Below are 111,506 nucleotides of genomic sequence, written 5' to 3'. Positions count from 1 at the left end.
CGCCGCAGAACACCTATGCGCTGGCCGAGTTCATGCACAAGGTGGGCGCGATCAAGAACGCGCCGGCGAGCTGGCAGGATTATTTCTTCGACGATCCGCTCACGGCGCAAGGCAGCTGATATGGGCCTGACCGCCGCCACGCCTGTGGATAAGCCTGACAAGCCCGCGCCCCTGCTGCTTGTGGATAAGGTGTCGATCGAATACAAGACGCGCGACCGGCGCGTGCGCGCCACGCACCAGGCCAGTTTCTCGGTGCACGAGGGCGAGCGCACGATCCTGCTGGGGGCGTCGGGCTGCGGCAAGTCGACCCTGCTCAAGGCCATCGCGGGATTCATCCCGCCCACCGAAGGGCGCATCGAGATCGACGGCCAGGCCGTGCGCGGCCCGGGGCCGGACCGCATCGTGGTGTTCCAGGAATTCGACCAGCTGCCGCCCTGGAAGACCCTGCGCCAGAACGTCGCGTTCCCGTTGCTGGCCGCGCGCAGGCTGGGGCGGCGCGAAGCCGACGAACGCGCCATGCATTATCTGGAAAAAGTGGGCCTGTCCGCCTTCGCCGACGCCTATCCGCACACGCTGTCGGGCGGCATGAAGCAGCGCGTGGCCATCGCCCGCGCCCTGGCCATGCAGCCGCGCGTGCTGCTGATGGACGAACCCTTCGCCGCGCTGGACGCGCTCACACGCCGGCGCATGCAGGAAGAGCTGATGGCGCTGTGGGAAGAGGTGCGGTTCACGCTGCTTTTCGTCACCCATTCCATCGAAGAGGCCCTGGTGCTGGGCAGCCGCATACTGTTGCTGTCGCCGCATCCGGGCCGGGTGCGGGCCGAGCTGAACGCGCATGCCTTCGGCCTGCACAGCCAGGGATCGGCGGCCTTCCAGGCGGCCGCCCGGCGCATCCACGACCTGTTGTTCGAGCCGGCGCCGCAGCCGGCCCAGCGGGCCGCGGCCTGAGGAGCAAGCATGAATCACGTCCATGCCGGGCCGGTCCCGATCCGGCCCGAGATCGAATACGCGTTGCCGCCGCTGCCGGCGCAGGCCGCGGAAACGCCGCTGCCCTGGCATGAACGCCTGTGGCAGCATGCCGGCCTGCGCAAGCTGGCCATCCTGGCGCTGCTGGCCGGCATCTGGGAGCTGGCCGCGCGCTATACCGACAACGAACTGCTGCTGCCCGGCGCCCTGCAGACGGCGCAGGCCTTCGCGCAGGGCCTGGCCGGCGGCGAACTGCCGGCGCGCGCCGCGCAGTCGTTGCAGGTGCTGGTGCAGGGCTACGCGGCCGGCGTGGCCCTGGCTTTCGTGCTGACCACGCTGGCCGTCTCGACGCGCTTCGGGCGCGACCTGCTGTCGACCCTGACCGCCATGTTCAATCCGCTGCCGGCCATCGCGCTTCTGCCGCTGGCGCTGCTGTGGTTCGGCCTGGGGACGGGCAGCCTGGTGTTCGTGCTGATCCATTCCGTGCTGTGGGCGCTGGCCCTGAACATGTATGCGGGCTTTCTGGGCGTGTCCGAGACGCTGCGCATGGCGGGGCGCAACTACGGCCTGGGCGGCCTGCGCTACGTGCTGCAGATCCTGGTGCCGGCGGCGCTGCCCGCCATCCTGGCGGGGCTGCGCATCGGCTGGGCCTTCGCCTGGCGCACCCTGATCGCGGCCGAGTTGGTGTTCGGCGCGTCCAGCGGCAAGGGCGGCCTGGGCTGGTACATCTTCCAGAACCGCAACGAGTTGTACACAGACCGCGTGTTCGCCGGGCTGGCGGCCGTCGTCATCATCGGCCTGCTTGTGGAAAACCTGGGATTCGACACGCTGGAGCGCCTGACGGTCAGGCGCTGGGGCATGCAGCGCTGAACGGTCGCGAGCGGCAATGAAAAAAGGCGGCCCGCAAGGGCCGCCTTTGCTGTCGGCGCAGGGAATTACAGCTTCAGTCCCAGCGCCTTGGCCACGCCGGCCGCGTAGGCCGGATCGGCCTTGCGGAAGTGCTCCAGCTGGCGGCGCTGGATTTCCTCGGGCACGCCGGCCATGTGGCGGCCGATGTTGCCGAAGAGCAGTTCCTGCTGGGCCGGCGTCATCAGGCGGAACAGCGCGCCCGGCTGCGAATAGTAGTCATCGTCCACGCGGTGGTTCCAGCGCGCCGCGGCCTGGCCGTCCAGCGGCAGCGGCGGCTCGGCGGCGGACGGGGTTTCCTTCCATTCGCCGAAGCTGTTGGGCTCGTAGTTCAGGGTGCCGCCGGCGTTGCCGTCCACGCGTCCGGCGCCGTCGCGGTGGAAGCTGTGGAAGGGGCAGCGCGGCGCGTTCACCGGGATCTGGTGATGGTTGATGCCCAGGCGGTAGCGGTGCGTGTCGCCATACGAGAACAGCCGGCCCTGCAGCATCTTGTCCGGCGAGAAGCCGATGCCGGGCACCACGTTGGCCGGCGTGAAGGCGGCCTGCTCCACTTCGGCGAAGTAGTTTTCCGGGTTCCTGTTCAGTTCCAGCACCCCGACCTCGATCAGCGGGTAGTCGCCGTGCGGCCAGACCTTGGTCAGGTCGAAGGGGTTGATGTGGTAGGTCGCGGCTTCGGCCTCGGGCATGATCTGCACCTTCAGCGTCCACTTCGGGAAGTTGCCCTGCTCGATGTTGTCGAACAGGTCGCGCTGCGAGCTTTCGCGGTCGTGGGCCACGACCTGGGCCGCTTCTTCGTCGGTCAGACAGGCGATGCCCTGCTGCGACTTGAAGTGGAATTTCACGTAGAAGCGTTCGCCGTCCTTGTTGATGAAGCTGAACGTGTGCGAGCCGAAACCGTGCTGCTGGCGCAGGTTGGCCGGAATGCCGCGGTCGCTCATCAGGGTGGTGACCTGGTGCAGCGATTCGGGATTGAGCGACCAGAAATCCCAGGCGGCCGTGGCGCTGCGCAGGTTGGTCTTGGGGTCGCGTTTCTGCGTGTGGATGAAATCGGGGAATTTCAGCGGGTCGCGGATGAAGAACACGGGGGTGTTGTTGCCCACCAGGTCCCAGTTGCCTTCGTCGGTGTAGAACTTGATGGCGAAGCCGCGCACGTCGCGTTCGGCGTCGGCCGCGCCGCGTTCGCCGGCCACCGTGGAAAAGCGCAGGAACAGGGGCGTCTGCTTGCCGACCTGGGAAAAGAGGCTGGCGCGGGTGTAGCGCGTGATGTCGTGGGTGACGGTGAAGGTGCCGTAGGCGCCCGAGCCCTTGGCGTGCACCACCCGTTCAGGGATGCGCTCGCGGTCGAAGTGGGCGAGCTTTTCGATCAGCCAGAAGTCCTGCAACAGCGCCGGGCCGCGGGGGCCCGCCGTCATGGTGTTGTTGTTGTCCGCCACGGGCGCCCCGGAGGCGGTGGTCAGATGCTTCTTGTCGTTCATTGCACGCTCCTTGAGTTGATGCACGGGCCGGCCGGGACCCGACGCCTGCCCATCATAGGTGGCCTGCATGACGTTGTGAAGTTGATTGCAATAGCTGGCTTGATAAATAATAACTATCGCACAGGGGCCAGCGCGGACGAAAAAAAAACCGGCCCCGATGATGGGGCCGGCTTTCGCTTGCAGGGGAAAGATCAGCGGTTCGCCGCCGCCTCCGCCTTGCGCTGGATGGCGCGGGTGATGGACCACTGCTGCGCGATCGACAGGATGTTGTTGACGCACCAGTACAGCACCAGACCGGCCGGGAAGAAGAACATCATTCCGCCGAACACCAGCGGCATGATCATCATGACCTTGGCCTGCACGGGGTCCGGCGGCGTGGGGTTCAGCTTGATCTGCAGGAACATGGTGGCCATCATGATGGCGGGCAGAATGAAGAACGGGTCGCGGATCGACAGGTCGTGGACCCACAGAATCCACGGCGCGCCGCGCATTTCCACGCTGGCCAGCAGCACCCAGTACAGCGAGATGAACACCGGGATCTGCACCACCATCGGCAGGCACCCGCCCAGCGGGTTGATCTTCTCGGTGCGGTACATCTCCATCATGGCGGCGTTGAGCTTCTGCTTGTCGTCGCCGTACTTTTCCTTCAGCGCCTGCAGGCGCGGAGCCACCTGCTTCATGCGGGCCATGGAGCGGTAGCTGGCGGCGGCCAGCGGGTAGAACACGGCCTTGATCAGCACGGTCAGCGCCACGATGGTCCAGCCCCAGTTGCCCAGGATGGAGTGCAGCCAGGTCATCAGCTTGAACAGCGGCTTGGCGATGATGGTCAGCCAGCCGTAGTCGACCACCAGTTCCAGGCCGGGGGCGAGCGCCGCCATGGCCTTCTGGTCCTGCGGGCCGACCCACAGGTGCGAATCGACGCGCGCGGAAGCGCCCGGGGCGACTTCGCCGACGGCTTCGATGCTGCGGGCGGCGTACAGGTTCTTCTGCACTTCCAGCAGTTCGTTGGTGCGCGGCTTGCCCTGCGGCGGCACCCAGGCGGTGGCGAAATAGTGCTGCACCACGGCGATCCAGCCGTTGTCCGCCTGCTTGATGTAGCTGGCCTTCTTCTTCTCGATGTCGCTGAAGGTGGCTTTCTGGAATTTGTCCTGCTCGGAATAGACCGCGAAGCCGGTGAAGGTGTGATAGAAGCTGGAGGTGTCGGCCGGGTCGTTGCCGTCGCGCTCGAGCTGCAGGTACAGCGAGGGCGTCACGGCGGCGGAGCCGGTGTTGGCCAGGTCGTGGCGCACGTCGATGTCGTAGCGGCCGCGGTGCAGCGTGAAGGTCTTGGTGACCTTGACGCCGCCGGACTCGCCCTCGAAGGCGACGACCAGGCTGTCGCCGGTCAGCTGGCGCTCGGACGACACGACGCGGAACGGCGTCTGGTGGGTGGGGAAGCTCTGGCCGTTGGGCGCGCCGACCACGCCGGTCTGCACCACGTAGTTCAGGCCGGCGGAGCGGTCCAGCAGCACCGTGGGCTTGTCGGGCTGGCCGGTGGCCGGGTACTTCAGCAGCTCGGCGCGCACCAGCTGGGCGCCCATGGTGTCGAACGTCAGGCGCAGCACGTCGGTGGTGATGACGACTTCTTCCGAGCGCGCGGCGGCCGCGGGGGCGGTGGCGCCGGGAACGGCCGAGGCGGGAGCCGCCGCGGGCGCGCTGGGCACCGAGGGCGTGGCGTTCGAAGCCTGGTTATTGGCCGCAGCCTGCGGGTCGCTCGTGCTGGCCGTGGGCGTGGGGCCCCCGAACAGCGACGGCTTGCCGTTATGGATCTGCCAGTTGTTCCATAGGAGCAACAGCGAGAAGGAAAAAATCATCCAGAGGACGGTTCGTCGGATATCCATGGTGCCTACTGAAGTGAATACGGGCCAGCAAAGCCCGCCAGTTTAGCGTCAATCATGCTCGATGCGGTGGCTGTGGGAACAGCGCGGGGCGCCATTGGTTCCCTTGGCCGGCGGAACCGGGTCCAGGCCGCCCGGCGACCACGGGTGGCAGCGACCGATGCGCCGCAGCGCGAGCCAGAAGCCGCGGCCGGCGCCGTGGCGCTCGATCGCCTCGATCGCATAGGCCGAGCAGGTCGGGGTAAAGCGGCACTGCCGTCCGATCCAGGGACTCAGGAAGAACCTGTAGAACCGGATCGGGGCAATGAGTAAAGCGGCCCCCAGCCTGCGGCTGCGCCCGGTCATCGCGCGATGCGTCCAAAGTGAGCGTCCACTTCGGCTCGCGCGCTGCGTTTCAGCGCGGTGAGCGTGGCGGGCGCGACCTTGCTGTGCAGCCGCACGACGTAGTCGCGCGCGGGCAGCTCCAGGCGCCGATGGCGGAACGCCTCGCGGATGACCCGCTTCAAGGCGTTGCGGGTGCTGGCGTGCGCGGCAAAGCGCTTGGCGATCACCAGGCCCAGGCGGGCGCAGGCTTCCTGGCCGGCGGGCAGCTCATTGGGAGCGGCGCTCACAATGAAGAAAGCCCCTCGGGCAAGACGCCGGCCTTTGAGGGCGGCGGCGAACTCGGAGGGGCGATGCAGCCGCGCCTCCGGGGGAAGCGTGGCGCGCGGCATGGACTGCGGATCGGGCGTCAGGTTTCCGGCAGGACCGGAAGACACGGACTTAGACGGCCAGACGCTTGCGGCCCTTGGCGCGGCGAGCGCTCAGGATGGCGCGGCCAGCGCGGGTCTTCATACGCACGCGGAAACCATGGGTGCGCTTGCGACGGGTAACGGAAGGTTGGTAGGTACGTTTCATGGACGATCCACAAAAAGAACAAAAGTCAGAAGGGACCTGCCCGGAGGGTTCCTGGTCGCGTATTCAGGTAGCGGGTATCTGGCGGGCATTTTTGCAACATCGGCAAAAAACAACCTGCAGACGGGGCTCTGACCGGGAAAATTCCCAGGCGACCTATTAGCGGCTGCCGTGCTGAAAAGCCAGGTGGATAGGCCAATGGCCCGGCCAAAGCGCAAGTCTCAAACCCGCGCAAGCCCTGTCCTTTCCTGCAAACGGTCACGCTCGCTGTGAAACCTTCTGACAGACAGAATTCGGAAAAGCCCACCATTTCAGCAAGTTTTCCCTGTCTTGTCAAACAGTTAAGCGTGCGCCCTGCGCACACTTATGGCGCGCCCTGTGGATAACCCCAGCCCAGGCAAGGTAGAATCGAGGTTTGAATAAGAGCGACATGAAAGAATTCTGGCAGACCTGCGTCAGTCGTCTTGAGCAGGAACTTCCCCCCCAACAAATCAGCGCGTGGATACGACCGCTGGTCCCGCTTGCGTATGACGAGACGCAGGCGGTGCTGCGCGTGGCCGCGCCCAACCGCTTCAAGCTGGATTGGGTGCGGAAGAACTTTTCCCACCAGATCGAAGCGTTGGCCGCGGAGTGGTTCGAGCGGCCGGTGCAGGTTCTGTTCGAGCTGCCGACCCAGGGCGCCGCGCCGCGCATGCCGGTCGCGCCCGTGCGGGCCGCGCAGCCGGCGCCGACGCACCCTTCCGGCGCGGCCCCGCTGGGCGGCGCGCCCCCAGTGAGCGCGCCGGCCGCGGCGCCCGCGCCGGCTCCCGCGCCCGCCACCACGGCGGCGGCCCAGGCGGTCAACGCCGACGCCGCCAACATCGTGTACGAGCGCTCGCGCCTGAACACCGACCTGACCTTCGAGAACTTCGTGACCGGCAAGGCGAACCAGCTGGCGCGCGCCGCCGCGCTGCAGGTCGCCGAGAATCCGGGCACCTCGTACAACCCGCTGTTCCTGTACGGCGGCGTGGGCCTGGGCAAGACCCACCTGATCCACGCCATCGGCAACGCGATGGTGGCGGCGGGCACCGGCGTGCGCGTGCGCTACGTGCATGCCGACCAGTACGTGTCCGACGTGGTCAAGGCCTACCAGCGCAAGGCGTTCGACGACTTCAAGCGCTACTACCATTCGCTGGACCTGCTGCTGATCGACGATATCCAGTTCTTCTCCGGCAAGAACCGCACGCAGGAAGAGTTCTTCTACGCGTTCGAGGCCATGGTGGCCCAGCGCAAGCAGATCATCATCACCAGCGATACGTATCCGAAGGAACTGTCGGGCATCGACAGCCGCCTGATCTCGCGCTTCGACTCGGGCCTGACGGTGGCCATCGAGCCGCCGGAACTGGAGATGCGCGTGGCGATCCTGCTGCGCAAGGCCGAATCCGAAGGCGTGCCCATGCCCGAGGAAGTGGCCTTCTTCATCGCCAAGCATCTGCGCAGCAACGTGCGCGAACTGGAAGGCGCGCTGCGCAAGGTCCTGGCCTACGCGCGCTTCCACGGCCGCGACGTCTTGACCGTGGACGTCTGCAAGGAGGCGCTGAAAGACCTGCTGTCAGTGTCCAACGGCCAGATCACCGTGGAAAACATCCAGAAGACGGTGGCGGACTTCTACAAGATCAAAGTGGCCGACATGTATTCGAAACGCCGGCCCGCCAATATCGCCTTGCCGCGCCAGGTCGCCATGTACCTGGCCAAGGAGCTGACCCAGAAAAGCCTGCCGGAAATCGGCGATCTGTTCGGTGGCCGTGATCACACCACCGTACTGCACGCGGTGCGCAAGATTTCCGACGCCCGCGCCAAGCAGGCGGAGCTCAACCATACCCTGCACGTGTTGGAACAAACTCTAAAAGGATGAACATGCAACTCGTACAAACCACACGCGATGCATTGCTGAAACCGCTGTCGACTGTGGCGGGCATCGTCGAAAGACGCCATACCCTGCCCATTCTGGCGAACATCCTGATGCGCAAGGAAGGCAACAAGGTCGCCTTCATTGCGACCGACCTGGAAGTACAGATCACCACGCACGCCGATTTCGGCGTGGGCCAGGAAAACGAGTCCACCACGGTCGCGGCGCGCAAGCTGCTGGACATCCTCAAGGCGCTGCCGGACACGGGCGACGTGCGCCTGGCGCTGGCCAGCAACAAGCTGTCGGTGCAGTCGGCCAAGAGCCGCTTCGCGCTGCAGACGCTGGCCGCCAGCGAATTCCCCACCGTGGCCCAGCCCGAGCAGTGGGACGTGTCGCTGACCATGCCGCAGCGCACGCTGCGCCACCTGTTCAACATGGTGCACTTCGCCATGGCGCAGCAGGACATCCGCTACTACCTGAACGGCATGCTGCTGGTGTTCGAGCCGGGCCGCGTGCGCGCCGTCGCCACCGACGGCCACCGCCTGGCGCACTGCTCCACCGAAGCCGACGGCATCAGCGAGCGCCACGAAGTGATCGTGCCGCGCAAGACCGTGCTGGAAATGCAGCGCCTGCTGGAAGACTCCGACGAGCCCGTCTCCATCGACGTGGCGCCGGGCCAGATCCGCTTCCGCTTCGGCGACGTGGAGCTGGTGTCCAAGCTGGTCGAAGGCAAGTTCCCCGACTTCACGCGCGTGATCCCCACCAACTACACGCGCCACTTCCTGGTCGGCCGTGAAGCGCTCCAGGGCAGCCTGCAGCGCGCCGCCATCCTGACCACCGACAAGTTCAAGGGCGTGCGCCTGCAACTGGCGCAGAACCAGATGAAGATCTCCTCGTCCAACGCCGAGCAGGAAGAGGCGCAGGAAGAGATCGACATCGACTACGGCCATGAAGCGCTGGACGTGGGTTTCAACGTCGGCTACCTGCTCGACGTGCTGTCGAACGTCAAGGTCGACAGCGTCCAGTGGTCGGTCATGCCCGACGCCAACGCGTCGGCGCTCATCACCCTGCCCGAAGACGACCAGTTCAAGTACGTCGTCATGCCCATGCGGATTTGATCCGCGCCCTATCGTGGGTTTGTGCCGCTGCGGGCCGGATGGCCCGCGGGCGGTCCGGCCGCCAGGCCGTTCTTTAAAGCGTTATCGATACACACATGTCAGATCAGCAGAACACCACTCCCGAGAACAGCGGCTACGGCGCTGACTCGATCAAGATGCTCAAAGGGCTGGAGGCCGTGCGCAAGCGCCCCGGCATGTACATCGGCGACACGTCCGACGGCACCGGCTTGCACCACATGGTGTTCGAAGTCGTCGACAACGCCATCGACGAAGCCCTGGCCGGCTATTGCGACGACATCGTCGTCACGATCCACACCGACAACTCCATCTCCGTGACCGACAACGGCCGCGGCATCCCGACGGCCATCCACAAGGACGACGAATTCCACCGCAGCGCGGCGGAAATCGTCATGACCGAGCTGCACGCCGGCGGCAAGTTCGACCAGAACTCGTACAAGGTCTCGGGCGGTCTGCACGGCGTGGGCGTGTCCTGCGTCAACGCGCTGTCCGAATGGCTGCGCCTGACCATCCGCCGCGACGGCCAGGTGCACCAGATGGAATTCCGCCAGGGCGAGCGCGTCGCGCCGCTGGCGGTGACGGGCACGACCGACAAGCGCGGCACCGAAGTGCGCTTCCTGGCCGACCCCATCATCTTCACCAACATCGAGTATCACTACGAGATCCTCTCCAAGCGCCTGCGCGAGCTGTCGTTCCTGAACAATGGCGTGAAGATCCGCCTGATCGACCAGCGCCAGGGCAAGGAAGAGAACTTCGCGTTCTCGGGCGGCGTGAAGGGCTTCGTCGAATACATCAACCGCAGCAAGACCGTGCTGCACCCGAACGTGTTCTCGGTTTCCACCGAGTCTTCGGCGGGCGGCGTGGCGGTCGGCGTGGAAGTGGCGATGCAGTGGAACGACAGCTACAGCGAAAGCGTGCTGTGCTTCACCAACAACATCCCGCAGCGCGACGGCGGCTCGCACCTGACCGGGCTGCGCGCGGCGATGACCCGCATCATCAACAAGTACATCACCGACAACGAACTGGCCAAGAAGGCCAAGGTCGAGACCTCCGGCGACGACATGCGCGAAGGCCTGGCCTGCGTGCTGTCGGTGAAGGTGCCCGAGCCCAAGTTCAGCAGCCAGACCAAGGACAAGCTGGTGTCCAGCGAAGTGCGTCCGGCCGTCGAAGAAGCCGTGGCCCGCACGCTGGAAACCTGGCTGCTGGAGCATCCCAACGACGCCAAGGCGCTGTGCGCCAAGATCGTCGAGGCCGCCCGCGCCCGCGAAGCCGCGCGCAAGGCGCGCGAAATGACCCGCAGGAAGAGCGTGCTGGAAGGCGCCGGCCTGCCCGGCAAGCTGGCCGACTGCCAGGAAAAGGATCCCGCGCTGTGCGAGCTGTACATCGTCGAGGGCGACTCCGCAGGCGGCTCGGCCAAGCAGGGCCGCGATCGCAAGTTCCAGGCCATCCTGCCGCTACGCGGCAAGGTGCTGAACGTGGAAAAGGCCCGCTTCGACCGCCTCATCGCCAGCGAGCAGATCGCCACCCTGATCACCGCGCTGGGCACCAGCATCGGCCCGGACTTCAACATCGACAAGCTGCGCTACCACCGCCTCATCATCATGACCGACGCGGACGTCGACGGCGCGCACATCCGCACCCTGCTGCTGACGCTGCTGTACCGCCAGATGCCCGAGCTGGTGCAGCGTGGCTACGTCTACATCGCCCAGCCGCCGCTGTACAAGGTCAAGGTCGGCCGCGAAGAGCGCTATCTGAAGGACGACCAGGAAGAAGCGCAGTTCATGCTGTCGCTGGCCCTGAAGGACGCCGAGATCATCTCGGGCGGCGAGATCATCCGCGGCGAAGAGCTGAATGAACTGGCGCGCCAGTACGTCGCCGCCGACGGCGTGATCGCGCGCCTGTCGCGCGTGTTCGACACGGCCGCGCTGTCGGCCATGGCCGAAGGCGTGGAAATCAACCTTGAGACGGCCGAGTCCACCGCCGAATCCGCCCGCCGCCTGACCGAAGCCATGCGCGATCCGGTCAGCGGCAACGGCGTCGAAGTCGTGCCCCAGTTCGACGAGGCGACCGAACGCCACCGCCTGTCGGTGCAGCGCATGCATCACGGCAACGTGCGCGTCAGCATCATCGACGCCGACTTCGTCAACGGCACGGACTACGCCATCCTGTCCAAGGCCGCCAAGAGCTTCTCCGGCAAGGTCGGCCCGCGCTCGCTGGTCGCCCGCGGCGAAGGCGACAAGCGCAAGGAACAGCCCGTGTCCGACTTCCGCGAAGCCATGCAGTGGCTGCGCAGCGAAGCCGAACGCGGCATCTCCAAGCAGCGCTACAAGGGCCTGGGCGAAATGAACCCGGACCAGCTGTGGGAAACCACCATGGACCCGAAGGTGCGCCGCCTGCTGCGCGTGCAGATCGAGGACGCCATCGCGGCCGACGAAGTCTTCACTACGCTGATGGGCGACGATGTGGAACCGCGCCGGAACTTCATCGAAACGCATGCGCTGTCGGCGGCGAATATCGACGCCTGATCGCGAACGCCAAGCCATGTAAGGCCAGTCCCGAAAGGGCTGGCCTTTTTCTTTGCCGCCGCCTCACCGCCCCGCCCGCGCCTTCAAATCCCCCATCTCCTGCTGCATCACCTCGCGCGCATAGCGCGAGAACACGCTGACCAGCCGCGTGCGGGTGTGGTACGGCGGGTAGAGCAGCGCGACCGTGACCGGCACGGCGGGGCTGAACGGGCGCACCTCGACGTTGGCGGTCGCCAGTTCTTCGCGCGCGGCCAGCGGGTTGATGAGGGCCACGCCCAGGCCGGCGCCGACCAGGGCGCAGATGGACGAACCCAGGCCGGCCTCGGCCACGGTCTGGCGTTCGATGCGGGCGGCCTTGAAGACCTCGTCGATCATGGCGCGCAGCGGCGTGCCGCTGGTGAAGGCCACGAACGGCTCGCCGGCGAAGTCGGCGGGTTTGAGTTTCTTCAGCCTGGCCAGGCGGTGGCCCTTGGGCACCAGGGCCACGCAGCTCATCGTCAGCACCGGCTCGACCTGGATGCCGGGCGAGTCGCCCGACAGCATCGCCAGGCCGGTGTCGCAAAAGCCGGAACTGATCCAGTTGTGCACCGTGCTGGCGTTGCCGGAATGGATCGACACCATGACGTCGGGGTACTCGGTCTTGAAGCCGGCGACGATGCGCGCCAGCAGGCCGCCGGCCAGCCGCGGCATGGCGGCCACGCTCAGGCGGCTGGCGCTGAACGAGCGGATGCTGGCCGCCGCCGACTCCAGGCCGGCCAGGCCGATGAAGGTTTTCTCGACTTCCTGGAAGAAGCGCGAGCCGTCCTGCGTGGGGGTCAGGCGGCTGCCGTTGCGGTCGAACAAGGGAAACTGGGTAATGGCTTCCAATTGCGCGATTAAGCGGCTAACGTGCGGCTGCGAGGTATGCACGCGCCGCGCCGCGGCGGTCATCGAACCGGTCATCATGACGGCCCGGAACGCCTCGATGTGCCGCAGGCTCATGCGTGGAATGGCCATATCAAATCCGTATGGAGGAATACTCGATTGGAACTGGATAAAACCATACCGCTAGTTGATACTTTTCGCCAATATGCGCCGCGCATCCGGCGCCAAAGGAAGCCGATGAAAGCATTCGCCGCAATCTCCGCCGCCGCGGTCCTGCTGGGCAGCGCCGCAACCGTGCACGCCGAAGGCGCCAGCCGCCTGGACAAGATCCGCGAAAGCGGCGTCATCACGCTGGGCCATCCCGAGACCTCGGTGCCGTTCGCCTATCTCGACGGCGACCAGAAGCCGATCGGCTACACGGTGGAGATCTGCCAGGAAGTCGCGCAGTACATCAAGGCCGCGCTCAAGCTGCCCAAGCTGGAGGTGCGCTACAACCCGACCACCTCGGCCACGCGCATCCCGCTGCTGGCCAACGGCACCATAGACCTGGAATGCGGCAACACCACCAACAACCTCGCGCGCCACAAGCTGGTGTCGTTCGCGCCCACGACCTTCGTGGCGCAGGTGGTGCTGGTGGCGCGCAAGGACGGCGGCGTCGATCCCAATAACCTGGCGTCCTTCCGCGGCAAATCCATCGCCGCGCAGGCGGGCGGCCAGACCTTCAAGCTGATCTCGCAGCTCAACGCCAAGCACGAACTGGGCATCACCATGACGCCCACCAAGGACACGGCCGAAACCATACTGATGGTGGAATCGGGCCGCGCCGCCGGCTCGGCCAACGACGACGGCATCGCCTATGGCGCGGTGGCCTCCTCGAAGAATCCCGACGCCTTCGTCATCGGCACCAAGGGCCTGGAGCTGGCGCCCTACGGCATCATGCAGCCCAAGGACGATCCCGCCTTCAAGCACGTGGTGGACGACGCCGTGCGCGACCTGATCAAGTCCGGCAAGGTCGCCGCGCTCTACGACAAGTACTTCAATTCGCCCATCCCGCCCAGGCAGATCAACCTGAAGTACCCGATGAGCGACGCGCTCAAGCGCGCGCTGGCCAATCCCACCGATTCGGGCGATCCCAAGGCCTACGAGTAAAGCCCTCGGGCCGCGGGCATGAAATACGACTGGAGCTGGGACGTCTTCCTGGATACGGCGCCTGACGGCGTGCATACCTTCCTGGAGATGCTACTGATGGGCGTGGGCTGGACGCTGGCGCTGGCCCTGATCGCCTGGGTGTTCGCATTGCTGCTGGGCTCTTGCCTGGGGGTGATGCGGACCCAGCGGTCGCGCCCGATGAACGCGCTGGGCGCGGCCTACGTCGAGCTGTTTCGCAACGTGCCGCTGCTGGTGCAGATGTTCCTGTGGTACTTCGTGCTGCCCGAGCTGCTGCCGCTGGACTGGGGCCTGGCGATGAAGCGCATGCCGCAACCCTGGGGCCAGTTCGTGCCGGCCACGCTGTGCCTGGCCTGCTATGGCGCGGCGCGCGTGGCCGAGCAGCTGCGCGCGGGCATCCAGTCGCTGCCGCGCGGCCAGCTGCAGGCGGCCACCGCGCTGGGCCTGACCGAGGCGCAGGCCTACCGCTACGTGATCCTGCCCGAGGCGTTTCGCATCGTGCTGCCGCCGCTGACGTCCGAGTTCATGGGCATCATCAAGTATTCGTCGGTGGCGCTGACCATCGGCCTGCTGGAGCTGACCGGCCAGGCGCGCACGATGGCGGAGTTCAGCTTCCATATCTTCGAAGCCTTTTCCGCGGCCACGGTCATCTACCTGCTCATCAATGGCATCGTGGTCCTGGGCATGCGCTGGCTGGAACGCCGCACGGCGGTGCCCGGCCTGATCGGCGCCGCGGGCAAGGGACGCTAGCGCCATGGGCCAGTTCGACTTCGGCGTCATCGGCAACGCGCTGCCGTACCTGTTCCGCACCGGCATGGTCTTTACGCTGACGCTGACCGCGCTGGCGGCGGTGATGGGGCTGGCGCTGGGCACGGTGCTGGCCATGATGCGGCTGTCGCGCTTGCGGATACTGTCGGTGCCTGCCGGCATCTACGTGAACGTGATGCGCTCGGTCCCGCTGCTGCTGGTGATCTTCTGGTTCTACTTCCTGATGCCGTACATGGCCGCCTGGGCGGTGGGATCGTCCACGCCGCTGCGGGTCGGCGCGTTCAATTCGGCGGTGATCACGTTCACCCTGTTCGAGGCGGCGTACTTCTGCGAAATCATGCGCGCCGGCATCCAGTCGATCGCGCGCGGGCAGGTGTCGGCCAGCCTGGCGCTGGGGCTCACGCCGTGGCAGGGCATGCGCTACGTGGTGCTGCCGCAGGCGCTGCGCAACATGCTGCCGGCGCTGCTGACGCGCGTCATCATCCTGTTCCAGGACACCTCGCTGGTGTATGTGCTGTCGCTGACCGACTTCCTGGGCGCGGCCACCAAGATCGGCCAGCGCGACGGCCGCCTGGTGGAGCTGTATCTGTTCGTGGCGGTGGTGTATTTCATCATCTGCTTCACGGCGTCCCGTCTGGTCAAGCGGCTGGAACGGCGCACGCGCGTGCTGCGCTAGCCAGCCGCGGTCTTTCCTCTTTATCCACAGGTCCGACGATGATAGAGATCAAGCAGGTCAGCAAGTGGTACGGCGACTTCCAGGTGCTGGACGGCTGCTCCACCACGGTGGGCCGCGGCGAGGTCGTGGTGGTCTGCGGGCCGTCCGGCTCCGGCAAATCCACGCTGCTCAAGACCGTCAACGCGCTCGAGCCCTTCCAGCAGGGCGAGGTGGTGGTCAACGGGATCTCGGTGGGCGATCCGCGCACCGACCTGCCCAGGCTGCGCGCGGTGGCCGGCATGGTGTTCCAGCATTTCGAGCTGTTCCCGCATCTGTCGGTGACCGAGAACCTGTGCCTGGGCCAGGTCAAGGTGCTCAGGCGCGGCAAGGAAGAGGCGCGCCGGCGCGCGCTGGCGCTGCTGGAGCGCGTGGGCCTGTCGGCACACCAGGACAAGCATCCCGGCGAACTGTCGGGCGGCCAGCAGCAGCGCGTGGCGATCGCCCGCGCGCTGTCCATGGACCCGGCCGTGATGCTGTTCGACGAACCGACCTCGGCGCTGGACCCGGAGATGGTCAACGAGGTGCTGGACGTGATGACCGACCTGGCCGCCGACGGCATGACGATGATGGTGGTGACCCATGAAATGGGATTCGCGCGCCGCGTCGCCGACCGCGTCATCTTCATGGACTGCGGCCGCATCGTGGAGGACTGCGACAAGGAGCAGTTCTTCGGCAATGTCGAGCAGCGCAACCCGCGCACTCGCCAGTTTCTTTCCAAAATCCTGCAGCACTGAGCATCATGACTTCGCCCGATTCCGCCCCTGCCGTCGACTTGCGCAGCGACACCGTCACCCGTCCCACCGAGGCCATGTACGAACGCATGCGCAGCGCGCCGGTCGGCGACGACGGACTGGACGGCGATCCCAGCGTGCGCGAGCTGGAGGCGCACGTGGCGCAACGCCTGGGCAAGCAGGCCGGGCTGTTTGTGCCCAGCTGCACCATGGCGAACCTGCTGGCGGTGCTGGCGCAGGCCCAGCGCAACGAACAGGTGGCGCTGGAGGCCACGGCCCACATGTATACCTCGGAGCGCGGCGCCGCCACGTTCACGGGGCTTTTCTACCTGGGCGTGGCCGGCGCCGGCGGCGCGATGGACCTGGGCGCGCTGCAAGAGGCGCTGCAGGGCGGCGGACACCGCCTGAAGACGGCGCTGGTGGCGATGGAGACCTCGCACAACAACGCCGGCGGCGCGGTGCTGCCGCTGGACCATATGCAGGCCGTGCACGGCATGGCGCAGGCGGCCGGCGCCGCCGTGCACCTGGACGGCGCGCGCCTGTTCAACGCCGCCGCGGCGCTGGGCGTGGACCCCGGCGAGATCGCGCGCCACGCGGACACGGTGTCGCTGTGCCTGTCCAAGGGCCTGAGCGCGCCGGTGGGCGCGGTGCTGGCCGGCGCGCGGCCCGTCATGGAACGCGCGCGCGGCTTGCGGCGCATGCTGGGCGGCACCCAGCGCCAGGCCGGCATCATGGCGGCCGCCGGTCTGGAGGCGGTGCGCACGATGGGCGGTCGTCTGGCCGAGGACCACGCGCGCGCGCGCCGGCTGAGCGACGGGGTCAACCGGCTGGCGCCGGCGCTGTCGGCCAGCGTGCCGCAGACCAACATCGTGCAGGTCGAGACCGCCGCCAGCGGCATGGACAACGCGCAATGGACCGCCGCGCTGGCGGCGGCCGGTCTGCTGGTGCGCCCCTGGGGCCGCACGCGGCTGCGCTGCGTGACCCACCGCCACATCGGCGACGCCGACATCGACGCGGCGGTCGGGGCCTTTGCGGCCGTGCTGAAAGCGCACCGCCGATAACGCGCCGATCTGCTCCGTTCTGCGGCGCGCGCCGGTGCGATAATGCCGCATGTCCACGACCCACCTTTCCCGGAAAGACTATCTCTGTGCCTTGGCGGTCGTGCTCATATGGGGCTCGAACTTCGTCGTCATGAAGGTCGGCATGAAGGGCCTGTCGCCCATGATGCTGGGCGCGCTGCGCTTCGCCCTGGCGGCGTTTCCGCTGATTCTGTTCGTGCGCCCGCCGCGCCTGCCCTGGCGCTGGGTCGCGGCCTACGGGCTGGTGCAGGGCCTGGGCCAGTTCGGCCTGCTCTTTACCGCGCTGCAGTCCGGCATGCCCGCCGGCATGGCCTCGCTGGTCATCCAGACCCAGGCGTTTTTCACCTTGCTGCTGGCCGCGCCGTTGCTGCATGAACGCGCGCAGCGCCACCATTGGCTGGGCTTGTGCGTGGCCGCGGCCGGGCTGGCCATCATCGCCGGCGGCCGGGGCGCGGGGCCGGGCCAGATGACCATGACGGGCTTCGTGCTGACGCTGGGCGCCGCGTTCATGTGGGCCGTGTCCAACATCATTGTGCGCCTGGCCAGCCGCCGCTCGCCCGGCTACGACCCGTTCGCCTTCATCGCCTGGAGCAGCGCCGCGCCGGTGCTGCCTTTCCTGCTGCTGGCCGTGCTGATCGACGGCTGGGAGCCGGCGCTGGCCATGGTGGCCGGCATGGGCTGGAGCGAGGCGCTGTCGGTGCTGTACCTGGCGGGGCTGGCGACCTTGCTGGCCTATACCCTGTGGACGCAGCTGCTGACGCGCCATGCCGCGGCCAAGGTCGCGCCGTTCTCGCTGCTGGTGCCGGTGGTGGGGCTTTGGGCGGCCTCGATGGCCTTCGACGAAAGCCTGCTGCCGCTGCAATGGCTGGGCGCGGCCTGCGTGTTGGCCGGACTGGTGCTCAACCAATTGGGCGGGCGCTGGTTGCGTACCCGCTGAGCCTTACGGCGCAATCGTCCGCCGTTTCTCCCCCTATCGGATTACTGCCTGCCGGTGCGCGCCATGGGCGGTTCTACAGCTGTTCAAAGCGGATGTAACGCTTGTCGGTGTACTCCTGGCGCGTGGTCAGTTCCTTCACGGCGGCGCCGGGCGGGCCGCGCCGCAGCCATTCCAGCATGTGGTCGACCTGGTCGGGCGTGCCTTGCACCACGGCCTCCACCGTGCCGTCCGGCAGGTTCTGGACCCAGCCGGTCGCGCCCAGCAGATGGGCGCGGCGCACCGTGGCGTGGCGGTAGCCCACGCCCTGCACGGTGCCGCTGATCGTGACGTGCACGGTTTCGATGTGAGGGGGGGAATGAGGGTCTTGCATGCGGTTTCCTTCGGATGATGCGCCGCCGTAGGCGGTATTGGCTACAGCGGATGGTCTATAGGCCCGATGGCCTTCGAAGCGATACGTTAGAGCTCATGTCAAAACGTGCCAACGGGAACACCCGCTACCAGAGCTTGGAGAAGCCATTATGGAAGAGACCAGTTTGTTGTCGGAAGTAGAGACAGCGCGCTACAGGGAACAAGGGTATCTGGCCCTGAAGGACATGTGCCCGCAGGATGAAGTGGGCTACATCCGCCGTACCCTGATGGATCTGTTCGCCAACAAGACCGGCTACAACGAGGGTGCGCAATACGACTTCGTGAGCCGCGACGATCCGTCCAAGCCCGCCAAGTTTCCCAGTCTGCACGATCCGCGCCATTATGCCCCGGGCCTGCTCAAGACCGTCTACCACGAGCGCACGCTGGAACTGGCCCGCCAGCTGCTGGGCGAGGACGCCGCGCTCTACGGCGAGCACGCCCTGCTCAAGCCCGGCCCCGACGGTCCCGAGACGCCCTGGCACCAGGACGAGGCCTTCCGTTCGCCGGATTTCGTCTACAACGAACTCAGCATCTGGCTGGCGCTGCAGCCGGCCACGGTCGAGAACGGCTGCATGCAGTTCATTCCCGGCTCGAACAAATGGGAGGTGCTGGAGCACCGTTCGCCGGGCGGCGACAAGAGCCTGCATCCGCTGGAGTGCTGCGGCGATTTCGCGCGCGAGCTGGCCGTGCCGGAGCCGCTGGAGCCGGGCGGGATCACCGTGCACGACGCCCGCACCCTGCATTTCACGGGGCCCAACACTTCGTCCGCGCCGCGCCTGGCTTACATCCTGATCTACAACACGCCGCCGGTCTACAAGCCGGGCCGCCGCGAGTTTCCGTGGCTGGAGGGCCGCTGGACCGACAGCCAGACGCGCAAGAAGCAATGGCACAAGCGCGGCGGGCTGGCCGTGGACGTGATGCGCCGCCTGCCGGCGGCGCGCCTGACCAGCCCGCGCTGGGTGGCCTGGGCCACGATACGCGCGGTCTCCAAGGTCTGGCCGCGATAGGGGACGCAGGGGCCGCGCAGGCCCTTGCGATTTTGGGGGGCGACCGGGGCCGGCAAGCGACGCTTGCCGGCCCCGGCGCGTATACTGGGCAGCGCCGCGGGGTTCGTGAGCCCCGCGGGACCGCCCGGGGCGCCAGCAGCCGCTGGTCCCGGGGACCAGAAAATCAATAACGAGTCCGGCCCGCGCCCCTCATCACTCCATAGACACCCATGACCGCTAACCTTTCTACGATCACCTGCATCGAAGATCTGCGCGTCGTCGCGCAGAAACGCGTGCCGCGCATGTTTTACGACTACGCGGATTCCGGCGCCTGGACCGAAGGCACTTACCGCGCCAACGAAAGCGACTTCCAGAAGATCAAGCTGCGCCAGCGCGTGGCGGTGAACATGGAAGGCCGGTCGCTGCGCACCACGCTGGCGGGCCAGGACGCGATCATGCCGCTGGCCATCGCGCCCACCGGCCTGACCGGCATGCAGCACGCCGACGGGGAGATCCTGGCGGCCAAGGCGGCGGCGGATTTCGGCGTGCCTTTCACGCTCTCGACCATGAGCATCTGCTCGCTGGAAGACGTGGCGGCGGCCACCGGCAAGCCGTTCTGGTTCCAGCTCTACGTGATGCGCGACCGCGAATTCGTCGGCAACCTGATCGACCGGGCCAAGGCGGCCGGCTGCTCGGCGCTGGTGCTGACGCTGGACCTGCAGATCCTGGGCCAGCGCCACAAGGACATCAAGAACGGCCTGTCCACGCCGCCCAAGCCCACCCTGCGCAACCTCATCAACCTGGCGACCAAGCCGCGCTGGTGCCTGGGCATGCTGGGCACCAAGCGCCGCACCTTCGGCAACATCGTCGGCCACGCCAAGGGCGTGAGCGACCTGTCCTCGCTGTCGTCGTGGACGGCCGAACAGTTCGACCCGCGCCTGAGCTGGGACGACGTCGAATGGATCAAGCAGCGCTGGGGCGGCAAGCTCATCATCAAGGGCATCCTGGACGTCGAGGACGCGCAGCTGGCCGCCAACAGCGGCGCCGACGCGCTGATCGTCAGCAACCATGGCGGACGCCAGCTCGACGGCGCCATGTCGTCCATCGCCGCCCTGCCCTCGATCGCCGATGCCGTAGGCTCGAAGATCGAGGTGTGGATGGACGGCGGCATCCGTTCGGGCCAGGACATCCTCAAGGCGGTGGCGCTGGGCGCGCGCGGCGCCATGATCGGCCGCGCCTTCCTGTACGGCCTGGGCGCCTACGGCCAGGCGGGCGTGACCCGCGCGCTGGAGATCCTGTACAAGGAAATGGACACCACCATGGCGCTCTGCGGCCGCCGCTCCATCGTGCCGGGCGACCGCAGCATCCTGCTGCCGGGCACCTATCCGACCTGAGCTGTCCGCCGCAGGAACGAGAACATGCCGGACGCCTGTGCGTCCGGCTTTTTTTTCGCAAGATCTGCAAACGCCGCCCCACTACATTGCACTCCAAGGAGCTCGCATGAAGCCTGGAACCCTAACCCACTACGCCCGGCGCCTGGATCCGGTCCTGCGCTGGCTGGCAAGCCATCCCGACGCCGATCCGGACCTGCACCGGCTGGCCGACCTGGCCTGCCTGTCGCCGTACCACTTCCATCGCGTCTATCGCGCGATGATGGGGGAAACGGTGAACGCCACGGTGCAGCGCATCCGCATGCACCGCGCGGCGGCCGCGCTGGCGGGGTCCCAGGTTTCCTTGCGCGAGGTGGCGCAGCGCGCCGGCTACGAATCGGACGCCGCGTTCAACCGGGCCTTCGGCGCGGTCTTCGGCATGGCGCCGGGACGCTATCGCGCCGCCCGCTCCCGTCCCTTCGACCCTCAGGAGCTAGGCATGTATCCCATCACCATCGAGAACTTTCCCGGCGTGATTCTGGCGGCCCTGCCGCACCGCGGCAGCTACCAGGACATCGGCCCCGTGTTCGACCGCGCCTTCATGCTGGCCGCCAGCCGCGGCCTGGCCGCGCGCGACGCCTGCGGCTACGGCGTGTATTTCGACGACCCCGAACAGGTGCCGGCGCGCGAGCTGCGTTCGCTGGCCGGCGTGCCCATCGCGGCCGACGTCGCGCCGGGCGAGGGTTTCGAGCGCTTCGAGATCCCGGCGGGCCGCTGCGCGGTGCTGGCGCACACCGGCCCCTACAACGAGATGGACAAGGCCTATAACTGGCTGTTCTCGCAATGGCTGCCGGGCAGCGGCATGGTGCCGGCCGACTTCCCCATGTTCGAGCAGTACATGAACGATCCGCGCAGCACGCCGCCGTCGCAGCTGCTGACCCGCATCCACCTGCCGCTGAAGTAGGCGGCGGGCCGCTTCAGCCGAGCACGCCTGCAAGGTACTGGCGCAGCCAGGCGTGCGCGGGATCGTCCTGGTAGCGCTCGTGCCAGTAGAGCGATACCGCGATGGGCGGCAGCGTCAGCGGGACCTTCTGCGTCACGATGCGCGCGCTGCCGGACATGGCGCGCGCGATGCTGACCGGCATGGTCGCGATCAGGTCGGAGCCCTCGACGATGAACGGGCACACCAGGTAGCTCGACAGGGTCGCCACGATCTTGCGGCTGCGGTTGTGCCCCATCAGGATGCGGTCGATCGCGGTGCTGAAATAGCGCGTGTGCGCGGCCAGGTCCAGATGCCCGTAGCTCAGGTAGGCGTCCAGGTTCCAGCGCTTGCGCAGGCAGGGATGGCCTTCGCGCACGATGCACACCGCCGGCTCCTGGTACAGGAAGCGCGTGCGCAGGTCGGGCGCCGGATCGGGGAAGTAGCCCGCGATCAGTTCCACGTGGTTGGTGTCCAGCATGCTCAGGCCGTGCTGCGGCCGGGCCGGCACGATCTGCAGCTGGAAGTGCGGCGCGTCCACCGCCAGCCGGGGTATCAACTTGGGCAGCAAGGTGTACTGCACGTAATCGGTGGCGTAGAACGACAGCGTGCGCGACGAGTGCGCGGGGTCGAACGCCTCGCGCGTGCGCGTGGCGCGATGCCAGCCTTCCAGCAGCGGCTTGAAGTTCTGGTGCAGTTCATGCGCCCGCGGCGTGGGCTGCCAGGCGCCGCCTTCGCGCACCAGTAGGGGGTCGCCGAACAGTTGGCGCAGCCGGTTCAGGGCCGCGCTCATGGCCGGCTGGCTGATGTCGAGCTGCTCGGCCGCGCGCGACACGTTGCGGCAGGCCATCAGCGCATCGAAATGCAAAAGCAGGTTCAGGTCCGGATTCTTCACGCTGCGGCCTCATAAATGGCGTTTATACAAATATAAACCTGCAGGACTGCTGTCATCGAATCGGCGGGCCTAGCATGACCCCGTTGTTGCAGCGAACGAGTACGCGCCGGACGCGCATGAACCGGCCACCAGGAAGTTCTATCAACAAGGGGAAACCTAGCCATGAAGAAAGGGCTGTTACGCAATTGCTGTCGCATTGCCGCGGGCGCCGTGCTGGCCGCGGCGGCCGGTTCGGCCAGCGCCGCCTGGCCGGACAAGGTGATCCGCATCGTGGTGCCGTTCGCCGCGGGCGGCTCCACCGACCTGATCGCGCGCAAGATCGCCGAAGGGCTGGGCCAGCGCCTGTCCGCCAACGTCATCGTCGAGAACCGGCCGGGCGCCGGCGGCACCGTGGGCACGGAATACGTGGCGCGCCAGCCGGCCGACGGCTACACCATCCTGATGGGATCGGTCAGCACGCACGGCAGCGCGCCCTGCGTCTATTCCAAGCTGCCCTACGACGCCGTCAAGGACTTCACGCCGCTGGCCGTGGTGGCCACGATTCCCAACGTGATGTCGGTGAACCAGTCGGTGCCGGCCGGCAACCTGAAGGAGTTCGTGGCGCTGCTGAAGCAGGCGCCCGAGAAGTATTCCTTCGCCTCCAACGGCCAGGGCACGTCCAACCACCTGGCCGCCGAGCTGTTCAAGACCACCGCCGGCGTGTCCATCGTGCACGTGCCCTACCGCGGGTCCGGGCCGGCGCTGATCGACCTGGTCGGCGGACAGGTCAACATGATGATGGACGTGGTGATGACGTCCTACCCGTACATCAAGGACGGCAAGATCAAGGCGCTGGCGGTGACCTCGCCGCAGCGCTCGCCCATGCTGCCCGACGTGCCGACGGTCGCGGAATCCGGCTATCCCGGCTACGAGGCCATGGTGTGGTTCGGCATGCTGGCGCCGGCCAACATGCCGGAACCGTTGCGGCAGAAACTCACCGACGGCCTGGTGCAGACCCTGCATGCGCCGGCGATGAAAGCCTATCTGGAACAGCAGGGCGCGCAGGTGTCCGACGTGGCCGGGCCGGCGTTCGGCGCCATGATCAAGGACGAAATCAGCAAGTGGTGCAAGGTGGTGAAGCAGGCCGGCATCCGCCTGGACTGATTCCTAACCCCCGCGTTTCGCCGGGTCCCGGCCCGCAAGACTCAATCTGGAAGAGAACATGTATCGCATAGGGATAGACGTCGGAGGCACGTTCACCGACTTCACGATGATCGACGAGGACGCCGGCACGGTGCACTTCCACAAGGTGCCTTCCACGCCGCACGATCCCTCCGAGGCCATCGCCGCCGGCATCGGCCAGATGCTGGAGCAGCGCGGCGTCTCGCCGGCGCAGGTGTCGCACGTGGGCCACGGCACGACCGTGGCCACCAACCTCATCATCGAACGCAAGGGCGCGCGGGTCGGGCTGATCACCACGCAGGGCTTTCGCGACGTGCTGGAGATCGGCCGCCAGACGCGCCCGCACCTGTACGACTACAGCGTGGGCAAGCCGCCGGTGGCGGTGCCGCGCGAATTCCGCATCGAAGTCGCCGAGCGCGTCAATGCGGCGGGCGAGGTGCTGACGCCGCTGGACGAAGCCGCGGTGCGCGCGGCCGCCGAGCGCTACGCGCAGGCCGGCATCGAGGCGGTGACCATCTGCTTCCTGCACGCCTACCGCAATCCCGCGCACGAGCGCCGCGCCGCGCAGATCGTGGCCGAGGTCATGCCGCAGGCCTACATCAGCCTGTCTTCCGACGTGCTGCCCGAATTCCGCGAGTACGAGCGCCTGTCGACCACCGTGCTGAACGCCGCGGTGGGCCCGAAGATGGCGCGCTACCTGGAACGCTTCCTGCAGCGGGTGCGCGAGCTGGACATCCGCCACGAACCGCACACCATCCACTCCAACGGCGGCCTGATGTCCATCGCCACGGTGCGCCAGTATCCGGTGCGCACCTGCCTGTCCGGCCCGGCCGCGGGCGTGGTGGGCGCGGCGGCGGTGGGCCGCGCCATCGGCAGCCCGGACCTGGTGACTTTCGACGTGGGCGGCACCAGCACCGACGTGTCGCTGGTATGCGATGGCCGTCCGCTGTTCACTTCGCACCGCCAGGTGGCCGGCTATCCGGTCAAGACGCCCATGGTCGACATCCACGTGATCGGCGCCGGCGGCGGCAGCATCGCCTGGCTGGACGACGCGGGCGCGCTGAAGGTCGGCCCGCACAGCGCCGGCGCGGTGCCGGGGCCGGTGGGCTACGGCCGCGGCGGCCAGGAGCCGACCATCACCGACGCCGAGATCGCGCTGCAGCGCTTGAATCCGGTGGCGCTGCTGAACGGCCGCATGCCGGTGCACGCGCAGGCCGCCCGCCAGGTGATCGAGCAGCGCGTGGCCGAGCCGCTGGGGCTGGGCATGGAGGCGGCGGCCGAAGGCATTCTGCGCATCGCGGCGGCCAACATGAGCCGGGCCATCCGCGCGGTGTCGACCGAGCGCGGCTACGACCTGTCGCGTTTCGCCCTGTACGCCTACGGCGGCGCGGGTCCCTTGCATGCGGCCGAGGTGGCCGAGGAATGCGGCATTCCGACGGTGATCGTGCCGCAGGAGCCCGGCACCATGTGCGCGCGCGGCATTCTGCTCAGCGACATCTCCTTCGACTTCGTGCGCAGCGAAATCTCGCTGGCCAGCCCCGACAACTGGAGCGCGATCTCGGCCATCTTCGAGGAGCTGCGCGCGCAGGCCCAGGACTGGCTGGCCGAAGAGCGGGTGGACCCGGGCTTGCGCGCCTGCCACAGCGCCATCGACGCGCGCTACGAGGGCCAGAACTTCGAGGTGCAGGTCGGCCTGGACGATACCGGTCCCGGCGGCTATGCCGAGTTCGCGCGCCGCTTCGCCGAGGCGCACGAGCGCGAATACGGCTACACGGTGGACGACCGCAAGGTGCAGATCATCAATTGCCGCATGCAGGCCGTGGGCCAGGTGGTCAAGGCGCCGCTGGCGCCGCGCCACGTGGGCGGCGCGCTCGACGACGCCCTGCTGGGCCGGCGCCAGGCCTATTTCGGCGCCGGCCACGGCTGGGTGGACACGCCGGTGTACGACCGCGACCGCGTGCCCACCGGCGCGCGCTTCACCGGCCCCGCGCTGCTCGAGGAAATGAGCTCCACCACCGTGGTCGGCGTGGGCCACCAGGCCAGCGTGGACGAATACGGCAACCTGATCATCCGCCTGCAAGGAGGCACGCATGAGCAAGACCGATAAGGCCGGCGCCGCCGCGCTGGCGGACCCCATCGGCATGGAGGTGTTCTGCAACCGCCTGCTGTCCATCACCGAGGACATGAACAACACGCTGGTGCGCGCCTCGTTCTCGACCAACATCAAGGAGCGCAAGGACTGCTCCGTGGCGCTGTTCGACGCGCGCGGCCGGCTGGTGGCGCAGGGCACGCAGATTCCGCTGCACCTGGGTTCGCTGGACGGCGCGATGGGCGCGATCCTGCGCAGCTATCCGCTGGACCGGATCCGCGAAGGCGACGTCTTCATCTGCAACGACCCCTATCTGGCCGACGGCAGCCACCTGCCGGACATCAACGTCGTCACCCCGGTCTTCTGGGACGGCGCGCTGCGCTTCTTCGCGGCCAATATCGCGCACCATTCCGACGTGGGCGGCGCGGTGCCGGGATCGATCGCGGGCGGCCTGAAATCCATCTTCGAGGAAGGCATACGCATTCCCGCCTGCCGCATCGCCAGGCATGGCGAAACCGACGAGGACATGCTGCGCCTGATCTGCGCCAACACCCGCGACCCCGAGGAACGGGTGCTGGACCTGCGGGTGCAGATGGCCACCAACCGGCGCGGCGCGGCCGCCGTGCAGGGCCTGATCCGGCAGATGGGGCTGGACGCGGTGCTGCGTTCGGTGGACGACGTGATCGCCTATACGCGGCGCAGGCTGCTCAACCGCATCGCCGAACTGCGCCAGGGCAGCTACACCTTCCGCAGCGACCTGGACGACGATGGCATGGGCGGCGATCCCGTGCCCATCCAGGTGACGCTGACCGTCGGCCCGGACAACCTGCATTTCGATTTCGAGGGCTCCGGCGGGCAGGCGCGCGGCGCGATGAACCTGCCGTTCAACGCCCTGCGCGCCTGCGTGTACTACGCCGTCAAGGCGCTGCTGGACCCCGAGCTGGCGCCCAACGCCGGCCTGTTCGATCCGATCACGCTGTCCGCCCCGGTGGGCACCATCACCAACCCCGAGCATCCGGCCGCCGTGGGCGCGCGCTCCATCACGGCGCAGAAAGTGGCGGGCGCGATCTTCGGCGCGTTCCGCGGCCTGCTGCCGCCGGACAAGATCATGGCGTCCAGCAACGACTGCTGCCCGGCGATCGTGTTCTCGGGCCGCTGGCGCGAGCGCGCCGGGCATTTCGTGTACCTGGAAACGCTGGGCGGCGGCGCCGGCGCGCGCCTGGACGCCGACGGCATGGACGCGGTGCACGTGCACATGACCAATACCTCCAACCTGCCGGTGGAAGCCCTGGAAAACGAGTATCCGCTGCTGATGGACGAGTACGCGCTGATCCCGGACTCGGGCGGCGCGGGCCGCACCCGCGGCGGCCTGGCCATCGCCAAGCAGATCCGCGCGGCCGGCCCGGGCATCGTGTTCTCGGCGCGCTCGGACAGCCACACCGTGGGCGTGGCGGCCGGCGTGGACGGCGGCGGCGACGGACGCCGTGCGCGCCTGATCCGCAATTTCGGCACGCCGCAGGAAGAAGTGCTGTTTTCCAAGACCGCCAACATCGCGCTGGCGCCGGGCGAAAGCGTGCGCATCGAAACCCCCGGCGGCGGCGGCTACGGCCCGCCTTCGGAGCGGCCGCTGGCGCGCATCGAACGGGACCTGGCCGACGGCAAGGTCAGCGCGCAGGCCGCGCGCGCCGCCTACGGCGAGCGCGCGGCGTTCACGCCACGTTGAGCGTCATGGAGTATTTCATCCTGTCGTGGGGGAAGGTGGTGATGGTGGCCAGCAGCAGCACGCCGCCCTCGCCATAGTAGCGGCGCGTGATGACGAAGCCCGCCGTTTTCGGTTCGACCCGCAGCTGCCGCGCCATCGGCGCGCCGATGGGGGTGGCCGAGAACTCCTGGTTGACTTCGGTGATGCGCTCGCCGAAGTGGTCTTCGATCAGGCGCAGCAGCGAGATGCGCGACTTGACCTCGACCTGGACGTCCGAATGGGCCGGGTCGGCATAGATCAGCGTGCAGGCCGCGGGCGTGTCCTGGTCGTCCAGGGTCTTGATGGAGTTGATATGCAGCCAGGACAAGCCGGCTTCGCAGCCCAGCGTTTCGGCCAGCCGCTTGCCGAGCTTGACGGTGCGCACGTCGCGCACCAGCAGCGCGGCGTTGCGCGCGTACTGCAGCAGGTCGGGAAACTGCGAAATGCGCTGCGTGAAACGGGTGCTGGCGCGCGCGGTCTCGACCCGCGTGCCCACGCCGGGGCGGCGCGACACCATGCCGGCCACGGTCAGCATGCGCACGGCTTCGCGCACGGTATGGCGGCTGGCGTCGAACATTTCGCACAGCTCGTGTTCGGTGGGCAGCAGCGTCATGACGGGGTAGCGGCCGGTGCGGATGTCGTGCGAGAGCGTGCGGAAAATGCTCTTGTAGCGGGGGCCGTCGGACTCGCCGCCCGGCGCCGGAGATTCCGGTTTGCCGTGTGCTTGCCGCGCCCCGCCGGGGCCGGCCGCGCGCTCGGAGGATCGGGTCATGGGAAGGCTCCTGCAATCGTTATATGGGGTTTATACGGACAATAACCCATTGACAATGGCGTCTTGCGAGATCCATCATTTGTCCGGATGTTCATGTCCGGACAAATTGTACGCCGCTCCGGCCGGCATTCGGCGGTTCTTGCAGTTTTCTTCCAAATATTCGGGGGTTTTCATGGGCAAGGTACTTGCAGTGCTCGCGGCGGCGGCGATGGCCGCCGGACTCGGCGCCAACGCGCAGGCGCAGAAACTGGTGGTGGCCGGATACGGCGGCTCGTTCGAAGACATCATGCGCAAGGAGATCTTCCCGCCTTTCGCCAAGCAGCACGGCGTCGAGCTGAACTACGTGGCCGGCAACTCCACCAACACGGTGGCGCGCCTGCAGGCGCAGAAGAGCAACCAGCAGGTCGACGTGGCCATCATCGACGACGGCCCCATGTACCAGGCCATCGCGCTGGGCTTCTGCGCGCCCATCAAGGGCCTGCCCGCCGACGACCTGTACGGCACGGCCCGCTACAAGGACGACAAGGCGGTGGCCATCGGCATCGTGGCCACCGGCATCATGTACAACAAGAAGGCCTTCGAGGAAAAGAAATGGGCGCCGCCCGAGTCCTGGAAGGACCTGAAGGACCCCAAGTACAAAAAGCAGCTGGTGATCCCGCCGCTGAACAACACCTACGGCCTGCACGCGCTGGTGGAGTACGCGCGCGAAGGCGGCGGCGGCGAGAAGAAAATCGATCCGGGCTTCGCCACCTTCAAGAACGAGGTCGGCCCCAACGTGCTGGTCTATGAGCCCTCGCCCGGCAAGATGACGGAACTGTTTTCCAGCGGCCAGGCGGTGATCTCGGTCTGGGGCAGCGGCCGCGTCAAGGCGTTCGCCGATACCGGCTTCCCGGTGGGCTTCGTGTATCCCAGGGAAGGCGCCTACGCGCTGCTGTCGTCGGTCTGCCCGGTGGCCAAGCCCGACGCCAATCCGCTGGCCCAGACCTTCGTGCAATACCTGGTCTCGCCCGAGGTGCAGGAGAAGCTGGCCTCGGCCTACGGCTACGGCCCGGTCAACAAGAAGGCCAAGGTCACCGACGATCCCCGCGTGCCGCTGCCCATCGGCAAGCGCGCCGACGACCTGATCGTGATCGACTGGGACACCGTCAACCAGAACCGCGACGACTGGAACAAGCGCTGGACGCGGGAAATCGAGCGCTGAGACCGCGCAGCCCACGGGAGCATCCATGACTTATCTCGTTTTGAACGGCCTGAGCAAGCGCTATGGCGACACGGTGGCGGTGCAGGACCTGAGCCTGTCCGTGAACCGCGGCGAGTTCATATCGCTGCTGGGGCCGTCCGGCTGCGGCAAGACCACCACGCTGCAGATGATCGCGGGCTTCGTCGAGCCCACCGGCGGCAGCATCGTGCTCGACGGCAGGGACGTCAGCAAGGTGCCGGCCAACAAGCGCGGGCTGGGCATGGTGTTCCAGAACTACGCCCTGTTTCCGCACATGACGGCGGCCGAGAACGTGTCTTTCGGACTGGAGATGCAGCGGGTCCGCAAGGACGAGCGCGAGGCGCGCGTGGCCGAAGCGCTCAAGCTGGTGGGCCTGTCGCACCTGGCCGACCGCCATCCGGCGCGTATGTCGGGCGGGCAGCAGCAGCGCGTGGCGCTGGCGCGCGCGCTGGTCATCCGGCCCAGCGTGCTGCTGCTCGACGAGCCGCTGTCCAACCTGGACGCCAAGCTGCGCGAGGAAATGCAGCTTGAACTGCGCAGCATCCAGCGCACGGTGGGTACCACCACCATCCTGGTGACGCACGACCAGTCCGAGGCGCTGGCGCTGTCGGACCGGGTCGTGGTGATGAACCAGGGGCGCGTGGAACAGGTGGCCGAGCCGTTCCAGGCGTACGAAGGCCCGGCCAGCCAGTTCGTGGGCGGCTTCCTGGGCAAGGCGAACGTGTTCACGCCGCAGGCCGAAGACTATGGCGGCGAGACGCGCGCGCGCATCGGCGAGGCGCACCTGAGCATGGAAGGCGCGCCGGTGCCGCGCGGCGCCGTGATCGTGCGCCCCGAGAAAATCCTGTTTTCCGAGCCCGCCGCCTGTGCGCTGCCCGGGCGCATGAAGGCCCGCGTATTCCAGGGCAACCACTGGCTGTGCCAGGTCGAGACCTCGGTGGGCGACGTGCTGGTGATACGCCAGAACGACGGCGTGCCGGTGCCCGCCGAAGGCGAGGCCGTGCACCTGCGCTGGCGCGCGCAGGACATGTGCGCGGTGGACGCGGCGCCGCAAGGCCGGCCGTCATGAGCGCGCGCGCCAATCCCTGGCTGCTGAGCACGCCGGCGCTTGCGCTGTACGCCACCTTTCTGGTGGTGCCGATGGCGCTGGTGATCCTGATCAGCTTCTTCGACTTCCAGTTCTACGGCGGCATGCAGGCCGCGTTCACCTGGAAGAACTACGCCGAGATATTTTCCGACGGCTATTACTACGAGATCTACGCCCGCACCTTCGGCGTGGCCGCCGCGGTCACGCTGGCCTGTCTGGTGCTGGGCACGGCCGAGGCCTACGTGCTGTCGCGCATGGCCAATCCGTGGAAGGGCCTGTTCCTGATGGTGGTGCTGGGGCCGCTGCTGATATCGGTGGTGGTGCGCACGCTGGGCTGGGCGCTGCTGTTCGGCTCCACCGGCCTGATCAACCAGGCGCTGATGGGCATAGGGCTGATCTCCACGCCGATAGACCTGATGTACAGCAACCTGGGCGTGGCCATCGCGCTCACCCACGTGCTGGTGCCCTTCATGGTGATCTCGGTGTGGGCCTCGCTGCAGCGGATCAATCCGTCGACCGAAGCCGCGGCGCTGTCGCTGGGCGCGACGCAGTTCACCGTGATCTGGCGCGTGGTGATTCCGCAGGTCATGCCGGGCATTTTGTCGGGCGCGATCATGGTGTTCGCGATGGCGGCCAGCTCCTTCGCCACGCCGGCCATCATCGGCGGACGGCGCCTGAAGAACGTGGCCACGGCCGCCTACGACGAGTTCCTGAACACCTTGAACTGGCCGCTGGGCGCGGCGCTGGCGGTGGTGCTGCTGCTGGCCACCGTGGTGGTGCTGCTGTCGGCCAACCGCATCATCGAGCGCAAGTACGGCGCGGTCTTCAACCAGGCGGGAGGCTGAGATGCCATTCAAGAACGGTCCCATCGGCCTGCTGTTCCATACGCTCTTCATTCTTTTCATCCTGGCGCCCATCGTCATGGTGTGCGCGGTGGCGTTCACGTCCGAAGGCTTCATCTCCCTGCCTTCGGGCGGGCTGTCGCTGCGCTGGTTCCGCGCCATCCTGGACAACCCGCGCTTCGTCGACGCCTTCTGGTTCAGCCTGGGCCTGGGCGCGCTGTCGGCCAGCCTGGCCATCGTGCTGGCCGTGCCCAGCGCGCTGGCGCTGGCGCGCAACCGCTTTCGCGGACGCGAAGCGCTGGTGGCGTTTTTCCTGTCGCCGCTGATGATTCCGCACGTGGTGCTGGGCCTGGCCTTCCTGAAGTTCTTCACCACGGTGGACCTGGCGGGCACGTATTTCGGCCTGGTGGTGGCGCACGTGATCCTGATCATGCCTTATGCGCTGCGCCTGGTGCTGGCCTCGGCCACCGGCATAGACCCGGCGCTGGAGCGCGCGGCGCAATCGCTGGGCGCGTCCAACTGGACGGCGTTCCGGCGGGTGGTGCTGCCGCTGCTGCTGCCGGGCGTGGTCAGCGGCTGGGTGATCGCCTTCATCACCAGCTTCGACGAACTGACGATGTCCATCTTCATCGCCTCGCCGTCGACCACCACGCTGCCCGTGCGCATCTTCCTGCACATCGAAGACACGATCGACCCGCTGGTGACCGCGGTGTCGGCCGTGCTGATCTACGTGACCATCATCGCCATATTCATCCTGGACCGCGCGGTGGGCCTGGAGAAGCTGTTTGTAGGAAAGGGACGCTAATGACGGAAGAAACGGAACTGGCGCCGCGTGCGCCCGCGCATCGCGGGATCTACGACGCGGCGGTGATAGGCGGAGGACTGGTCGGTTCGGCCATCGCCTACGGCCTGCGGCGCGAACTGGACCACGTGGCCGTGCTGGACGAGGGCGACGTGGCCTACCGGGCCTCGCGCGGCAACTTCGGGCTGGTCTGGGTGCAGAGCAAGGGCATGGGCCTGCCGCGCTACGGCGTGTGGACCATGACCTCGGCCACGGGCTGGCCGCGGCTGGCGGCGCAGCTGCTGGAGGAAACCGGCGTGGACGTGCACCTGGAGCAGCGCGGCGGCCTGCATGCACTGTTGAGCGAAGAGGAGCTGGAGGCCCGCGTCAAGTTCATGCAGACCCTGCTGGCGCAGCCCGGCATGGCGAGCTACGACTGGAAGCTGCTGGACCGCGCCGAGCTCGCGGACCTGGTGCCGGGCATCGGCCCGGAAGTGCGCGGCGCGACCTGGACGCCGGTCGACGGCATCGCCAACCCGCTCAAGCTGCTGCGCGCGCTGCACATGAGTTTTGCACAGCGGGTTGTGGACTACCTGCCGCGCCGTCCGGCGCAGCGCATCCGCCAGCGCGACGGCGTGTTCGAGATCGACACGCCGGCCGGCGCCGTGCGCGCGCGCAAGCTGGTGCTGGCCTCGGGCCTGTCCAACAAGGCGCTGGGCGCGCAACTGGGCCTGGACGTGCCGGTGCGCCCGCAGCGCGGCCAGATCGTGGTGCTGGAGCGCACGCGCCGCATGCTGGAGACGCCGCTGTCCACTCTGCGCCAGACCGACGAAGGCACCTGGCTGATCGGCGATTCGCAGGAAGAGGCGGGTTACGCCGACAACCAGGTGGGCCTGCCCATCCTGGGCACGCTGGCCGACCGCGCCGTGCGCACCCTGCCGGCGCTGCGCGACGTGCGCGTGGTGCGCAGCTGGGCGGCGCTGCGCGTGATGTCCAAGGACGGTTTCCCGATCTATCAGCAATCCGAAACGTGCCCGGGGGCGTTCGTCGCCACCTGCCACAGCGGCGTGACGCTGGCGGCCGCGCACGCGCTCAATCTGGCGCCCATGATCGCCGCCGGCTCGCTGGCCGACGACATGGCGCCGTTCTCGACCCGGAGGTTCCATGTTCAAGAGGCTTGACGAGGCGCAGCGCCAGGCGCAGGACGCGCCGGTGCGTGTAACGGTCAACGGCGCCGAGCTGCGCTGCCGCCAGGGCGACAGCGTCGCCGCGGCGTTGTTCGCCGGCGGCGTGCAGGCCTGTCGCGACACGGCCGTCAACGAAGTGCCGCGCGGTCCCTATTGCATGATGGGCGTGTGCTACGACTGCCTGGTCACCATCGACGGCCAGGCCAACCAGCAGGGCTGCATGACGGCCGTGCGCGAAGGCATGAAAATCGAGCGCCAGCTGGGCGCGCGCAAGGTGCAGGCATGATCGATACGACGCAATGCGATTTGCTGGTGGTGGGCGCGGGGCCGGCCGGACTGGCGGCGGCCACGCTGGCCGCGAAGCTGGGCGTGGACACGGTGCTGCTGGACGAACAGCCGGCGCCGGGCGGGCAGATCTACCGCGCCATCACCACCACCCCGGTGACCGACCGCGGCATCCTGGGCGAGGACTACTGGCATGGCGCCTCGCTGGTGACGCCCTTCCAGCAGTCGGGCGCGCGCTACGTGCCGGGCGCCACCGTGTGGGCCGTGGCCGAGCACACCGCGCCGCAGCCCGAGAAAGGTTTCGAGGTGGCGTATTCGGTTGCGGGCGAGGCGCGCATCGTGCACGCGCGCCGGCTGCTGCTGGCCACCGGCGCGCAGGAGCGCCCTTTCCCCATTCCGGGCTGGACGCTGCCGGGCGTGATCACCGCCGGCGCGGCGCAGATCCTGCTGAAGTCCGCGGGCGTGGTGCCGGCCGACCGCACGGTGCTGGCCGGCTGCGGCCCGCTGCTGTACCTGGTGGCCTGGCAGTACCTGAACGCGGGCGTGAAGATCGACGCGCTGCTGGAGACCACGCCGCCGGGACGCATGGGCCAGGCGCTGCCGAAAGTCTGGGGCTTTCTGCGTTCGCCCTACCTGGGCAAGGGCCTGAAGCTGCTGCGCGCGGTCAAGGCGGCGGTGCCCATCGTCCGCGGCGTGACGGCGCTGGAGGCGCTGGGCGAGGGCAAGCTGCAAAGCGTGCGCTATACGGCCGGCGGCGTCACCAAGACCTTGCCCGCCGAGCAGCTGATGCTGCACCAGGGCGTGGTGCCCAACGTGAACCTGTCGCGCGCCGTGGGCGCGGAGCATCGCTGGAACGAGGCGCTGGACTGCTGGGAGCCCAAGGTCGACGAATGGGGCCTGACCTCGGTGGACGGCATCGGCATGGCCGGCGACGGCGCGGGTATCGCGGGCGCGCTGGCGGCCGAACACCGCGGCCGGCTGGCGGCCTTGCAGGCCGCCCACCTGCTGGGCCGCATCGACGCCGCCCGGCGCGACGGCGAAGCCGCGGCGCCACGCGCGGCCCTGGCCCGCGCGGTCCGCGGCCGCGAGTTCTTCGACGCGCTGTACAAGGCGCCCGAGGCCTTCCGGCGGCCCACCGGCGACACCATCGTGTGTCGCTGCGAGGAAGTCACCGCCGCCCAGGTGCGCGAGACCGTCAAGCTGGGATGTTCCGGACCGAACCAGATGAAGGCCTTTCTGCGCTGCGGCATGGGGCCGTGCCAGGGCCGCTTCTGCGGCCTGACGGTGTCCGAGATCATCGCCGAGGAGCGCGGCGTGCCGACGCCGGATGTGGGCTATTACCGGCTGCGCTTCCCGACCAAGCCGCTGACGCTGGGCGAACTGGCGTCGCTGCCGCAGACGGACGAATCCCGGCAGGCCGTCGTCCGTTTAAAAAAGTAAACCGCTGCGCGCACTTGAATAGGAAACGGACATGACCGGCGCCACGCCGTCTGCGGAAGTCATCATCATCGGCGGCGGGCTGCACGGCAGCTCGGCGGCGCTGCATCTGGCGCGCGCGGGCGTGCGGGCCCTGGTGATCGAAAAGAACTATGCGGGCCGGCATGCCTCGGGCGTGAACGCCGGCGGCGTGCGCACCTTGTCGCGCCATCTGGCCGAGGTGCCGCTGGCGCTGGCCTCGCGCGAGCTCTGGTATCGCATCGGCGAACTGGTGGACGACGATTGCGGCTTCGAGCAGCACGGCCAGGTGCGCGTGGCCGAGAACGCCGAGGATGCCGCGTTGCTGCGCGCCCGGCTGCAGACCATGACCGGGCACGGCTATACCCACGAACAGTGGATAAGTCCCGAAGCCCTGCGCGAGCTGATTCCGGCGCTGGCGCCCACGGTGCAGGGCGGGCTGATCGCGCGCGAGGACGCCGCCGCCGATCCGTACCGCACCACGCTGGCCTTCCGTATGAAGGCGGCCAGCCTGGGGGCGCGCTACCTGGAGGGCGTGTGCGTGCGCCGGGTGACGCGCGAGGCCGGCCAGTGGCGCGTGGACACGGATGCCGGCGTCTACACCGCGCCGCAGGTGCTGAACTGCGCCGGCGCCTGGGCCGACCGCATCGCCGAGCAATGGGGAGAACCGGTGCCGCTGACCGCGATCAGCCCCATGATGCTGGTGACGCTGCGCATGGACCATTTCCTGGACCCCGTGGTGCTGGGCACGGGCCGCGCCTTGTCGTTCAAGCAGCGCGCCAATGGCACGGTGCTGATCGGCGGCGGGCGGCGCGCCTGGGTGGACCGCGACGCGGAATGGACCGAACTGGATTTCCGCTCGCTGGCCGAGGGCGCGCGCACGGTCTGCGACCTGTTCCCGCACATGCGCGACGCGGTCGTGAACCGCGGCTGGGCCGGCATCGAGGCCGCCATGCCCGACGAGATCCCCGTGATCGGCCGCAGCAGCCGCCACGAGACTGCTTTCCACGCCTTCGGCTTTTCGGCCCACGGCTTCGAGCTGGGGCCCATCGTGGGCCGTATCATGGCCGACCTGATCACCACCGGCGCGACCGACATGCCGATCGCGCCGTTCAGTATCGAACGCTTTACCAACCCCGCATCGGGGGACCATTCATCCGCAAAGGAGCAAGCAGAATGACCGATATCGTGCGCAAGGATTCCAACCAGCGCCTGAGCCGCATCGTGATCCACGGCGAGACGGTGTACCTGGCGGGCGTGACCTCGTCGGCTGCCGGCGGCATCGCCGAGCAGACGCGCGACGTGCTGGCCAAGATAGACGGCTATCTGGCGCAGGCCGGCACGGACAAGTCGCGCCTGCTGTCCGTGCAGATCTGGCTGAAGGACATCGACCGCGATTTCGCCGGCATGAACGCGGTGTGGGCCGAATGGGCGCCGTCGCAGGCGATGCCGGCCCGCGCCACCTGCGAGGCCAAGCTGGCCGCGCCGGAGCTGCTGGTGGAGATCATCGTGACGGCGGCGCGGCGTCCGGGCTTCGTCAGCGGTCCGGTGTCTGAAAGCTGACCTGGGCGGGGCGGCCGGGCAGGTTGAGCGTGGCGGTGGCCGGCGGCGTGGTCGCGACGACCTCGCCGGCGCGCATCACCATCAGGCGGGTGGCGCGCAGGCGCAGCGCTTCGACGGGATCGCGCGCCTGCAGCAGCACCAGGTCGGCGCGCTTGCCGACCGCCAGCCCGGTGTCGTCCAGCCCCAGGATGGCGGCGGGCGTGCTCGTCACGGCCTGGAAACAGGCGCGCATCGCGTCCTGGCCCGTCATCTGGGCCACGTGCAGGCCCATGTGGGCGACCTCCAGCATGTCGCCCGAACCCAGGCTGTACCAGGGGTCCATCACGCAGTCGTGGCCGAAGGCCACCGGCACGCCGGCGGCCAGCAGTTCCGGCACGCGGGTCATGCCGCGGCGCTTCGGATAGGTGTCGTGGCGGCCCTGCAGCGTGATGTTGATCAGCGGATTGGCGATCGCCGCCACGCCGGCTTCGCGCATCAGCGGGATCAGCTTGGAGACGTAATAGTTGTCCATGGAATGCATGGACGTCAGATGCGAACCCGTGACGCGGCCTTGCAGGCCGAGGCGCTGCGTGTGATAGGCCAGGGTTTCGATGTGGCGCGACAGGGGGTCGTCGCTTTCGTCGCAATGCATGTCCACGCGCAGGCCGCGTTCGGCGGCCAGTTCGCACAGAATGCGCACCGATTCGGCGCCGTCCTGCATGGTGCGTTCGAAATGGGGAATGCCGCCCACCACGTCCACGCCCATGTCCAGCGCCCGCTTCAGGTTGTCGAGCGCGCCGGGGGCGCGCAGCACGCCGTCCTGCGGGAACGCCACCAGCTGCAGGTCCAGGTAGGGCTTGACCCGTTCGCGCACGTGCAGCAGCGCCTCGACGGCCAGCAGGCGCGGGTCGCACACGTCCACGTGCGAACGGATGGCCAGCAGGCCGCGGGCCACGGCCCAATCGCAGTACGCCAGCGCGCGCTCCACCAGCGCTTCCTGCGTCAGCAGCGGCTTGAGCTCGCCCCACAGCGCGATGCCTTCGAGCAGCGTGCCCGACTGGTTCACGCGCGGCAGGCCGAAGGACAGCGTGGAGTCCATATGGAAGTGGGCGTCCACGAAGGGCGACGTCACCAGCTGCCCCGCGGCGTCCACCGTGCGGGCCGCTGCGGCCTTCAGCGCCGGTTCCAGCGCCGCGATGCGGCCATCGGCGATGCCGATGTCGATGTCCCGGCGGCCGTCGGGCAGCGTGCAGTTCTTGATGATCAGGTCGAGCATGAGGTTCCTTGCTGAAGATTTCAGTCGGTCGCCGTGGCGCTGCCTCCGGGGGAAGCGCGTAGCGCTCGGGGGCTTATCTTTCGCCTTTTCGATAGGGCTTCATCAGCGCTTGCGGGTAGGCGGCGCGGCGCGCCATTACCACCAAGGCGAGTATGGAAAGAATATAGGGCAGCATCAGGTAGACCTGATACGGCAGTTCCGGCAGCCCGGGCAAAGCCGCGCCGCCCTGCTGCATGCGCAGCTGCAGCGCGTCGAAGAAGGCGAAGATCAGCGCGCCCAGCAGCGCCTTGCCGGGACGCCACGAGGCGAACACCACCAGCGCCACGCAGACCCAGCCGCGGCCGTTGACCATGTTGAAGAAGAAGGCGTTGAAGGCGGCCAGCGTCAGGAAGCTGCCGGCCATGCCCATCAGCGCGGAGCCGGCCACGATGGCGCCCATGCGCAGGCGCGTCACCGACAGGCCCTGGCCTTCGGCGGCGGCCGGGTTCTCGCCCACCATGCGGATCGCCAGGCCGACCGGGCTGCGGTTCAGCACCCAGGCCAGCAGCGGCACGGCGGCCAGCGCGATCAGCGTCATGGGCGTCTGCCCTGCCAGCACCGGCCCGATCAGCGGGATGCCGTCGAGGAACTTCATTTCCGCGAACGGGGTGATGGTGGGCGGCGTGTTCACGCTGGGAAAGGTGACGCGGTAGGCGAAGTAGCTGAGGCTGGTGGCCAGCAGCGTCACGCCCAGGCCCGAGACGTGCTGCGACAGCCCCAGCGGCACGGTCAGCACCGCGTGCAGCAGGCCGAACGCGGCGCCGGCCAGCCCCGCGGCCAGCACCCCCACGTAGAGCGGCGCGCCCAGGTACACGGCCAGCCAGCCGGTGAAGGCCCCGGCCACCATGATGCCTTCGATGCCCAGGTTCAGCACGCCGGCGCGTTCGCACAGCAGCACGCCCAGCGTGCCCAGTATCAGCGGCGTGGCCAGGCGCAGCACGGCGACCCAGAAGGCCGCGGAACTCATCAGATCCATCCATTCCATGATGCGTTTCTCAGGCGGGGTTGCGGCGCAGGCGGTACTGCGCGAACAGGGTCGCGACCAGCATGGCCAGCAGCGACGTGGCGACGATGACGTCGGCGATGTAGTTGGGCACGGCGATGGCGCGGCTCATGCTGTCGGCGCCCACCAGCATGCCGGCCACGAACAGACTGGCCAGGATCACGCCCAGCGGGTGCAGCCCCGCCAGCATGGCGACCACCACGCCGGTGTAGCCGTAGCCCGGCGACATGTCCAGCGTGACGTAGCCGGTGCGGCCCGCCACCTCGATGGCGCCAGCCAGGCCGGCCAGCGCGCCGGACAGCATGGCGGTGCCGAGCATGACGCGGTTGACCGGCAGGCCCAGAAAGCGCGAGGCGTGGGCGTTGGCGCCCACCGCGCGCATCTGGAAGCCGAACACGGTGTAGCGGTTCAGGAGCCACAGCCCGAGCGCCAGCCCGGCGGCCCACAGCAGGCCGGTGTGGGCGCGCGTGCGCTCGATCAGCTTGCCCAGCTCCAGATCGCCGTTGAGCGCCACGGATTGCGGCCAGCCCATGGCCATGGGGTCTTTCATGGGGCCGTCCAGCATCATGGACACGAACAGCAGCACGATGAAATTGCCCAGCAGGGTCGTGACCACTTCGTCGACGCCCAGCCGGGTCTTGAGCAGCGCCGGTATCAGCAGCAGCAAGGCGCCGGCCAGCGCGGCGGCCAGCATCATGCCGCCGAACAGCACGGGCGCCGGCAGGTCGAAGCCGGTGCCGTCATGCAGCCCGCCGACGGCGACCGCGGCCAGCGCGCCCAGGTACAGCTGGCCTTCGGCGCCGATGTTGTAGAAGCGGGCGCGAAAGGCCACGGCGCAGGCCAGGCCGGTCAGCATCAGCGGCGTGGCGCGCGTGAGCGTTTCCGACAGCGCGAAGCGCGAGCCGAAGGCGCCGTCGAACAGCAGCGCGTAGGTGCGGCCCACGGGCGCGCCGGCCCAGGCCACCAGCACCGTACAGACGGCCAGCGTAAAGAGGATGGCCGCGACGGGGGCCAGCGCCAGCGCAAGGCGGCTGGGCTCGGGGCGGCGTTCCAGGATCAGTTTCATGCGAAAGATGCTCAGTAGTAAGGACGCCGGCGCCGTCAGGCGCGGGTGCCCGTCATGGCCAGGCCCACCGTGGCGGGCGTCCATTCGGCCACCGGCTTGACGGCGACCAGCTTGCCGCCGCACAGCACCGCGATGCGGTCGGCCAGCGCGAAGATCTCTTCCAGGTCCTCGGACACCAGCAGCACGCCCGCGCCGCGCTTGCGGGCCGCCAGCAGCTGCTCGCGCACATAGGCCACGGCGCCGATGTCCAGGCCCCAGGTGGGCTGGTCGGCGACGATGAAGCGCGGCTCGCGCGCCAGGGTGCGGCCCAGGATCAGCTTCTGCATATTGCCGCCGGACAGGCTGCGCGTGCGCACGTCCAGCGAGGCCGCGCGCACGTCGAACTGCCGGGCCAGCGAGGCGGCATAGGCCTTGCCCGCGCGCGCGCGGATCAGGCCGTAGCGCGCGAAGCGCCTGTCCTTCAGGTCTTCGACGATGGCGTTTTCCCACAAGGGGCTGTCGCCTATCATGCCCTCGCCGTGGCGGTCTTCCGGGATGCGGCCGACGCGCGCGGCGGTCCAGCCGGCCGGCGTGGTGGGCGCGGCGGCATGTTCGGGGCCCAGGCGTATCGCGCCATCGGAAGGCTGGCGCAGCCCGGTCAGCACCGACACCAGCGCCTGCTGGCCGTTGCCGGCCACGCCGGCGATGGCCACGATCTCGTGCCGGTGCACCACCAGGTCCAGGCTGTCCAGGCGCAGCGCGCCGTCACGGCCGTCGCGCACGCTGACCTGCGACAGCGTGACGACGGGGGCGGCCTGCTCGGCGGGCGCCACGGCCTCGGCGTGCGGCATGACGACCTTGCGGCCCACCATCAGCTCGGCCAGCTCGGCGGGGCTGGTGCCGGCGGTATCGCGTTCGGCCACCAGCCTGCCCTGGCGCAGCACGGCCACGCGGCGCGACACCGCCATGACCTCTTCCAGCTTGTGCGAAATGAAGATCACCGCCAGGCCTTCGTCGACGAAGCCGCGCAGGGTGGCGAACAGGTCCTGCACCTCCTGCGGCGTGAGCACGGCCGTGGGTTCGTCCAGGATCAGCACGCGCGCGCCGCGGTACAGCGCCTTGAGGATCTCGACCCGCTGCTTCTCGCCCACCGACAGCGCGCCGACGCGCGCATCGGGGTCCACGCCCAGGCCGAAGCGCCGGCCCAGCTCCAGCAGGCGCTTGCGCGCCTTGCCGCGGCCCGAGGCCAGCTTCCACAGCGACTCGGTGCCGACCATGATGTTGTCCAGCACGGTCAGGTTGTCGGCCAGCGTGAAGTGCTGGTGCACCATGCCAACGCCGGCCGCGAGCGCGGCGTCGGGGCGGCCGGCCGGCAGCGGCTGGCCGAAGACTTCGATGCTGCCGGCGTCGGCCACGTAATGGCCGAACAGAATGGACACCAGCGTCGACTTGCCGGCGCCGTTCTCGCCCAGCAGGGCCAGCACTTCGCCCTGGGCCAGCGTGAGCGATACGTCGTCGTTGGCCGTCAGGCTGCCGAAGCGTTTGGTGATCCCCGTCAGGCGCAGGGCGAGAGGCGCAGGTTTCATCGTGCCGAGGACTTGGGTTCTTTGTCGTTGACCTTGACGCTGAAGCTGCCGTCCAGGATGGCCTGCTGCCTGGCCTGCACGCGCGCGATCAGCTCGGCCGGGATCTTGCTTTCGAAGGTGCCCAGCGGCGCCAGCGACGAACCCTTGTGCTTCATCAGCGAATACTGGCCGTAGTCCTCGGCCTTGAAGGCGCCGGCCTTGACCTGCTTGAGCGCGGCGTCGATGGTGGGCTCCATGCTCCACAGGGCCGAGGCCACCACGGTCTCGGGGTATTGCGGCTGCGTGTCGATCACGTTGCCGATGGCCAGCTTGCCGCGTTCCTTGGCGGCGTCGGACACGCCGAAGCGCTCGGCATACAGCACGTCCGTGCCCTTGTCGATCATGGCGAAGGCGGCTTCCTTGGCCTTCGGAGGATCGAACCAGGAGCCGATGAAGGTCACGGTGAACTCGGCCTGCGGGTTCACTTCCTTGGCGCCCTCGATGAAGGCCTGCATCAGGCGGTTGACCTCGGGGATGGGATAGCCGCCCACCAGGCCGATCTTGCCGGTCTTGCTCATGCCGGCGGCGATCATGCCGGTCAGGTAGGCGGGTTCCTGGATGTAGTTGTCGAAGACCGAGAAGTTGGGCTGCTGCGGCTTGCCCGAGGAGCCCATCAGGAAGGCGGTCTGCGGATAGTCCTTGGCCACCTTGCGGGCGGCGGCCTCGACCGCGAAGGCCTCGCCCACCACCAGCTGGTTGCCCTGCTCGGCGTACTGGCGCATCACGCGCTCGTAGTCGGCGTTGGTGACGTTTTCCGAGAAGGTGTAGTCGATCTCGCCGCGGTCGCGGGCGGCCGTCAGCGCCTTGTGGATGCGCGAAACCCATTGCTGCTCGACCGGCACCGTGTAGATGGCGGCGACCTTGGTCTTGGCGGGCGCCTGGGCTTGGGCGGCGCCGCCCAGCAGCAGCGCGCCGGCGGCGGCGGCGGCCAGCTTGAGCAGGCCGCGGCGGGCGACGCCGCCGGACAGGGAAAACAGGGCTTTCATGCAGGAAACTCCTAGGCGGGGAGAAGGCCAGACGCGATCGCGCGCGAAACGGCGGCCGCCGGCGGGCATGCCGGTGCGAGCGGTCGGAATCGAGGGCGTGGGATCGGTCATGGGGTGGGAGCGCGGGCCGGCGCGTCATTGCGCGGCCAGTCCGGGCGAAGCAAGTTGTATGCCATGCGGCGTCCCCGCGGCAAGTCGGGGAAACCTGATGGCCGGGCAGGATTATAGGCACCCTGGCGGGGATAGGCGGCACCGGCGTGGTGCGCGTTGTCCCACGGGGTGGACGGCATCTGTCTGGGACAGGCCGTTGCGCCGCCGGGGGGCAGTCGCGGACCGGCCCGCGCGCCTAAAATCGGGGCAATGAGCCGCGCGCAGCGCGGCGAGCAGGAACCACCCCATGCAAGATATCCAACTATTGCTCGAACAGTACGGCGGCTGGCTGGTGTTCGCCAACGTGCTGGTCGAGCAGGCCGGCCTGCCGGTGCCCGCCTATCCCATGCTGATCGCCGCCGGGGCCCTGGGCGGGGCGGGCGGCTGGGCCGTGCCCTGGCTGGCCGCCACCTTCGCCTGCCTGCTGGCCGACAGTCTCTGGTATCTGGCCGGCCGGCGCTACGGCTCGCGCCTGCTGGGCGTGATCTGCAAGATGTCGCTGTCGCAGGACTCCTGCATCCGCCAGACCCAGCGCCTGTACCTGCGCATCGGCGTGCGCGCGCTGCTGGTGTGCAAGTTCCTGCCGGGCGCGGGAGCGCTGTCGACGGTCATGGCCGGCCTGACGGGCACGGACTACCGGCGTTTCCTGGCCTACGACCTGGCGGGCTCGCTGATCTGGGTCGGTTCGGCCCTGCTGCTGGGCGGCCTGTTCCACGGCATCGTCAACGACGTGCTGGAGATCCTCGGCACCTATGGCGCGATGGGCCTGGGCGTGCTGGCGGCGGTGCTGGCGCTGTACATCCTGGCGCGCTTTCTGCGGCGCAAGATCCTGCTGCGCAGCCTGCGCGTGATTCCCCGCCTTTCGGTGGACGAACTGGTGCAGCGGCTGGAGGCCGGCCGCAGCACGATGCTGATCGACGTGCGCTCCGAGTCGCTGCCCGAAGACCAGCGCATCCCGGGCGCGATCGCCGTGGACCTGAAGGCGCCGCTGCCGCAGCTTTCCGCCGAGGCGCTGGATTCCGACATCGTGGTCTATTGCGCCTGCCCCAACGAAGTCTCGGCCGCGCTGCTGGCCTCGCGGCTGCGCGCGGCCGGCTATCCCAAGACCTGGGCGTTGCGCGGCGGCTACGAGGCCTGGGCCGAGCGCCACCGTCCCGCGCCGCCGCAAGGCGCATAATTCCGCCATCGGCCCGCCGCGCAGGCGGGCTCACTGACAGGAGACGGATATGCGCTTGTTGTTCTTGGGCGCCGGCGGCACCGGCGGGTATTTCGGAGGGCGCGCGACCCAGGCGGGCGCGGACGTGACGTTCCTGGTGCGCGAGCCGCGCGCGGCCAGGCTGCGCGAACAAGGCCTGCGCATCCAGTGCCCGCTGGGCGACGCCACGCTGCATCCCAAGCTGGCGACCCGCGACACCCTCGAAGGCGCCTATGACGTGGTGGTGCTGAGCTGCAAGGCCTATGACCTGGCCAGCGCCATCGAGGCCATCCGCCCGGCGGTCGGGCCGGACACGGCGGTGCTGCCCATCATGAACGGCGTGCTGCAGTACGAGGTGCTGGACCAGGCGTTCGAACCGCACCGCGTGCTCGGCGGGCTGTGCCAGATCAACGCCACGCTGGGCCCGGAAGGCGAGGTGGTGCACCTGGGCAAGCATGCCGCCATCGTCTTCGGCGAACGCGCCGGTCCGGCCCGCAGCGCGCGCTGCGAGGCGCTGGAGCAGGCGTTGGCCGGCGGCGAATACACCAGCCGCCTGAGCACCGCGATCTACCAGGACATCTGGGAAAAATACGTGTTCCTGACCACGCTGGCGGCCGCCACCTGCATGATGCGCGGCTCGGTCGGGCAGATCGCTTCCACCGACGACGGCGTCGACATCCTGACCACGCTGCTGCAGGAGTCGCAGGCCGTGGCCGCCGCTTCCGGCCACGCCGTGCGGCCCGAGGCCGACGCCTCGGCGCGCAAGATCCTGACCGACCCGGCCCAGGCCATGACGGCCTCGATGTTCCGCGACCTGCGCCAGGGCCTGCCGGTCGAGGCCGACCACATCGTGGGCGACATGGTGCGCCGCGCCCGCACGCTGGGCGTGGACGCGACCTACCTGCGCGCCGCCTACACCCACCTGCAGGTCTACCAGGCGCAGCGCGCCGCCGGCTGACCGGCCGCGCCGCCGGCGGCCCCTGTTCAAGCGCGGCCGCGCGGCGCACACTGGCAGGCGTGGCGCCGGCGCGATCTGCGCGCAATTGGTGCATATTCTGCAAAAAACTCTTTTCCCTTTCGGGGTTTTTCGACGGAATCCGAACGAATAGTATGGCTTTGCCTGAGCCGGACGCGCAGCGCCGCATGGGGCGGCGCCGACCGGCTCCCCTACCAAGGAGCAAGACCATGAAAGTCGCATTGATCGGAATTACCGGCCGCGTGGGTTCGCGCGTGGCCGATGAATTGCTCAAGCGCGGCCATCAGGTCACGGGCATCGCCCGCAACCTGTCCGACGTGAACCCCCAGCCCGGCCTGACCATCAAGCAGGGCGACGCCACCGATCCGGAGGCGCTGACCTCCATCCTGGCCGGCCACGACGCCGTGATCAGCGCTTCGCGCTTCGTGTCCTCGGACGCCAAGCCGCTGCTGCACGCGGTGAAGGACGCCGGCGTGCCGCGACTGCTGGTGGTGGGCGGCGCGGGCAGCCTGCAGGTCGCGCCCGGCAAGATGCTGATCGACACGCCCGAATTCCCGGACGCCTACCGGCCCGAAGCGCGCGCCGGCGTGGTGTTCCTGGACGTGCTGCGCCAGGAAAAAGTGCTGAACTGGACCTTCCTGTCGCCGTCGGCCCTGTTCGAGCCGGGCGAGCGCACCGGCAAGTTCCGGCTGGGCGACGACGCGCTGCTGGCCGACGACGAGGGCAAGAGCTGGATCTCGATGGAAGACTACGCCATCGCGCTGGTCGACGAGCTGGAGACGCCCAAGCATTCGCGCCGCCGCTACACCGTCGGTTACTGAGCCGGCGGCCTTCGCGGCCGATGGGGGCAAGGCGCCGGTATTCGCAGTTTTGTTTGTAAACTGGCGAACCGCGCCTGCCGGCGTCACGACCTGGGTTGCCCCGTATGCGTATGAAGTTGAAATCGTTGGTCTTTTGCGTGCTGGCCGCCGCCGTCCTGGCGGGGGCGCCGGCGGGCGCGGCCGGCCCGCAGTCCAACAAGGACATCGTGGTGGGATTTTTCCGCATGATGTTCCAGGACCGCAATTTCGACGAGGCCGTGCGCCAGTACATCGGCCCCAGCTACCGCCAGCACAACCCGTACATGCGCGACGGCGTCGAGCCCGTGGTGGATTTCTTCCCGGCCTATTTCGAGCAGCACCCGCAATCCGTGGTCGAGATCAAGCGCGTCATCGCCGAGGGCGACCTGGTGATGATCCACAACTGGTGGCGCGATTCTCCCGAAGACCGCGGCCAGGCCGTGGTGGATATTTTCCGCGTGGAAAACGGCAAGATCGTCGAGCACTGGGACGTGAGCCAGGAGATCCCCGAGAATCCGGCCAACAAGAACGGCATGTTCTGAAATGACGGCGCGCAGCATCTATCTCGCCGGTTTCGACGTCTTCCTGCCCGACGCCCGGGCGCACGGCGAGCGTCTGAAGGCGCTGTGCGCGGCCCACGGCTTCGAGGGGCTGTTCCCGTTGGACAACCAGGCGCCCGCGGACCTTTCCGGCCAGGCGCTGGCGCAATGGATCTACCGTGAAAACGTGGCGCTGATCCGCCGCGCCGACATGGTGATGGCGAACCTGAATCCGTTTCGCGGCGCCGAGCCCGATTCCGGCACGGCCTTCGAGGTCGGCTACGCCATCGCCCTCGGCAAGCCGGTATGGGGCTATACCGGGCAGGCCGGATCGCTGATCGAGCAGGCGGCCGTCGGCGCGGCGGCCGACGACGGCGCCTCGCGCATGGTCGACGCGCAGGGCTATACGGTCGAGGACTTCGGCCTGAGCCTGAACCTGATGCTGGCCTGCAGCGCCCGCATCGTCCACGGCGACGCCGACGACTGCCTGGCGCACATGGCCGCGGCCGCCTAGCGGCGCGCGGTTTTCCTGGCCGCCGCCGTCTTGCGCGGCGCGCGCGCAGGCGTGCCCAGGTAGCCCATCACCGCATCGACCACCGCCTGTTCCAGCTGCTGCGGCGAGAAGCCGGCCGGCGGTTCCAGCGCGGCCGCGTGCACCAGCGATTCCATGATGCGCAGCACCACGTAGGTGGCCAGGTCGCGGTCCTGCTGCGCGATTTCGCTGCGATGGAATTCCAGCAGATGGCGCATGCGGCGATGGATGTCCTGATCGGCGCGGCTGTGTTCGTGCGGCTGGTCGAACAGCGGGAATTCCCTTTCCAGCACGCGGTGCAGCGCCGGTTCGAGCAGGTGCGCGTGCAGCATCGCCTGCACGATGGCCGCGACGCGCTCGCGCAGCGTGGCGGCGGTATTGCTGTCCAGGACCCGGTCGATCACGTCCAGCATCTGGTTGTCGTGGCGGTCGTGCAGCGCCGCGATCAGCGCGTTCTTGTTGGGAAAGTACTGGTACAGCGAGCCGACGCTGACGCCGGCGGTCTGGGCGATCAGGTTGGTGTTGGTGCCGGCATAGCCATGCGTGGCCAGAACGCGAGCCGTCGCTTGCAGAATCGTGTCCACGGTGTGCTGCGACCGGAGTTGGCGCGGCGATTTCCGGGGCTGGGGGATGGCGGTCATGGGTGCGGAGAAAGGCGAGTATCAAACATGAGCAATCGCTCATGGAATTTCCGGCGGGCGGCTCGATGGCGCCGCCCGCATGGGCGGATTATGCCATCGCCGGCCCGCCCGCCGTGTACCCGCCTCCCCCGGAGATCAGACCGTGGCGGCCATCTCCAGCACTTCGTCGTCGATGGCTTGCGCCTGGCCGTCGCGCTGCTGGTGCAGGTGGTCGGCCAGTTCGGCGATGGTCAGCGCGACCAGGCCGTGCTGGGCGGCATAGCGTTCCAGCGCCGCGCCGCGCATCATGGTGCCGTCGGCGTTCATCAGCTCGCACAGCACGCCGGCCGGGCGCAGGCCCGCCAGCACCGCCAGGTCCACCGAGCCTTCGGTGTGGCCGCGGCGGGTCAGCACGCCGCCCGGCTGGGCGCGCAGCGGAAACACGTGGCCCGGGCTGACGATATCCTCGCTTTGCGCCGCCGGCGAGATGGCCGCGCGGATGGTGGTGACGCGGTCCACGGCCGACACGCCGGTGGAGACGCCTTCGCGCGCCTCGATCGACACGGTGAAGGCGGTGGCGTAGCGGCTCTGGTTGCGCTGGACCATGGGCGGCAGGCCCAGTCGGTCCAGGGTTTCGCCGGGCAGGCACAGGCACACGATGCCGCTGCCGTCGCGGATCAGCTGGGCCATGACCGGCACGGTGAGCTTGTCGGCGGCGACGATCAGGTCGGCCTCGTTCTCGCGGTCGAAGTCGTCCATGAGAATGACCGGACGGCCCAGGCGCAGATGATGCAGGGCGCGCTGCAGGCGGGCGGCGAAAGGCTGCGAAGCCAGGCTGGGGAGGGGGGACTGCTGGGCAGGAATGACGTTGGACATTGGAAACGCTCTCGCAAGTTGAAAAGGGGCGAAAAACGTTCCAGGGCTGCTCTAGACAGCCGGACGCAATACCGTCGTCCGGGCGCGGGCGCGCCGGGATGGGCGGAGTTGTGCCGGCACATCTTCTCTCATCCGGACTGTGACCGTCGGCCCTGGCATCTCACCAGATCTGCTGACCCCGCCGTCCGTGTCGGACGCCGGGCGCTCGCGGGCTCGCCACATTGCATGGCATACCGCCGGTGGGGAATTTCACCCCGCCCTGAAGACGTACTGCATGTCGTGTTAACGACCTAGCCGATTGTACGCCTGTCCGGGGCCGGGCGTCATGAGGGGGACGGATCGGTGTTCAGGTTGCGGCGGCGTCGGCCTGCGGCTTGGCGGCTTTCTTCTTCTTTTTCTCGGGCAGGGCCAGCATCGTGCCGCGGCACGGCGGCGTGCCGCAAAGGCAGCGGTAGCCTTCCTTGAGCTTCTTGGTGATGCGGCCGTCGAGCACCAGGCCGTAGTCGTATGACAGTTCGGTGCCGCGCGGGATGTCGCGCAGCGCCACGATATAGACGCGCTTGCCGTGCTTGCCTTCCTGGGCTTCGCAGTTGGGCTCGCAGGAATGGTTGATCCAGCGGGCGTCGTTGCCTTCGTCGCCGCCGTCGATCACGCGGCCGGAACTGAGCGCGAAGAAAAACGTGTGGAAGGGATCGTCCGGATTGGTCGGATGGCGGCGGTCCGCCTCTTTGGCGCTGATGCGCTTGCCGCCGTACTCGATGATGCGCGTGCCCGCGGGGATCTTGCGCGCGGCGAAGACGCCGTTGCCGTGCAGCTTGGAGCGGCGCACGACATGCCAGGGCTTGATCGGGGTGTCTTCGGTGGTCATGGAGCGGCGGAAGTGGCGGTGAGACGAAACAGGATTATATAGACGCCCATGCGCCGCGAGGACGGGCGTATAGTGGGCGCCGCTCCCTTTCCGACCGAACACGCACCATCATGATCGTTCGTCCGCGTCCTTCCGCGCTGGCCCTGTTCTTCGTCCTGCGCGGCTCCATCGTTCCGCGCATCTTCAGCCGCATCCTGGTCATCACGCTGCTTTCGTGCCTGGTGGTGTGGATGTACCACCAGCGCTGGTTTTCGCCGGCGCATCTGTCGGCGGTGCCGTTTTCGCTGTTCGGCCTGGCCCTGTCCGTCTTCATGGGCTTTCGCAACAACGTCTGCTACGACCGCTGGTGGGAAGCCCGCAAGCAGTGGGGCGAGCTGATCGTGCAGGCGCGCAGCCTGGCGCGCGAAAGCGCGGTGCTGCTGGCGGCCAGCACCGCCGATCCGGTGCAGGAGCGCATCGTGCGGCGGGTCGTCGGCTTCGGCTATGCGCTGGCGGCGCGCCTGCGCGAGGAGGACATGGCCGCCGCCGCTCGCCCCTGGGTGCCGCAGGACGAGGCCGAGGCCCTGGCGGCGTGCCGCAACGTGCCGGACGCGCTGCTGCTGGCCATCAACCGCGACCTGGCCGGCTGCCTGCGGCGCGGCGAGCTGAGCGACATCGTGTACCAGGGGCTGACCGGGCGCGTGGCCGCCTGCGCCGCGATCCAGGCGTCCTGCGAGCGCATCAAGTTCACGCCCTCGCCCTACGCCTATTCGCTGCTGCTGCACCGGACCGCCTGGCTGTTCTGCCTGCTGCTGCCGTTCGGGCTGGTGGGCGCGCTGGAATTCCTGACGCCGGTGGCGGTCTCCATCGTCGCCTACACCTTCTTCGGCCTGGACGCGCTGGGCGACGAACTGGAAGACCCCTTCGGCAAGGACGAGAACGACCTGCCGCTGTCGGCGCTGGCGCGCACGATAGAGATCGACCTGCTCGAAGGCCTGGGCGTGCGGCCCCTGCCCGAGGCGCCGCGGCCGGTGGACTTCGTGCTGCACTAGGCCCCGGTTCAGTTCGCCAGCCCGGTCAGCGGCAGCTGGGTCTCCTTGAGGCGGCGCAGCACGAAACACGATTTGCTGTGCCGGATGCCCGGAATCCGGTAGAGCTGTTCGCGCAGCAGGCGCTCGTAGTCGCGCGTGTCGCGCACGGCGATGCGGATGTAGTAGTCGTAGTCGCCCGAGACCAGAAAGGCCTCCAGCACCTCGGGGATCTGCGCCAGCGCCCGGCCGAACTCGTACAGGGTCTCCTCGCTGTGGCTCTCCAGCGTGACGTGGACGATCACCGTGTCCATGAAGCCCAGGCTGGCCGGGTCGATGTCGACGGTGTAGCCGCGGATGACGCCGGCGCTTTCCATGCGCTTGATGCGGTTCCAGCAGGGCGTGGACGACAGCCCCACGGCCGCGCCGATGTCGTTCAGGCTGGCGCGCGCATTCTCCTGCAGCACCTTGAGAATGGCGAGGTCAAACTTGTCCAGGTTCATTTTCTTTGATTCCTCCAAATCAAAGATAAATTTACTGCGTCTACCGGTTATTGGTGGAAAAGAAGATAAATATTCTTCGGATCTACGAATAAGATAGATAGCATGAACGATCGCCTGCACCCCACCGCCGCCGCCGCGCTTGCCGCCTCTGATCGCCCCGCTGACAACGGGGCGAAAATTCTGCTCGATACCCTGATCGCCCACGGCGTGGATACGGTGTTCGGCTATCCCGGGGGCGCCGTGCTGCCCCTGTACGACGCGCTCTACGCCGAGCCGCGCCTCAAGCACGTGCTGGTGCGCCACGAGCAGGCGGCCGTGCACGCCGCCGAGGGCTACGCCCGCAGCACCGGCCGCACCGGCGTGGTCTTCGTCACCTCGGGCCCGGGCATGGCCAACACCACCTCGGGGCTGCTGGACGCCATGTGCGACTCGATCCCGGTGCTGTGCATCAGCGGCCAGGTGGCCACGGCCGCCATCGGCACCGACGCCTTCCAGGAGTGCGACGCCATCGGCATCTCGCGCTCGGTGACCAAGTGGAACACCCAGATCCGCGCGGTGGACGACGTCGCCGGCGTGGTGGGGCGCGCCTTCGAGCTGACGCGCCAGGGCCGTCCCGGCCCGGTGCTGGTGGACTTCCCCAAGGACGTGCAGCTGGCCGTGCCGCGCGACGCCGACGACGGCATCCCGGCCGCGCCCACGCAGCAGAAGCTGGCCGCGCTGCGCGCGCGGCGCCAGGCCGGCAAGCTCGCGCCCAAACTGCCGCAATCGGCCGTGCGCCGCGCCGCCGCGCTCATCGCGCAGGCCAGGCGGCCCATCTTCTACGGCGGCGGCGGACTGGTGAACGCCGGCCCCGAAGCCTGCGCCGCCTTCGCCGACCTGGTGCGCCATACCGGCGCGCCCTGCACGCTGACGCTGATGGGCCTGGGCGCTTTCCCCGCGTCCAGCCCGCAATTCGTGGGCATGCTGGGCATGCACGGCACGGTCGAGGCCAACCTGGCCATGCACCACGCCGACCTGGTGGTCTGTATCGGCGCGCGCTTCGATGACCGCATCACCGGCAAGCTGTCGGAATTCTGCCCCTACGCCCGCAAGATCCATATCGACATCGATCCCGCCTCGATCAACAAGGTGGTGCGCGTGGACGTCGCGCTGGTGGGCGACTGCCTGCCGCTGGTGAGCGCGCTGCGCGCCGAGCTGGGCGATGCGCCGCTGCCGGCCGCGCGGCTGGCGCCCTGGTGGGACCGCATCGCGGGCTGGCGCGCCCAGGACTGCCTGGGCTATACGCCGGCCGCCGACGCCATCCTGCCGCAGCACCTGATGTCGCGCCTGAACGCGGCGCTGGCCGGCCGCGACGCCATCGTCTCCACCGACGTGGGCCAGCACCAGATGTGGGCGGCGCAATACCTGCGCTTCGACGCGCCCAACCGCTGGCTGACCTCGGGCGGGGCCGGCACCATGGGCTACGGCGTGCCCGCCGCGATCGGCGCGCAGGTCGGCCATCCCGACAAGACGGTGGTCTGCGTCAGCGGCGACGCTTCGGTGCTGATGAACATCCAGGAGCTGTCCACCGCCATGCAGCACCGGACGCCGGTCAAGGTCGTGCTGTGCAACAACGGCTACATGGGCATGGTGCGCCAGTGGCAGGAACTGATCCACGGCGGGCGCTACAGCCACAGCTACAACGCGTCGCTGCCCGATTTCGTGGCCCTGGCGCGCGCCTTCGGCTGGGGCGCGGCCCGCGTCGACGATCCGGCGCAGCTGGACGCGGCGCTGGCCGAATGCCTGGCGCACGACGGCCCGTACTTCCTGGACGTGGCGGTCGCGGCGCAGGAGAACTGCTTCCCGATGATGCCGGCCGGCCACGGCCATCAGCGGATGATGCTGGCCGAAGGCGTGTGGTACCAGGACGAGTCGTAACCGGCCCGGCCGTCCCGTCAGAACTGGATCGACAAGCCCCCGTCCACCACCAGCACGTGGCCGTTGACGTATGACGCCGCCGGCGAGGCCAGGAACACGGCCGCGCCGGCGATCTCTTCCGGTTCGCCCCAGCGGCCCGTCGGATTGCGCGCGGCGACGCGCGGGCCGACGTCGGGGTCGGCGATCATTTCCGCATTGGTCTCGGTGGCGAAGGTGCCTGGCGCGATCGCGTTGCTGGTGATGCCGCGCCCGCCGAATTCGGCCGCCAGCGCGCGCACCATGCCGGTCAGGCCCTGCTTGGCCGCCGGATAGACGGCATCGCCCGAGCGGGCCAGCTCGCCCACCACGGAGGTGATGGCGATCAGGCGTCCGCTGCCCTGGCGCGCCATGCGTTCGGCGGCGAGCTTGGCCAGCAGGATGCCGGCCACCAGGTCGGTGTCGATCAGCGCGCGGATCTCGGCCACGCTGGTGTCGGCCAGCGTCTTGCGGTTGCGCGCCCCGACGTTGTTCACCAGGATGTCCAGCCGGCCATGTTCGCGGTCGATGCGTTCGAAGGCCCGCGCCATGGCGTCATCGTCGCTCACGTCGAACGGCAGCGCATGCGCGTCCAGGCCGGCGGCGGCCAGTTCGCCCGCGGCGGCTGCGGCGGCCTGCGCGTTGCGGCCGTTGATCAGCACGCGCGCGCCGCAGCCGGCCAGCGCCCGCGCGATACAGAAGCCCAGCCCGCGGGCCGAGCCGGTCACCAGGGCCACCTGGCCCGTGAGATCGAAGTTGCGCAGATACGGTAGTGTCGTCATCGGTCCTGCTCCGCTGATAGGCAAAACGCCGGCGGCCGCAATGGCCGCCGGCGTCTAGGCCAGGTCATACGATACGCCGGCGCGCCTGCGCGCCGGCGCGGGACGTCCATCAGGCGGCCGTCTTTTTCGCGGCCTTCTTGGCCGCGGTCTTGGTGGCGGTTTTGGCGGCGGTCTTGGTCGCCGTCTTCTTCACCGCGGCCTTCTTGGCGGGGGCTTTCTTGGCCGCGGTCTTGCTGGCCGTCTTGGCCGGGGCGCGGCCGGGCTTCTCGGGACGCGGCTCGAACTCGAAGCCGATCTTGCCGTCCGGCTGGCGCACCAGGAACGCCTTGAACTTGCGGTTGGTGCGGCTGGAGACGAAGCCGTCGAGCAGGTCGGTGCGGCCGTCGGTCAGCAGCTTCTCCATCTGCGCGCGCGAGATTTCCTGCTGCAGGATGACCTTGCCGGACCGGAAATCGCAGGTCTTGGCGGGGCCGACGGATTTCTCGCAGACGTAGCTCATGCCGTGCTCGAACACGCGCGCATGGCACTTGGGGCAGGCGCCCACCGGCGTGTGGCCGGAGAAGTCCACCGCTTCGTTGTCGTCCTCGTCGTTCTGGCCGAAGTCGAATTCCAGCTTGTACTCGTCGCTGATGCGCAGGATGGCGGCGAACGGCCGGCCCATCTTGCTGATGAAGCCCTGCAGCGGCCCGATCTCGCGCTTGGCCAGCAGCTCTTCGACTTCCGGCAGCTCGAAGGTGCGCCCGCCGGGATGCTTGCCGATGGAGAAGTCGCAGTTGGTGCAGGCGTAGCGGCGGTAGTTTTCCTTCACGACGCCGCCGCACTTGGGGCAGGGCGTCTGCAGCGTGGCGTAGTCGCCGGGCACCGTGTCGCGCTCGTATTCCTTGGCGCGCTTGACGATGACCTGCGTCATCTGGGCGATCTCGCGCATGAAGGCGGCGCGGTCCAGGCCGCCCTGCTCGATCTGCTTGAGCTTGTGCTCCCATTCGCCGGTCAGTTCGGGCGAGGTGAGTTCGGAGACGTCCAGGCCCGAGAGCAGCGTCATCAGCTGGCGCGCCTTGGCGGTGGGCACCAGGTCGCGGCCCTCGCGGCGCAGATAGGCTTCGTTGAGCAGGCCTTCGATGATGGCCGCGCGCGTGGCCGGCGTGCCCAGGCCGCGCTCGGACATGGCTTCGCGCAGTTCTTCGTCATCGACCAGCTTGCCGGCGCCTTCCATGGCCGACAGCAGCGTGGCTTCGTTGAAGCGCGCCGGCGGCTTGGTCGACAGGCCCACGGCTTCCACGTCCTCGGTGCGCACGGTTTCGCCGTCGGCCACCGGCACCAGGTTGGCGTCCTCGCCCTGCGCTTCCTTGCCGTAGACGGTCAGCCAGCCCGGGTTGACCAGCACCTTGCCGTCGGTGCGGAAGCGGTGCCCCTGCACTTCGGTCATGCGCGTGGTGACGCGGTATTCCGCGGCGGGGAAGAACACCGCCAGGAAGCGCTTGAGCACCAGGTCGTACAGCTTGCCCTCGGCCTCGCTGAGGTCGTGCGGGATCTGCAGCGTGGGAATGATGGCGAAGTGGTCCGACACCTTCTTGTTGTCGAAGATGCGGCGGTTCGGCTTGACCCATTGCTGGCCAACCACCGTCTCGGCGTGGCGCGACAGGCTGCCGACCGCGTTGGAGCCGCCCTTGGCCAGCGCGCGCATGGTTTCCTGCACCGTGCCGATGTAGTCCTCGGGCAGGTAGCGCGAATCGGTACGCGGGTAGGTCAGGGCCTTGTGGCGTTCGTACAGGGTCTGGGCCAGCGCCAGCGTGGTCTTGGCCGAAAAGCCGAAGCGGCCGTTGGCCTCGCGCTGCAGCGACGTCAGGTCGTACAGGGCCGGCGACATCTGGGTCGACGGCTTGGATTCCTCGGTGACGCTGCCGGGCTGGTCGCGGCAGGCGGCCACCACGCTTTGCGCGGCGGCCTGCGACCACAGGCGCGATTCGCGCTTTTCCGGGTCGCGCTCGTCTTTCTTGAAGTCGGGGTCGATCCAGCGGCCTTCGTACAGGCCGGCGGCCGCCACGAACTGCGCGCGCACTTCCCAGTAGTCGCGCGGCACGAAGCGGCGGATGCGTTCCTCGCGCTCGGCCACGATGGCCAGCGTGGGCGTCTGGACCCGCCCGACCGGCGTCTTGAAGAAGCCGCCGTCCTTGCTGTTGAAGGCGGTCATGGCGCGCGTGCCGTTGATGCCGACCAGCCAGTCGGCCTCGGCGCGCGAGCGGGCGGCCGCTTCCAGCGGCTTGAGCTGCACGTCGTCGCGCAGGTTGGCGAAGGCTTCGCGGATGGCAGCCTGGGTCATCGACTGCAGCCAGAGGCGCTGGATCGGCTTTTTCACGCCCGCGTACTGAATGATGTAGCGGAAGATCAGCTCGCCCTCGCGCCCGGCGTCACAGGCGTTGATGATGGCGTCCACGTCCTTGCGCTTGGCCAGGCGGACCAGCAGTTTCAGGCGTTCCGCTGATTTCTTGTCGGTGGGCCCCAGTTCGAATTCAGGCGGGATCACGGGCAGGTGCGTGAAGCTCCACTTCCCCTTGACCGGATCGTTGGGCGCGACCAAGCTGAGCAAATGGCCTATGCTCGAAGCGAGGACGTAACGTTCGCTTTCAAAATAGTCGCCCTCGCGCGCAAAGCCTCCCAAGGCGCGTGATATATCGAGGGCTACCGAGGGCTTCTCGGCAATAATCAGCGTTTTATTCATGTGTATCCAGTGGCGGCAGTCCCGCCTTAGTAGCGCGGATAATAAGATCGGAGATTCGCCAGATGCAAGTCGGCACTGAAAGACAAGCGGGATCCGAACTACACGCATGGCGCCAATTTCTGGCGCGCAGCACCCTCTGGCTGGGCGTTTTACTGCTGGGCAGCGCCGCGGTCTGCTGGGTCGCCGCCAACTGGCAGGACATGACCAAAATACAGCGCTTCGCCGGCGTGCAGGCGCTGCTGGCGGCCTGCGCGCTGGCCGCCGCTTGGGCCGGGCTGCGCCTGCGCGCCAGCCCCGGCGTGCGCCGCAGCATACCCGGCGCGCTGCTGGCGCTGGCCGGCATTCTGCTGGGCGCCCTGCTCGCCCTGCTGGGTCAAACTTACCAGACCGGGGCCGACACCTGGGAACTGTTCGCCTGGTGGGCGGCGCTGCTGCTGCCGTGGGCGCTGGCGGCGGCCAGCCAGGCGGTCTGGCTGCTGTGGGTGCTGGTGCTGAACATTGCCACCGCGCTATGGCTGGGCGAGCGCGCCTTCGAGTGGTGGATGGTGTTCGGCGGCCCCGGCGCCGCCAGCCTCATCATCGCGGGCCTGAACCTGGCACTGCTGTTCGCCTGGGAGATGGCCGCGCGCCGCTGGCGCGCCAGCACGCTGTTCGGGCCGCGCATCCTGGCCGCGCTGACCATCAGCGCGCTGGTGGTGTCGCTGATGTTCGGCGACTACATCCTGCGCGGGCTGGGCACCGCCAACGGCGTGGCCTGGCTGGCCGTCACGCTGGGCCTGGGCCTTTATTATCAGCGCGGCCGGCGCGACCTGGTCATACTGGCCATGCTGGCCGCGGGCGTGATCTGCGTGTCGCTGCGCGTGGTGGGCGAATGGCTGCTGCGCCTGGAACCCGGCGTCTGGGCCGCATTGCCGCTGGCCGCGCTGCTGATGGCCGAAGCCGTCTGGGCTGCCCGCTGGCTGCGCCGGCTGGGCGCCGAACCCGCCGCGCCGGTCGCCGCGGCCGACGCCGAGCCGTCGGCCGCCTCGGCCGGCAATGCGGTCGATCCGGCCGACGCGGGCGCGCCGGTGGCGCAGCTGGCGCCGGCCGCGGCCCAGGCCGATCCGCCCTGGTACGTGCAATGCCTGCTGGGCCTGAGCGCCTGGCTGGGCACGCTGCTGCTGCTGGTGTTCGTGGCCTTCTCCGGCGTGGTCACCACCGAGGAAGGCGCGCTGGTGACCGGCCTGGTGCTGTGCGCCGCCGGCGTGGCGGTGCTGCGCAGCGACGCCGGCCCCTTCTGGCGCCAATGCGGCACGGCCATGGCCTTCACCGGCCAGATCCTGATCATCTACGGCCTGTCCAGCTCCACCTCGTTCACCAACGCCTGCCTGTTCGTGCTGCTGATGGCCACGGCGGTATACGCGCTGGGGCCGGACGCCATCCTGCGGTTCCTGAGCGGCCTGCTGATCGCGCTGGCCTCGGCCGGGCTGATCTGGCGCGGCCTGGTGCCGGAGCTGATGCGCGAAGACCTGCTGGAGGCCTGGCTGGATTTCGACGTGGCGCAGGCCACCTTCGTGTGGCTGCCCATCGCGGTGACCGGCGCCTGGGCCACGGCGGTGCTGTTCAGCCTGGGCCGGCGCCTGGGCGGGCGGCGCGCCCACGCGCTGCAGCCGCTGGCCTGGGCCTTCCTGCTGTCGGTCCAGGGCATGGTGTGGCTGGCCAGCGGCATATCGGCCCTGCAGCTGCCGGCGATGTGGCAGCTCAATCCGCGCACGGCGGTGCTGGTGACGGCCGGCGCGCTGCTGCCGGCGGCGGCGGCCCTGGCGGTGCTGTGGCCGCGGCGCCGCGTGCTGACCGCGGGCGTGACCTGGGGCGTGCCGCTGGCGTTGCTGGTGCTGGCGCTGTTCTGGCTGCCCAGCCCGGGCGTGGGCTTCGCGCTGGCCTGGCTGCTGCTGGGCTTCGGCCTGAACCAGCCGCGCCTGGCCATCTTCGGCGTGCTCAGCCTGCTGGCCTATCTGGGCGTCTATTACTACCAGCTCGACGTGCCGCTGCTGCAGAAGGCGCTGTGGCTGGGCGGCGCGGCGGTGCTGCTGTTCATGCTGCGGGCCCTGGTGTGGCTGGTGCCGCGCCTGATGCGCACTCAGGCGCCGTCCGCGCGCGGGCCGCTGCCGCCGGTGTCGGGCGCGCTGCGCTGGCGCACGCTGGGCATCCTGGGCGGCCTGGCGCTGGTGCTGGCGGTGGCCAACGGCGGCATCTGGCAGCGCGAAAAACTGCTGGCTTCCGGCAAGGTGGTCATCCTGGAACTGGCGCCGGTGGACCCGCGCTCGCTGATGCAGGGCGACTACATGGCGCTGAATTTCGCCGCCAGCCGCGAGGTCACGCGGCTGCGCCTGGGCGGCGAGAACCGGCCCGAACCCGATTCGCTGCTGGGCTACGAGCCCGACGGCTACGTGATGCTGGCGCGCGACGAGCGCGGCGTGTCGCAGCCGCTGCGCATCCAGCCCGAGGTGCATCCGCATACCGACGCCGAGGTGCCGCTGCGCTACCGGGTGCGCAACAACGGCGTGCGCATCGTGACCAACGCCTATTTCTTCCCCGAAGGCCAGGCCAAGCGCTACGAGGTCGCCCGCTACGGCGAACTGCGCGTGGCCGACAACGGCGAGGCGCTATTGGTGCGGATGCTGGGCGAGGACCTGCAGCCGCTCTAGGATATTCAGGGAAAGCGCCGCGCCCAGCGCGCGGCGGCCTCGCGCAGGAATGCGTCGCGGTCCTGCGCCGGGAAATCGGCGAAGCCCAGCGCCGACCAGGCGGCCCGCAGCGCCGCCAGCGGCGCGTCGGTATCGATGGGCGGGGCGCCATTCTGCTTGGACAGCTTCAGTCCGCTGGCGGGGTCCAGGATCAGCGGCACATGCAGATAGCGCAGCGCCGGCAGGCCCAGCAGGCGGCCCAGCACGCGCTGGCGCGCCGTGGAACCCAGCAGGTCGGCGCCGCGCACCACGTCCGTGACGCCCTGCGCCGCATCGTCGACCACCACGGCCAGCTGATAGGCCCACAGGCCGTCGGCGCGGCGCAGCGCCATGTCGCCCACGGCGCGGGCCACGTCCTGTTCCTGCGGTCCCAGCCAGCGGTCCTCGAAATGTTCCACGCCCGGCGGCACCCGCAGGCGCCATGCGCGCGCCTGGCGGCCCGGCGGCAGGCCGTTGCGGCAGGTGCCGGGGTAAGGCCGTTCGCCGTCGGCGCCCGGCTGGGTCTGGCCGCGCAGGGCCGAGTCGGCGATTTCGCGGCGGGTGCAGCCGCAGCCGTAGATCAGGCCGCGCGCGGCCAGCGCGTCGAAAGCCGCCTGGTAGGCCGCGCCGCGCTGCGACTGCCACATGATGTCGCCGTCCCAGGCCAGGCCCAGCGCCTGCAGCTGCGCCATGATGCGCTCGGCCGCGCCGGGCACGGTGCGCGGCGTGTCCACGTCCTCGATGCGCAGCAGCCAGCGCCCTTCATGGGCGCGCGCGTCCAGCCAGCTGGCCAGGGCGGCCACGAGCGAGCCCGCGTGCAGCGGGCCGCTGGGACTGGGGGCGAAACGGCCTACGTAGTTCACAGGGCGAAGCCCGCGCGCCGGTGCGCGCGGGACGATGGAGACAAGGAGGTGCCGCGGCGGCGCGCCGCGTTCAATGGAGGCGGCGCGCGCCGTCGTCGTCGAGGAGCTCTTCCAGGACCAGATTGTCGATCTCGGCCTCCTGGCTCCAGAGGACCATGAGGGCGATGATCTTGATCTTCGACAGCGGCACGGGGGATTCGGGCGCGGCCAGCCCGCGGTCGATCACGATTTCGCGCAGGGGCGCGGGCAGCACGCCGGCCGATTCCAGGAAGGCGATGAAGCCGATGGACTCGGTGCCGAGCTGCTGATACTCGTTATCGGTGTAGATGCGGGTGCCGGTGGTGGGCGCCTGGGCGAGATCGACGCACCGTTCGGTGGTCTCGGCGAGGCCGTAGAGCCATCCGAGCGCATCGTCGATGTCTTCGTGCTCGAACCCCGCGGCGGCAAGCCGCTTGGCCAGCACGTCAGCCGCAGGACAGGCTTGCGGCGTGTAGTAATTCTCGTACAGATAAACCAGGATATCGAACATATGGCGCAGTCTTGTGCCTGTTTGCACAGTCGGCCCGCATATCGGCAGACCAGCAAACATGAATTTTACTGTACGCCGATTTGTAGGGCCGGGCAACCAACCCGATGGCGAGTGTTGTATGCCGTCACCCCAGGTCCAAAAAGCGGCGTTTTTCGGCCAAATACTGCCAAACTGCATGATTCGACGAAAAGGGGCGGACCCCGAAAAGGCCGCCCCTTTATTCCGTCCCTTTTTTTGCCTCAGGTGGTCCTGGGGGCGTTCTCCAGCTTGAGCTGCGCCAGCTGGCGCATGAACACCGGAATGCATACCGCCAGCCCGATCAGGCCGCTGGTCAGGCCCGGCAGGATCGTCAGCAGGGCGCCCACGACGCACAGCCAGCGCTCCCAGCTCTTCATGCCGACCAGCATGTAGCGCGAGAACGCGGCCGACAGCAGCACCAGGCCGATCATGCAGCCGACCAGCGTCACGGCGAAGTCATACCAGGTGAAGCCCTGCACCGAAATCAGCAGCGACGGCGAGAACACGAACACGAAGGGCACGATGAGCTTGGTGATGCCCAGCCGGAACGCCGTGTTGCCGGTCTTGAACGGGTCGCTGCCCGCCATGCCCGCGGCCGCGTAGGCGGCCAGCGCCACCGGCGGCGTGATGTCGGCCAGGATGCCGAAATAGAACACGAAGAAGTGCGCCGCGATCGGCTGCACGCCCAGCTGCACCAGCGTGGGGGCGGCCACCGCCACCATGATCAGGTAGTTGGCCGTGGTCGGAATGCCGCAGCCCATCAGGATGCAGACGATGCCGGTCATGACCAGCGCCGCGATCAGGGTCAGCGTCTGGGTGTTGGCGATGGCCTCCGGAATCACCGTGGCCGCGCCGCCGGCGATGGCCTGCGCCGCCGAGATCACGATGTACGAGATCTTGAAGCCCACGCCGGTCAGCGTGACCACGCCGATCACGATGCCCACCGTGCCCGCCGCCGCGCCCACCGCCAGCGCGTACTTGGCGCCGGTTTCGAAGGCTTCGTACAGGTCGCGCAGGCGCAGCCGCTGGAACGGATTGAGCAGGCCCACCACGATGCAGCCCGTGATCCCGGCGAATGCCGCCAGGTAGGGCGTGCGGCCGCTGGCCAGCACGCCGATCAGCAGCGCCAGCGGAATCAGGGTCGGCCAGCGCATCTTGAACGACTGCTTGAGCTTGGGCATTTCTTCGTTGGTCAGCCCGCGCAGCCCTTCGCGCTTGGCCTCGAAGTGCACCTGCATGAACATGCCGAAGAAATACAGGAACGCCGGGAAAATCCCCGCGATCGCGATCTGCTGGTACGGAATGCCCAGGAACTCGATCATCAGGAACGCGGCCGCGCCCATGATGGGCGGCGTGATCTGGCCGCCGGTGCTGCTGGCGGCTTCGACGCCCGCGGCGAAGTGCCGCGGATAGCCGATGCGGATCATGGCGGGAATGGTGAGCGAGCCCACCGTCACCGCGTTGGCCACCGAGGAGCCCGACAGCATGCCGAACATGGCCGAGCCGAACACCGACACCTTGGCCGGCCCGCCGGCGTAGCGGCCGGCGACGGTGGAGGCCACGTCCAGGAACAGCTGGCCCAGGCCGATGCGGGTGGCCAGCACCCCGAACAGCACGAAGTGGAACACATAGGTGGCCACCACGCCCACGGCCACGCCGTACACGCCCTGGCTGGTCAGGTACATGTGGTTGACGACCTGGGACCAGGTATTGCCGGCGTGCTGCAGCAGCCCGGGGAAATACGGGCCGAACATGGCGTAGGCCATGAACACCAGCGCGATGATGGGCAGCGGCCAGCCCATGGCGCGGCGCGTGGCCTCCAGCAGGCCGATCAGCAGGATGGACCCCATGAACACGTCGATCGGCAGCGGATTGCCGACGCGGAACGCCAGGTCCTCGAAAATGTAGGGGATATACAGCACCGACAGGGCCAGCGCGATCGCGATGATCCAGTCATACAGCGGAATGCCGCCGGGCGCGTACCAGGTGGACTTCGGCTCGCGCGTGTAGTGCGCCTTCGAAAAGCCGAACACCAGGAAGATGAGGCTCAGCACGAACGCCAGGTGCACGCCGCGGTGCGTGGCCTCGCGCAGCAGGCCGAAGCCGGCCGTGTAGTAATGAAAGATCGAGAGTGCAACCAGCAGGCCGGACACGATCCATGTGGCCGCCTTGTCCAGCGGCCGGAAGCGGATTTCCGAGTCGTACTTCTCCGCCAGCTGCTGGGTTTTTTCGTGGTCTATTTCCATCGCCGTGATTCTCAGGGTGATTCAGCAAACAGGGCCGCTCGTGGCGGCCCCGCGCAGGTAATACATACTTTCCCGACCGTGCGCCGCCAAGCAGCACACCCGCTGCAAGCCGCCGCAGCCTCCGAGCGGGGGCCGCGTGGATCCGGCTCCGCCGGTCCACAGCGGCGCCCCCCTGGGGGGGAAGCGCCGCAGGCGCTCCGGGGGGGTGTTACTTCAGCAAGCCGATTTCCTTGTAGAACTTCTCGGCGCCCGGGTGGAACGGAATGCCCGCGCCCTTGACCGCGTTTTCGCGCGTGATCAGCTTGCCCTTGGCGTGGCCGTTGTCCAGCGTCTTGCGGGTGGCGTCGCTGTACAGCGCCTTGGTGACGTCATAGACCACCTGCTCGGACAGCTTGGCCGAGGAGACCATCTGCGCGTTGACCGAGATGGTCTTGACCTCGCCCACGTTCTGGTAGGTGTTGGCGGCGATGGTGTCGGGCGTGAAGAACTGCTGCTTGGCGCGCAGCGCGTCGATTTCCGGGCCGACCAGCGGCACGATCTCGATGCCGGCGCCGCTGGAAGCCAGTTCCGCGATGGCGCCGGCCGGGGCGCCGCCCACGAAGAAGAAGGCGTCCAGGCCGCCGTCCTTGAGCTTGTCGCCCGCCTGGTTCGGCTTGAGGTATTCGGCCTTGATGTCCTTGTCGGTCATGCCGTAGGCGCCCAGGATCAGGCGCACGTCGACCAGCGTGCCCGAGCCCGGCTCGTCCATGGAGACGCGCTTGCCCTTCAGGTCGGCCACGCTCTTGATGCCGGCGCCCTTGCGCGCGACCAGGTGGATGCTTTCCGGGTACAGCGTGGCGATCAGGCGCAGATCCTGCGCCTTGGGCTTGCCTTCGAACGTGCCGGTGCCGCTATAGGCCCAGTAGGCCACGTCGGATTGCGTGAAGCCGGCCTCGAACGAACCGCCCAGGATGCCGTTGATGTTGGCCACCGACCCGTTGGACGCGACCGCCGTGGCGATCAGCTTGCCGGGCTGGGACACCGCGTTGGCGATGATGCCGCCGATCGGGTAGTAGGTGCCGGCCGTGCCGCCGGTGCCGATGCGGAAGAATTGCTGCGCTTGCGCGCTGCCGACGGCGCCGACCGCGGCGACGGCCAGGGTCAGGGTGGTGATCCAGTGCTTCAGTTTCATGCGGGCTTCTCCGTGATTTCGCGATGATTGAATATCGTCGTTTCGTGCCGCCGGATCTTGCGCCCGGCGGCAAAAAACGCGCCCTCCCCTGGGGGCGTTCTTTATGATGAAATTCTGTCATGCCGACACCTTGTAGCCAATGCTTACGGAGCTATCGTTTACCAGGGGGTCGCATGGCATTTTGGTTATGACCGGCCCATATTTGGTTATGGTGTGAGGTTGCCTGCGACGCGGGTGCAGATAACGGAGCGTTCACCGATGTCCCTGGAAGTCATACGCGGCATAGCGCTGCCGCCCGCGGCCCAGCCGGGCGATCCCCTGGCCCGTATCGATACGCCCAGCCTGGTGCTGGACCTGGCGCCCTTCGAAGCCAACCTGCGCGCCATGCAGGCCTGGGCCGACCGCCACCAGGTGGCCCTGCGGCCGCACGCCAAGGCGCACAAATGCCCTGAGATCGCGCTGCGCCAGCTGGCCCTGGGCGCGCGCGGCATCTGTTGCCAGAAAGTCAGCGAAGCCCTGCCTTTCGTGGCCGCCGGCATCCGCGACATCCATATCAGCAACGAGGTGGTCGGGCCGGCCAAGCTGGCGCTGCTGGGCCAGCTGGCGCGCGCCGCCAAGATCAGCGTGTGCGTGGACAACGCGGAAAACCTGGCGCAGCTGTCGGCCGCCATGACGCAGGCCGGCGCCGAAATCGACGTGCTGGTGGAGGTGGACGTGGGCCAGGGCCGCTGCGGCGCGTCCGACGATGCCGCGGTGCTGGCGCTGGCGCAGCAGGCGCGCGCCCTGCCGGGCCTGAATTTCGCCGGGCTGCAGGCCTACCACGGCTCGGTGCAGCATCTGCGCACGCGCGAAGAGCGCGCCGCGGTCTGCCGCCAGGCCGCGGGCATCGCCGCCTCGTACGCGCAGCTGCTGCGCGAAAGCGGCATCGCCTGCGACACCATCACGGGCGGCGGCACCGGCAGCGCGGAATTCGACGCGGCCAGCGGCGTCTACACCGAGCTGCAGGCCGGCTCCTACGCCTTCATGGACGGCGACTACGGCGCCAACGAATGGAACGGTCCGCTCACCTTCCAGAACAGCCTGTTCGTGCTGTCCACCGTCATGAGCGCGCCGGCTCCCGACCGCGTCATCCTGGACGCCGGCCTGAAGTCCACCACCGCCGAATGCGGCCCGCCGGCGCTGTACGGCGAACCGGGGCTGAGCTACGCCGCCATCAACGACGAACACGGCGTGGTGCGCGTGGCGCCGGGCGCGCAGGCGCCGGCGCTGGGCGCGGTGCTGCGCCTGGTGCCTTCGCACGTCGATCCCACTTTCAACCTGCACGACGGCCTGGTGGTGGTGAAGGACGGCGTGGTGCAGGACATCTGGGAAATCGCGGCGCGCGGATTCTCGCGCTGACCGGGCGCGGCACGCCAAAAAGCCGGCGCGCCATCGACGCGCCGGCCCTGATGCGGGGATGTCCGTGGCCCTATTGGGCCTTCTGCTGGATCTTTTCCCCGCCGCGTTCAATATCCTTGCCGGCGCCTTCCATCGTGTTGCAGCCCGCCGTGACGGCGGCGGCTGCCAGCACCAGCGCAAGCCAGATTCGATGCGTCATGTTTTTCTCCTTTCGGCACACGGCCGCGACTATTTCTTGTCCAGCAAGTCGCGTGCCTGATCCTTGGCCTCGCCCACGTTGCGCTGCACCTTGCCGACGGTCTTCTCCGCCTTGCCCTCGGCTTCGGTCTGGCGGTTGCCGGTCACCTTGCCGGCGGTTTCCTTGATGGCGCCCTTGACTTCCTTGGCGGCGCCCTTGATGCGGTCGTTGTCCATGTCGTCTCTCCTTTTCAGGTTGCATGAACCGCAGGCCCGGGAGCCGCGCGAGGCCGGCTCCGGCTGCGGACGGACCCACTATAGGAATCGCGCGGCGCATGCGTAAGACGTGAGCGCACCAGATTGACTAGTGTTTTTGCACCTGCCGAGCGGCCCCCAGGCGCGTTGCGGCGCGCTAGGGAAAAAACACTAGATGAATTCGTTCACCGTGATCTGTGCAGGCTGGATGGCCGCGCCTATCGTGGACTTGCACGGGCGGCCCGCGTTGCGGCGCTGCCCCCGGTGCAGCCAGCCTTGAACCTTTCAGGAGAAAAGCCATGCAAGCACATCAGCAACCCAACGACCCGTCCGATCCCACCCAGCCTCCCGGCCAGCGGCCCGGCGACGCGCCGGACAAGCAGGCGCCGGGTCAGCGCCCCACGCCGCGGCCCGGACAGGATGACACCGTACCCGGCCGTCCCGGCGACCCCGGACAGCCCGGCGATCCGGCCAAGCCCGTGGTGACCCAGCCGCTTTGAGGCAGGACGGCCCGGCGCAGACCGCCGGGCCGACAGCGGGCGCTCAGTCCACCTGGGCGCCCGACTGCTTGACGGCCTTGCCCCACTTCTGCACTTCGCCGGCGATGAACGCGCCGGTGTCCTGCGGCGTCATCGGCATGGGTTCGGCGCCGCGGTCGCGGAAGAATTTCTGCATCTCCGGCGCCTTCAGCACCTGGCCGATCTGCTGGCTCAGATAGCCCGTCACCGCCGGCGGCGTGTCGCGCGGCGCCAGCACCGCGGCCCAGCCGATGGCTTCGAAGCCCGGATAACCCGATTCCGCCACCGTCGGCACGTCGGGCAGCTGCGGCAGCCGCTTGGCGGTGGTCACCGCCAGCGCCACCGCTTTCTTGCTCTGCACGTGCGGCAGGCCGGCGGTCACGGAATCCACCATCAGCGGCACCTGATGGCCCAGGAAATCCGCCTGCGCCGGGCCGCTGCCCTTGTACGGAATGTGGCGGATGTCCACATCGGCGGCCGCCTTGAACATCTCGGCCGACAGATGCTGCGTGCCGCCGATGCCGGCGCTGGCGTAGGCCAGCTCGCCCGGATTGGCGCGCGCCTGCTCGACCAGCTGCTTGAGCGAGGTGATGCCCGAGGCCGGCGTGGCCAGGAACATCAGCGGCACCGAAAACACGCCCGACACCGGCGCGAAATCCTTGGTCAGGCTGTAGTTGATGGTCTTGTACAGCGTCTGGTTCACGGCCGCGGCGCTGCCCGCGATCACCAGCGTGTAGCCGTCGGCCGCGGCGCGCGCCGCCTGCTCCATGCCGATATTGCTGCCGGCGCCGGCGCGGTTCTCGACCACGATGGGCTGCTTGACCGCCGCGCCCAGCTTTTCGGCCAGCGCGCGCGCGAAGATGTCGGTGGCCTGGCCCGGCGGGAACGGCACGATCAGGCGGATGGGGCGTTCGGGATACTGCGCCTGCGCCGGGGCGCCGGCCGCCGCCAGCATCAGACAGGCCGCGAGACTGGAAAGAGTACGTTTCATGATTGGTCAGTAAAAAGCGACAAAGGGCTGCGCGCGGGGTCTGCGCCTGTTGCATAAAATAGAGCGCCCGCGCTGGCGGCCCTCTTGAGGCGGCCCTGGGGCGGATCGGCAGGGGTTCGTCACGATAGCATTCCCCCGCCGGTGCTACATTTCCCTTGTTTCCCCACCCCTGTTCTCTCATTCCGCAGGAACCGCCATGGAATTCAGCCAGTTCAACGTCAACACCCTCATGGAGATCACCGCCCGCCCGGACCTCGTGTTCGTGCGAGGCCAGGGGTCCTGGCTGGAGGATCACGCGGGCAAGCGATACCTGGACTTCGTCCAGGGCTGGGCCGTCAACACCCTGGGCCACTGCGCCCCGGAAATGCAGAAGGCCCTGCTGGACCAGTCCAAGCTGCTGATGAACCCCTCGCCGGCCTTCTACAACGAGCCGTCCATCGCCCTGGCCCAGCGCCTGACCGGCGCCTCGGTGTTCGACCGCGTGTTCTTCGCCAACAGCGGCGGCGAGGCCAATGAAGGCGCCATCAAGCTCGCGCGCAAGTGGGGCCAGGTCAACAAGAACGGCGCGTACAAGATCATCACCATGAATCACGGCTTCCACGGCCGCACGCTGGCGACCATGTCCGCGTCGGGCAAGCCGGGCTGGGACAAGATGTTCGCCCCGCAGGTCGAAGGCTTCCCCAAGGCCGAAATCAACGACCTGGAATCCGTGCGCAAGCTGATCGACGACCAGACCGTCGCCATCATGCTCGAACCGGTCCAGGGCGAAGCCGGCGTCATCCCGGCCACCAAGGAATTCATGCAGGGCCTGCGCAAGCTCGCCGACGAGCACAAGCTGCTCTTCATCGTCGACGAAGTCCAGACCGGCATGGGCCGCACCGGCACGATGTTCGCCTACCAGCAATCCGACGTGGTGCCCGACATCATGACGCTGGCCAAGGGCATCGGCGGCGGCGTGCCGCTGGCCGCGCTGCTGGCGCGCCAGGAAGTCTGCGTCTTCGCCCACGGCGACCAGGGCGGCACCTACAACGGCAACCCCCTCATGGCCGCCGTCGGCGTGGCCGTGTTCGACGCGCTGGCCGCCCCGGGCTTCATGGAATCCGTCAACGCCCGCGCCAAGCAGCTGTCCGAAGGCCTGCTGGCCCTGTCGGCCAAGTACGGCATGAAGGGCGAGCGCGGCCTGGGCCTCTTGCGCGCCCTGGTCATGGACCGCGACGACGGCCCCGCCATCGTCGAAGCCGCCCGCAACCTGGCGCCCAACGGCCTGCTGCTGAACGCCCCGCGCGGCAACCTGCTGCGCTTCATGCCCGCGCTGAACGTCACGGCCGAAGAAATCGACACCATGCTCAAGCAGCTGGATGGCTTGATTGCGCAGGTGCGCAAGGCGTGATTCAAACCTGCAGGCAGTAAACAGCAAGGGCCGCGATCATCGCGGCCCTTGTGCTTTGCGCGATGGGCGTTATTGCGGCCGTCCCGCGTCGATCCATCGCTGCACCTGCGCCATCGGCAGCCGATAACGCGCGCAGTTGTGCAGATCCAGTATGCGCAGCTCCCGGGCCAGCATCGGGCGCAATAGCCGGACCTCCTCTTCAGGCAGCGCCAGCGCGGCCACCGCGGCATCCGCCGTCCACCGTTCGCGCACCACCTGGCCGATCACGTCGTTCAACTTTTCCCGGAATCGCAGCCGCACGGGATCGGGCACGCCCGCCGCATCGAGCAGTATTGCGTACTTGCGGATCGAGCGGCGATAAGCCCAGGTGAACAGTTCCACCGCCAGCGTTACGTCGCAGTGTTCGTAAACGCCCATCATGGCGTGGGCGTAGTCGTGGGGCTCCACGTCAAGAAAGGACAGCGGCGCGTTGTTGTAAAGCATCAGCGGGATGTTCGACGACAAACGGCTGGTGCGTTTGTTGCCATCTTCGAAAGGCTGCAGATAGGCCAGGTTCACCCACAGGAAGAAAGCGGCTTCCACCGGGTTCTTGGTAAGCCGCGCCTTCTCCAGGATGTGGTCGAACATCTCCTGTAGCAGTGACGGCGCCTGCACCGGCATGTAGGTGCTTCCCCCGATATTGACCACGGCCTGCCGGATACGGCCCAGGCCCTGGGCGTCGGCCAGCAGGTCCTGCATCAGAATCGCATGCAGGTTGCTGATCACGGCCGACGTCAAGCCATGCGCGGGCACAGCATCGATCATGAACTCGATGGCGGCCTTGTGGTTGAGCAGCATTACCGCGTCCAGGTCCGCTCCCGCCGCGCCGAGCCTGAAGAGTTCCTGCGTGGCCAACAAGGAGTAGCGGTTGCCTTCCAGGCGCGAGGATGACCAGGACAGGTCCAGCAACAATGGCTCCAGGACACGGCGCGCGTAAGTGCCGGCCGGAAACTGGCCTTGCATGCCCCCTTCGTCGGCCAAGGCCTGGGCCAGCGATGTCGGCAACAGGGAACTCCGGTTCGGTACGTAGTCGTCGACGAATGCGCGTCGGTATTCCTTGGAGGTTCGAAGAATATTTTCGCGGATGGTCATGATGTGAGCCAGGGGGATCGAATCGACTCAATTTAGCGGCAATCGGCTCATGCAATGAGCGGAATTGAGCTGATTCGAATAAACCCCAACCTACGCCGCCACCGTCACAGCCGCCGTCCCCGACGCCACCGTCAGCACCGTCTGCGACGCGACGGCGGGCAAGGCCGGCGCCTGCGTGCCGTCCAGCGGCTTGAGCTTGTGGAACACGCAGCGCAGTTCCGTCTCTGTCAGCGTCACCACCGCGAACCCTTGCGCGTCGGTGTCGATGTAGCGCAGCCAGTCGGCGTTGAACTGCTTCAAGGTGTCGTTGAACGTGTTTCTGATTTCGCCCGCCGCCTCGCCGTAGATCAGCGGCCTGGCCGGCGCGAAGGCGGGATCGGTGTCGACCACGTTCTTGAAATAGCTGAAGAAGGAATTGCTGGAGATGCCGGCCGTCACCAGGTCCACCATCACGGGCCTGGGCGTCGCGGCGTCGTAGTCGTCCATGACGGGGCCGGCGAAGAAGGCGTGGATGTCGCCCGTCAGCGCCACCAGGTTGCGCACGCCCTTGTCGCGCACGAAGGCCATCATGTCCTTGCGCTCGGCGTTGTAGCCATCCCACTGGTCCGCGTTCAGCAGGTATTCGTCCAGCAGCAGCGAAGGCGGCAGCTGCGCGTCCAGCAGGGGCTTGATCTGCGCGGCGAAGGCCGCAAGCGGAATGCCCGCCTGCGCGTCCAGCAGCGCGGACAAGGCGGGATACGCGGTGACGGGGCTGCCGCTGGCGTGGTCGGCATCCTTCAAATCCTGCGCCAGCGCGGCCGCCATGAACGGCGCCAGCGGCGCCAGCGCCGGTTGCGCCGCCGCCAGGCCCTGCGCCAGCAGGCCGGCCACGGCCTGCGCGCCGTTGAACTGCATGCGCAGCAGCGAGACTTCGTTGCCCCACAGATTCCAGGACGTGGTGCTGGCGGCCAGCTGCGCCTTCCACCAGTTGCGCTGCGTGTCGCCCAGGATGGACACCGGCGTCAGCTGGCCGCCGGCGCTCGCCAGCTTCATCGCCTCGACCTGCGACAGCAGGCGCTTGGGCACGAAGTAGCGGCTGCCGATCTCGCTGCCTGCCTGCTGCTCGGGGATCACGTGGTCGGCGCGGTACAGGCGTTCGTCCGTCATCAGCAGCGTGGCCAGGCTGCCGAAGCGGAATGCGCGATAGATCTGGATGTTCTGGAACGACGGATTGGCCGGGTCCAGCGACACGTCGGCCGGCATGAACTCGAACCAGGCCTGGCTGGCGCCGCGGCGGCGCGCCGTGCCGGGCGTTTCGTCGTCCACGGTTTCGTAGGTCTGGCGGTCCTGCCAGCAGTCATCCGAGAATTCGTGATCGTCCCAGATGGCGATGACCGGAAAGCGCGCGTGCAGGGCCTGCAGGCGCGGGTCCGAACGGTAGCTGCGGTACAGGCTGCGATAGTCGGCCAGCGTCGTCGCGTAGAACGCGCCATCGGCCCGCGCCGTGCCGTCGGGCAGCGACAGCGGCGCATGCGCGCTTTCCACGCCGCCGGCCTGGAAGCCCGCCTTCACGGTTTCATAGACGTAGTCGCCCAGGTGCACCACGAAGTCCAGGTCCTGCGCGGCCAGCTCGTCGAAGGCGGCCCAATGGTTCACGCTCCAGTCCTGACACGAAATGAAGGCGAACTTCAGCTGCGCCACCGCGGCGTTTTCCGCCGGCGCGGTGCGCGTGCGGCCGACGGGGCTGGTGCTGGCGCCCGCCACGAAGCGGTAGTAGTAGTTGCTGCCGGCGTCCAGGCCCGTGACCTTGTGGCGCACGGTGTGGTCCCAGTCGGGCTCGGCGCTGACGGCGGCATCGACCAGCAGCTGGGTGAAGGCCTCGTCGCGCGCCAGCTGCACGCGCACGGCGACGGCCGCGCCGTCATCGCCGATCACGCGGGTCCACAGGACGATGCTGTCGGGCCGCGGATCGCCCGAGGCGACGCCTTGCGGGTACTGGAAGCGCCGCGCCGGCGGCTCGCCGCCGCCGCCGTTGCCGTTGTCTACGTTGCTGTCGTCGCCGTCATCGTCATCGCTGTTGCAGCCGGCCAGGCCGGCGGTGGCGGCGGAGACGGTCAGGAAGCTGCCCCATTTAAGGAATTTTCTACGGTCCATGTCGAGCAATGCCCAAGGTAAGGCGGCGCCGGCGTGCGGCGCCGGGTTGGCGGAGGTGGCGCCGGTATTAGCGCACCAGGGCGTTGCATGGCGGTGACAGGACGGCGTGGCCGGCTACTTGCGGGTCCAGCGCCCGAAGCCGTTGTCGTCGTAGAACTTGATCTGAAAGCCTGGGGCCTGGCCGGCAACGAGCTTGAACTCGATGGACGCCAGCGAGTCGACCAGCTCGGCCTCGCCGGCGGGGGCGAAGGCGAAAGTGTCGCCGTTCCAGTGCCGCAGCGGGAAACGCATGCCCTTTGGTCCCAGCGTCAGGGTCAGGGCGCCATCGGCCTCCTGGATCTCGGCGGGGCCGTAGTAGGCGTTGTCGTAGCGGCCCGTGTACTGGCGCAGCGGCTGGGGCGGCGCAGGCGGCACGGGCCTGGCCTGCCTCGACAGGTCGGCCTGCGGCTCGAAAAAACCGAGCATGGCGCCATGATAGGCCGCGTACCAGTCGCGCGTGGACCGGCCGTACAAGGCTGTATCGATGAATGTGGCGGCGACGGACTCGGCCGCGCCCACCGGCGCGCCATTGGTCAACACCACGATGCCGATCCCGGCCGAGGGCACGATTCTGAACGAGGTTCCCGTGCCCATCAGGAATGCGCCCGAATGCCCCATGGAAGGACGCCCGCCCGGCTCGGTATTGACGTTGAAGCCATAGCCATAAAAGCCCGATCGCGCATCCAGGTCGTGGGCGGGCGCGCTCACTGCCTGGGCGGACAGCGCGGGAAGCAGCGCGCCCGCGGCGATCATCGGCTTGCCCTGATAAACGCCATCGGCCAGCAGCAGTTTCAGCCACTGCGCCAGATCGACGACCGTGGACGATACGCCGCCGGCGGGCGCCTGCTGGTCGGCGTCGCGCTGGCCCGCTGGAACGAAGACGCCTTTCTGGTAGGCGTGCAGCACGGCGCGATTGGCGCGCGCTTGGAAATCGCCATAGCGGTAGCTGGTGGCATGCATGCCCAAGGGCTTGAACAGCGTGTCCTCGGCCAGCGCTTCCCATGGGCGGCCCGCCGCCCTGGCCACCGCCTGCGCGCCTATCGTGGTGCTGAAGTTGGCGTAGTGATAGGACGCACGGAAGGCGTCCAGCGGCAACAGGCGCAGCCGGGCCAGGACCTCGCTGCGTTTGAATCCCAGATCTTCCAGGTCGTCGCCTGCCGTGCCGGGCAGCCCGGAGCGGTGCGCATAGAAATCGCCTATCGTGGCATGCTCGGACACATAGGCGTCGCTCAGGCGGAAGTCCGGCAGATGCCGCAGGACCGGATCGTCCCACGCGACGGTGCCCCTGGAGACTTCGATCGCCGCCACCGTCGCCGACAAGGACTTCGAGATCGAGGCGATCTGGAACACCGTCTGCGCGTCCACGGGCGCGTTCCTGCCCGACTCGCGCGTGCCGTAGCCTTGCGCGAACACCGTCTCGCCGTCGATCACCACGGCCACCGCCATGCCCGGCACGCGGCTGCGCGTCATGATGTCCTGAACGATCTTCGGCAGCTCCCGGACGGCGCGCTCCCTGCTGCCGTCCGGGATGGCGACGGCGTCCGCCGGCGGGCTGGACGCTCGGTCGATGGCCACCGTCTGCGACCATGCGGCCGTGGCGCCGCCCAGCGCAAGCATGCATGCGGCGGCGATGAGTGCTTTTCCGTTCATGGTGATGTCCTCGGGATCGGGATTCCGCTGGATGAGCGATGCGGGAAACGCCGCGCGTCCTGACCGTGCGAACGCGCCGTCGCTTGAGAAATCATCCCAAGAATCCGTCGAGCCACCACCGGCGCAAGGATGAACCAACATGCCGGCATGACGAACCGCATGGACACGCAGACGTGCGGACACGAATCGCCGCGTTCAGATCCCCATGCGCTCACGCAGCTGCTTGCGGTAGGCGCGCGACACCGGCCATGGGCCGCCCACGGCGCGCATCCGGATCAGCCACTTGTCCACGCTGCGGCGATCCACGTCCATGACGTGCAACGCATTCGCAATGGCGGTACGGTGGACCCGGAAAAACCGCTGTTGCGGCAACAGGCTGGACCATACGCCCAGCGCCCGTGAATCGAGCACCATCGACCCGTCCTCCAGCCAGATCTCGCTGTAGTTTCCCGCGGACCGCACTCCCACGATCGCGTCGGGCCGCACGCCCCGCACCACGCCGCGCATGCGCAGATACACCACCGGCGCGGCGCCCTCGTGCAACGCCGCCCCTTTGGAAGCGCGCGCGTTCGAGTATCTGGCTTGTCCGATCAGGTTGGCGCACTGGAACGTCGCCCCGATTTCCGCCGCGGACCAGGTCCGGTGCCTGACCGTCGTATCGAAACCGATGATCCCGTGGAGCTTCCCGTCGTGGAAAACCGGCACGCTGAGCACGCTCTTGTTCCCCTGGCGCTGGAATTCCAGCTGGATGGTCCGCGCCGTGCGCGGCATATCGTTTACGTCATGGATGGCCACGGCCTGGCCTTGCACCATGAACCGATGCAGCCACGCGATCAGCGTGGTCGGCACGTCCTGCAGCTCGGCCACATACGGCTGCGTCCGGCATCGGCACCATTCATGCGTATTGCGCAGCCGCAGCAGGTCGGGACGGTATTCGATCATCCATGCTCGGTCCGCGCCCGAAGACTCGCCCATATACGCCAGATGTTCCGAAATCGCATCGTCGACGGGATGCCGAAGCAGACTCATCGCGCAGCGATAAGGCCAGTCCGATGGCGGACTGGTTTGCAGCACGGTCACCGCGTGCGTCGTGTACTGGCCAGCATCCTTCACTTGCGATTCCCCCGGCGGCCGGATCGAGCATCGTCCGTGCGCGGGAATTTTCGCCGTGGTGATCAGGAATGACAAGGTTTCGAGGCGGGAACGGATGACGCTTGCTTGCCTCCGCAAAACCAGCCACGTATACTTGTATTAACATCAATACAACATACCAGGAGACAACCCATGCGCCGCTTCATATCCGGCTGCGTGCTCGCAGCTGTTTTCGCGTTCCCCGCCATGTCGCAGGAAGCCCCGATCCGCCTGATCGTCGGCGCGCCGCCCGGCGGGACGACCGATACCGTCGCGCGCAACATCGGGCAGCGCATGGCGCAGGAGCTGAAGCGGACGGTGCTGGTCGAGAATCGTCCCGGCGCCGGCGGCAACATCGCGGCCGACTACGTGGCCAAGTCCAAGGCCGACGGCAGCACGCTGCTGGTCACGTTCACGAGTTTCTCGATCAACGCCTCCCTGTATCGCAATCTGCCGTTCGATCCGGTCAAGGATTTCAAGGCCATCAGCATGCTGGCCAACGTGCCCAGCGTGCTGGTGACGCGCAAGGACTTTCCCGCCAACGACATGCCCGCGTTCGTCAAGGAAGTGAAGGCGCATCCCGGCAAATACACGATGGCGATCGGCGCGCTCGGTTCGTCGCTGCACATGGCCGGCGAACGCATGAAGATGATGTCGGGCCTGGACATCCTGAACGTGCCGTACAAGGGCACCGCGCCGGCCATCACGGATCTGCTCGGCGGCCAGGTGGACATGATGGTCGCGAGTTCGCTGAACGCCTTGCCGCACATGAAGTCCGGCGCGCTCAAGGCGCTGGGCGTGACCAGCCCCAAGCCGCTGCCGCAGTTCCCCGACGTGCCGCCCATCGGCGACACGATCAAGGGCTTCGAATCCAATGCTTGGTTTGCGATGTTCGGCCCGGCCGGGCTGTCGCCCGAAGTTGTAAAGTCGCTGAACGCCGCCGCGCGCAAGGCAGTGGATACGCCGGAGTTCCGGCGCCTGCTGGAGGGCGAAGCCGCCACGGCCGTGAGCAGCACGCCCGAGGAGCTCGACGCCTTCGTGCGCGAGGACATCGCGCGTTACGCTGAAATCGTCAAATTCACCGGCGCCACCATCGACTGAGCGTCGCCTGGTCCGCCTTTTCCGGAGCATGTCCGTGTCCAAGAATCCGCTTCCTCTGTATCACCAGGTCTATCTGTTGCTCAAGCAACGATTGGCGGGCGGCGGTTTTGCGGGAGGCGCGCCGATGCCGGGCGAGAATGCCCTGGCCGAGGAATACGGGGTCTCGCGCCTGACGATCCGGCGCTCGCTGGAGGCGCTGGAGGCCGACGGCCTGATCGAGCGCCGCCAGGGCCGCGGCACTTTCGCCGCCGACAGCAAGGGCTGGGTGGACGCGCCGCAGGCCGGGGCGGGCATGGAAGCGCTGATGCGGCATTTGTCGAACATGGGCATGCAGACACAGGTGCGGGTCGTGTCGCTTGCCGTCATGCCCGCGCCGGCGGCGGTGGCGGCGGCCATGGAACTCCCGTCCGGCGCTGCCGTGCAGCACGCGGTGCGCGTGCGCAGCTACGAGGACGCGCCGTTCTCGCATCTGGAGAGCTATGTGCCCGGCGATATCGGCGCGCGCATCCGCAAGGCCGATCTGAACAGCCGGCCGCTGCTGGCGATATTCCGGGAGCTGGGCGTGCGCGTCGCGCGGGCGCAGCAATCCATTTCGGCCGAACTGGCGAATCCGCAGATCGCCGCGGCGCTGGAAGTGCCGGTGGGTTCGGCGCTGCTGACGCTGCGCCGGCTGGTGCGCGACGACGCCGGCCGGCCGGTGGAATGGCTGCTGGCGCGCTACCGTCCGGATCGCTACGAATACCGCATGGACATGCAGGCGCACGAGACCAAGGGCGAGCCGAACTGGCTGCCGGCCGGCGTGGGCGCGCCCGGCCCCGCGCCGCTGCCGGCGCGGCCGCGCGCGTCCAAGGCCGGGGCGCGGACGGCGCGGATCTGACGCAGACACCAGGAAGCAATCATGCCTGAGCAAACCCTGGCCCAGAAGCTGCTGGCGGCAGCCAGCGGCCGCGACACGGTCGCGGTGGGCGAAATCGTCACCTGCCGGGTCGACCTGGCGATGTTCCATGATTCCAGCGGTCCGCGCCGCCTCAAACCCATGCTCGAATCGCTGGGCACGGGGCTGTGGGACCGCGACAAGGTGGTGCTGGTGATGGATCACTACGTGCCGGAGTCGGACGACGAGTCGCGCCGCATCGTGCGCATCGCGCGCGACTGGGCGCGCGAACAGGCGCTGCCGCACGTCTACGATTCCATCGGCATCTGCCACGTGGTGGTGCCCGAGCACGGCCACATCCGCCCCGGCATGTTCTGTGTGGGAGGCGACTCGCACTCGCCCACCGGCGGCGCGTTCGGCGCATACATGTTCGGCGTGGGCAGCACCGAGATGCTGGGCGTGGTGGCCAGCGGCGAGATCTGGGTGCAGGTGCCGCAGACGATCGCCATGCAATGGGACGGGCGGCTCGCCAGGGGCGTCACGGCCAAGGACATGGCGCTTGCCATGATCGGCCGTTTCGGCATGAATGGCGGACGCTACCAGGCGGTCGAGTTCTGCGGCGCGGCCGTGCGCGCGCTGTCGATGCAGGAGCGCATGACGCTGTCGAACATGTCGGCCGAGCTGGGCTCGCAGGTGGGGCTGATCGCGCCCGACCGGGTCACGCTGGATTATCTGCACGCCGCCGGCGTGCCGCGCGCGCACGATATCGACTTGGCGCGCTGGCGCACCGACGCCGGCGCGGAAGTGGAAACGCACCGGTTCGACGCCGATGCGCTGGCGCCGCAGGTGGCGGCGCCGCACAGCCCCGCCAACGCCGCGCCGGCGGGCGATTATCCCGCCACGCCGATACAGGCGGCCTATATCGGCGCCTGTACCGGCGCCAAGCTCGAGGACCTGCGCGCCGCCGCCGAGGTGCTGCGCGGCCGCCGCCTGGCCGCCGGCGTGACGCTGATGGTGGCGCCCGCCAGCGCGCGCGACCAGCAGCGCGCGCAGGAAGAAGGCGTCATGGACGCGCTGCGGGACGCGGGGGCGCAAGTGCTGCCGAATTCCTGCGGCGCCTGCTCCGGCTATGGCGGGTCGATACCCGAAGGCGTCAACGTCATCTCGACCACGGCGCGCAATTTCAAGGGGCGCATGGGCGCCGAAACCGCCCGGGTGTTTCTCGCTTCGCCCTATTCCGTGGCGGCCGCCGCGCTTGCCGGCCGCATCATCGATCCCAGGGAGGTGCTGGCATGACGACGCCCGCTACCCGTCATCGCGTCTGGCGCGTGGGCGACGACGTGGACACCGACCAGCTCGCGCCCGGCGCCTACATGAAATTCGGCATCGAGGAGATCGCGCGCCACTGCCTGCAGGGCGTGCGGCCCGAGTTCGCATCGAGCGTCAGGCCGGGCGACGTGCTGGTGGCCGGCAGCCATTTCGGCATCGGCTCCTCGCGCGAGCAGGCGGCGGCCGCGCTCGTGCATCTGGGCGTGGCCGCGGTGATCGCGCCGAACTTCAACGGCCTGTATTTCCGCAATGCGTTCAACGTGGGCCTGATGCTCGTGACCTGCGAGCGCGCCGCCGAATTGCAGGAAGGCGAGTCCGTCACGCTCGATCTGCCGGGCCGGCGCGTGCTGCGAGCCGACGGCGATGCGCTGCCGTGCGCCGAAGTGCCGGGCTTTCTGCTCGACATGGTGCGCGCCGGCGGCTTGATGAATCTACTGAAGCGCCGGCTCGCCGATGGCAGCCTGGCGCGCCATCCCCTGAGGGCATGATGACCGTATCCGTGTTGAAGTCCCGGCTCGACGCCGGACATGCCGTGCTGGCGCCGGGAATCTACGATGCGCTTACGGCGCTGATCGCGGAGCAGGCCGGCTTCGAGGCGCTTTACCTGTCGGGCGCGTCCATCGCCTATGCGCGGCTGGGACGATCCGACGTCGGACTCACCACCTATACCGAGGTGGCCGACACGCTTGCCCGCATTACCGAACGCGTGGACACGCCGGTGATCGTGGACGGCGATACCGGTTTCGGCAATGCGCTCAACGTGCAGCGCACGGTGCGCGGCTTCGAACGGGCCGGCGCGGCCATGATCCAGATCGAGGACCAGAGTTTTCCGAAGCGCTGCGGCCACCTCGCCGGCAAGAGCGTGGTGCCCGTGGCCGAGATGTGCGGCAAGCTGCGCGCCGCCATGGACGCCCGCGACCGCACGCTGATCCTCGCCCGCACCGACGCGCTCGCCGTCGAAGGGCTGGACGCCGCGCTCGAACGCGCCGAACGCTATCTCGAATGCGGGGTCGACGCCATCTTCGTGGAGGCCCTGCGCACGGAAGCGCAGCTCGACGCCGCGTGCGCGCGTTTCGCGCACCGCGTGCCGCTGCTGGCGAACATGGTCGAGGGCGGCCAGACGCCCGTGGAAAGCGCCCAGGCGCTGGCCAGGCGCGGTTTTCGCATCGTGATCTTCCCTGGCGGCGCCTCGCGCGCGGTCGCGCACATGCTGAAGGGCTACTACGGCAGCTTGCGCGAGCACGGCAGCACCGCGCCATGGCGCGATCGCATGATGGACTTCGACGGCCTGAACGAGACCATCGGCACGCCCGAGTTGCTGGCGCTGGCGAAGTCGTACGAATGAGGCACGGCGCCGCCGCCGCGCGCCGGTCAGGATAGCGGCAGCTTCATACGGCGGCGCCGGCGGTGGGCCTGACCTCGTCGACGAAGCGCCGCAGCAGGGGCGACGCGTCATCGCGCCGGTACGCCAGAAGCAGGCTGCTGGTCGCGTCGGGCGTATCCAGCTCGCGGTACACCACGCCCGGAATGCCGGTGCGCGCGTAGGTGTCCGGCAGCACGGAGATTCCCATGCCCGCGGCCACCAGCCCGACGATGGTCGCGCCTTCGCGCGCTTCCTGCATCAGACGCGGCGCGAAGCCCGCTCGGCTGGCCAGCACCGTCACGTGCTCGAACAGCCCGCAGCCCAGCCCCCGGGGAAACAGGATGAAGGCCTCGTCGGCCAGCGCCGCCATCGGCAAGGGGTCCGGCCGCGCCGCCAGCGCATGCCAGGCCGGCAGCACCGCGACCAGGCGGTCGGTCCACAGATTCAGGGTCTGGATATTGGGAGGCGGGCAGAACAGCAGCGACGGGCGCAGGAAGCCGACGTCGACGCTCTTGTCGGCCAGCGCCTGCAATTGCTGTCCGGTGGACATGTGAATCAGGTCTGCGCGCGCCGCGGGATGATTGTCGCGGAACGAGCGCACCACGCGGGGGAACGCCTCGGCCATGGGCACCGAGGCCGTGAACGCGATCCGGATCTCGCCCGCTTCGCCCTTGGACGCCAGGCGCACGACTTCGGCGGCCCGGTCCAGATTGCCGAGGGCCCGCCGCGCCTGGTCGAGAAAAAGGGCGCCCGCCTCGGTCAGTGCGACGTTGCGCTTGTTGCGATCCAGCAGCACCGCGCCAAGCTCCGTCTCCAGGGCCTTGATCTGCAGACTCAGCGGCGGCTGGCTGACGTGCAGGCGCCGGGCGGCGGCGCTGAAGCTCAGTTCCTCGGCGACGGCAACGAAGTAACGCAGTTGGCGGAAATCCACGGTTATTTGAAAACCAAATAAATCGGCTATCGCAAAAGTATTGGACGATATTAGTCTGACCCGCGCACCATGTCGACACTAGAACAACGACACAGGAGACAGCAATGCAGGTCTATTCCCGACAACTGGGCCGGCTCGGCGCCGTCCTGGGGCTGGCCGCCGCGATGATGGCGCCTTTCGGCGTCCGCGCGGCCGACGGCTTTCCGGACAAGCCGGTGCGTATCGTGGTGCCGTATGCCGCCGGCGGCGGCGTGGACATCGTGACCCGGTTGATCACGCAAAAGATGTCCGATGAACTGAAGCAGCCTGTCATCGTCGACAACCGCCCGGGAGCGGCCACCAATATCGGCATGGAGCACGTCGCGCGCTCTGCTCCCGACGGCTACACCCTGCTGACCGCCTCGAACACGCTGGCCAGCAACGCCGCCCTGTTCCCGAAGCTGAGTTTCGATCCCGCCAAGGATTTCGCGCCGATCGGCGCCATCGGCTACGCGCCGCTGGTCGTGGTGGTGCGCAGCGACGCGTCCGCCAAAAGCCTGAAGGATCTGGTGGCCGAAGGCCGCGCGCAGCCCGACAGGCTCAGCTATGGCTCGGCCGGGAACGGGAGTTCGGGCCACCTGGGCAGTGAACTGCTGAAGGCCGAGGGCGGCTTCAAGGCGCTGCACATTCCGTACAAGGGCGGCTCGCCCGCCGTCACGGATCTGCTCGGCGGACGGCTGTCGTTCATGTCGATCAATCCGCTCGAAGTTGTCTCGCACATCAAGTCCGACAAGTTGCGCGCGCTCGCCGTGCTCAATCCGCATCCGTCCAAACTGTTGCCCGACGTGCCGACCGCGGCTGCCCAAGGGCTGCCGGGCGCCGACGCCACGGTGTGGTGGGGACTGGTCGGCCCCGCGGGCATGCCGCCGGCCGTGGTGCAGCGCTTGAACCAGGCCCTGCAGGCCGCGCTGGCCGATCCCGCCATCAAGCAACGCATGGGCGAGATGGGCGCCGAGATCACGCCGGGCAGCGCCGAGGACTTCGGCCGCTTCGTTGCCGAAGAAACGGTGAAGTGGGGCAAGGTGATCCGCGCGGCGGGCATCAGCGCGGATTGAGCCCGCATGGGCGGGACCCCGGCGGCAAGGCCGGTTTACTTTTTCCTGGGATGAAAGCATGAGCAGCACAACGCAACACGGCCTGGTCGTCAGCGCCCATTCGGCCGACTTCGTCTGGCGCGCCGGCGGCGCCATCGCGCTCTATGCGCGGCGCGGCTGGAACATGACGGTCGTGTGCCTGTCTTTCGGCGAACGCGGCGAATCCGCCAAACTCTGGCGCGAGCCGGGCATGACCCTGGACCGCGTCAAGGCGGCGCGCCGCGACGAGGCCACGCGCGCGGCCGGCATACTCGGCGCCTCGGTGCGCTTTCTGGATTGCGGCGACTATCCGCTGCGGGTGAGCGACGACGCCCTGTTCCAGCTGGCCGACATCTATCGCGAATTGCGGCCGGCCTTCGTGCTCACGCATTCGCTCAAGGACCCGTACAACTTCGACCATCCGCTGGCGACCCACGTGGCGCAGGAGGCGCGCATCATCGCCCAGGCGCACGGGCATCGGCCGGACCAGCCCGTGCTGGGCGCGCCGCCGGTGTTCCTGTTCGAACCGCACCAGCCCGAACAGTGCGAATGGAAGCCGGAAGTCCTGCTGGACATCTCCGAAGTCTGGGACGTCAAGCGCCGCGCCTTCGAAACCATGGCGGCGCAGGAACACCTGTGGGAGTACTACACCCGCGTGGCGCTGCAGCGCGGCGTGCAGGCCTCGCGCAATTCCGATCTGAAGATCACGCATGCCGAGGGGTACCAGCGCATCTTCCCGCAGGTCACGGGAGCGTTCGCATGAGCACGCAGGCAATCGCCGTCCGGAACATCGCCCGCGCGGACGCCTCGATCATCGCGCGCCTGCAGGCGGCGGGCGTCGCCACCGTCCATGAGGCCCAGGGCCGCAGCGGCCTGCTGCGCCCCAGCCTGCGTCCGGTCTGGCGCGGCGCGGCCGTCGCCGGCAGCGCGGTCACCGTGCTGGCGCAGCCGGGGGACAACTGGATGCTGCACGTCGCGGCCGAGCTATGCCAGCCCGGCGACGTGCTGGTCGTGGCCTGCACCACCGACAACCATGACGGCATGTTCGGCGAACTGCTCGCGACCTCGTTTGCCGCGCGCGGCGTTCGCGGCCTGGTCATCGACGCGGGCTGCCGCGACGTGCTTGCGCTCGAGGCCATGCGTTTCCCGGTCTGGGCGCGTGCGATCTGCGCCAAGGGAACGGTCAAGGCCACGCCGGGCAGCGTCAACGTACCGGTGGTGTGCGCGGGCGCGCTGGTGCATCCGGGTGACGTCGTCGTGGCCGACGAGGACGGCGTGGTCGTGGTAGAACGCGAGCGCGCCGCCGATGTGGCCGAAGCGAGCGAGGCGCGCCTGCATAAGGAAAACCTCACGCGGGCGCGCCTGGCGGCCGGCGAACTGGGACTGGACATCTACGGCATGCGCGACAAACTGCGCGAGGCCGGCCTGGTGTACGTCGACTCGGCGGAACCGCTCGGATAGTTCTCAGGCGACCAGCCGCAGATGGCGCTTGACGACCGGAACGGTGGGTTGCTGCTTGACCAGGCTGACGGGCACGAACTCCAGCGGCTTGCGCCCCGCCGCGGCGTCGCTCAGGCTGGCGGTGAGCAGCATTGTCCGGGATGCGCCGGCCGCGGCGCGAAGGCTGCGCGCCAGTTCCATCGCCTGATGTTCGGCCATGTCGCGCGATGGCCAGACCGTGCCGCAGAAGTGCGTCTTGCACATGGGTATCTGCCGAGCATGGTCGATGACGTCCACATAACCACGAAATGCGCCGTATTCGACCTCCATGACGTTGGGACGGACCGACGTGAAGGCTTGCGGCGTTTGCGAGCTGGTAGCCATGATGGGTTTCCTTTGAGAGGAACACGAAACCATCCTAGCGCATAACTGTTGCGGATTTTGTGGCGCTTTGCAGTTGTTTAGATAGCTGTCTGGAGGTGGCGAGGTGAAATAAAAGGTTGCGAAAGTGAATTATTGGCTGTTTTAACGCCAGACCCGCGCACTATTTCAGATAATGCCGTGCTGCCTGAGCACGGCCTGCTCATCGCCCGAGATCCAGCCGAAAACCTTCGCTTCGCCGCCCAGTACCTGGACCAGATAATGGACATCGAAATCGATGGTCGTGTCCGCCTGGCCCTTGCGGCCGTAGGTCGCCGTCCAGGCGACGTGGGCCACGCAATGCAGCTCGTCTATCGGGGAGATTCGGACATTGCGGACGCGCATTCCTTTGGTCCCTATGGTTCGATAGTACGCATACCCTTGCGCCATGACTTCCTTGAGCCGGTCGTCGTTCTGCCCGGCCATGACCCCGGCAGGAGAAGCGGCGATGAAAGCCGAGGCATACAGCGACACAATCTCCGCCATGTCCGCATTTCCGTGCAGGGATTGGTTGAAAAAGCGCTCGTATCGCGTGAATAGCTCGGTGACGGGCGTTTCCATCTATTTTCTCCCTTGTGGCCGCTTGTGGGCACGGATCAGTTTAGCTGCGCGGCAACATCGCCAATCGCTGGGAGCCGCCCCACGCGATATCATGACCCCGCCTCTCTTGCCGAGGCAATGCGCCATAACCCAGTCTTCGTCACACCGCTTCATTTCCAACACGAGAACCAAAGCACAATGCCGTCGTTGCCCGCGCTTGCCCGCATTCTCCTGGCCATTCTCTTCGCTCCGGCCCTGACGTTCGCGCAATCTTCCGTCGATCAAGACTTCGCAGCCCGCTATGACGCTGCGGTAGAACGTCAACGCGCACGCGCCGATGACATATTCGGTTCCACGCGCGAGCACGGGGCGGCACTGCTGGTGATCCCGACCATCAATCTGGACGCCGCGCCCCGCCGCGACTTCAACGACCAGGCGACGCGCGACCGCTACGTGCGTCAGCGCAGCACCTTTGTGCATTGGAGACACAAGTCGGAGAAGGGCCTGGCGATCACGGCCGGGCAGGGGGAGCACAAGCCTGAGCTGACCGACACCGGGCCGGTATTCCAGACGGTGCGCGGCGGGCTGCTTTATCAGGTGATACCGGTATTGCCCGGCGAGTACCGGCTCAACCGGATTACTTATCATCAACCGCGTACGAAACTGCCCGAAACCGGGCCGAGCTGGGATTACCAGGACAGACTGAAGAAAATTGGCATCGCGACGCTGAACCACACGATGGATCGCGAGTTCAAGCTGACCACGCCGCTATCCGATCAAGAAGCCGACGATGGCCTGGGCAAGGGCTGCGATGTGATGTTGAAGAATGGCGGCGGCTGCGATGAGGAGGCGCGGGAGTTTCGCTGGCGGCTCGGCGTCGCGCGCGCGTTCAAGCAGGGCAAGGCCGAGGCGACGCCGGCGGAAGCCGTGGACGTGGAGCTGATTTTTTCGGCGGTCGCGTCCATCACGCTCAAAGCGGGAGAGGCGGTCCTGACGGATGGTTTCGTGTTGCCGGCGGATCAGCCGGAGATGACGCCGGACTCGTGCGAGGACACGTCCTATGGCCCCATGTGCTCAGTCGACTCGATCGTCTTGACGCGCTTGCCAGCCAGCCTGGAGGATTTCCGCCAGGCGCCGGACGCGAAAAGTTTTGGTATGCCGAAGCTTGATGAGGCGTTGCGCGATCTGGTTTATCGGGCGCCCACGCTGTATTTCGAACCGCAATCCAAGACCGCGCCGAACGTGATCCGCGTTGTGACGACGGATTAGCGTCCGGCATGGGCGAAATGCTGCGCAGGGCCTGTCTCGCAACGGCTCAATACCTGGCCCGCAGATTCAGCATCACGCTGCGCGGCTCGCCATAGTAGTTCGACCCATACGCCGCCCACACGCGCTGGTAATAGACCTTGTCGAACAGGTTGTTCACGGTCAGCGTGGCGTCGAGGTGCTTGTTGAAGCGGTAGCCGGCTTGCGCGGACACGGTGGTGTACGGGCGCTGCTCGAACTTCACCGGACCGTTCATGCGGTACATGCTGCTGACGCTGCGCAGGCCCGCGCCCAGCGACAGGCCTTCGAGCGCGCCGGTGGCGAAGGTGTACTTGGTCCACAGGTTGAAGGTGTGGCGCGGCGTGATGAAGGCGTATTGCTGCGACTTTTGTTCCTCGGTGCCCTTCAAGGTCTTGGTGGCGGTGTAGGCGTAGCCGGCGGTGATGTCCCAGCCCGGCGCGGGGCTGCCGCTGATTTCGGCTTCGAAGCCCTGGCTGCGCATTTTGCCGGCCGCCATCGAGAACAGCGGATTGTCGGGGTCGGTCATGGCGCGGTTTTCGTCTTCCATGCGAAACAGCGCCGCATGCGCGTTCAGGCGCTTGTCCAGGAATTCGCCCTTGAGGCCGATCTCGACCTGTTTGCCGGTGCGCGGGTCCAGCAGCTGGCCGTTGACGTCGGTGACCGTCTGCGGCGTGAAGATGCTGGTGTAGCTGGCGTACGCCGACACCTGCTCGTTGAGGTCGACGACCAGCCCCAGGTAGGGGGTGAATTTGCCGTCGATGTCGCTCTTGGTGTTGGTGAACTGGTTGAAGTAGGCGTTGCGGTTCTGGGTGCGGTTCTGCCACCAGGTCAGGCGCCCGCCGGCGATGAGGGTGGCGGCGTCGGCCACGCGCAGGTTGGTGCGCGCATACAGGCCGTACTGCTCGGTCTTGCCGTCGTTGCCGTTGGTGAACTGGTAGTCCGGCTTGGGGATGTCGTTGTCCGGGTGGTAGAGATTGATGTCGGCGTTGTCGCCGCCGCCATAGCGGAAGTTCTTGTGGATGTTGCGGTAGTCGGCGCCCACGATCAGTTCGTGTTCGCGGCCGAAGGCCTGGAACGGCGTGGCCACGAAGGCGTCCAGGCCGTAGGTCTTCCAGTGGCTGCGGTACTTCCACGAAACCAGGCAGGTGTCGCCGGTGACCGGATCGACCGCGCAGTCGGACCAGCCGAATTCGCGGCTGGGTTCGTCCTGTTCGCGGTAGACGCCGCTGACCTTGATGCGTCCGCCATTGGACAGGCGGTGTTCCACGTCGGCGAAGTATTCGGTGATTTCTTCGGTGATGTGGTTCCAGCTGGGGTCCAGGTTGGTCGAGCGGCGCACGTCGAGCAGGCTGCCGTCGGTGTAGCCGGGCAGGCCGAAGAACGGGCGGCCCTTGTATTGCTGGTAGGTGGCGCCGGCGCTGAGCACGGTGTCGGGCGTGAGGTCGAAGCTCAGCGTGCCGTAGAACAGGGGCTTTTCGGTGTAGACGCCGTCGACGAAGGAGCGCCGGTCGTCATAGGAGGCGACCACGCGGCCGCGCAGCCGGCCGTCGCTGTCGAGCGGGCCGGTGAGGTCGGCTTCGGCGTAATAGCGGTCCCACGAGCCGGTCATGAGCTGGCCGCCGAAGGCGAATTCCTTTTGCGCGCGCTTGCGCACCAGGTTGACGGTGCCGCCGGGGTCGCCCGCGCCCTGGAACAGGCCGGACGGGCCGCGCAGCACTTCGATGTGGTCGTAGATGGCCAGGCCGAAGCCCGAGCTCAGGTCGTTGCCGGTGCTCGCCGGGGTGTTGACGCCGTCGACCTGGATGGTGTCGAGCGCGTAGCCGCGCGAGTAGAAATTGCCGTGGTTGCCGCCGATGCTGCCGGCCTCGACGGTGATGCCGGTGACCGTGCGCATGGCGTCGTCCAGGTTCACCAGGTTCTGGTCGTCCAGCAGCTGGCGCGTGACGACGGAGACCGATTGCGGGATCTGGCGCAGGCTTTGTTCGTTCTTGCCCAGGGCGACGGCGGGTGTCGTGTAGGAGCCCGTGCCTTCGGTGGTGGCGGGATCGTGGCCGGTGACGGTGACGGGCGCCATGGTGGCGGCGTCGGCGTCCGGGGACCCGGCCGGCGTGCGCACCACGAAGCCCGTGGCCGTGGGTACGGCGACCAGGCCGCTGCGCATCAGCAGGCGGTTCAGCGCGGCCTGCGCGCTCAGGTTGCCCGAGACGGCGAGCGCCTGCAGGCCGGCGACGGCGTCAGGACTGAACAGCACCTGCACCTGCGCCTGGCGGCCCAGCGCCACCAGCGCGTCGGCCAGGCTGCCGGCGGGCAGGTCGAAAGCGTGCGTCGGCGCGCTCTGCGCGTGGGCGACGGACGGCGCGAAGGCCTGGACCGCCAGCGCGGCATGCATGGACAGCGCGCACAGCAGCGCGTAACGGCCGGCGGCGAGCCGGCGGAGATGGCGTTGCGCCATGGACTTTCCCCAAGTCAAAAAAGCCGATCCAGTAGCGGATCTACACCGGGGAAGACGCGCCAGCCGTCGAAACCCGTACCTGCCGGAAGAAAAATAATTCTCAATTATCCGGACGCGGGTTTCAGCGGCTGGCGATGACCGCCGAGCCGTCGGGCCGGCGGTCGAGCGTGACGGGCAACAGGCCGGGCAGCGTGTCCAGCAAGGCGTCGGGCTGGCGCAGGTCCAGCGTGCCGGACAGGCGCAGGCCGCGCGCGCGCTCGTCGGCGAAGCGCACCGGGGCGCCGCGGTACAGCGCCAGGTAGCCGGCCAGCTGCTGCAGGGTCGCGTCATGCACCACCGCCACGCCGTTCTGCCAGGCGCCGATTTCGCCGGCGGCCACGCGCTGGCGGTCCAGCAGCCGGCCGTCGGCGCGCGCCAGCAGCACGCTGTCGCCGGCCCGCAGCGTGTGCTGCCTGTGCTCGTCCGCGCCCTCGGCGGCCAGCATTACCTGGCCGCTGCGCACGCCCACCTGCAGCATGTCGGGCAGCAGCAGCACGTTGAATTCGGTGCCGATGTCGCGCAGTTCGGCGCCGCCCGCCTGGACCACCAGCGGGCGCCGGTCGGGCGCGGCGTCGATGTAGACCTCGCCGCCTTCGATGTCGATGCGGCGCTGCGCCAGCGTGTAGCGCACGCTGACGCGGGTGCCCACGTTGGCATGGACGCGGGTGCCGTCGGCCAGCACCAGGCTGCGGGTCCGGGTGGACGCATTGGCCACCGATTCATAGTTCACGGGCAGGTACTGGTAGGCCAGGCCCGCCGCCAGCAGCAGGGCGGCCAGCGCCCCGCTCCAGCGCAGCAGCGCGGGCCGGCGGGCCGGCCGCGACATGCCGGCCCGCGCGGCGGCCGGGCGCGGCAAGGCCGCCATGTCTTCCCAGACCTGCGCCAGGCGGTCGTATTCGCGGCGGTGTTGCGGCGATTCGGCCAGCCAGGCCTGAAACGACTGTTCGGCCTGCGGATCGGACGCGCGTTCGCGGCGGCGCATGAACCATGCGCTCGCGGCCTCTTCGACAGCGGATAGGGAACGGGACCGGATCATGATGCTTCGCCGTGGACGTGGCGCTTGCAGTGCGCCAACGCCAGTTGCAGGTGCTTTTCCACCGCCCGCACCGAAATGCCCATGCGGCGGGCGATCTCCTCGCAACGCAATTCATCATACCGATAAAGCAGGAAGGCCTCGCGCTGGCGCGCGGGCATGGCGTCGATGGCGGCCTGCAGGCGGCGCAGGCGCTGGTTCACGTCGGCGCGCGCCTCGGGCTGGCTGGCGGGATCGGCGGCGAGGCTGTCCGCGCCGGGCTCGAACTCGCGATCGTCCAGGCTGGCCGCCAGGTGCGCGCCGCGCACGTTCTCGCGGCGCCAGTGGTCGCGCAGCAGGTTGCGGGCGATTTCGTACAGGTAGGCGCGGGGCTGGGCCGGCGGTTCGGCGCCGTTGCCGGCGGCCAGCCATTTGGCAAAGGTTTCCTGCGCCAGGTCCTGGGCGGCTTCGGGCGAGCGCTTGAGCTGGCGGTTCAGGAAACCGACCAGCTCCGCGTTCCAGGCCTTGTACGCCTCGGCGATGACGCCGAAGAAACGCTCCCCCATGATGCCCCTGAGTCCCCGTCCGCCGTGCGGCCGGCGGTCCGGGCGCATCGCCATGAGTTGAATGGAATGATAATGATTCCTATTGTATCAACTTTGCGCAATGCGGGGCGGAGGATGGCGGGCGCTTGCCGCGCCCGCCGTCATGCGGCGGCGATGCTTTCCAGCGAACGCGCGCGCGCCATCGCGAACTGGGCGTCGTCGCCCATGGCCGCGGCGACGTTGGCGATGGCCTGGTAGGCCAGCAGGTCGAACGCCAGCCTGGCGGGGTCGGTGGCGGCCGGCAGTTCTTGCGCGGCGACGGCTTCGCGCGCCAGGGTCTCGAAGCGCTGCCGCGCCTCGTCCCGGTGCTGGCGCACGCGGTCGCGGATCGCGCCGGGCCGGCCGCGGTATTCGCTGCTGGCCGCGGTAAGAAAGCAGCCGCCGGGCAGGCTGCGGTCTTGCACGAACTGGAACCAGCCCGTGACCAGCGCGCGCAGCCGTTCGCCGGGACTGGCCAGCGCCATGGCCGGCGCCACCACGGCGTCGCGGTACAGGTCCACCGCGCTTTCCAGCGTGGCGAGCTGCAGCGCTTCCTTGTCGCCGAACAGCACCTGGATGTTGCCCTTGGCCACGCCGGCCTCCGTGGCCAGGCGGCCGAAAGTCAGGCCTTCCAGCCCTTCGACCGAGGCGATGCGCGCCGAATGGGCCAGCACGCCGGCGCGCGCTTTTTCGCCCCGGATGCGGCGGCGATCCGTTTCAACCATGAGTCCGTCCTCGCTTGTCACCATGCGATGCTTCAATTTAATATACGGTCGTACGTATATTAATACTTCATCCTTTTCGGGCCAACGACATGACCGATACTCCGACACCCGGCGCGAACCGCTGGTTCGCCCTGGCCGCCCTGCTTTCGGCGAATTTCCTCATCATTCTCGACATCTTCATCGTCAATGTATCGCTGCCCAGCCTGCAGACGCGGCTGGGCGCGAGTTTCTCGCAGGTGCATCTGGTCATCGTCGCGTACGACGCCGCGCTGGCCGTGCTGCTGGTGATCGGCGCGCGGCTGGGCGACCTGTACGGCCGGCGCCGCATTTTCCTGTGGGGGATGGGCCTGTTCACGGCCTCGTCGCTGATCTGCGGACTGGCCCCCGGTCCCGGGATTCTAATTGGCGCGCGCGTGGTCCAGGGCGCCGCGGCCGCCCTGCTGATGCCGCAGGTGCTGGCTTCCATCCGCGTCATGTTCGACGGCGCCAGCCGCGCACGGGCCTTCGGCGCGATGGGCGCGGTGCAGGGCGTGGCGGCGACCATCTCGCAACTGGCGGGGGGCTTCCTGATCGAGCAGGACTATGCCGGCCTGGGCTGGCGCACCATCTTCCTCATCAATCTGCCCATCGGGCTGGCCGCGATGCTGGCCGCCCGCCTCTGCATCCGCGAGACGCGCGCGCCCGTCTCGAACCGGCTGGACGTAGCCGGCGCGCTGCTGGCGGCGCTGGGCCTGTTCCTGCTGCTGGTGCCCATCATGCTGGGCCACGAGCACGGCTGGCCGTGGTGGTCCTACGCCGGTCCGGCGGCCGCGGCGCCGGTGCTGGCGGTTTTCGTGCGCCACGAGCTGGCCTTGTCCGGCCGCGGCGGCGTGCCGCTGATCGAGATGGCCCTGTTCGCCAACCGCCGCTTCGTGGCCGGCGTGAGCGCCGTGTTCCTGTTCTTTTCCGCGATCAGTTCGTTCTTCCTGTCGCTGACCATGCTGCTGCAGTTCGGGCTGGAACTGAGCCCGCTGGCCGCGGGCGCGGTGTTCACGCCGTCGGCGATGGCGTTCTTCGCTGCCTCGGTCAGCGGCCCGCGGCTTGCGCGCTGGCTGGGCCGCCGCGCGCTGTTGCTGGGCGTGCTGGTGTTCGGCGCCGGCATCGCGCTTTCGGCGGCCGGTGCGATCCTGGACGTGGCCAACATGAGGCTGATCGTGGCGGCGCTGGTGTTGAACGGCGCCGGCCAGGGCATCGTGATCCCGCTGGCGCTCAACGCCGTGCTGGGCACGGTGCGCACGGAAGACGCGGGCATGGGCTCGGGCATTTCGTCGACCATGCAGCTGACCGGCACCACCGTGGGCGTGGCGGTGGTCGGCGTGCTGCTGTACGCCGCGCTGGGGGCGGCCGACCTGTCGGAGGCGGCGCGCGCGCAGCGCTACGGCCATGCGCTGGCCTGGGCCACGCTCTACAACCTGGCGGCGGTGGCGCTCAGCTTCGTGCTGTTCGCGCGCCTGACCGCGCAGGCCCCCGCGCCCGCCGCGGCGCCGGCGCAGGCGGGCGGCGATTGAACCGGCGGCGGCGTCATGCCGGCGCCAGCGAGCGCAGCTTGCGCAGTTCCGGGAACCACCACATCCACAGCCCCGCCACCGCCACGGTGCCCACGCCGCCGATCACCACGGCCGGCACGGCGCCGACCAGTGCGGCCAGCATGCCGGACTCGAATTCGCCGAGCTGGTTGGAGGCGCTGACGAACAGCGTGTTCACCGCGCTGACCCGGCCCAGCATGTGGTCGGGCGTGTTGAGCTGCACCAGCGAGGAGCGCACCACCACGCTGATGGCGTCGGCCGCGCCCAGCACCGCCAGCGCGCCCACCGACAGCGGGATCGAAGTGGATAGCCCGAAGACGGTGGTGGCCAGGCCGAACAGGATGAGCGCGCCGAACAGGAGGCGGCCCACGTGCTCGCCCAGGCTCAGCCGCGCCAGCGTCAGGGACATGAGCATGGCGCCGCAGGCCGGCGCGGCGCGCAGCGCGCCCAGCGCCCAGGGACCGGCCTGCAGGATGTCCTTGGCGAAGATGGGAAGCAGCGCGGTGGCCCCGCCCAGCAGCACGGCGAAGAGGTCCAGCGACAAGGTGCCCAGCAGCAGCCGGCGCTGGAAGATGAAGGTGATGCCGGCGAACAGGGTGCGCCAGGTGGTCGGCTCCTTGCGCGGCGGCGGGCGGTCCACGGCCATGCTGGCGATGGAGGCGAAGGCCGCCAGGTACAGCGCGGCGGCCACGCAATAGATCCAGCCCGCGCCCAGGCCGTAGCCCACGCCGCCCAGCGCCGGCCCGGCGATCTGCGCGATCTGTCCGCCCGAGGACGACAGCGCAGTGGCGCGCGGCAGCCACTGGCGCGGCACGATGGCGGGAATCAGCGTGGTGAGCGTGGGCGCCTCGAAGGCGCGCGCCGAGCTCATGACGATGAGGGTCGCGTAGATCAGCGGCCGCCCGCCCAGGCCATGCAGCGCGGCCGCGGCCAGGGTCAGCGTGGCGAGCGCCTCGACCGCCATGCAGATCGCCACGATCTTGCGCCGGTCGTAGCGGTCGGCCACGTGGCCGACCACCAGCGTCAGCGCGGCCATGGGCAGGAACTGCGCCAGCCCGATCAGCCCCAGGTCCAGCGCGCTGCCGGACAGCTCATAGACCTGCCAGCCCACCGCCACGGACACGATCTGGAAGGCCAGCGAGGCGCCCACGCGGGCGCACAGGAAATGCAGGAACGCGGGGCGGGACAAGGGGCTGGGGGCGTCGGGAGCGGGCATCGGGAAGCGGACGGGGCGCACGGGGAAACAGGCATTCTAGGGACAAGTCGCTGACGGGAAACTAAGAGGTCCGGGCGGCAGGTCCATTCATGCGCGAAATGGCGTTCGGGTGCCTATACTGCCGTTTCACGCATAGCCACTTCCGACGGGCATTCCAGCCATGGCCTCGCTTCCCGATCTGAGTTCCCGCGAGCTGCAGGCGATCTGCACGCTGGCCGAATGCGGCAGCTTCGTTGCCGCGGCGCTGACGATGAACGTTTCCCAGCCGGCGCTGACGCGCACCGTGCAGCGTGTGGAGCAGGCCCTGGGCGTGGCGCTGTTCCGGCGTTCCACGCGCCGAGTGGAGATCACGGCGGCCGGCCAGGAGTTCGTGACGCTGGCGCAGCGGGTGCTGGCCGACCTGCGCATTTCCGTGGAGAACATGCGCGAAATTTCCGACGAGCTGCGCGGGCGCTGCATCGTGTCGTCGGTGATGTCGGTGGCCTACACGCAATTGCCGCGCATCGTGGCCCGGTATCGCGAGTCGCGTCCCGGCATCGAATTGCAGGTGCGCGAAGGCGTGCACGGCACGGTGATGGACGACGTGCGCAGCGGCGTGGCGGACATGGGCATCACTTATATCGACGACGTGCCCGGCGAATACTCGGTGGTGTCGCTGGGCCGCGAGGTCTTCCATGTGGTGATGCCACGCAACCATCCGCTGGCGGCGCGGCCCGGCGTGAAGCTGGAAGAGCTGGCGCCGTATGCGCAGGTCTCGCTGCCGCGGGACGCGCAGACGCGGCGCCTGATCGACAGCCATGCGGCGATCGCCGGCGTCGCGCTGCGCCACACGGTCACCGTGAGCCAGTTCGCCACCGTGATGCAGTTCGTATGGGCCGGCGTGGGCGTGGCCATCGTGCCGGGCGGCGCGGTGCCGGCTGCGCTGAGCGCGGACCTGGTGGCGCGGCCGCTGAGCAGGCCGGCCCTGAGCCAGGCGATCGGCGTGGTGTTTCTCAAGGAGCGCGGCCTGACCCCGAGCGCCAGCGGCTTCCTGGCGCAACTGCGCAGCGACTGGATCCAGGCCGTTCCCGCGAAGCGTGCGCGGCGGCGTTAGCGCTATTGCAGCCGGATGCCGGCCAGCTTGACGAGTTCGGCGTAGCGCCTGGCTTCGCTGCGGCAATACGCGTCGAACTTGTCCGGCGCGTCGCCGATGGGCATGGCCTGCGCCTCGATCAGGCGGGCCCGTACGTCGGGCTGGCGCAGTATTTCGCTGACGTTGCGGTAAAGGCGCGCGATCAGGTCCGGAGGCGTCTTCGCCGGAACCCACATGCCGTACCAGGTGCTGAGATTGACCGTGGGATAGCCCAGTTCCGCGAAGGTCGGCACGTCGGGCAGCGCGGCCACCCGCTGCGGCGCGGTGACGGCCAGCGCGCGCAGCTTGCCGCCCTTGACCAGGGCGATCGACGACGGCATGGAGTCCAGCATGTAGGTGACCTGGCCGCCGACCACGTCCGTCAGCGCGGGGGCGCTGCCTTTGTACGGCACGTGCGTGACGTCGAGCCTGGCGGCCGCCTTGAACGCTTCGCCGGCCAAATGGCCGGGCGTGCCGTTGCTGGACGACGCGAAGTTGTGGCGGCCCGGCTGCGAGCGGACCAGGGCGATCAGGTCCGCCACCGAGCGCACCGGCGAATTGGCGCTGATGACCAGCTGGATGGGCGTGGTGGCCAGGTTGGTGATGCCGCTGAAGTCCTTGAGCGGATCGTGCGACATGTTGGCGTACAGCGCCGGGTTGATCAGCTGCCCGGACACATTGATGAGCAGGGTGTAGCCATCCGGCGCAGCCTTGGCCACCATGTCGGCGCCTATCATGCCGCTGGCGCCCGGACGGTTCTCGATGACCACGGATTGGCCCAGCTTCTCGGAAAGCGTGGCCGAGACGATGCGGCCGACGATATCGGTCGGGCCGCCGGGCGGGTAGGGAATGACGACCCGCAGCGGCCTGGACGGGTAGTCGCTGGCGGCCAGCGCTGCGGGGCCGCCGATGGCGCCCAGCGCTGCACCGGCGGCGCCGATGAGCAGCCGGCGCCTGGACGGGCTGGCGATTGCGTTCGCGTGTAAGGATGATTCCATGGTTTGTCTCCCTTGTCGCCTGCTGGTGTGGGAACAGCTCAGGGTCCGACCGCGATCGCGCCGTCGCGCCGCAGTTCGGCAAGCGCCTGCGGCGCCAGTCCCAGCACGTCGCGCAGCACCGGTTCCGTATGAGAGCCCAGTGCCGGCGGCGCGCTGCGGTATTCCACGGGGGTGGCCGAGAGGTGCAGCGGGTTGCCGACCAGATCGGCGCAGCCCGCCTGCGCGCCGGGCATCGGCACGCGCATGCCGCGCTGCAGGACCTGGGGGTCGGCGAACACCTCGGCCAGGCCGTTGATGGGGCCGCAAGGCACCCCCAGCGCCTCCAGTTCGCGCAGCCAGTGCGCGCTCGGCTGCAGGGCCATCCGCTCCTGGATCAGCGGGATCAGCGTCTCGCGCGCGGCCAGCCGCGCAGTGTTGCTGGCGTAGCGCGGATCGTCCGCCAGCGCCGCCAGGCCGAGCGCGCCGCAGAACTTGCGGAACTGCATGTCGTTGCCCACGGTGACGATGACGTGGCCGTCGCGCGTGGCGAAGTCCTGGTACGGCACGATGTTGGGATGGGCGTTGCCCAGGCGCGCCGGTTCGCGGCCGCTGGCCAGGAAGTTCATGGCCTGGTTGGCCAGCGTGGCGACCTGCACGTCCAGCAGGGCCACGTCGACGTGCTGGCCCTCGCCCGTGCGGTCGCGATGCGCCAGCGCCGCCTGGATGCCCGCGGTGGCGTACAGGCCCGTCAGGATGTCGGTAAGCGCCACGCCCACCTTCAGCGGCCCGGCGCCGGGCTGGCCGTCTTCGCGGCCGGTGATGCTCATCAGGCCGCCCATGCCCTGGACCAGGAAGTCGTAGCCCGGCCGGCCCGCATAGGGCCCGGTTTGTCCGAAGCCGGTAATGGAGCAGTACACCAGGCCCGGATGCCGCTGCCTGAGCGTGTCATAGTCCAGGCCATAGGGCCGCAGTCCGCCCACCTTGAAGTTCTCGATCAGCACGTCGCACTGCGCGGCCAGCGCCGCCACCAGGCGCGCGCCCTGCGGCGTGGCGATGTCCACGGCGACGGACTTCTTGTTGCGGTTGGCGCCGGCGAAATAGGCTGATTGCGCCGCCTCGCCCCATTGCGGATCGCTGATCCACGGCGGCCCCCAGCCGCGGGTGTCGTCGCCCGGGCCGGGCCGTTCGATCTTGATGACTTCCGCGCCCAGGTCGGCCAGCAGCTGGCTGGCCCAGGGGCCTGCCAGCACGCGCGAAAGGTCCAGCACCCGCAGATGCGACAGTGCGCCCATTCCTGCTCTCCCCGGTTTGCGCGGCGTCGCCGCGCCGCCGCTATTGCAGCGCCACGCGCAGTGCCATCGGCGCCTTGGTGCCCAGCCAGACCTGTTGCGCCTGCTCCTTGATCTGGGCCACGCGCTGCGCGATCTCATCGGCTGTGATGGAACTGACCGGATGCGCGATCACGACGGGTTCCAGGGTCTTCATGCCGATGGCCTGCCGCGTCAGTTCGGTTTCGCGCGCGAATTCGGTAGTGATGATGACCGCGCTGGGCAGGCCCAGGCGCTCCAGCGCGATCGAGTCGCGCACGCAGGCCGAGCAGCACGAGCCGCAGTCGCCGATGGCGGTCAGCACGATGTCGTTCTCGGCCGCGATGCGCTCGATCAGTTCCGGCGCGGCGTCCTTCGAGAAGCTGTGCTTGACGTAGTAGTTCACCTCGGCGAATGCGATTTCTGCGCCCAGGGCGGCGACCGCGCCGCGCAACAGCTTGTTGGCGTTCCATTTGGAGTTGTCCAGCACGCCCAGGCGCAGCCCGGCCAGGCTCTGCTTGCGCGCCGAGACCGGCGCGTCCTCGAAGCGCAGCGCGCCGCGCGGATCGAACACCGCGACTTTTTCCGCGTCATTCATCAACATGTCTGTCTCCTTTCTTCAGATGGCGCAGGCGCCGCCGACGCAATCGCCGCCTTCGGCGCGCGCGCCGTCGATGGCGCGCAGCACCGGCGTGCTCATGCTGCCCCAGCCCGGAATCAGCACCGAGAAGCGGCCGGCCTCGCCGCCCATCACGAACAGATGGATGTGGTCGGGGCTGTGCACGATGGGAATGCGGGTGTCGTCCTCGCGCTTGTAGTACTTGGGCAGGTTGCGGTTGTAGACCTTGCCGTAGCGGTGACCGTAGGCCAGGTCGATGAAGCGGTTACCGTGGTTGACGTACAGGTAGTTGCGCACGTCGGCGCGGGACCAGCCGTGCTTGCCGATGGTCTGGGCGTGTTCCAGTCCCAGCACCACCGCGATGTGGCCGCCCAGCACCGCGCTGTTGGAGGCGATGGTGCTCATGGCCGAGCACATCGTGTCGAGTATGCCCTCGGGGTCGTTGGAGATGTGGTTGGTCACGCTGTGCGGCGCTTCGGCCGCCATGGCGAAGACGGTCGAGTCCTCGGGCTTGTAGCCGTGTTCCACGTGATACGGCGCCAGCGGGCTTTGCAGTTCGTTTTCGCAGACGCAGTAGGTGTATTTTCCGGGATGGCCCAGGGTGCTCTTGTCCAGGTCGCCCGGCCAGCCTCCGCCCACGTTCAGCATGATCAGGCGCAGCGCCCGACCGATGGTGGCGTTGGCGCGGTTGCCGGAGCCGAAGGCGTTGACGCCGCCGTTCATGCCGATCTCGCGCGCGATGGGACCGTTGACCACCAGCAGCGGCGAGGCCACGTGCGTGGTCGCCTGCACGCCGTTGAGGTTGAAGGCCTGGTCGGTGATGGCTTTGACGCCGGCCAGCACCACCGGCGCGTATTCGGGCCTGCAGCCAGCCATCACCATGTTGATGGCCAGGACCTCGCGGGTCAGCTCGCCCCAGCGCGGGGCCACGCGGGCTTCCACGAAATCCGCGTCGCCGCCCAGCCGGGCCACGATCTCGTCGATTTTGTCCCGGGTCGGCGGCACGACCGGCAGGCCGTCGGTAAAGCCACGTTCGTAGTAGTACTCGACCAGGTCTATTCCGGCCGGGACCATGCTCACGGGCGAGGCCCGGGTCTGCATAACCGCACTCATGGAAGCGCTCCTCGCTGCTGTCGGATGACGTTGGGATCAGCATAGGAGCGCGGCGTTATCTATAACAAGAACAATCTATTTCGCTCGATGATTGTGAAAAACGCATAAATCGGTTTGTCGCGGCGGACCGGCGGAAAAAAAGGGGCGGCCCGTGGGCCGCCCCGATCCATTTCCCGCGATGGCGCCGGACTATTCCCCGATCGCCACCAGTTCCGCGCCTTCGGCCACCTGGTCGCCGACCGCGTAGAACACTTCCGCGACCTTGCCATTGGCCGGGGCGGAGATGGTGTGTTCCATCTTCATGGCTTCCATGACCAGCAGGGGCTGGCCCTTTTCGACGGTGTCGCCGGCCTGCACCGAGATCGAGATGATCTTGCCCGGCATGGGCGCGGTCAGGCCGCCGCCGTGTTCGCCCTGGGTATCCTGCGAATGCGCCAGCGGATCGTAGCGTTCCAGCGCGTGCGAGCCGGCGTCGGTGAAGACGTGGGCGCGGTCGGCGTGCAGCACCACGGTGCCGGCGCTTTCATGGCCGCCCAGCGTGATGCGCAGGCCATAGGCCAGGTTGGGATTGGCGCTGGCGTGGGCGCGCCACTGGAAGGCCTGCGGGCCGTCGCCGCAGTCCAGCGTCCAGGCCGCGCCGTCGCGCGCGATGAGCGCCTTGCGCGTTTCGCCGTTGTCCACCCATTGCAGCTCGCGGTGGTAGCGCCCGCCCAGTCGCCAGCCGTCGCGCGCGTCCCAGGGATCGGTGGCGGTCCTGGCCGGCGCGCCCAGTCCCTGGCGCACCAGCAGCGCGGCGCTGGCCAGGGCCAGCACGGCCGGGCCGGCCGGTTGCGGTTCGGGCAGCAGCGTGGCGCGCTGGCGTTCGATGAGGCCGGTGTCCAGGTCGGCGGCGGCGAAGGCGCTGTCCTGCATCAGCCGCGACAGGAACGCCACGTTGGTCTGCACGCCCACGGCCTGGGTCTGCGCCAGGGCCTGCAGCATGCGGGCGCGGGCCTGGTCGCGGTCGGCGCCGTGCACGATGAGCTTGGCGATCATCGGGTCGTAGTAAGGCGTGATCGTGTCGCCCATGCGCACGCCGCCGTCGACGCGGATGTCGCCGTTGGCGAACGCGGTGTGGGCGGGCAGGCCCAGGTAGGCCAGCGTGCCGATGGAGGGCAGGAAGCCCTTCTCGGGGTTCTCGGCGTAGATGCGGGCCTCGATGGCGTGGCCGTCGATGCGCAGGTCTTCCTGGCGCGCCGGCAGCGGCTGGCCGGCGGCCACGCGCAGCTGCCACTCCACCAGGTCGTGGCCCGTGATCATTTCGGTGACCGGGTGCTCGACCTGCAGGCGCGTGTTCATTTCCATGAAGTAGAAGCGGCCGTCCGGTTCGGCGATGAATTCCACCGTGCCGGCGCCGACGTAGCCCACGGCGCGCGCGGCGGCCACGGCGGCGTCGCCCATGGCGCGGCGGCGTTCTTCGGTCATGCCGGGCGCCGGGGCTTCCTCGATGACTTTCTGGTGGCGGCGCTGCACGGAACAGTCGCGCTCGAACAGGTAGACGCAGTTGCCGTGCGTGTCGGCGAAGACCTGGATTTCGATGTGGCGCGGCTTTTGCAGGTAGCGCTCGATCAGCACGCGGTCGTCGCCGAAGCTGGAGGCGGCTTCGCGCTGGCACGAGGCGAGCGCGTCGAGGAAGGCGCCGGAGGATTCGACCACGCGCATGCCCTTGCCGCCGCCGCCGGCGCTGGCCTTGATCAGCACCGGATAGCCGATGGCGTCGGCCTGCGTCTTGAGGAACTGCGGGTCCTGGTTCTCGCCGTGGTAGCCCGGCACCAGCGGCACGCCGGCCTTTTCCATCAGGGCCTTGGCGGCCGATTTGCTGCCCATGGCGGCGATGGCGGAGGCGGGCGGACCGACGAAGGCGATGCCGGCCGCGGCGGCGGCCTGCGCGAAGTCTTCGTTTTCGGAGAGAAAGCCGTAGCCGGGGTGGATGGCCTGGGCGCCGGTGTCGCGCGCGGCCTGCAGGATGGCGTCGGCGCGCAGGTAGCTGGCGCGCGGTTCGGCGCCGCCGATATGCACGGCCCGGTCGCAGGCGGCGACGTGGCGCGCGTTGGCGTCGGCGTCGGAATACACGGCGACCGTGCGGATGCCCATGCGGCGGGCGGTGGCGGCCACGCGGCAGGCGATTTCGCCGCGGTTGGCAATCAGCAGAGTATCGAACATGGATGTGATCCGGGCTGAAGTGTTCTTGGAGTGCGGCAGCGCCGACCTACATGCGGAATACGCCGAACCGGGTGTCTTCGATGGGCGCGTTCAGCGCCGCCGACAAGGCCAGGCCCAGCACGCGGCGGGTGTCGGCGGGCGCGATGATGCCGTCGTCCCACAGGCGCGCGGTGGCGTAGTACGGATGCCCTTCATGCTCGTATTGCTCGCGGATGGGGGCCTTGAAGGCGGCCTCTTCCTCGGCGGACCATTGCCCGCCGCGGGCTTCGATGCCGTCGCGCTTGACCGTGGCCAGCACGCTGGCGGCCTGCTCGCCGCCCATGACGGAGATGCGGGCGTTGGGCCACATGAACAGCATGCGCGGCGAATAGGCGCGGCCGCACATGCCGTAGTTGCCGGCGCCGAAAGAGCCGCCGATCAGCACGGTGAACTTGGGCACGGCGGCGGTGGCCACCGCGGTCACCATCTTGGCGCCGTGGCGGGCGATGCCTTCGTTCTCGTATTTGCGGCCCACCATGAAGCCGGTGATGTTCTGCAGGAACACCAGCGGAATCTTGCGCTGCGCGCACAGCTCGATGAAGTGCGCGCCCTTTTGCGCGGACTCCGAGAACAGGATGCCGTTGTTGGCGACGATGCCCACCGGCATGCCGTGGATGTGGGCGAAGCCGGTGACCAGCGTGGGGCCGAAGCGCGCCTTGAATTCGTCGAATTCGGAGCCGTCGACGATACGCGCGATGACTTCGCGCACGTCGTAGGGCTTGCGCGTGTCGGCCGGAATGATGCCGTTGAGCTCGCTCGGGTCGTAGCGCGGCTCGCGCACCGGCGCGGTGGCCAGCGGCTGGGGTTTCTTGCGGTTCAGGCGCGCCACGGCGTTGCGCGCCAGCTGCAGCGCGTGCATGTCGTTGGCGGCCAGGTGGTCGGCCACGCCGGACAGGCGCGTATGCACGTCGCCGCCGCCCAGGTCCTCGGCGCTGACTTCCTCGCCGGTGGCGGCCTTCACCAGCGGCGGGCCGCCCAGGAAGATGGTGCCCTGGTTCTTGACGATGATGGACTCGTCGCTCATGGCGGGCACGTAGGCGCCGCCGGCGGTGCAGGAGCCCATCACCACGGCGATCTGCGCGATGCCTTGCGAGGACATCTGCGCCTGGTTGTAGAAGATGCGGCCGAAGTGCTCGCGGTCGGGGAAGACCTCGTCCTGCTGCGGCAGGTTGGCGCCGCCCGAATCCACCAGGTAGACGCAGGGCAGGTGGTTCTGCGCGGCGATTTCCTGCGCCCGCAGGTGCTTCTTGACCGTCATGGGGTAGTAGGTGCCGCCCTTGACCGTGGCGTCGTTGCACACGATCACGCATTCCGTGCCCGCCACGCGGCCGATGCCGGTGATGACGCCGGCGCCCGGCGCGTCGCCGCCATACATGCCGTGGGCCGCCATCGGCGACAGTTCCAGGAACGGAGCGCCCGGGTCGATCAGGTGCTCGACGCGCTCGCGCGGCAGCAGCTTGCCGCGCGCCACGTGCTTGGCGCGCGCGGCTTCGCTGCCGCCCAGCGCGGTCTGCGCGAGTTTCTGGTTCAGGTCGTCCAGCTGCGCCTGCATGGCGCGCGCATTATCGGTGTATTCCTGCGACCGCGTATTGATGCGGGATTCGATGATGGGCATGAGGGGGGCTACCCGGTTGGTTTGGCGGATGAGGGGTACGGTCCGAAGCGCGGCGCGCTCCGGACCGTAGCGGTGCTTCAGACCATCTCGATGGCCATGGCCACGGCTTCGCCGCCGCCGATGCACAGCGTGGCCACGCCGCGCTTGCCGCCGGTCTTGCGCAGCGCGCCGATCAGCGTGGCCATCAGGCGCGCGCCCGAGGCGCCGATGGGGTGGCCCAGGGCGGTCGCGCCGCCGTGGACGTTGACCTTTTCATGCGGCAGCTTGAAGTCGGCCATGGCGGCCATGGTCACCACGGCGAAGGCTTCGTTGATCTCGTACAGGTCCACGTCCTCGGCCTTCCAGCCGGTCTTGGCGAACAGGTTCTTCAGCGCGCCGACCGGGGCGGTGGTGAACCAGTTGGGTTCCTGCGAGTGCTGGCTGTGGGCCACGATGCGGGCCAGCGGCTTGACGCCGAGCTTCTCGGCGGTGGAGGCGCGCATCAGCACCATGGCGGCCGCGCCGTCGGAGATCGAGGACGAGTTGGCGGCGGTGACGGTGCCGTCCTTCTTGAAGGCGGGCTTGAGCGTGGGGATTTTCTCCGGCATGGCCTTGGCGGGCGCCTCGTCGGTGTCGATGACGGTGTCGCCCTTGCGGCCGGCGACGGTGACGGGGGCGATTTCCCACTTGAAGCTGCCGTCCTCGGACGCGGCGCGGGCGCGGCGCAGCGATTCCAGCGAGAAGGCGTCCTGCTGCTCGCGGGTGAAGGAATACTTGGCCGCGCAGTCTTCGGCGAACACGCCCATGGCCTTGCCCTTGTCATAGGCGTCTTCCAGGCCGTCCAGGGCCATGTGGTCGTAGACGGTGCTGTGGCCGTAGCGATAGCCCTGGCGGCCCTTGAGCAGCAGGTACGGCGCGTTGCTCATGCTTTCCTGGCCGCCGGCGACGACCACGTTGGCGGTGCCCGCGGCCAGCAGGTCGTGGCCGAACATGGCGGCCTTCAGGCCCGAACCGCACACCTTGTGGATGGTGGTGCAAGACACGCCCAGGGGCAGGCCCGCGCCCAGCGCGGCCTGGCGCGCCGGCGCCTGGCCCTGGCCGGCCTGCAGCACGTTGCCCATGATGACTTCTTCGACCTGTTCGGGCTTGATGCCCGCGCGTTCGACGGCGGCCTTGATGGCGACCGAACCCAGTTCGTGCGCGGCCAGGCCGGACAAGGCGCCCAGCATGCCGCCCATGGGGGTGCGGGCGACGGAAACGATGACGATGGGATCTGACATGACTAGCTCCTGTGAGGGTCGGGACAGCTCGGGTTACGAGGCCGCGTCGGCGCCCTGAGGGCGGGCGGGACGCAGGCGTCTGTCCGTATCGTAAGGGAAAAATTCTTCAATCCGGCCCTGCGCGACATGGGCCCGGCAGGCCTGCCACCATTCCGGTTCCAGCAGGTCGGCATGGTGACGCATGAACGCGCCGCGCACGCGCGCATCGCCCAGCAGGAAGCGTCCGAATTCTTCCGGAAAAACGTCGTTCGGGCCGATGGCGTACCAGGGTTCCGACGCCATTTCCGCCTCTTCGTTGGGCGCGGGCGGGATGCGTCGGAAATTCATTTCGGTCATGCGCTGGATTTCGTCGTAGTCATAGAAGACCACGCGGCCCAGGCGCGTGACGCCGAAGTTCTTGTACAGCATGTCGCCGGGGAAGATATTGGCCGCGGCCAGCTGCCGGATCGCGTCGCCGTACTCGCGCACCGCCGGTTCCAGCAGCGCGTCGCCGGCCTGCTGCAGGTACAGATTCAGCGGCGTCATCCGCCGTTCGATGTAGACGTGGCGGATGACCACGGTGTCGCCCGATTCCTCGATCAGGCTGGGAACCAGCCGGCGCAGTTCCTCCAGCAGCGCCGGGGCGAAGCGGCTGCGCGGCAGCGCCACCTGCGAATACTCCCAGGTGTCGGCCATGCGGCCCACGCGGTCGTGCAGCTTGACCATCTGGTACTTGCGCCGCACGGTGGCGTGGTCCATGCCGTCCTTGTCGATGCGGTCCTTGATGAGCTTGAAGACGTAGGGATAGGACGGCAGCGTGAACACGCACATCACCATGCCCTTGATGCCGGGCGCGATGTCGAACGCATCGTGCGAGTGGGCCAGGTGGTGCAGGAAATCGCGGTAGAACAGCGTCTTGCCCTGCTTCTGCAGGCCGATCATGGTGTAGAGCTCGGCCTTGGGCTTGCGCGGCAGCAGGCTGGACAGGAAATCCACCACCGCGGCCGGCGTTTCCATGTCGACCAGGAAGTAGGCGCGGGTGAAGCTGAACAGCGTGCTGAGATCGTCGGCGCCCAGCAGCAGCGCATCTAGCCGGACCTGGCCGGCGGGATTGCGCATCAGCGCCACGGCGAACGGATAGACCGTGGACTGGTTGATCAGGCGTCCGACGATATAGGCGCCCTTGTTGCGGAAGAACAGCGAACCCAGCGCATGGACCTGGCAGTCGCTGGCGATGCGCCGGCCCACGTGGCGCGGCAGCTGGGCGCGCAGCTGCCTGACGGCCGCGCGCGCCAGCAGGCGCGTGTCGCGCGGCAGGTCTTCGAAGGGCAGCGCCAGCCCGAAGTCCGCCACCATGCGGATCAGGCTGGCCTGCAGGCCTTCGGCCACGGGGTAGTACACGCGGTACGAAGGCTTGCGGCTGTCCAGGTAGTCGGTGGCCACGGCCGGGCGCACGAACAGGAAATCGTTGTGGAAATAGTCGCGGTGCAGGATGCGGCACGAGACCGAATTGAAGAAGGTCTCGGCGCATTCGGGCTGGCGGTGGTCGCCCAGCAGGCTCACGTATTCGTGCTTGACCTGCTGCCAGAACGCGGTCTGCGCCGGCGCCAGCGGCGCGGGAGCGTCCGCCCCGTTGGCGCCATTGGCGCCATTGGACGCATGGGCGCCGCCCGGACGGCCGCGCAGCGCGCCTTCGAGCTGCGCGGCGCATTCGCGCACCCGCATGTCGTAGTACTCGATGCGCTCGCGCGACAGGTGCTGGATGCCGTGCCAGTCGCCGGATTCGAACAGCGCCTTGGCGCGCTGGGCGCTGTAGCGGAACAGCGCGTAATGGCGGTCGAAGCCCGCCAGGATCAGCTGCGCGACCTCCAGCGGCGAGGGCCCCGGCGCGGGAGCCTGCTCGATGTGCTGGACGTCGGACATGCGGATCATGGCGGGGCGCTCAGGCGGTTTCGTTGAACAGCTCGCGGCCGATCAGCATGCGGCGGATCTCGCTGGTGCCCGCGCCGATCTCGTACAGCTTGGCGTCGCGCCACAGGCGTCCCACCGGATACTCGTTGATGTAGCCGTTGCCGCCCAGGATCTGCACGCCTTCGCCGGCCATCCAGGTGGCTTTCTCGGCCGTGTACAGGATCAGCGCGGCGCAGTCCTTGCGCACCTGGCGCACATGTTCCGAACCCAGCTTGTCCAGGTTCTTGCCGACCTGGTAGCAGAAGGCGCGGCTGGCCTGCAGCGTGGTGTAGAGATCGGCGACCTTGCCCTGGATCAGCTGGAATTCGCCGATGGCCTGGCCGAACTGCTTGCGGTCGTGGATGTAGGGCACGACCACGTCCATCACGGCCTGCATGATGCCCAGCGGGCCGCCGGACAGGACGGCGCGCTCGTAGTCCAGGCCGCTCATCAGCACCTTGACGCCGCCGTTGACCTGGCCCAGCACGTTTTCCTCGGGGATTTCGCAGTCCTGGAACACCAGTTCGCCGGTGTGGCTGCCGCGCATGCCCAGCTTGTCCAGCTTCTGCGCCACGGAAAAGCCCTTGAAACCCTTTTCCACCAGGAAGGCGGTGATGCCGCGCTGGTGCGCCTCGGGATCGGTCTTGGCGTAGACCACCAGGGTGTCGGCGTCGGGGCCGTTGGTGATCCACATCTTGCTGCCGTTGAGCACGTAGCGGTCGCCCTTCTTGTCGGCGCGCAGCTTCATGCTGACCACGTCGGAGCCGGCGCCCGGCTCGCTCATGGCCAGCGCGCCCACGTGTTCGCCGGAGATCAGCTTGGGCAGGTACTTGGCCTTCTGGGCCGGCGTGCCGTTGCGGTTGATCTGGTTGACACACAGGTTGGAGTGCGCGCCGTAGGACAGGCCGACCGAGGCGCTGGCGCGGGAGATCTCCTCCATCACGACCATGTGGGCCAGGTAGCCCAGGTTGGCGCCGCCGTATTCCTCGTCGGCCGTCATGCCCAGCACGCCGAGATCGCCGAACTTGCGCCAGAGGTCCATGGGGAACTGGTCGTTGCGGTCGATTTCTGCAGCGCGCGGCGCGATCTCGGCCTGCGCGAAAGTGCGCACCGCGTCGCGCAGCATGTCCAGATCTTCGCCCAGGTCGAAGTTCAGGCCGGGAAGATTCATCGCGTTCTCCGTGATAGTAGGTGCTTACTTTTATATGGGCGCTCCGGTGGCGCCGCCGAATTGTCCGAGAGGCTCATCATGCGCCGATCGGCCGTCGCCAGGCAATGATGCAGTGCAAATATTACGTTTACGTAAACGTAAATTGGATACGGGTTATCCCTAGGGAAACGGATTCTTGCCGGCGGGCGCCCCTCTGTACCATTCCAGAGGTCTTTCAAACCTAAATGACTGTGACGGAGTTGCTGTGCTGGAACTATCCCATCTGGACGAAATCGTGGCGCTGCGGCGCGATCTGCATGCCCATCCGGAGCTCTGTTACGAAGAGCACCGCACGGCCCAGGTGGTGGCGGACACGCTGCGCGGCTGGGGCATCGAGGTGCATACCGGCATCGCCAAGACCGGGGTGGTCGGCGTGATCCGGCGCGGCGCGTCGGCGCGCGCCATCATGCTGCGCGCCGACATGGACGCGCTGCCCATGCAGGAAGAAAACCAGTTCGAGCACCGCTCGCGCCATGACGGCAAGATGCACGGCTGCGGCCACGACGGCCACACCGCCATGCTGCTGGCCGCGGCGCGCCACCTGCAGACGGCAGGCGGTTTCGACGGCACGGTGTACCTGTGCTTCCAGCCGGCCGAGGAAGGCGGCGCGGGCGGGCGCGCCATGATCCAGGACGGCCTGTTCGAGCGCTTCCCCTGCGAGGCGGTGTTCGGCATGCACAACTGGCCGGGCCTGCCGGCGGGCACCTTCGGCGTCTGCGCCGGCCCCATGATGGCGGCCGCCAACGGCTTCAGGATCACGGTGCGCGGCAAGGGCGGCCACGCCGCCGCGCCGCAGGACTGCAGCGATCCGGTGCCGGCGCTGTTCGCCATCGGCCAGTCGCTGCAGACCATCCTGACGCGCAGCAAGCGGCCGCTGGACGCCGCGGTGCTGTCGATCACGCAGGTGCAGGCCGGCGGCAGCGTCATCAACGTGATTCCGGATTCGGCCTGGCTGGGCGGCTCGGTGCGCGCCTACAGCACCGGCGTGGTCGACCTGATCGAGCGGCGCATGAACGAGATCGCGGGCAGCATCGCGGCGGCCCACGGCTGCGAGGCCGAGGTGTTCTTCGAGCGCCGCTACCCGGCCCTGGTCAACACGGCGGCCGAGACCGAGTTCTGCATGGAAGTCATGCGCGAGGTCGCGGGCGAGGACCATGCGCGCGTGATCGAGCCGGCCATGGCGTCGGAGGACTTCGCCTTCCTGCTGCAGGAGAAACCCGGCTGCTACGTGTTCCTGGGCAACGGCGACGGCGAGCACCGCATGGCCGGCCACGGCCTGGGCCCGTGCATGCTGCACAACGCCAGCTACGACTTCAACGACGCCCTGATTCCGGCCGGCGCCTCCTACTGGATCCGCCTGGCCCAGCGCTACCTGGCCTGAGCGCATCCCTTCCACGCAACATCCACGACAGGACGATATGAAAAAGAAGACTCTGCTGATCGGGGCCGCGGGCGCGGCCGTGGCGATCATGGCCGGCGGCGCGCTGGCGCAGGACTGGCCGGCCAGGCCGGTGACGCTGGTGGTGCCCTACACCGCCGGCGGCAGCGCCGACGCGATCGGGCGCCGCCTGGGCGAGGTTCTGCGCAAAGAGGCCAACGCCACCGTCATCGTCGAGAACAAGCCGGGCGCCGGCGCGTCGCTGGGCACCGACTTCGTGGCGCGCGCGCAGCCCGACGGCGCCACGCTGCTGCTGGCCTCCACCAGCCCGCTGACCATCTATCCGCACCTGTCCAAGACCAACTACGACCCGATGAAGGACCTGACGCCGCTGGCCAGCGTGGCGGTCGCGCCCGTGGCCATCGTCGCGACCAAGGCGCTGCCGGTGCGGGACTTCGCCGGCCTGGTCGAATACGCCAGGGCGCACCCCGATGGCGTGCGCTACGGCACGCCGGGCCAGGGCACCGTGGCCCACATCGGCATGGCGGCGGTCACGGCCGGGACCGGCGCCAGAATGCTGCACGTGCCCTACCGCGGCAACAGCCAGGCGCTGACCGACGGCCTGGGCGGCGTGGTGGAGCTGCTGGTGGTCAATAGCGACGTGGTGCTGCCGCACGTCGCCAGCGGCGCGCTCAAGCCGCTGGCCGTGATGGCGCCGCAGCGCCTGGCGGCCTGGCCCGAGGTGCCGACCATGGCCGAGCTCAAGCTGCCGCAGGCGCAGTACTACTCCAACTTCGGCGTGTTCGCCCCGGCGAACCTGCCGCCCGCCGTGGCGCAGCCGCTGCAGGCGGCGCTGGCCAGGGCCGTGGCCAGCGCGGAATTCAAGGACCTGCTGGCCAAGTCCTACCTGCAGCCGGGCACCGCCGCCGGCGCGGTCTTCGCCAAACAGGTGCAGGAGGAATACGCCAACAACGCCCGCGTCATCGAGGCTGGCGGCATCAAGGCGCAGTGATCGCGCGGCCGCGGCGTCTCAGGGTTTCTGCGCCAGCAGCTCGCGGCATTGCCGCTCCTGCTGCGCGATTTCCCGCAGGGTGTCCTCGATGTCGCGGCGCTGCTGCTCCAGCGTGGCGCGATGCTGTTGGAGTACGCTGAGGTACTGGCGCAGCTGGACCTCGGTGTCGCCGGGCCCGTCGTACATGTCGATCAGGGTCAGGATCTCCGACAGCTGCAGGCCCAGCCGCTTGCCGCGCAGGGCCAGCTTCAGCCGCGTGCGGTCGCGCGGGCCGAAAATGCGGTTGCGCCCCTCGCGCGCCGGGCTGACGATCCCCTGGTCTTCATAGAAGCGGATCGTGCGGGGCGTGACGTCGAATTCGCGTGCGAGTTCGGAGATGGTCCAGGTTGACGAGGACATGCGAGCTGTGGCAGTTTACGTAAACGTAAATTATGATGACTTGACCGGAACGTCAAGCGTGGAGCGAGAGAGGCGATGAACCCCAACGAGCAGAAACTGCAGTACCCCTGGGCCGACTTCCAGCCGGAAGCGGGCCGCGCGCATGTGGTGGCCGATGGCGTCAAGTGGATCCGCATGCCTTTGCCGTTCGCGCTGGATCATATCAATCTCTGGCTGTTGCGCGACAACATCGACGGCCGCGAGGGCTGGACCATCGTCGATTGCGGCATCGCGCGCGACGAGGTCAAGACCCTGTGGGAGCAGGTCTTCGAGAACGAACTCGACGGCCTGCCCGTGCTGCGGGTGCTGGTCACCCACATGCACCCCGACCACGTCGGCCTGGCCGACTGGCTGTGCGAGCGCTGGAACGCGCGCCTGTGGATGACCATGACCGACTTCATGGTGGCCTCGCTGTGGTCCTCGCGCCGCACGGACGCGGGCGCCGGCCCCGGCGGCCAGGCGGCGGTCGACCACTTCGCGCGCCACGGACTGACCGATCCCGGCGCGCAGGAACAGATCCGCCAGCGCGCCAATTACTACCCCAACCTGGTGCCGTCGGTGCCCGCGCGCTACACCCGCATCATGCACGGCGACCAGGTCCGCATCGGCGGGCGCGACTGGCGCGTGATCGTCGGCTACGGCCATGCGCCGGAACACGCCTCGCTGTTCTCGCCGGACCTGGCGGTGCTGATTTCCGGCGACATGGTGCTGCCGCGCATTTCCACCAACGTCAGCGTGTTCGACTACGAGCCCGACGCCAACCCGCTGCCGCTGTACCTGCGCTCGCTGGACCGCTACGCCGACCTGCCGCGCGACACGCTGGTGCTGCCGGCGCACGGCCGCCCTTTCAAGGGCCTGCACGAACGCATCGCCCAGCAGCACGAACACCATCGCGACCGCCTGGCGGAAGTGCTGGAGGCCTGTGCCGGCCAGCCCCAGTCCACCTCGGACATCGTGCCCGTGCTGTTCAAGCGCAAGCTCGACCTGCACCAGCTGACCTTCGCCATGGGCGAGGCGCTGGCGCACCTGCATGCGCTGTACTTCGAGGGCAGGCTCAAGCGCGAACTGGGAACCGACGGCATCGTCCGCTTTTCGGCCGCCTGAGCGCAGGCGTCGCGCGCCTCAGCGCGACGCCGTCGCCAGCCGCAGCGCCAGGCCCACGAACACCAGCGCGGCGATGCGGTTGAGCCAGCGCTTGGCGCGGACCGAGCGCTGCAGCAGTTCGCCGAACGCGCCCGAGAAAAACGCGATCGCGCCGAACACCAGCAGCGTGGACAGCATGAACACGGCGCCCAGCTGCATGGTCTGCGCGCCCACCGGTCCCCGCGCCGGCGAGGTGAACTGCGGCAGGAACGCGAAGAAGAACAGCAGCACCTTGGGGTTGGTCAGGTTCATCACGATGCCGCGGCGGTACAGCGCGCCCGGCTTCATGGGCGCCGGGGCGGCGCCCGTCTCGCCGCCGACCGGCGCGCGCAGGATCTGCCACGCCAGATAGGCCAGGTAGGCGGCGCCCGCCAGCTTGAGCACGGTGAAGGCCACCGGCGAGGCCGCGAACACGGCGGCCAGCCCCACGGCCACGGCGGCCGTATGGACCAGCAGCCCGGTGCACAGCCCGAACACCACCAGCATGCCCGCCTTGCGGCCCCAGATGGCCGATTGCATCAGCACGAACAGGTTGTCCGGCCCCGGGGTCAGGGCCAGCAGGACGGCGATGCCGAAGAATGCGATCAGGGTGTCTAGGGGCAGCATGGAGATGTCCGCAAGCGAGGGGCCGCTACGGGGCGGGCCGGAAATGGCATGATAAAGGCAAAGACGAACCACCAGACCCGAACCAGGAGACCCCGACCCATGCCCGCCGCCGCCACGTCCCGCCCGCAAGACGCCCAAGATCCGCGCCCCGACGCCGCGCTCGAAGCCTGGCTGCACGCCCGCCACAGCTGCCGCGCGTTCCTGCCCGAAGCGGTGGAGCGCGCCACCATCGAACGCATCCTGGCGCTGGCGCAGCGCACGGCTTCGTGGTGCAACTGCCAGCCCTGGCAGGTGGCGGTCACCGAGGGCGCGGGCACCGAGCGCCTGCGCCAGGCCTTGCAGCGCCGCGCGCAGCAGGCCGGCTTCACGCCGGACTTTCCGTTCCCGCGCGAGTACCAGGGCGCCTATCTGGCGCGGCGGCGCGAGGCCGGCTTCCAGCTCTACGAGGCCGTCGGCGTGGCGCGCGGCGACCGCGAGGCCTACCGCCGCCAGGAAATGCGCAATTTCCAGTTGTTCGACGCGCCGCACGTGGCCATCGTCACCACCGACGAGGCGCTGGGCGAGTACGGCGCGATGGACTGCGGCGGGTATGTGGCCAATTTCCTGCTGGCGGCCCAGGCCAACGGCGTGGCGACCGTGCCGCAGGCCTCGCTGGCCATGTATCCGGAAGTGCTGCGCGAGGTGCTGGGCCTGCCCGCCGACCGCCGCGTGGTGTGCGGCATTTCGTTCGGCTACGCCGATACCGCGCATCCCGCCAACAGCTACCGCACCCGCCGCGCGCCGCAGTCCGAAACCGTCACCTGGGTCGGCTGATCCGGGACAGGCCGCGCGCCGCCTGATAAGGTTCACCCTATCCGTTTTCCTCCGTCCACCCGCCAGCCGTTCTTACGAACATGCCTACCAAACACATCGATACGCTCTTGCAGCATGCGGGCACCGCCCCGTTCAACCCCGAAACCGGCAACGCGCCGGTG

At 68.4% G+C, this 111,506-nt stretch carries 104 protein-coding genes and 1 riboswitch (2 of these 105 cut by a window edge); of the genes, 54 read left to right on the top strand and 50 right to left on the bottom strand.

Annotated elements, in window-relative coordinates:
- The 3 genes in view from A6B37_RS15860 to A6B37_RS15850 are tightly spaced (at most 9 nt apart) and all read left to right on the top strand, a layout consistent with a single transcriptional unit that may run on beyond the window.
- Nucleotides 1–119: the final stretch of an ABC transporter substrate-binding protein gene (locus A6B37_RS15860; protein ID WP_102774973.1), read on the top strand. 925 nt of this gene lie to the left of the window's left edge; the window shows 119 of its 1,044 coding nt (coding positions 926–1,044); its start codon lies beyond the left edge, outside the window; its stop codon occupies nt 117–119.
- Nucleotide 120: 1 nt separating this feature from the next.
- Nucleotides 121–948 carry an ABC transporter ATP-binding protein gene (locus A6B37_RS15855; protein WP_102774972.1) on the top strand — a complete coding sequence of 276 codons (828 nt, stop codon included), beginning with the start codon at nt 121–123 and terminating at the stop codon, nt 946–948.
- 9 nt (nt 949–957) lie between these two features.
- Nucleotides 958–1,836 carry an ABC transporter permease gene (locus tag A6B37_RS15850; protein WP_102774971.1) on the top strand — a complete coding sequence of 293 codons (879 nt, stop codon included), beginning with the start codon at nt 958–960 and terminating at the stop codon, nt 1,834–1,836.
- Between the two features lie 65 nt (nt 1,837–1,901).
- Here A6B37_RS15850 and A6B37_RS15845 read toward each other — a convergent pair whose 3' ends face one another.
- The 5 genes from A6B37_RS15845 to rpmH all read right to left on the bottom strand — a co-directional run bounded on the left by A6B37_RS15845 (nt 1,902) and on the right by rpmH (nt 6,121).
- Complete coding sequence (locus A6B37_RS15845) at nt 1,902–3,347, bottom strand: catalase (RefSeq protein ID WP_102774970.1); 1,446 nt, start codon at nt 3,345–3,347, stop codon at nt 1,902–1,904.
- Between the two features lie 191 nt (nt 3,348–3,538).
- Complete coding sequence (yidC, locus tag A6B37_RS15840) at nt 3,539–5,227, bottom strand: membrane protein insertase YidC (RefSeq protein WP_102774969.1); 1,689 nt, start codon at nt 5,225–5,227, stop codon at nt 3,539–3,541.
- 48 nt (nt 5,228–5,275) lie between these two features.
- Nucleotides 5,276–5,548, bottom strand: coding sequence for a membrane protein insertion efficiency factor YidD (gene yidD, locus A6B37_RS15835; protein ID WP_209166047.1), 273 nt, complete (start codon nt 5,546–5,548; stop codon nt 5,276–5,278).
- Between the two features lie 17 nt (nt 5,549–5,565).
- Nucleotides 5,566–5,937, bottom strand: coding sequence for a ribonuclease P protein component (locus A6B37_RS15830; RefSeq protein WP_102774967.1), 372 nt, complete (start codon nt 5,935–5,937; stop codon nt 5,566–5,568).
- A 49-nt stretch (nt 5,938–5,986) separates the two neighbouring features.
- Nucleotides 5,987–6,121 carry a 50S ribosomal protein L34 gene (rpmH, locus tag A6B37_RS15825; protein WP_006228069.1) on the bottom strand — a complete coding sequence of 45 codons (135 nt, stop codon included), beginning with the start codon at nt 6,119–6,121 and terminating at the stop codon, nt 5,987–5,989.
- Nucleotides 6,122–6,548: 427 nt separating this feature from the next.
- On the opposite strand from rpmH, the gene dnaA reads away from it, so the two are divergent.
- The 3 genes from dnaA (at nt 6,549) to gyrB (ending at nt 11,667) form a co-directional block, all read left to right on the top strand.
- Nucleotides 6,549–8,012: a chromosomal replication initiator protein DnaA gene (dnaA, locus tag A6B37_RS15820; protein WP_111826276.1), complete on the top strand. Its 1,464-nt coding sequence runs from the start codon at nt 6,549–6,551 to the stop codon at nt 8,010–8,012.
- Nucleotides 8,013–8,014: 2 nt separating this feature from the next.
- Entirely contained in the window at nt 8,015–9,124 is a 1,110-nt protein-coding gene (dnaN, locus tag A6B37_RS15815; RefSeq protein WP_168202202.1) for a DNA polymerase III subunit beta, read from the top strand.
- A 95-nt stretch (nt 9,125–9,219) separates the two neighbouring features.
- Nucleotides 9,220–11,667 carry a DNA topoisomerase (ATP-hydrolyzing) subunit B gene (gyrB, locus tag A6B37_RS15810; protein WP_102772881.1) on the top strand — a complete coding sequence of 816 codons (2,448 nt, stop codon included), beginning with the start codon at nt 9,220–9,222 and terminating at the stop codon, nt 11,665–11,667.
- A gap of 63 nt (nt 11,668–11,730) precedes the next feature.
- Here the strand turns inward: gyrB and A6B37_RS15805 are convergent, their stop codons facing one another.
- Complete coding sequence (locus A6B37_RS15805; RefSeq protein ID WP_111826275.1) at nt 11,731–12,663, bottom strand: LysR substrate-binding domain-containing protein; 933 nt, start codon at nt 12,661–12,663, stop codon at nt 11,731–11,733.
- Between the two features lie 105 nt (nt 12,664–12,768).
- On the opposite strand from A6B37_RS15805, the gene A6B37_RS15800 reads away from it, so the two are divergent.
- From A6B37_RS15800 to A6B37_RS15775, 6 genes are read left to right on the top strand one after another with little or no spacing between them, the layout of a single operon-like run.
- Nucleotides 12,769–13,680 carry an amino acid ABC transporter substrate-binding protein gene (locus A6B37_RS15800; RefSeq protein WP_102772883.1) on the top strand — a complete coding sequence of 304 codons (912 nt, stop codon included), beginning with the start codon at nt 12,769–12,771 and terminating at the stop codon, nt 13,678–13,680.
- Between the two features lie 18 nt (nt 13,681–13,698).
- Nucleotides 13,699–14,448 (top strand): amino acid ABC transporter permease, encoded by a 750-nt coding sequence (locus tag A6B37_RS15795; RefSeq protein ID WP_111826274.1) that lies wholly within the window; start codon nt 13,699–13,701, stop codon nt 14,446–14,448.
- A 4-nt stretch (nt 14,449–14,452) separates the two neighbouring features.
- Nucleotides 14,453–15,142, top strand: coding sequence for an ABC transporter permease subunit (locus A6B37_RS15790; protein ID WP_102772885.1), 690 nt, complete (start codon nt 14,453–14,455; stop codon nt 15,140–15,142).
- Nucleotides 15,143–15,180: 38 nt separating this feature from the next.
- Entirely contained in the window at nt 15,181–15,915 is a 735-nt protein-coding gene (locus tag A6B37_RS15785) for an amino acid ABC transporter ATP-binding protein (RefSeq protein ID WP_111826273.1), read from the top strand.
- Nucleotides 15,916–15,920: 5 nt separating this feature from the next.
- Nucleotides 15,921–16,973: a GntG family PLP-dependent aldolase gene (locus A6B37_RS15780; protein ID WP_111826272.1), complete on the top strand. Its 1,053-nt coding sequence runs from the start codon at nt 15,921–15,923 to the stop codon at nt 16,971–16,973.
- Nucleotides 16,974–17,022: 49 nt separating this feature from the next.
- A complete protein-coding gene (locus A6B37_RS15775) occupies nt 17,023–17,928 on the top strand; it encodes an EamA family transporter (RefSeq protein ID WP_102772888.1) in 906 nt (301 codons plus the stop codon).
- A gap of 73 nt (nt 17,929–18,001) precedes the next feature.
- Here the strand turns inward: A6B37_RS15775 and A6B37_RS15770 are convergent, their stop codons facing one another.
- Entirely contained in the window at nt 18,002–18,298 is a 297-nt protein-coding gene (locus A6B37_RS15770) for an acylphosphatase (RefSeq protein ID WP_102772889.1), read from the bottom strand.
- 148 nt (nt 18,299–18,446) lie between these two features.
- Between A6B37_RS15770 and A6B37_RS15765 the strand changes: the two genes are divergently transcribed.
- The 3 genes from A6B37_RS15765 (at nt 18,447) to A6B37_RS15755 (ending at nt 21,656) form a co-directional block, all read left to right on the top strand.
- Nucleotides 18,447–19,343, top strand: a complete 897-nt coding sequence (locus A6B37_RS15765) for a phytanoyl-CoA dioxygenase family protein (protein ID WP_102772890.1) — start codon at nt 18,447–18,449, stop codon at nt 19,341–19,343.
- A gap of 209 nt (nt 19,344–19,552) precedes the next feature.
- Complete coding sequence (locus tag A6B37_RS15760; protein ID WP_102772891.1) at nt 19,553–20,716, top strand: alpha-hydroxy acid oxidase; 1,164 nt, start codon at nt 19,553–19,555, stop codon at nt 20,714–20,716.
- A gap of 106 nt (nt 20,717–20,822) precedes the next feature.
- Nucleotides 20,823–21,656 carry an AraC family transcriptional regulator gene (locus A6B37_RS15755; protein WP_102772892.1) on the top strand — a complete coding sequence of 278 codons (834 nt, stop codon included), beginning with the start codon at nt 20,823–20,825 and terminating at the stop codon, nt 21,654–21,656.
- Between the two features lie 13 nt (nt 21,657–21,669).
- On the opposite strand, the gene A6B37_RS15750 is transcribed toward A6B37_RS15755, so the two are convergent.
- The gene (locus tag A6B37_RS15750; RefSeq protein WP_246842480.1) at nt 21,670–22,566 is read right to left on the bottom strand and encodes a LysR family transcriptional regulator; all 897 of its coding nucleotides are present in this window, start codon (nt 22,564–22,566) and stop codon (nt 21,670–21,672) included.
- A 162-nt stretch (nt 22,567–22,728) separates the two neighbouring features.
- Between A6B37_RS15750 and A6B37_RS15745 the strand changes: the two genes are divergently transcribed.
- Genes A6B37_RS15745 through A6B37_RS15735 form a run of 3 tightly spaced genes read left to right on the top strand, consistent with a single transcriptional unit; the run spans nt 22,729 to nt 27,539 of the window.
- The gene (locus A6B37_RS15745; RefSeq protein WP_102772893.1) at nt 22,729–23,709 is read left to right on the top strand and encodes a tripartite tricarboxylate transporter substrate binding protein; all 981 of its coding nucleotides are present in this window, start codon (nt 22,729–22,731) and stop codon (nt 23,707–23,709) included.
- Between the two features lie 58 nt (nt 23,710–23,767).
- Nucleotides 23,768–25,834: a hydantoinase/oxoprolinase family protein gene (locus A6B37_RS15740; RefSeq protein WP_111826271.1), complete on the top strand. Its 2,067-nt coding sequence runs from the start codon at nt 23,768–23,770 to the stop codon at nt 25,832–25,834.
- Complete coding sequence (locus tag A6B37_RS15735; protein ID WP_111826270.1) at nt 25,818–27,539, top strand: hydantoinase B/oxoprolinase family protein; 1,722 nt, start codon at nt 25,818–25,820, stop codon at nt 27,537–27,539. The genes A6B37_RS15740 and A6B37_RS15735 overlap by 17 nt, the downstream gene beginning before the upstream one ends.
- Here the strand turns inward: A6B37_RS15735 and A6B37_RS15730 are convergent.
- Nucleotides 27,526–28,329 (bottom strand): GntR family transcriptional regulator, encoded by an 804-nt coding sequence (locus A6B37_RS15730; protein WP_111826269.1) that lies wholly within the window; start codon nt 28,327–28,329, stop codon nt 27,526–27,528. The genes A6B37_RS15735 and A6B37_RS15730 overlap by 14 nt on opposite strands.
- Before the next feature lie 172 nt (nt 28,330–28,501).
- Between A6B37_RS15730 and A6B37_RS15725 the strand changes: the two genes are divergently transcribed.
- From A6B37_RS15725 to A6B37_RS15685, 9 genes are read left to right on the top strand one after another with little or no spacing between them, the layout of a single operon-like run.
- Nucleotides 28,502–29,530 (top strand): ABC transporter substrate-binding protein, encoded by a 1,029-nt coding sequence (locus A6B37_RS15725; protein WP_111826268.1) that lies wholly within the window; start codon nt 28,502–28,504, stop codon nt 29,528–29,530.
- A gap of 25 nt (nt 29,531–29,555) precedes the next feature.
- Nucleotides 29,556–30,617: an ABC transporter ATP-binding protein gene (locus tag A6B37_RS15720; RefSeq protein ID WP_102772898.1), complete on the top strand. Its 1,062-nt coding sequence runs from the start codon at nt 29,556–29,558 to the stop codon at nt 30,615–30,617.
- Nucleotides 30,614–31,480 carry an ABC transporter permease gene (locus A6B37_RS15715; RefSeq protein ID WP_102772899.1) on the top strand — a complete coding sequence of 289 codons (867 nt, stop codon included), beginning with the start codon at nt 30,614–30,616 and terminating at the stop codon, nt 31,478–31,480. Before A6B37_RS15720 ends, A6B37_RS15715 begins: the two co-directional genes overlap by 4 nt.
- A gap of 1 nt (nt 31,481) precedes the next feature.
- On the top strand, nt 31,482–32,282 hold the full coding sequence (locus A6B37_RS15710) for an ABC transporter permease (protein ID WP_102772900.1): 801 nt from the start codon (nt 31,482–31,484) through the stop codon (nt 32,280–32,282).
- Entirely contained in the window at nt 32,282–33,439 is a 1,158-nt protein-coding gene (locus A6B37_RS15705; protein WP_168202201.1) for an FAD-dependent oxidoreductase, read from the top strand. Before A6B37_RS15710 ends, A6B37_RS15705 begins: the two co-directional genes overlap by 1 nt.
- Entirely contained in the window at nt 33,423–33,731 is a 309-nt protein-coding gene (locus A6B37_RS15700; protein ID WP_102772901.1) for a (2Fe-2S)-binding protein, read from the top strand. The genes A6B37_RS15705 and A6B37_RS15700 overlap by 17 nt, the downstream gene beginning before the upstream one ends.
- Nucleotides 33,728–35,170, top strand: coding sequence for an NAD(P)/FAD-dependent oxidoreductase (locus tag A6B37_RS15695; protein ID WP_111826267.1), 1,443 nt, complete (start codon nt 33,728–33,730; stop codon nt 35,168–35,170). The genes A6B37_RS15700 and A6B37_RS15695 overlap by 4 nt, the downstream gene beginning before the upstream one ends.
- 31 nt (nt 35,171–35,201) lie before the next feature.
- Nucleotides 35,202–36,365: an FAD-dependent oxidoreductase gene (locus A6B37_RS15690; protein ID WP_111826266.1), complete on the top strand. Its 1,164-nt coding sequence runs from the start codon at nt 35,202–35,204 to the stop codon at nt 36,363–36,365.
- A complete protein-coding gene (locus tag A6B37_RS15685) occupies nt 36,362–36,748 on the top strand; it encodes a RidA family protein (protein ID WP_102772904.1) in 387 nt (128 codons plus the stop codon). The genes A6B37_RS15690 and A6B37_RS15685 overlap by 4 nt, the downstream gene beginning before the upstream one ends.
- Here A6B37_RS15685 and A6B37_RS15680 read toward each other — a convergent pair.
- The 5 genes from A6B37_RS15680 to A6B37_RS15660 all read right to left on the bottom strand — a co-directional run bounded on the left by A6B37_RS15680 (nt 36,723) and on the right by A6B37_RS15660 (nt 42,701).
- Nucleotides 36,723–38,003, bottom strand: a complete 1,281-nt coding sequence (locus tag A6B37_RS15680) for an amidohydrolase family protein (protein ID WP_111826265.1) — start codon at nt 38,001–38,003, stop codon at nt 36,723–36,725. The genes A6B37_RS15685 and A6B37_RS15680 overlap by 26 nt on opposite strands.
- Before the next feature lie 73 nt (nt 38,004–38,076).
- Complete coding sequence (locus A6B37_RS15675) at nt 38,077–39,027, bottom strand: ABC transporter permease (RefSeq protein WP_210405802.1); 951 nt, start codon at nt 39,025–39,027, stop codon at nt 38,077–38,079.
- A 10-nt stretch (nt 39,028–39,037) separates the two neighbouring features.
- On the bottom strand, nt 39,038–40,111 hold the full coding sequence (locus A6B37_RS15670) for an ABC transporter permease (protein WP_102772907.1): 1,074 nt from the start codon (nt 40,109–40,111) through the stop codon (nt 39,038–39,040).
- A 35-nt stretch (nt 40,112–40,146) separates the two neighbouring features.
- Complete coding sequence (locus A6B37_RS15665) at nt 40,147–41,676, bottom strand: ABC transporter ATP-binding protein (RefSeq protein ID WP_111826263.1); 1,530 nt, start codon at nt 41,674–41,676, stop codon at nt 40,147–40,149.
- On the bottom strand, nt 41,673–42,701 hold the full coding sequence (locus A6B37_RS15660) for a BMP family protein (RefSeq protein ID WP_102772909.1): 1,029 nt from the start codon (nt 42,699–42,701) through the stop codon (nt 41,673–41,675). The genes A6B37_RS15665 and A6B37_RS15660 overlap by 4 nt, the downstream gene beginning before the upstream one ends.
- A 397-nt stretch (nt 42,702–43,098) precedes the next feature.
- Here A6B37_RS15660 and A6B37_RS15655 point away from each other — a divergent pair, with 397 nt between their 5' ends.
- The 5 genes from A6B37_RS15655 to A6B37_RS15635 all read left to right on the top strand — a co-directional run bounded on the left by A6B37_RS15655 (nt 43,099) and on the right by A6B37_RS15635 (nt 46,914).
- Complete coding sequence (locus A6B37_RS15655) at nt 43,099–44,028, top strand: DedA family protein/thiosulfate sulfurtransferase GlpE (RefSeq protein WP_102772910.1); 930 nt, start codon at nt 43,099–43,101, stop codon at nt 44,026–44,028.
- A gap of 49 nt (nt 44,029–44,077) precedes the next feature.
- On the top strand, nt 44,078–45,004 hold the full coding sequence (gene panE / locus A6B37_RS15650; RefSeq protein ID WP_111826262.1) for a 2-dehydropantoate 2-reductase: 927 nt from the start codon (nt 44,078–44,080) through the stop codon (nt 45,002–45,004).
- A gap of 227 nt (nt 45,005–45,231) precedes the next feature.
- Entirely contained in the window at nt 45,232–45,843 is a 612-nt protein-coding gene (locus A6B37_RS15645) for an NAD(P)-dependent oxidoreductase (RefSeq protein ID WP_102772912.1), read from the top strand.
- 110 nt (nt 45,844–45,953) lie between these two features.
- The gene (locus tag A6B37_RS15640; protein WP_246842479.1) at nt 45,954–46,403 is read left to right on the top strand and encodes a nuclear transport factor 2 family protein; all 450 of its coding nucleotides are present in this window, start codon (nt 45,954–45,956) and stop codon (nt 46,401–46,403) included.
- Between the two features lies 1 nt (nt 46,404).
- On the top strand, nt 46,405–46,914 hold the full coding sequence (locus A6B37_RS15635) for a nucleoside 2-deoxyribosyltransferase (RefSeq protein ID WP_111826260.1): 510 nt from the start codon (nt 46,405–46,407) through the stop codon (nt 46,912–46,914).
- Here the strand turns inward: A6B37_RS15635 and A6B37_RS15630 are convergent.
- The 3 genes from A6B37_RS15630 to A6B37_RS15620 form a co-directional block, all read right to left on the bottom strand.
- Nucleotides 46,911–47,573, bottom strand: coding sequence for a TetR/AcrR family transcriptional regulator (locus tag A6B37_RS15630; protein ID WP_111826259.1), 663 nt, complete (start codon nt 47,571–47,573; stop codon nt 46,911–46,913). The genes A6B37_RS15635 and A6B37_RS15630 overlap by 4 nt on opposite strands.
- A 135-nt stretch (nt 47,574–47,708) precedes the next feature.
- Nucleotides 47,709–48,428, bottom strand: coding sequence for a 3,4-dihydroxy-2-butanone-4-phosphate synthase (ribB, locus tag A6B37_RS15625; RefSeq protein ID WP_111826258.1), 720 nt, complete (start codon nt 48,426–48,428; stop codon nt 47,709–47,711).
- A 116-nt stretch (nt 48,429–48,544) separates the two neighbouring features.
- Nucleotides 48,545–48,699, bottom strand: a riboswitch (FMN riboswitch).
- 75 nt (nt 48,700–48,774) lie between these two features.
- Nucleotides 48,775–49,296, bottom strand: a complete 522-nt coding sequence (locus tag A6B37_RS15620; RefSeq protein WP_102772917.1) for an SET domain-containing protein-lysine N-methyltransferase — start codon at nt 49,294–49,296, stop codon at nt 48,775–48,777.
- Between the two features lie 110 nt (nt 49,297–49,406).
- Between A6B37_RS15620 and A6B37_RS15615 the strand changes: the two genes are divergently transcribed.
- The gene (locus A6B37_RS15615) at nt 49,407–50,327 is read left to right on the top strand and encodes a bestrophin family protein (protein ID WP_111826257.1); all 921 of its coding nucleotides are present in this window, start codon (nt 49,407–49,409) and stop codon (nt 50,325–50,327) included.
- An 8-nt stretch (nt 50,328–50,335) separates the two neighbouring features.
- On the opposite strand, the gene A6B37_RS15610 is transcribed toward A6B37_RS15615, so the two are convergent.
- Nucleotides 50,336–50,806, bottom strand: a complete 471-nt coding sequence (locus tag A6B37_RS15610) for an Lrp/AsnC family transcriptional regulator (RefSeq protein WP_102772919.1) — start codon at nt 50,804–50,806, stop codon at nt 50,336–50,338.
- A gap of 93 nt (nt 50,807–50,899) precedes the next feature.
- Between A6B37_RS15610 and ilvB the strand changes: the two genes are divergently transcribed.
- Entirely contained in the window at nt 50,900–52,723 is a 1,824-nt protein-coding gene (gene ilvB / locus A6B37_RS15605) for a biosynthetic-type acetolactate synthase large subunit (RefSeq protein WP_111826256.1), read from the top strand.
- A 17-nt stretch (nt 52,724–52,740) separates the two neighbouring features.
- Here the strand turns inward: ilvB and A6B37_RS15600 are convergent, their stop codons facing one another.
- Nucleotides 52,741–53,520 carry an SDR family oxidoreductase gene (locus tag A6B37_RS15600; RefSeq protein WP_111826255.1) on the bottom strand — a complete coding sequence of 260 codons (780 nt, stop codon included), beginning with the start codon at nt 53,518–53,520 and terminating at the stop codon, nt 52,741–52,743.
- A 109-nt stretch (nt 53,521–53,629) separates the two neighbouring features.
- Entirely contained in the window at nt 53,630–56,239 is a 2,610-nt protein-coding gene (locus A6B37_RS15595) for a DNA topoisomerase III (RefSeq protein WP_111826254.1), read from the bottom strand.
- 62 nt (nt 56,240–56,301) lie between these two features.
- On the opposite strand from A6B37_RS15595, the gene A6B37_RS15590 reads away from it, so the two are divergent.
- Nucleotides 56,302–58,926 (top strand): GDYXXLXY domain-containing protein, encoded by a 2,625-nt coding sequence (locus tag A6B37_RS15590; protein WP_111826253.1) that lies wholly within the window; start codon nt 56,302–56,304, stop codon nt 58,924–58,926.
- A 5-nt stretch (nt 58,927–58,931) separates the two neighbouring features.
- On the opposite strand, the gene gluQRS is transcribed toward A6B37_RS15590, so the two are convergent.
- From gluQRS to A6B37_RS15570, 4 genes are all read right to left on the bottom strand, one after another.
- Nucleotides 58,932–59,807, bottom strand: a complete 876-nt coding sequence (gluQRS, locus tag A6B37_RS15585) for a tRNA glutamyl-Q(34) synthetase GluQRS (protein WP_168202199.1) — start codon at nt 59,805–59,807, stop codon at nt 58,932–58,934.
- Nucleotides 59,808–59,877: 70 nt separating this feature from the next.
- Entirely contained in the window at nt 59,878–60,336 is a 459-nt protein-coding gene (locus tag A6B37_RS15580) for a DUF494 domain-containing protein (RefSeq protein WP_102772925.1), read from the bottom strand.
- Nucleotides 60,337–60,575: 239 nt separating this feature from the next.
- Nucleotides 60,576–62,600 carry a TRAP transporter permease gene (locus A6B37_RS15575; RefSeq protein WP_102772926.1) on the bottom strand — a complete coding sequence of 675 codons (2,025 nt, stop codon included), beginning with the start codon at nt 62,598–62,600 and terminating at the stop codon, nt 60,576–60,578.
- Nucleotides 62,601–62,808: 208 nt separating this feature from the next.
- A complete protein-coding gene (locus A6B37_RS15570) occupies nt 62,809–63,771 on the bottom strand; it encodes a TAXI family TRAP transporter solute-binding subunit (protein WP_102772927.1) in 963 nt (320 codons plus the stop codon).
- Nucleotides 63,772–64,029: 258 nt separating this feature from the next.
- Between A6B37_RS15570 and A6B37_RS15565 the strand changes: the two genes are divergently transcribed.
- Nucleotides 64,030–65,169 (top strand): DSD1 family PLP-dependent enzyme, encoded by a 1,140-nt coding sequence (locus tag A6B37_RS15565; protein ID WP_111826251.1) that lies wholly within the window; start codon nt 64,030–64,032, stop codon nt 65,167–65,169.
- 70 nt (nt 65,170–65,239) lie between these two features.
- Here the strand turns inward: A6B37_RS15565 and A6B37_RS15560 are convergent, their stop codons facing one another.
- Entirely contained in the window at nt 65,240–65,368 is a 129-nt protein-coding gene (locus tag A6B37_RS15560) for an entericidin A/B family lipoprotein (protein WP_102772929.1), read from the bottom strand.
- A 29-nt stretch (nt 65,369–65,397) separates the two neighbouring features.
- Nucleotides 65,398–65,583, bottom strand: a complete 186-nt coding sequence (locus tag A6B37_RS15555; RefSeq protein WP_102772930.1) for a CsbD family protein — start codon at nt 65,581–65,583, stop codon at nt 65,398–65,400.
- 317 nt (nt 65,584–65,900) lie between these two features.
- On the opposite strand from A6B37_RS15555, the gene A6B37_RS15550 reads away from it, so the two are divergent.
- Entirely contained in the window at nt 65,901–66,101 is a 201-nt protein-coding gene (locus tag A6B37_RS15550) for a hypothetical protein (protein ID WP_102772931.1), read from the top strand.
- A 43-nt stretch (nt 66,102–66,144) separates the two neighbouring features.
- On the opposite strand, the gene A6B37_RS15545 is transcribed toward A6B37_RS15550, so the two are convergent.
- Nucleotides 66,145–67,074 carry a tripartite tricarboxylate transporter substrate binding protein gene (locus A6B37_RS15545; RefSeq protein WP_246842497.1) on the bottom strand — a complete coding sequence of 310 codons (930 nt, stop codon included), beginning with the start codon at nt 67,072–67,074 and terminating at the stop codon, nt 66,145–66,147.
- 232 nt (nt 67,075–67,306) lie between these two features.
- Here A6B37_RS15545 and A6B37_RS15540 point away from each other — a divergent pair, with 232 nt between their 5' ends.
- Nucleotides 67,307–68,500 carry an acetylornithine transaminase gene (locus tag A6B37_RS15540; protein WP_102772933.1) on the top strand — a complete coding sequence of 398 codons (1,194 nt, stop codon included), beginning with the start codon at nt 67,307–67,309 and terminating at the stop codon, nt 68,498–68,500.
- Between the two features lie 69 nt (nt 68,501–68,569).
- Here A6B37_RS15540 and A6B37_RS15535 read toward each other — a convergent pair whose 3' ends face one another.
- From A6B37_RS15535 to A6B37_RS15520, 4 genes are all read right to left on the bottom strand, one after another.
- Nucleotides 68,570–69,631 (bottom strand): Fic family protein, encoded by a 1,062-nt coding sequence (locus tag A6B37_RS15535; RefSeq protein ID WP_102772934.1) that lies wholly within the window; start codon nt 69,629–69,631, stop codon nt 68,570–68,572.
- Nucleotides 69,632–69,721: 90 nt separating this feature from the next.
- Nucleotides 69,722–71,764, bottom strand: coding sequence for an alkaline phosphatase D family protein (locus tag A6B37_RS15530; RefSeq protein ID WP_111826249.1), 2,043 nt, complete (start codon nt 71,762–71,764; stop codon nt 69,722–69,724).
- A gap of 114 nt (nt 71,765–71,878) precedes the next feature.
- A complete protein-coding gene (locus A6B37_RS15525) occupies nt 71,879–73,453 on the bottom strand; it encodes a serine hydrolase (RefSeq protein ID WP_111826248.1) in 1,575 nt (524 codons plus the stop codon).
- Nucleotides 73,454–73,648: 195 nt separating this feature from the next.
- Entirely contained in the window at nt 73,649–74,641 is a 993-nt protein-coding gene (locus A6B37_RS15520; protein ID WP_246842478.1) for a GAF domain-containing DNA-binding protein, read from the bottom strand.
- 150 nt (nt 74,642–74,791) lie between these two features.
- Between A6B37_RS15520 and A6B37_RS15515 the strand changes: the two genes are divergently transcribed.
- The 5 genes from A6B37_RS15515 to A6B37_RS15495 are packed head-to-tail and all read left to right on the top strand — an operon-like array spanning nt 74,792 to nt 79,233.
- On the top strand, nt 74,792–75,685 hold the full coding sequence (locus A6B37_RS15515) for a tripartite tricarboxylate transporter substrate binding protein (protein WP_246842496.1): 894 nt from the start codon (nt 74,792–74,794) through the stop codon (nt 75,683–75,685).
- A gap of 34 nt (nt 75,686–75,719) precedes the next feature.
- Nucleotides 75,720–76,562, top strand: coding sequence for a GntR family transcriptional regulator (locus A6B37_RS15510; protein WP_102773508.1), 843 nt, complete (start codon nt 75,720–75,722; stop codon nt 76,560–76,562).
- 21 nt (nt 76,563–76,583) lie between these two features.
- Entirely contained in the window at nt 76,584–77,855 is a 1,272-nt protein-coding gene (locus tag A6B37_RS15505) for a 3-isopropylmalate dehydratase large subunit (RefSeq protein WP_111826246.1), read from the top strand.
- A complete protein-coding gene (locus tag A6B37_RS15500) occupies nt 77,852–78,376 on the top strand; it encodes a 3-isopropylmalate dehydratase (RefSeq protein ID WP_102772939.1) in 525 nt (174 codons plus the stop codon). The genes A6B37_RS15505 and A6B37_RS15500 overlap by 4 nt, the downstream gene beginning before the upstream one ends.
- A complete protein-coding gene (locus tag A6B37_RS15495; RefSeq protein ID WP_102772940.1) occupies nt 78,376–79,233 on the top strand; it encodes an oxaloacetate decarboxylase in 858 nt (285 codons plus the stop codon). The genes A6B37_RS15500 and A6B37_RS15495 overlap by 1 nt, the downstream gene beginning before the upstream one ends.
- A gap of 43 nt (nt 79,234–79,276) precedes the next feature.
- Here A6B37_RS15495 and A6B37_RS15490 read toward each other — a convergent pair whose 3' ends face one another.
- A complete protein-coding gene (locus A6B37_RS15490) occupies nt 79,277–80,182 on the bottom strand; it encodes a LysR substrate-binding domain-containing protein (protein ID WP_111826245.1) in 906 nt (301 codons plus the stop codon).
- Between the two features lie 104 nt (nt 80,183–80,286).
- Between A6B37_RS15490 and A6B37_RS15485 the strand changes: the two genes are divergently transcribed.
- From A6B37_RS15485 to A6B37_RS15475, 3 genes are read left to right on the top strand one after another with little or no spacing between them, the layout of a single operon-like run.
- A complete protein-coding gene (locus tag A6B37_RS15485) occupies nt 80,287–81,276 on the top strand; it encodes a tripartite tricarboxylate transporter substrate binding protein (RefSeq protein ID WP_102772942.1) in 990 nt (329 codons plus the stop codon).
- 58 nt (nt 81,277–81,334) lie between these two features.
- Complete coding sequence (locus A6B37_RS15480) at nt 81,335–82,057, top strand: PIG-L deacetylase family protein (RefSeq protein WP_102772943.1); 723 nt, start codon at nt 81,335–81,337, stop codon at nt 82,055–82,057.
- Nucleotides 82,054–82,755: a 4-carboxy-4-hydroxy-2-oxoadipate aldolase/oxaloacetate decarboxylase gene (locus tag A6B37_RS15475; RefSeq protein ID WP_111826244.1), complete on the top strand. Its 702-nt coding sequence runs from the start codon at nt 82,054–82,056 to the stop codon at nt 82,753–82,755. The genes A6B37_RS15480 and A6B37_RS15475 overlap by 4 nt, the downstream gene beginning before the upstream one ends.
- Before the next feature lie 3 nt (nt 82,756–82,758).
- On the opposite strand, the gene A6B37_RS15470 is transcribed toward A6B37_RS15475, so the two are convergent.
- Nucleotides 82,759–83,118, bottom strand: coding sequence for a hypothetical protein (locus A6B37_RS15470; protein ID WP_111826243.1), 360 nt, complete (start codon nt 83,116–83,118; stop codon nt 82,759–82,761).
- A 165-nt stretch (nt 83,119–83,283) separates the two neighbouring features.
- Nucleotides 83,284–83,715, bottom strand: coding sequence for a nuclear transport factor 2 family protein (locus A6B37_RS15465; protein ID WP_111826242.1), 432 nt, complete (start codon nt 83,713–83,715; stop codon nt 83,284–83,286).
- Between the two features lie 177 nt (nt 83,716–83,892).
- Between A6B37_RS15465 and A6B37_RS15460 the strand changes: the two genes are divergently transcribed.
- Entirely contained in the window at nt 83,893–84,963 is a 1,071-nt protein-coding gene (locus tag A6B37_RS15460) for a hypothetical protein (RefSeq protein WP_111826241.1), read from the top strand.
- Nucleotides 84,964–85,009: 46 nt separating this feature from the next.
- On the opposite strand, the gene A6B37_RS15455 is transcribed toward A6B37_RS15460, so the two are convergent.
- From A6B37_RS15455 to A6B37_RS15440, 4 genes are all read right to left on the bottom strand, one after another.
- Nucleotides 85,010–87,433: a TonB-dependent receptor gene (locus A6B37_RS15455; protein ID WP_111826240.1), complete on the bottom strand. Its 2,424-nt coding sequence runs from the start codon at nt 87,431–87,433 to the stop codon at nt 85,010–85,012.
- A gap of 121 nt (nt 87,434–87,554) precedes the next feature.
- Nucleotides 87,555–88,508, bottom strand: coding sequence for a FecR domain-containing protein (locus tag A6B37_RS15450; RefSeq protein ID WP_102772951.1), 954 nt, complete (start codon nt 88,506–88,508; stop codon nt 87,555–87,557).
- Nucleotides 88,505–89,050 carry an RNA polymerase sigma factor gene (locus tag A6B37_RS15445; protein ID WP_102773510.1) on the bottom strand — a complete coding sequence of 182 codons (546 nt, stop codon included), beginning with the start codon at nt 89,048–89,050 and terminating at the stop codon, nt 88,505–88,507. Before A6B37_RS15445 ends, A6B37_RS15450 begins: the two co-directional genes overlap by 4 nt.
- A 140-nt stretch (nt 89,051–89,190) precedes the next feature.
- Nucleotides 89,191–89,793: a TetR/AcrR family transcriptional regulator gene (locus tag A6B37_RS15440; protein WP_102773511.1), complete on the bottom strand. Its 603-nt coding sequence runs from the start codon at nt 89,791–89,793 to the stop codon at nt 89,191–89,193.
- Between the two features lie 89 nt (nt 89,794–89,882).
- On the opposite strand from A6B37_RS15440, the gene A6B37_RS15435 reads away from it, so the two are divergent.
- Nucleotides 89,883–91,340, top strand: a complete 1,458-nt coding sequence (locus tag A6B37_RS15435; RefSeq protein WP_111826239.1) for an MFS transporter — start codon at nt 89,883–89,885, stop codon at nt 91,338–91,340.
- Nucleotides 91,341–91,353: 13 nt separating this feature from the next.
- On the opposite strand, the gene A6B37_RS15430 is transcribed toward A6B37_RS15435, so the two are convergent.
- A complete protein-coding gene (locus A6B37_RS15430; RefSeq protein WP_111826238.1) occupies nt 91,354–92,574 on the bottom strand; it encodes an MFS transporter in 1,221 nt (406 codons plus the stop codon).
- Nucleotides 92,575–92,734: 160 nt separating this feature from the next.
- Between A6B37_RS15430 and A6B37_RS15425 the strand changes: the two genes are divergently transcribed.
- Nucleotides 92,735–93,667 (top strand): LysR family transcriptional regulator, encoded by a 933-nt coding sequence (locus A6B37_RS15425; protein WP_111826237.1) that lies wholly within the window; start codon nt 92,735–92,737, stop codon nt 93,665–93,667.
- Nucleotides 93,668–93,669: 2 nt separating this feature from the next.
- Here A6B37_RS15425 and A6B37_RS15420 read toward each other — a convergent pair whose 3' ends face one another.
- The 9 genes from A6B37_RS15420 to A6B37_RS15380 all read right to left on the bottom strand — a co-directional run bounded on the left by A6B37_RS15420 (nt 93,670) and on the right by A6B37_RS15380 (nt 105,916).
- Nucleotides 93,670–94,683: a tripartite tricarboxylate transporter substrate binding protein gene (locus A6B37_RS15420; protein WP_111826236.1), complete on the bottom strand. Its 1,014-nt coding sequence runs from the start codon at nt 94,681–94,683 to the stop codon at nt 93,670–93,672.
- A 38-nt stretch (nt 94,684–94,721) separates the two neighbouring features.
- Nucleotides 94,722–95,954 (bottom strand): CaiB/BaiF CoA-transferase family protein, encoded by a 1,233-nt coding sequence (locus A6B37_RS15415; RefSeq protein WP_111826235.1) that lies wholly within the window; start codon nt 95,952–95,954, stop codon nt 94,722–94,724.
- A gap of 40 nt (nt 95,955–95,994) precedes the next feature.
- A complete protein-coding gene (locus A6B37_RS15410) occupies nt 95,995–96,573 on the bottom strand; it encodes a UGSC family (seleno)protein (protein ID WP_111826234.1) in 579 nt (192 codons plus the stop codon).
- Nucleotides 96,574–96,588: 15 nt separating this feature from the next.
- Entirely contained in the window at nt 96,589–97,701 is a 1,113-nt protein-coding gene (locus tag A6B37_RS15405) for a hypothetical protein (protein WP_111826233.1), read from the bottom strand.
- A gap of 189 nt (nt 97,702–97,890) precedes the next feature.
- Nucleotides 97,891–99,903, bottom strand: coding sequence for an acetyl/propionyl/methylcrotonyl-CoA carboxylase subunit alpha (locus A6B37_RS26300; RefSeq protein ID WP_111826232.1), 2,013 nt, complete (start codon nt 99,901–99,903; stop codon nt 97,891–97,893).
- 46 nt (nt 99,904–99,949) lie between these two features.
- Nucleotides 99,950–101,557 carry a carboxyl transferase domain-containing protein gene (locus tag A6B37_RS15395; RefSeq protein WP_111826231.1) on the bottom strand — a complete coding sequence of 536 codons (1,608 nt, stop codon included), beginning with the start codon at nt 101,555–101,557 and terminating at the stop codon, nt 99,950–99,952.
- 77 nt (nt 101,558–101,634) lie between these two features.
- Nucleotides 101,635–102,816 carry an acetyl-CoA C-acetyltransferase gene (locus tag A6B37_RS15390; RefSeq protein ID WP_102772956.1) on the bottom strand — a complete coding sequence of 394 codons (1,182 nt, stop codon included), beginning with the start codon at nt 102,814–102,816 and terminating at the stop codon, nt 101,635–101,637.
- 33 nt (nt 102,817–102,849) lie between these two features.
- Entirely contained in the window at nt 102,850–104,727 is a 1,878-nt protein-coding gene (aceK, locus tag A6B37_RS15385) for a bifunctional isocitrate dehydrogenase kinase/phosphatase (RefSeq protein ID WP_111826230.1), read from the bottom strand.
- Nucleotides 104,728–104,737: 10 nt separating this feature from the next.
- Complete coding sequence (locus A6B37_RS15380) at nt 104,738–105,916, bottom strand: isovaleryl-CoA dehydrogenase (protein WP_102772958.1); 1,179 nt, start codon at nt 105,914–105,916, stop codon at nt 104,738–104,740.
- 244 nt (nt 105,917–106,160) lie between these two features.
- On the opposite strand from A6B37_RS15380, the gene A6B37_RS15375 reads away from it, so the two are divergent.
- Both A6B37_RS15375 and A6B37_RS15370 read left to right on the top strand, forming a co-directional pair.
- Nucleotides 106,161–107,336 (top strand): M20 aminoacylase family protein, encoded by a 1,176-nt coding sequence (locus tag A6B37_RS15375; protein WP_111826229.1) that lies wholly within the window; start codon nt 106,161–106,163, stop codon nt 107,334–107,336.
- 37 nt (nt 107,337–107,373) lie between these two features.
- Nucleotides 107,374–108,345, top strand: a complete 972-nt coding sequence (locus A6B37_RS15370) for a tripartite tricarboxylate transporter substrate binding protein (protein WP_111826228.1) — start codon at nt 107,374–107,376, stop codon at nt 108,343–108,345.
- 18 nt (nt 108,346–108,363) lie between these two features.
- Here A6B37_RS15370 and A6B37_RS15365 read toward each other — a convergent pair whose 3' ends face one another.
- A complete protein-coding gene (locus A6B37_RS15365; RefSeq protein ID WP_102772960.1) occupies nt 108,364–108,744 on the bottom strand; it encodes a MerR family DNA-binding transcriptional regulator in 381 nt (126 codons plus the stop codon).
- A gap of 75 nt (nt 108,745–108,819) precedes the next feature.
- Here A6B37_RS15365 and A6B37_RS15360 point away from each other — a divergent pair, with 75 nt between their 5' ends.
- Entirely contained in the window at nt 108,820–109,887 is a 1,068-nt protein-coding gene (locus A6B37_RS15360) for an MBL fold metallo-hydrolase (protein ID WP_111826227.1), read from the top strand.
- A gap of 18 nt (nt 109,888–109,905) precedes the next feature.
- Here the strand turns inward: A6B37_RS15360 and A6B37_RS15355 are convergent, their stop codons facing one another.
- The gene (locus A6B37_RS15355) at nt 109,906–110,532 is read right to left on the bottom strand and encodes a LysE family translocator (RefSeq protein WP_168202198.1); all 627 of its coding nucleotides are present in this window, start codon (nt 110,530–110,532) and stop codon (nt 109,906–109,908) included.
- Between the two features lie 99 nt (nt 110,533–110,631).
- Between A6B37_RS15355 and A6B37_RS15350 the strand changes: the two genes are divergently transcribed.
- Together A6B37_RS15350 and metC are read left to right on the top strand one after the other, a co-directional pair.
- Nucleotides 110,632–111,345: a nitroreductase gene (locus A6B37_RS15350; RefSeq protein ID WP_102772962.1), complete on the top strand. Its 714-nt coding sequence runs from the start codon at nt 110,632–110,634 to the stop codon at nt 111,343–111,345.
- An 80-nt stretch (nt 111,346–111,425) separates the two neighbouring features.
- Nucleotides 111,426–111,506 carry the 5' portion of a cystathionine beta-lyase gene (gene metC / locus A6B37_RS15345; RefSeq protein WP_102772963.1) on the top strand. It continues 1,113 nt past the right edge of the window, so only the first 81 of its 1,194 coding nucleotides appear in the window; its start codon is at nt 111,426–111,428; the stop codon falls past the right edge of the window.

It is taken from the genome of Achromobacter sp. HZ01, from assembly GCF_003267925.1.
Lineage (GTDB): Bacteria > Pseudomonadota > Gammaproteobacteria > Burkholderiales > Burkholderiaceae_B > Achromobacter > Achromobacter pulmonis_A.
The sequence above is the reverse complement of the archived record's forward strand: the minus strand, read 5'-3'. Positions and strand labels throughout refer to the sequence as shown.

Excerpts from the sequence above, each read along its gene's own strand:
- A6B37_RS15370 (WP_111826228.1), top strand. The coding sequence starts at position 107,374 with ATGAAAAAGAAGACTCTGCTGATCGGGGCCGCGGGCGCGGCCGTGGCG.
- A6B37_RS15760 (WP_102772891.1), top strand. The coding sequence starts at position 19,553 with ATGACCGCTAACCTTTCTACGATCACCTGCATCGAAGATCTGCGCGTC.
- A6B37_RS15830 (WP_102774967.1), bottom strand. The coding sequence starts at position 5,937 with ATGCCGCGCGCCACGCTTCCCCCGGAGGCGCGGCTGCATCGCCCCTCC.
- A6B37_RS15430 (WP_111826238.1), bottom strand. The coding sequence starts at position 92,574 with ATGCCCGCTCCCGACGCCCCCAGCCCCTTGTCCCGCCCCGCGTTCCTG.
- A6B37_RS15690 (WP_111826266.1), top strand. The coding sequence starts at position 35,202 with ATGACCGGCGCCACGCCGTCTGCGGAAGTCATCATCATCGGCGGCGGG.
- A6B37_RS15570 (WP_102772927.1), bottom strand. The coding sequence starts at position 63,771 with ATGAAACTGAAGCACTGGATCACCACCCTGACCCTGGCCGTCGCCGCG.
- A6B37_RS15500 (WP_102772939.1), top strand. The coding sequence starts at position 77,852 with ATGACGACGCCCGCTACCCGTCATCGCGTCTGGCGCGTGGGCGACGAC.
- A6B37_RS15745 (WP_102772893.1), top strand. The coding sequence starts at position 22,729 with ATGAAGAAAGGGCTGTTACGCAATTGCTGTCGCATTGCCGCGGGCGCC.
- A6B37_RS15425 (WP_111826237.1), top strand. The coding sequence starts at position 92,735 with ATGGCCTCGCTTCCCGATCTGAGTTCCCGCGAGCTGCAGGCGATCTGC.
- A6B37_RS15350 (WP_102772962.1), top strand. The coding sequence starts at position 110,632 with ATGCCCGCCGCCGCCACGTCCCGCCCGCAAGACGCCCAAGATCCGCGC.
- A6B37_RS15525 (WP_111826248.1), bottom strand. The coding sequence starts at position 73,453 with ATGAACGGAAAAGCACTCATCGCCGCCGCATGCATGCTTGCGCTGGGC.
- A6B37_RS15700 (WP_102772901.1), top strand. The coding sequence starts at position 33,423 with ATGTTCAAGAGGCTTGACGAGGCGCAGCGCCAGGCGCAGGACGCGCCG.
- A6B37_RS15740 (WP_111826271.1), top strand. The coding sequence starts at position 23,768 with ATGTATCGCATAGGGATAGACGTCGGAGGCACGTTCACCGACTTCACG.
- A6B37_RS15360 (WP_111826227.1), top strand. The coding sequence starts at position 108,820 with ATGAACCCCAACGAGCAGAAACTGCAGTACCCCTGGGCCGACTTCCAG.
- A6B37_RS15705 (WP_168202201.1), top strand. The coding sequence starts at position 32,282 with ATGACGGAAGAAACGGAACTGGCGCCGCGTGCGCCCGCGCATCGCGGG.
- A6B37_RS15475 (WP_111826244.1), top strand. The coding sequence starts at position 82,054 with ATGAGCACGCAGGCAATCGCCGTCCGGAACATCGCCCGCGCGGACGCC.
- A6B37_RS15725 (WP_111826268.1), top strand. The coding sequence starts at position 28,502 with ATGGGCAAGGTACTTGCAGTGCTCGCGGCGGCGGCGATGGCCGCCGGA.
- A6B37_RS15685 (WP_102772904.1), top strand. The coding sequence starts at position 36,362 with ATGACCGATATCGTGCGCAAGGATTCCAACCAGCGCCTGAGCCGCATC.
- dnaN (WP_168202202.1), top strand. The coding sequence starts at position 8,015 with ATGCAACTCGTACAAACCACACGCGATGCATTGCTGAAACCGCTGTCG.
- A6B37_RS15670 (WP_102772907.1), bottom strand. The coding sequence starts at position 40,111 with ATGAAACTGATCCTGGAACGCCGCCCCGAGCCCAGCCGCCTTGCGCTG.
- A6B37_RS15680 (WP_111826265.1), bottom strand. The coding sequence starts at position 38,003 with ATGCTCGACCTGATCATCAAGAACTGCACGCTGCCCGACGGCCGCCGG.
- A6B37_RS15515 (WP_246842496.1), top strand. The coding sequence starts at position 74,792 with ATGTCGCAGGAAGCCCCGATCCGCCTGATCGTCGGCGCGCCGCCCGGC.
- A6B37_RS15495 (WP_102772940.1), top strand. The coding sequence starts at position 78,376 with ATGACCGTATCCGTGTTGAAGTCCCGGCTCGACGCCGGACATGCCGTG.
- A6B37_RS15435 (WP_111826239.1), top strand. The coding sequence starts at position 89,883 with ATGACCGATACTCCGACACCCGGCGCGAACCGCTGGTTCGCCCTGGCC.
- A6B37_RS15755 (WP_102772892.1), top strand. The coding sequence starts at position 20,823 with ATGAAGCCTGGAACCCTAACCCACTACGCCCGGCGCCTGGATCCGGTC.
- A6B37_RS15655 (WP_102772910.1), top strand. The coding sequence starts at position 43,099 with ATGCAAGATATCCAACTATTGCTCGAACAGTACGGCGGCTGGCTGGTG.
- ribB (WP_111826258.1), bottom strand. The coding sequence starts at position 48,428 with ATGTCCAACGTCATTCCTGCCCAGCAGTCCCCCCTCCCCAGCCTGGCT.
- A6B37_RS15775 (WP_102772888.1), top strand. The coding sequence starts at position 17,023 with ATGTCCACGACCCACCTTTCCCGGAAAGACTATCTCTGTGCCTTGGCG.
- A6B37_RS15790 (WP_102772885.1), top strand. The coding sequence starts at position 14,453 with ATGGGCCAGTTCGACTTCGGCGTCATCGGCAACGCGCTGCCGTACCTG.
- A6B37_RS15550 (WP_102772931.1), top strand. The coding sequence starts at position 65,901 with ATGCAAGCACATCAGCAACCCAACGACCCGTCCGATCCCACCCAGCCT.
- A6B37_RS15600 (WP_111826255.1), bottom strand. The coding sequence starts at position 53,520 with ATGACGACACTACCGTATCTGCGCAACTTCGATCTCACGGGCCAGGTG.
- A6B37_RS15730 (WP_111826269.1), bottom strand. The coding sequence starts at position 28,329 with ATGACCCGATCCTCCGAGCGCGCGGCCGGCCCCGGCGGGGCGCGGCAA.
- A6B37_RS15715 (WP_102772899.1), top strand. The coding sequence starts at position 30,614 with ATGAGCGCGCGCGCCAATCCCTGGCTGCTGAGCACGCCGGCGCTTGCG.
- A6B37_RS15710 (WP_102772900.1), top strand. The coding sequence starts at position 31,482 with ATGCCATTCAAGAACGGTCCCATCGGCCTGCTGTTCCATACGCTCTTC.
- A6B37_RS15410 (WP_111826234.1), bottom strand. The coding sequence starts at position 96,573 with ATGTTGATGAATGACGCGGAAAAAGTCGCGGTGTTCGATCCGCGCGGC.
- A6B37_RS15415 (WP_111826235.1), bottom strand. The coding sequence starts at position 95,954 with ATGGGCGCACTGTCGCATCTGCGGGTGCTGGACCTTTCGCGCGTGCTG.
- A6B37_RS15720 (WP_102772898.1), top strand. The coding sequence starts at position 29,556 with ATGACTTATCTCGTTTTGAACGGCCTGAGCAAGCGCTATGGCGACACG.
- A6B37_RS15565 (WP_111826251.1), top strand. The coding sequence starts at position 64,030 with ATGTCCCTGGAAGTCATACGCGGCATAGCGCTGCCGCCCGCGGCCCAG.
- A6B37_RS15390 (WP_102772956.1), bottom strand. The coding sequence starts at position 102,816 with ATGTCAGATCCCATCGTCATCGTTTCCGTCGCCCGCACCCCCATGGGC.
- panE (WP_111826262.1), top strand. The coding sequence starts at position 44,078 with ATGCGCTTGTTGTTCTTGGGCGCCGGCGGCACCGGCGGGTATTTCGGA.
- A6B37_RS15845 (WP_102774970.1), bottom strand. The coding sequence starts at position 3,347 with ATGAACGACAAGAAGCATCTGACCACCGCCTCCGGGGCGCCCGTGGCG.
- aceK (WP_111826230.1), bottom strand. The coding sequence starts at position 104,727 with ATGATCCGCATGTCCGACGTCCAGCACATCGAGCAGGCTCCCGCGCCG.
- A6B37_RS15575 (WP_102772926.1), bottom strand. The coding sequence starts at position 62,600 with ATGGAAATAGACCACGAAAAAACCCAGCAGCTGGCGGAGAAGTACGAC.
- A6B37_RS15800 (WP_102772883.1), top strand. The coding sequence starts at position 12,769 with ATGAAAGCATTCGCCGCAATCTCCGCCGCCGCGGTCCTGCTGGGCAGC.
- A6B37_RS15480 (WP_102772943.1), top strand. The coding sequence starts at position 81,335 with ATGAGCAGCACAACGCAACACGGCCTGGTCGTCAGCGCCCATTCGGCC.
- A6B37_RS15595 (WP_111826254.1), bottom strand. The coding sequence starts at position 56,239 with ATGAATAAAACGCTGATTATTGCCGAGAAGCCCTCGGTAGCCCTCGAT.
- A6B37_RS15460 (WP_111826241.1), top strand. The coding sequence starts at position 83,893 with ATGCCGTCGTTGCCCGCGCTTGCCCGCATTCTCCTGGCCATTCTCTTC.
- A6B37_RS15590 (WP_111826253.1), top strand. The coding sequence starts at position 56,302 with ATGCAAGTCGGCACTGAAAGACAAGCGGGATCCGAACTACACGCATGG.
- A6B37_RS15770 (WP_102772889.1), bottom strand. The coding sequence starts at position 18,298 with ATGCAAGACCCTCATTCCCCCCCTCACATCGAAACCGTGCACGTCACG.
- gyrB (WP_102772881.1), top strand. The coding sequence starts at position 9,220 with ATGTCAGATCAGCAGAACACCACTCCCGAGAACAGCGGCTACGGCGCT.
- A6B37_RS15485 (WP_102772942.1), top strand. The coding sequence starts at position 80,287 with ATGCAGGTCTATTCCCGACAACTGGGCCGGCTCGGCGCCGTCCTGGGG.
- A6B37_RS15615 (WP_111826257.1), top strand. The coding sequence starts at position 49,407 with ATGATCGTTCGTCCGCGTCCTTCCGCGCTGGCCCTGTTCTTCGTCCTG.
- A6B37_RS15505 (WP_111826246.1), top strand. The coding sequence starts at position 76,584 with ATGCCTGAGCAAACCCTGGCCCAGAAGCTGCTGGCGGCAGCCAGCGGC.
- A6B37_RS15645 (WP_102772912.1), top strand. The coding sequence starts at position 45,232 with ATGAAAGTCGCATTGATCGGAATTACCGGCCGCGTGGGTTCGCGCGTG.
- A6B37_RS15405 (WP_111826233.1), bottom strand. The coding sequence starts at position 97,701 with ATGAGTGCGGTTATGCAGACCCGGGCCTCGCCCGTGAGCATGGTCCCG.
- A6B37_RS15610 (WP_102772919.1), bottom strand. The coding sequence starts at position 50,806 with ATGAACCTGGACAAGTTTGACCTCGCCATTCTCAAGGTGCTGCAGGAG.
- dnaA (WP_111826276.1), top strand. The coding sequence starts at position 6,549 with ATGAAAGAATTCTGGCAGACCTGCGTCAGTCGTCTTGAGCAGGAACTT.
- A6B37_RS15855 (WP_102774972.1), top strand. The coding sequence starts at position 121 with ATGGGCCTGACCGCCGCCACGCCTGTGGATAAGCCTGACAAGCCCGCG.
- A6B37_RS15420 (WP_111826236.1), bottom strand. The coding sequence starts at position 94,683 with ATGGAATCATCCTTACACGCGAACGCAATCGCCAGCCCGTCCAGGCGC.
- A6B37_RS15675 (WP_210405802.1), bottom strand. The coding sequence starts at position 39,027 with ATGGAATGGATGGATCTGATGAGTTCCGCGGCCTTCTGGGTCGCCGTG.
- A6B37_RS15470 (WP_111826243.1), bottom strand. The coding sequence starts at position 83,118 with ATGGCTACCAGCTCGCAAACGCCGCAAGCCTTCACGTCGGTCCGTCCC.
- A6B37_RS15535 (WP_102772934.1), bottom strand. The coding sequence starts at position 69,631 with ATGACCATCCGCGAAAATATTCTTCGAACCTCCAAGGAATACCGACGC.
- A6B37_RS15450 (WP_102772951.1), bottom strand. The coding sequence starts at position 88,508 with ATGATCCGGTCCCGTTCCCTATCCGCTGTCGAAGAGGCCGCGAGCGCA.
- A6B37_RS15640 (WP_246842479.1), top strand. The coding sequence starts at position 45,954 with ATGAAGTTGAAATCGTTGGTCTTTTGCGTGCTGGCCGCCGCCGTCCTG.
- A6B37_RS15850 (WP_102774971.1), top strand. The coding sequence starts at position 958 with ATGAATCACGTCCATGCCGGGCCGGTCCCGATCCGGCCCGAGATCGAA.
- A6B37_RS26300 (WP_111826232.1), bottom strand. The coding sequence starts at position 99,903 with ATGTTCGATACTCTGCTGATTGCCAACCGCGGCGAAATCGCCTGCCGC.
- A6B37_RS15630 (WP_111826259.1), bottom strand. The coding sequence starts at position 47,573 with ATGACCGCCATCCCCCAGCCCCGGAAATCGCCGCGCCAACTCCGGTCG.
- A6B37_RS15660 (WP_102772909.1), bottom strand. The coding sequence starts at position 42,701 with ATGAAAGCCCTGTTTTCCCTGTCCGGCGGCGTCGCCCGCCGCGGCCTG.
- A6B37_RS15540 (WP_102772933.1), top strand. The coding sequence starts at position 67,307 with ATGGAATTCAGCCAGTTCAACGTCAACACCCTCATGGAGATCACCGCC.
- A6B37_RS15380 (WP_102772958.1), bottom strand. The coding sequence starts at position 105,916 with ATGAATCTTCCCGGCCTGAACTTCGACCTGGGCGAAGATCTGGACATG.
- A6B37_RS15785 (WP_111826273.1), top strand. The coding sequence starts at position 15,181 with ATGATAGAGATCAAGCAGGTCAGCAAGTGGTACGGCGACTTCCAGGTG.
- A6B37_RS15795 (WP_111826274.1), top strand. The coding sequence starts at position 13,699 with ATGAAATACGACTGGAGCTGGGACGTCTTCCTGGATACGGCGCCTGAC.
- rpmH (WP_006228069.1), bottom strand. The coding sequence starts at position 6,121 with ATGAAACGTACCTACCAACCTTCCGTTACCCGTCGCAAGCGCACCCAT.
- yidC (WP_102774969.1), bottom strand. The coding sequence starts at position 5,227 with ATGGATATCCGACGAACCGTCCTCTGGATGATTTTTTCCTTCTCGCTG.
- A6B37_RS15665 (WP_111826263.1), bottom strand. The coding sequence starts at position 41,676 with ATGAAACCTGCGCCTCTCGCCCTGCGCCTGACGGGGATCACCAAACGC.
- A6B37_RS15465 (WP_111826242.1), bottom strand. The coding sequence starts at position 83,715 with ATGGAAACGCCCGTCACCGAGCTATTCACGCGATACGAGCGCTTTTTC.
- A6B37_RS15395 (WP_111826231.1), bottom strand. The coding sequence starts at position 101,557 with ATGCCCATCATCGAATCCCGCATCAATACGCGGTCGCAGGAATACACC.
- A6B37_RS15555 (WP_102772930.1), bottom strand. The coding sequence starts at position 65,583 with ATGGACAACGACCGCATCAAGGGCGCCGCCAAGGAAGTCAAGGGCGCC.
- A6B37_RS15735 (WP_111826270.1), top strand. The coding sequence starts at position 25,818 with ATGAGCAAGACCGATAAGGCCGGCGCCGCCGCGCTGGCGGACCCCATC.
- A6B37_RS15695 (WP_111826267.1), top strand. The coding sequence starts at position 33,728 with ATGATCGATACGACGCAATGCGATTTGCTGGTGGTGGGCGCGGGGCCG.
- A6B37_RS15355 (WP_168202198.1), bottom strand. The coding sequence starts at position 110,532 with ATGCTGCCCCTAGACACCCTGATCGCATTCTTCGGCATCGCCGTCCTG.
- A6B37_RS15620 (WP_102772917.1), bottom strand. The coding sequence starts at position 49,296 with ATGACCACCGAAGACACCCCGATCAAGCCCTGGCATGTCGTGCGCCGC.
- A6B37_RS15445 (WP_102773510.1), bottom strand. The coding sequence starts at position 89,050 with ATGGGGGAGCGTTTCTTCGGCGTCATCGCCGAGGCGTACAAGGCCTGG.
- A6B37_RS15440 (WP_102773511.1), bottom strand. The coding sequence starts at position 89,793 with ATGGTTGAAACGGATCGCCGCCGCATCCGGGGCGAAAAAGCGCGCGCC.
- A6B37_RS15635 (WP_111826260.1), top strand. The coding sequence starts at position 46,405 with ATGACGGCGCGCAGCATCTATCTCGCCGGTTTCGACGTCTTCCTGCCC.
- A6B37_RS15765 (WP_102772890.1), top strand. The coding sequence starts at position 18,447 with ATGGAAGAGACCAGTTTGTTGTCGGAAGTAGAGACAGCGCGCTACAGG.
- A6B37_RS15530 (WP_111826249.1), bottom strand. The coding sequence starts at position 71,764 with ATGGACCGTAGAAAATTCCTTAAATGGGGCAGCTTCCTGACCGTCTCC.
- A6B37_RS15780 (WP_111826272.1), top strand. The coding sequence starts at position 15,921 with ATGACTTCGCCCGATTCCGCCCCTGCCGTCGACTTGCGCAGCGACACC.
- A6B37_RS15580 (WP_102772925.1), bottom strand. The coding sequence starts at position 60,336 with ATGTTCGATATCCTGGTTTATCTGTACGAGAATTACTACACGCCGCAA.
- A6B37_RS15365 (WP_102772960.1), bottom strand. The coding sequence starts at position 108,744 with ATGTCCTCGTCAACCTGGACCATCTCCGAACTCGCACGCGAATTCGAC.
- A6B37_RS15560 (WP_102772929.1), bottom strand. The coding sequence starts at position 65,368 with ATGACGCATCGAATCTGGCTTGCGCTGGTGCTGGCAGCCGCCGCCGTC.
- A6B37_RS15455 (WP_111826240.1), bottom strand. The coding sequence starts at position 87,433 with ATGGCGCAACGCCATCTCCGCCGGCTCGCCGCCGGCCGTTACGCGCTG.
- A6B37_RS15545 (WP_246842497.1), bottom strand. The coding sequence starts at position 67,074 with ATGCTGGCGGCGGCCGGCGCCCCGGCGCAGGCGCAGTATCCCGAACGC.
- A6B37_RS15805 (WP_111826275.1), bottom strand. The coding sequence starts at position 12,663 with ATGGCCATTCCACGCATGAGCCTGCGGCACATCGAGGCGTTCCGGGCC.